The sequence below is a fragment of the Elusimicrobia bacterium HGW-Elusimicrobia-1 genome, from assembly GCA_002841695.1.
GTDB lineage: Bacteria > Elusimicrobiota > Endomicrobiia > PHAN01 > PHAN01 > PHAN01.
In genome coordinates this window covers 1-115343 of the sequence record PHAN01000001.1, presented here as the reverse complement: position 1 = coordinate 115343, position 115343 = coordinate 1, and the positions used below count along the sequence as shown (strand labels likewise).

At 53.1% G+C, this 115343-nt stretch carries 116 protein-coding genes and 2 tRNA genes (1 of these 118 running past the window's edge); 27 read left to right on the top strand and 91 right to left on the bottom strand.

The window, feature by feature from the left end; all coding sequences use genetic code 11:
- The 40 genes from CVU77_00590 to CVU77_00395 form a co-directional block, all read right to left on the bottom strand.
- On the bottom strand, nucleotides 1-552 hold the 5' portion of the coding sequence (locus CVU77_00590; GenBank protein ID PKN02332.1) for a hypothetical protein. It extends 480 nt beyond the left edge of the window; only the first 552 of its 1032 coding nucleotides appear in the window; its start codon is at nucleotides 550-552; the stop codon falls past the left edge of the window.
- Entirely contained in the window at nucleotides 549-1121 is a 573-nt protein-coding gene (locus CVU77_00585; GenBank protein ID PKN02331.1) for a hypothetical protein, read from the bottom strand. The genes CVU77_00590 and CVU77_00585 overlap by 4 nt, the downstream gene beginning before the upstream one ends.
- A 38-nt stretch (nucleotides 1122-1159) precedes the next feature.
- The gene (locus tag CVU77_00580; GenBank protein PKN02330.1) at nucleotides 1160-1630 is read right to left on the bottom strand and encodes a hypothetical protein; all 471 of its coding nucleotides are present in this window, start codon (nucleotides 1628-1630) and stop codon (nucleotides 1160-1162) included.
- A gap of 98 nt (nucleotides 1631-1728) precedes the next feature.
- Nucleotides 1729-2403 carry a cytochrome C biogenesis protein gene (locus CVU77_00575; GenBank protein ID PKN02329.1) on the bottom strand — a complete coding sequence of 225 codons (675 nt, stop codon included), beginning with the start codon at nucleotides 2401-2403 and terminating at the stop codon, nucleotides 1729-1731.
- 31 nt (nucleotides 2404-2434) lie between these two features.
- Entirely contained in the window at nucleotides 2435-3430 is a 996-nt protein-coding gene (locus tag CVU77_00570) for a hypothetical protein (protein ID PKN02328.1), read from the bottom strand.
- Complete coding sequence (locus CVU77_00565) at nucleotides 3427-3909, bottom strand: acetolactate synthase small subunit (protein ID PKN02327.1); 483 nt, start codon at nucleotides 3907-3909, stop codon at nucleotides 3427-3429. The genes CVU77_00570 and CVU77_00565 overlap by 4 nt, the downstream gene beginning before the upstream one ends.
- Nucleotides 3910-4000: 91 nt before the next feature.
- Entirely contained in the window at nucleotides 4001-4297 is a 297-nt protein-coding gene (locus CVU77_00560) for an endonuclease (GenBank protein PKN02326.1), read from the bottom strand.
- Between the two features lie 137 nt (nucleotides 4298-4434).
- Nucleotides 4435-6165, bottom strand: a complete 1731-nt coding sequence (ilvB, locus tag CVU77_00555) for an acetolactate synthase, large subunit, biosynthetic type (GenBank protein ID PKN02325.1) — start codon at nucleotides 6163-6165, stop codon at nucleotides 4435-4437.
- 122 nt (nucleotides 6166-6287) lie between these two features.
- Nucleotides 6288-7937 carry a dihydroxy-acid dehydratase gene (gene ilvD / locus CVU77_00550; GenBank protein ID PKN02324.1) on the bottom strand — a complete coding sequence of 550 codons (1650 nt, stop codon included), beginning with the start codon at nucleotides 7935-7937 and terminating at the stop codon, nucleotides 6288-6290.
- 24 nt (nucleotides 7938-7961) lie between these two features.
- Nucleotides 7962-8321, bottom strand: coding sequence for a hypothetical protein (locus CVU77_00545; GenBank protein ID PKN02323.1), 360 nt, complete (start codon nucleotides 8319-8321; stop codon nucleotides 7962-7964).
- A gap of 124 nt (nucleotides 8322-8445) precedes the next feature.
- A complete protein-coding gene (locus tag CVU77_00540; protein ID PKN02322.1) occupies nucleotides 8446-10056 on the bottom strand; it encodes a citramalate synthase in 1611 nt (536 codons plus the stop codon).
- Nucleotides 10056-11303 carry an aspartate kinase gene (locus CVU77_00535; GenBank protein PKN02321.1) on the bottom strand — a complete coding sequence of 416 codons (1248 nt, stop codon included), beginning with the start codon at nucleotides 11301-11303 and terminating at the stop codon, nucleotides 10056-10058. Before CVU77_00535 ends, CVU77_00540 begins: the two co-directional genes overlap by 1 nt.
- 38 nt (nucleotides 11304-11341) lie before the next feature.
- On the bottom strand, nucleotides 11342-12292 hold the full coding sequence (locus tag CVU77_00530) for a homoserine kinase (protein PKN02320.1): 951 nt from the start codon (nucleotides 12290-12292) through the stop codon (nucleotides 11342-11344).
- Entirely contained in the window at nucleotides 12289-13542 is a 1254-nt protein-coding gene (locus tag CVU77_00525) for a phosphomethylpyrimidine synthase (protein PKN02319.1), read from the bottom strand. Before CVU77_00525 ends, CVU77_00530 begins: the two co-directional genes overlap by 4 nt.
- Nucleotides 13539-13946: a hypothetical protein gene (locus tag CVU77_00520; protein ID PKN02318.1), complete on the bottom strand. Its 408-nt coding sequence runs from the start codon at nucleotides 13944-13946 to the stop codon at nucleotides 13539-13541. The genes CVU77_00525 and CVU77_00520 overlap by 4 nt, the downstream gene beginning before the upstream one ends.
- Nucleotides 13934-14398: a D-glycero-beta-D-manno-heptose 1-phosphate adenylyltransferase gene (locus CVU77_00515; protein PKN02317.1), complete on the bottom strand. Its 465-nt coding sequence runs from the start codon at nucleotides 14396-14398 to the stop codon at nucleotides 13934-13936. Before CVU77_00515 ends, CVU77_00520 begins: the two co-directional genes overlap by 13 nt.
- Nucleotides 14383-14955, bottom strand: a complete 573-nt coding sequence (locus CVU77_00510) for a phosphoheptose isomerase (protein PKN02316.1) — start codon at nucleotides 14953-14955, stop codon at nucleotides 14383-14385. Before CVU77_00510 ends, CVU77_00515 begins: the two co-directional genes overlap by 16 nt.
- Nucleotides 14956-15139: 184 nt before the next feature.
- Nucleotides 15140-16489 carry an acetyl-CoA carboxylase biotin carboxylase subunit gene (accC, locus tag CVU77_00505; protein ID PKN02315.1) on the bottom strand — a complete coding sequence of 450 codons (1350 nt, stop codon included), beginning with the start codon at nucleotides 16487-16489 and terminating at the stop codon, nucleotides 15140-15142.
- 29 nt (nucleotides 16490-16518) lie between these two features.
- Complete coding sequence (locus CVU77_00500) at nucleotides 16519-16932, bottom strand: acetyl-CoA carboxylase, biotin carboxyl carrier protein (GenBank protein PKN02314.1); 414 nt, start codon at nucleotides 16930-16932, stop codon at nucleotides 16519-16521.
- A gap of 15 nt (nucleotides 16933-16947) precedes the next feature.
- Nucleotides 16948-17505 carry an elongation factor P gene (gene efp, locus CVU77_00495; GenBank protein ID PKN02313.1) on the bottom strand — a complete coding sequence of 186 codons (558 nt, stop codon included), beginning with the start codon at nucleotides 17503-17505 and terminating at the stop codon, nucleotides 16948-16950.
- Between the two features lie 32 nt (nucleotides 17506-17537).
- Nucleotides 17538-17795, bottom strand: a complete 258-nt coding sequence (locus CVU77_00490) for a type II toxin-antitoxin system mRNA interferase toxin, RelE/StbE family (protein PKN02312.1) — start codon at nucleotides 17793-17795, stop codon at nucleotides 17538-17540.
- Nucleotides 17792-17986, bottom strand: a complete 195-nt coding sequence (locus CVU77_00485) for a hypothetical protein (protein PKN02311.1) — start codon at nucleotides 17984-17986, stop codon at nucleotides 17792-17794. Before CVU77_00485 ends, CVU77_00490 begins: the two co-directional genes overlap by 4 nt.
- A gap of 36 nt (nucleotides 17987-18022) precedes the next feature.
- Nucleotides 18023-19132 (bottom strand): hypothetical protein, encoded by a 1110-nt coding sequence (locus CVU77_00480; protein PKN02310.1) that lies wholly within the window; start codon nucleotides 19130-19132, stop codon nucleotides 18023-18025.
- On the bottom strand, nucleotides 19089-19526 hold the full coding sequence (aroQ, locus tag CVU77_00475) for a type II 3-dehydroquinate dehydratase (GenBank protein ID PKN02309.1): 438 nt from the start codon (nucleotides 19524-19526) through the stop codon (nucleotides 19089-19091). The genes CVU77_00480 and aroQ overlap by 44 nt, the downstream gene beginning before the upstream one ends.
- A gap of 128 nt (nucleotides 19527-19654) precedes the next feature.
- Complete coding sequence (locus CVU77_00470; protein PKN02308.1) at nucleotides 19655-21316, bottom strand: L-aspartate oxidase; 1662 nt, start codon at nucleotides 21314-21316, stop codon at nucleotides 19655-19657.
- A gap of 230 nt (nucleotides 21317-21546) precedes the next feature.
- Entirely contained in the window at nucleotides 21547-22461 is a 915-nt protein-coding gene (locus CVU77_00465; protein ID PKN02307.1) for a quinolinate synthase, read from the bottom strand.
- Nucleotides 22458-22976: a hypothetical protein gene (locus CVU77_00460; GenBank protein ID PKN02306.1), complete on the bottom strand. Its 519-nt coding sequence runs from the start codon at nucleotides 22974-22976 to the stop codon at nucleotides 22458-22460. The genes CVU77_00465 and CVU77_00460 overlap by 4 nt, the downstream gene beginning before the upstream one ends.
- A gap of 33 nt (nucleotides 22977-23009) precedes the next feature.
- Nucleotides 23010-24974, bottom strand: coding sequence for a hypothetical protein (locus CVU77_00455; GenBank protein ID PKN02305.1), 1965 nt, complete (start codon nucleotides 24972-24974; stop codon nucleotides 23010-23012).
- A gap of 35 nt (nucleotides 24975-25009) precedes the next feature.
- A complete protein-coding gene (locus CVU77_00450; protein PKN02304.1) occupies nucleotides 25010-25348 on the bottom strand; it encodes a hypothetical protein in 339 nt (112 codons plus the stop codon).
- Entirely contained in the window at nucleotides 25345-25923 is a 579-nt protein-coding gene (locus CVU77_00445) for an aminoacyl-tRNA hydrolase (GenBank protein PKN02303.1), read from the bottom strand. Before CVU77_00445 ends, CVU77_00450 begins: the two co-directional genes overlap by 4 nt.
- Nucleotides 25920-26630 carry a 50S ribosomal protein L25 gene (locus tag CVU77_00440; GenBank protein ID PKN02302.1) on the bottom strand — a complete coding sequence of 237 codons (711 nt, stop codon included), beginning with the start codon at nucleotides 26628-26630 and terminating at the stop codon, nucleotides 25920-25922. Before CVU77_00440 ends, CVU77_00445 begins: the two co-directional genes overlap by 4 nt.
- Before the next feature lie 30 nt (nucleotides 26631-26660).
- Nucleotides 26661-27587, bottom strand: coding sequence for a phosphoribosylpyrophosphate synthetase (locus tag CVU77_00435; GenBank protein PKN02301.1), 927 nt, complete (start codon nucleotides 27585-27587; stop codon nucleotides 26661-26663).
- A 130-nt stretch (nucleotides 27588-27717) separates the two neighbouring features.
- Entirely contained in the window at nucleotides 27718-29124 is a 1407-nt protein-coding gene (glmU, locus tag CVU77_00430; GenBank protein ID PKN02300.1) for a UDP-N-acetylglucosamine diphosphorylase/glucosamine-1-phosphate N-acetyltransferase, read from the bottom strand.
- Nucleotides 29125-29205: 81 nt separating this feature from the next.
- Nucleotides 29206-30252, bottom strand: a complete 1047-nt coding sequence (locus CVU77_00425; GenBank protein ID PKN02299.1) for a redox-regulated ATPase YchF — start codon at nucleotides 30250-30252, stop codon at nucleotides 29206-29208.
- 200 nt (nucleotides 30253-30452) lie between these two features.
- Nucleotides 30453-31553 carry a glutamate 5-kinase gene (gene proB / locus CVU77_00420; protein PKN02298.1) on the bottom strand — a complete coding sequence of 367 codons (1101 nt, stop codon included), beginning with the start codon at nucleotides 31551-31553 and terminating at the stop codon, nucleotides 30453-30455.
- Nucleotides 31554-31589: 36 nt separating this feature from the next.
- Complete coding sequence (locus CVU77_00415; protein ID PKN02297.1) at nucleotides 31590-32765, bottom strand: hypothetical protein; 1176 nt, start codon at nucleotides 32763-32765, stop codon at nucleotides 31590-31592.
- Nucleotides 32766-32840: 75 nt separating this feature from the next.
- Complete coding sequence (locus CVU77_00410; protein PKN02296.1) at nucleotides 32841-33998, bottom strand: hypothetical protein; 1158 nt, start codon at nucleotides 33996-33998, stop codon at nucleotides 32841-32843.
- Nucleotides 33991-35268, bottom strand: a complete 1278-nt coding sequence (locus tag CVU77_00405) for a hypothetical protein (GenBank protein ID PKN02295.1) — start codon at nucleotides 35266-35268, stop codon at nucleotides 33991-33993. Before CVU77_00405 ends, CVU77_00410 begins: the two co-directional genes overlap by 8 nt.
- Nucleotides 35269-35533: 265 nt before the next feature.
- Nucleotides 35534-36745: a hypothetical protein gene (locus CVU77_00400; protein PKN02294.1), complete on the bottom strand. Its 1212-nt coding sequence runs from the start codon at nucleotides 36743-36745 to the stop codon at nucleotides 35534-35536.
- A complete protein-coding gene (locus tag CVU77_00395) occupies nucleotides 36742-38307 on the bottom strand; it encodes a hypothetical protein (GenBank protein ID PKN02293.1) in 1566 nt (521 codons plus the stop codon). The genes CVU77_00400 and CVU77_00395 overlap by 4 nt, the downstream gene beginning before the upstream one ends.
- A gap of 202 nt (nucleotides 38308-38509) precedes the next feature.
- Here CVU77_00395 and CVU77_00390 point away from each other — a divergent pair, with 202 nt between their 5' ends.
- The 4 genes from CVU77_00390 (at nucleotide 38510) to CVU77_00375 (ending at nucleotide 42936) form a co-directional block, all read left to right on the top strand.
- Entirely contained in the window at nucleotides 38510-39133 is a 624-nt protein-coding gene (locus CVU77_00390) for a hypothetical protein (GenBank protein ID PKN02292.1), read from the top strand.
- Nucleotides 39134-39138: 5 nt separating this feature from the next.
- The gene (locus CVU77_00385) at nucleotides 39139-40719 is read left to right on the top strand and encodes a DUF1957 domain-containing protein (GenBank protein PKN02291.1); all 1581 of its coding nucleotides are present in this window, start codon (nucleotides 39139-39141) and stop codon (nucleotides 40717-40719) included.
- 16 nt (nucleotides 40720-40735) lie between these two features.
- On the top strand, nucleotides 40736-41332 hold the full coding sequence (locus CVU77_00380) for a hypothetical protein (GenBank protein ID PKN02290.1): 597 nt from the start codon (nucleotides 40736-40738) through the stop codon (nucleotides 41330-41332).
- A gap of 218 nt (nucleotides 41333-41550) precedes the next feature.
- Nucleotides 41551-42936, top strand: a complete 1386-nt coding sequence (locus tag CVU77_00375) for a glucose-6-phosphate isomerase (protein ID PKN02289.1) — start codon at nucleotides 41551-41553, stop codon at nucleotides 42934-42936.
- Between the two features lie 217 nt (nucleotides 42937-43153).
- Here CVU77_00375 and bioA read toward each other — a convergent pair whose 3' ends face one another.
- From bioA to CVU77_00160, 43 genes are all read right to left on the bottom strand, one after another.
- Entirely contained in the window at nucleotides 43154-44593 is a 1440-nt protein-coding gene (bioA, locus tag CVU77_00370) for an adenosylmethionine--8-amino-7-oxononanoate transaminase (GenBank protein PKN02288.1), read from the bottom strand.
- The gene (gene bioD / locus CVU77_00365) at nucleotides 44572-45234 is read right to left on the bottom strand and encodes a dethiobiotin synthase (protein PKN02287.1); all 663 of its coding nucleotides are present in this window, start codon (nucleotides 45232-45234) and stop codon (nucleotides 44572-44574) included. The genes bioA and bioD overlap by 22 nt, the downstream gene beginning before the upstream one ends.
- A complete protein-coding gene (bioF, locus tag CVU77_00360) occupies nucleotides 45225-46406 on the bottom strand; it encodes an 8-amino-7-oxononanoate synthase (GenBank protein PKN02286.1) in 1182 nt (393 codons plus the stop codon). The genes bioD and bioF overlap by 10 nt, the downstream gene beginning before the upstream one ends.
- Nucleotides 46403-47500: a hypothetical protein gene (locus CVU77_00355; protein ID PKN02285.1), complete on the bottom strand. Its 1098-nt coding sequence runs from the start codon at nucleotides 47498-47500 to the stop codon at nucleotides 46403-46405. Before CVU77_00355 ends, bioF begins: the two co-directional genes overlap by 4 nt.
- Complete coding sequence (locus CVU77_00350) at nucleotides 47497-48249, bottom strand: 3-oxoacyl-ACP reductase (protein PKN02284.1); 753 nt, start codon at nucleotides 48247-48249, stop codon at nucleotides 47497-47499. Before CVU77_00350 ends, CVU77_00355 begins: the two co-directional genes overlap by 4 nt.
- On the bottom strand, nucleotides 48221-49111 hold the full coding sequence (bioB, locus tag CVU77_00345; GenBank protein ID PKN02418.1) for a biotin synthase BioB: 891 nt from the start codon (nucleotides 49109-49111) through the stop codon (nucleotides 48221-48223). Before bioB ends, CVU77_00350 begins: the two co-directional genes overlap by 29 nt.
- Before the next feature lie 179 nt (nucleotides 49112-49290).
- Nucleotides 49291-49977 carry a hypothetical protein gene (locus tag CVU77_00340; protein ID PKN02283.1) on the bottom strand — a complete coding sequence of 229 codons (687 nt, stop codon included), beginning with the start codon at nucleotides 49975-49977 and terminating at the stop codon, nucleotides 49291-49293.
- A gap of 32 nt (nucleotides 49978-50009) precedes the next feature.
- Nucleotides 50010-51044, bottom strand: a complete 1035-nt coding sequence (locus tag CVU77_00335; protein ID PKN02282.1) for an aspartate-semialdehyde dehydrogenase — start codon at nucleotides 51042-51044, stop codon at nucleotides 50010-50012.
- Nucleotides 51041-52810, bottom strand: a complete 1770-nt coding sequence (locus CVU77_00330; GenBank protein PKN02281.1) for an aspartate--tRNA ligase — start codon at nucleotides 52808-52810, stop codon at nucleotides 51041-51043. Before CVU77_00330 ends, CVU77_00335 begins: the two co-directional genes overlap by 4 nt.
- A gap of 206 nt (nucleotides 52811-53016) precedes the next feature.
- On the bottom strand, nucleotides 53017-53877 hold the full coding sequence (locus CVU77_00325; GenBank protein PKN02280.1) for an adenylyltransferase: 861 nt from the start codon (nucleotides 53875-53877) through the stop codon (nucleotides 53017-53019).
- A 64-nt stretch (nucleotides 53878-53941) separates the two neighbouring features.
- Nucleotides 53942-54832: a 4Fe-4S ferredoxin gene (locus tag CVU77_00320; protein PKN02279.1), complete on the bottom strand. Its 891-nt coding sequence runs from the start codon at nucleotides 54830-54832 to the stop codon at nucleotides 53942-53944.
- Nucleotides 54801-55085, bottom strand: coding sequence for a hypothetical protein (locus CVU77_00315; protein ID PKN02278.1), 285 nt, complete (start codon nucleotides 55083-55085; stop codon nucleotides 54801-54803). Before CVU77_00315 ends, CVU77_00320 begins: the two co-directional genes overlap by 32 nt.
- 81 nt (nucleotides 55086-55166) lie before the next feature.
- Nucleotides 55167-55388: a hypothetical protein gene (locus CVU77_00310; protein ID PKN02277.1), complete on the bottom strand. Its 222-nt coding sequence runs from the start codon at nucleotides 55386-55388 to the stop codon at nucleotides 55167-55169.
- Nucleotides 55389-55421: 33 nt separating this feature from the next.
- Nucleotides 55422-56090 (bottom strand): DNA lyase, encoded by a 669-nt coding sequence (locus tag CVU77_00305; protein PKN02276.1) that lies wholly within the window; start codon nucleotides 56088-56090, stop codon nucleotides 55422-55424.
- 93 nt (nucleotides 56091-56183) lie between these two features.
- Nucleotides 56184-57323 (bottom strand): cysteine desulfurase, encoded by a 1140-nt coding sequence (locus CVU77_00300; GenBank protein PKN02275.1) that lies wholly within the window; start codon nucleotides 57321-57323, stop codon nucleotides 56184-56186.
- 4 nt (nucleotides 57324-57327) lie between these two features.
- Complete coding sequence (locus CVU77_00295; GenBank protein ID PKN02274.1) at nucleotides 57328-57753, bottom strand: hypothetical protein; 426 nt, start codon at nucleotides 57751-57753, stop codon at nucleotides 57328-57330.
- A gap of 95 nt (nucleotides 57754-57848) precedes the next feature.
- Nucleotides 57849-58130, bottom strand: coding sequence for a type II toxin-antitoxin system RelE/ParE family toxin (locus tag CVU77_00290; GenBank protein PKN02273.1), 282 nt, complete (start codon nucleotides 58128-58130; stop codon nucleotides 57849-57851).
- 1 nt (nucleotide 58131) lies between these two features.
- Nucleotides 58132-58359, bottom strand: a complete 228-nt coding sequence (locus tag CVU77_00285) for an antitoxin, RHH family protein (protein PKN02272.1) — start codon at nucleotides 58357-58359, stop codon at nucleotides 58132-58134.
- Between the two features lie 77 nt (nucleotides 58360-58436).
- Complete coding sequence (locus CVU77_00280; GenBank protein ID PKN02271.1) at nucleotides 58437-58655, bottom strand: hypothetical protein; 219 nt, start codon at nucleotides 58653-58655, stop codon at nucleotides 58437-58439.
- Between the two features lie 121 nt (nucleotides 58656-58776).
- On the bottom strand, nucleotides 58777-59157 hold the full coding sequence (locus CVU77_00275) for a DNA methylase (GenBank protein PKN02270.1): 381 nt from the start codon (nucleotides 59155-59157) through the stop codon (nucleotides 58777-58779).
- A 308-nt stretch (nucleotides 59158-59465) separates the two neighbouring features.
- Nucleotides 59466-61016: a hypothetical protein gene (locus CVU77_00270; protein PKN02269.1), complete on the bottom strand. Its 1551-nt coding sequence runs from the start codon at nucleotides 61014-61016 to the stop codon at nucleotides 59466-59468.
- A 256-nt stretch (nucleotides 61017-61272) separates the two neighbouring features.
- On the bottom strand, nucleotides 61273-61482 hold the full coding sequence (locus tag CVU77_00265) for a hypothetical protein (protein PKN02268.1): 210 nt from the start codon (nucleotides 61480-61482) through the stop codon (nucleotides 61273-61275).
- The gene (locus tag CVU77_00260; GenBank protein ID PKN02267.1) at nucleotides 61472-61717 is read right to left on the bottom strand and encodes a hypothetical protein; all 246 of its coding nucleotides are present in this window, start codon (nucleotides 61715-61717) and stop codon (nucleotides 61472-61474) included. The genes CVU77_00265 and CVU77_00260 overlap by 11 nt, the downstream gene beginning before the upstream one ends.
- A gap of 58 nt (nucleotides 61718-61775) precedes the next feature.
- Nucleotides 61776-62876 carry a hypothetical protein gene (locus CVU77_00255; GenBank protein ID PKN02266.1) on the bottom strand — a complete coding sequence of 367 codons (1101 nt, stop codon included), beginning with the start codon at nucleotides 62874-62876 and terminating at the stop codon, nucleotides 61776-61778.
- A gap of 106 nt (nucleotides 62877-62982) precedes the next feature.
- Nucleotides 62983-63675, bottom strand: coding sequence for a 1-(5-phosphoribosyl)-5-amino-4-imidazole-carboxylate carboxylase (locus tag CVU77_00250; protein ID PKN02265.1), 693 nt, complete (start codon nucleotides 63673-63675; stop codon nucleotides 62983-62985).
- Nucleotides 63676-63742: 67 nt separating this feature from the next.
- On the bottom strand, nucleotides 63743-64729 hold the full coding sequence (locus tag CVU77_00245) for a tRNA dihydrouridine synthase DusB (protein PKN02264.1): 987 nt from the start codon (nucleotides 64727-64729) through the stop codon (nucleotides 63743-63745).
- A 199-nt stretch (nucleotides 64730-64928) separates the two neighbouring features.
- Nucleotides 64929-65894 (bottom strand): tRNA (adenosine(37)-N6)-threonylcarbamoyltransferase complex transferase subunit TsaD, encoded by a 966-nt coding sequence (gene tsaD, locus CVU77_00240; GenBank protein PKN02263.1) that lies wholly within the window; start codon nucleotides 65892-65894, stop codon nucleotides 64929-64931.
- The gene (locus CVU77_00235) at nucleotides 65891-66973 is read right to left on the bottom strand and encodes a hypothetical protein (protein ID PKN02262.1); all 1083 of its coding nucleotides are present in this window, start codon (nucleotides 66971-66973) and stop codon (nucleotides 65891-65893) included. The genes tsaD and CVU77_00235 overlap by 4 nt, the downstream gene beginning before the upstream one ends.
- A 5-nt stretch (nucleotides 66974-66978) precedes the next feature.
- On the bottom strand, nucleotides 66979-68250 hold the full coding sequence (locus CVU77_00230) for a peptidase S41 (protein ID PKN02261.1): 1272 nt from the start codon (nucleotides 68248-68250) through the stop codon (nucleotides 66979-66981).
- A gap of 90 nt (nucleotides 68251-68340) precedes the next feature.
- The gene (locus CVU77_00225) at nucleotides 68341-69567 is read right to left on the bottom strand and encodes a hypothetical protein (protein ID PKN02260.1); all 1227 of its coding nucleotides are present in this window, start codon (nucleotides 69565-69567) and stop codon (nucleotides 68341-68343) included.
- Nucleotides 69557-70249 carry a hypothetical protein gene (locus CVU77_00220; protein ID PKN02259.1) on the bottom strand — a complete coding sequence of 231 codons (693 nt, stop codon included), beginning with the start codon at nucleotides 70247-70249 and terminating at the stop codon, nucleotides 69557-69559. Before CVU77_00220 ends, CVU77_00225 begins: the two co-directional genes overlap by 11 nt.
- Complete coding sequence (locus tag CVU77_00215) at nucleotides 70246-71142, bottom strand: RNA pseudouridine synthase (GenBank protein PKN02258.1); 897 nt, start codon at nucleotides 71140-71142, stop codon at nucleotides 70246-70248. The genes CVU77_00220 and CVU77_00215 overlap by 4 nt, the downstream gene beginning before the upstream one ends.
- A gap of 12 nt (nucleotides 71143-71154) precedes the next feature.
- Nucleotides 71155-71949 carry a prolipoprotein diacylglyceryl transferase gene (lgt, locus tag CVU77_00210; protein PKN02257.1) on the bottom strand — a complete coding sequence of 265 codons (795 nt, stop codon included), beginning with the start codon at nucleotides 71947-71949 and terminating at the stop codon, nucleotides 71155-71157.
- 3 nt (nucleotides 71950-71952) lie between these two features.
- On the bottom strand, nucleotides 71953-72552 hold the full coding sequence (gene lspA / locus CVU77_00205) for a signal peptidase II (protein ID PKN02256.1): 600 nt from the start codon (nucleotides 72550-72552) through the stop codon (nucleotides 71953-71955).
- Nucleotides 72429-75323 carry an isoleucine--tRNA ligase gene (locus CVU77_00200; GenBank protein ID PKN02255.1) on the bottom strand — a complete coding sequence of 965 codons (2895 nt, stop codon included), beginning with the start codon at nucleotides 75321-75323 and terminating at the stop codon, nucleotides 72429-72431. Before CVU77_00200 ends, lspA begins: the two co-directional genes overlap by 124 nt.
- A gap of 295 nt (nucleotides 75324-75618) precedes the next feature.
- A complete protein-coding gene (locus tag CVU77_00195) occupies nucleotides 75619-77073 on the bottom strand; it encodes a 23S rRNA (uracil(1939)-C(5))-methyltransferase RlmD (protein ID PKN02254.1) in 1455 nt (484 codons plus the stop codon).
- Nucleotides 77070-77357 (bottom strand): DUF1805 domain-containing protein, encoded by a 288-nt coding sequence (locus tag CVU77_00190; GenBank protein PKN02253.1) that lies wholly within the window; start codon nucleotides 77355-77357, stop codon nucleotides 77070-77072. The genes CVU77_00195 and CVU77_00190 overlap by 4 nt, the downstream gene beginning before the upstream one ends.
- On the bottom strand, nucleotides 77354-79714 hold the full coding sequence (locus CVU77_00185; protein PKN02252.1) for a hypothetical protein: 2361 nt from the start codon (nucleotides 79712-79714) through the stop codon (nucleotides 77354-77356). The genes CVU77_00190 and CVU77_00185 overlap by 4 nt, the downstream gene beginning before the upstream one ends.
- A 157-nt stretch (nucleotides 79715-79871) precedes the next feature.
- The gene (gene rsmG, locus CVU77_00180) at nucleotides 79872-80591 is read right to left on the bottom strand and encodes a 16S rRNA (guanine(527)-N(7))-methyltransferase RsmG (GenBank protein ID PKN02251.1); all 720 of its coding nucleotides are present in this window, start codon (nucleotides 80589-80591) and stop codon (nucleotides 79872-79874) included.
- Nucleotides 80588-82435 (bottom strand): tRNA uridine-5-carboxymethylaminomethyl(34) synthesis enzyme MnmG, encoded by a 1848-nt coding sequence (locus CVU77_00175; GenBank protein PKN02250.1) that lies wholly within the window; start codon nucleotides 82433-82435, stop codon nucleotides 80588-80590. The genes rsmG and CVU77_00175 overlap by 4 nt, the downstream gene beginning before the upstream one ends.
- Nucleotides 82436-82519: 84 nt before the next feature.
- Nucleotides 82520-82933, bottom strand: a complete 414-nt coding sequence (locus CVU77_00170; GenBank protein ID PKN02249.1) for a hypothetical protein — start codon at nucleotides 82931-82933, stop codon at nucleotides 82520-82522.
- A 65-nt stretch (nucleotides 82934-82998) separates the two neighbouring features.
- Complete coding sequence (locus CVU77_00165) at nucleotides 82999-83721, bottom strand: hypothetical protein (protein PKN02248.1); 723 nt, start codon at nucleotides 83719-83721, stop codon at nucleotides 82999-83001.
- Nucleotides 83706-84296, bottom strand: a complete 591-nt coding sequence (locus CVU77_00160; GenBank protein PKN02247.1) for a hypothetical protein — start codon at nucleotides 84294-84296, stop codon at nucleotides 83706-83708. The genes CVU77_00165 and CVU77_00160 overlap by 16 nt, the downstream gene beginning before the upstream one ends.
- Nucleotides 84297-84608: 312 nt before the next feature.
- On the opposite strand from CVU77_00160, the gene CVU77_00155 reads away from it, so the two are divergent.
- From CVU77_00155 to CVU77_00105, 11 genes are all read left to right on the top strand, one after another.
- Entirely contained in the window at nucleotides 84609-85613 is a 1005-nt protein-coding gene (locus tag CVU77_00155; GenBank protein PKN02246.1) for a ketol-acid reductoisomerase, read from the top strand.
- 236 nt (nucleotides 85614-85849) lie between these two features.
- A complete protein-coding gene (locus CVU77_00150) occupies nucleotides 85850-86500 on the top strand; it encodes a phosphatidylserine decarboxylase family protein (protein PKN02245.1) in 651 nt (216 codons plus the stop codon).
- The gene (gene pssA / locus CVU77_00145) at nucleotides 86500-87312 is read left to right on the top strand and encodes a CDP-diacylglycerol--serine O-phosphatidyltransferase (GenBank protein PKN02244.1); all 813 of its coding nucleotides are present in this window, start codon (nucleotides 86500-86502) and stop codon (nucleotides 87310-87312) included. Before CVU77_00150 ends, pssA begins: the two co-directional genes overlap by 1 nt.
- A 133-nt stretch (nucleotides 87313-87445) precedes the next feature.
- A complete protein-coding gene (locus tag CVU77_00140; GenBank protein PKN02243.1) occupies nucleotides 87446-88978 on the top strand; it encodes a 2-isopropylmalate synthase in 1533 nt (510 codons plus the stop codon).
- Between the two features lie 205 nt (nucleotides 88979-89183).
- Entirely contained in the window at nucleotides 89184-90443 is a 1260-nt protein-coding gene (gene leuC, locus CVU77_00135; GenBank protein ID PKN02242.1) for a 3-isopropylmalate dehydratase large subunit, read from the top strand.
- A complete protein-coding gene (gene leuD / locus CVU77_00130) occupies nucleotides 90440-90937 on the top strand; it encodes a 3-isopropylmalate dehydratase small subunit (protein PKN02241.1) in 498 nt (165 codons plus the stop codon). The genes leuC and leuD overlap by 4 nt, the downstream gene beginning before the upstream one ends.
- The gene (locus CVU77_00125) at nucleotides 90906-91862 is read left to right on the top strand and encodes a hypothetical protein (GenBank protein PKN02240.1); all 957 of its coding nucleotides are present in this window, start codon (nucleotides 90906-90908) and stop codon (nucleotides 91860-91862) included. Before leuD ends, CVU77_00125 begins: the two co-directional genes overlap by 32 nt.
- A gap of 839 nt (nucleotides 91863-92701) precedes the next feature.
- The gene (locus tag CVU77_00120; GenBank protein PKN02239.1) at nucleotides 92702-93403 is read left to right on the top strand and encodes a hypothetical protein; all 702 of its coding nucleotides are present in this window, start codon (nucleotides 92702-92704) and stop codon (nucleotides 93401-93403) included.
- A gap of 211 nt (nucleotides 93404-93614) precedes the next feature.
- Nucleotides 93615-94520 (top strand): hypothetical protein, encoded by a 906-nt coding sequence (locus CVU77_00115; protein PKN02238.1) that lies wholly within the window; start codon nucleotides 93615-93617, stop codon nucleotides 94518-94520.
- A 464-nt stretch (nucleotides 94521-94984) separates the two neighbouring features.
- The gene (locus CVU77_00110) at nucleotides 94985-95326 is read left to right on the top strand and encodes a hypothetical protein (protein PKN02237.1); all 342 of its coding nucleotides are present in this window, start codon (nucleotides 94985-94987) and stop codon (nucleotides 95324-95326) included.
- A 157-nt stretch (nucleotides 95327-95483) separates the two neighbouring features.
- Nucleotides 95484-96545 carry a 3-isopropylmalate dehydrogenase gene (locus tag CVU77_00105; protein ID PKN02236.1) on the top strand — a complete coding sequence of 354 codons (1062 nt, stop codon included), beginning with the start codon at nucleotides 95484-95486 and terminating at the stop codon, nucleotides 96543-96545.
- Between the two features lie 172 nt (nucleotides 96546-96717).
- Here the strand turns inward: CVU77_00105 and CVU77_00100 are convergent, their stop codons facing one another.
- The 6 genes from CVU77_00100 to rsmD form a co-directional block, all read right to left on the bottom strand.
- The gene (locus CVU77_00100; GenBank protein PKN02235.1) at nucleotides 96718-97233 is read right to left on the bottom strand and encodes a hypothetical protein; all 516 of its coding nucleotides are present in this window, start codon (nucleotides 97231-97233) and stop codon (nucleotides 96718-96720) included.
- 87 nt (nucleotides 97234-97320) lie between these two features.
- On the bottom strand, nucleotides 97321-98292 hold the full coding sequence (locus tag CVU77_00095) for a hypothetical protein (protein PKN02234.1): 972 nt from the start codon (nucleotides 98290-98292) through the stop codon (nucleotides 97321-97323).
- Complete coding sequence (locus CVU77_00090; protein PKN02233.1) at nucleotides 98271-99464, bottom strand: aspartate aminotransferase family protein; 1194 nt, start codon at nucleotides 99462-99464, stop codon at nucleotides 98271-98273. The genes CVU77_00095 and CVU77_00090 overlap by 22 nt, the downstream gene beginning before the upstream one ends.
- Nucleotides 99461-100225, bottom strand: coding sequence for an acetylglutamate kinase (gene argB / locus CVU77_00085; GenBank protein PKN02232.1), 765 nt, complete (start codon nucleotides 100223-100225; stop codon nucleotides 99461-99463). Before argB ends, CVU77_00090 begins: the two co-directional genes overlap by 4 nt.
- Entirely contained in the window at nucleotides 100186-100968 is a 783-nt protein-coding gene (locus CVU77_00080; protein ID PKN02231.1) for a hypothetical protein, read from the bottom strand. The genes argB and CVU77_00080 overlap by 40 nt, the downstream gene beginning before the upstream one ends.
- A complete protein-coding gene (rsmD, locus tag CVU77_00075) occupies nucleotides 100965-101540 on the bottom strand; it encodes a 16S rRNA (guanine(966)-N(2))-methyltransferase RsmD (GenBank protein PKN02230.1) in 576 nt (191 codons plus the stop codon). The genes CVU77_00080 and rsmD overlap by 4 nt, the downstream gene beginning before the upstream one ends.
- Nucleotides 101541-101686: 146 nt before the next feature.
- Here rsmD and CVU77_00070 point away from each other — a divergent pair.
- Nucleotides 101687-101761: transfer RNA gene (locus CVU77_00070), tRNA-Pro, on the top strand.
- Between the two features lie 20 nt (nucleotides 101762-101781).
- Nucleotides 101782-103011: a hypothetical protein gene (locus CVU77_00065; protein PKN02229.1), complete on the top strand. Its 1230-nt coding sequence runs from the start codon at nucleotides 101782-101784 to the stop codon at nucleotides 103009-103011.
- 23 nt (nucleotides 103012-103034) lie between these two features.
- Here CVU77_00065 and CVU77_00060 read toward each other — a convergent pair whose 3' ends face one another.
- Nucleotides 103035-104018, bottom strand: coding sequence for a cation-efflux pump (locus CVU77_00060; GenBank protein ID PKN02228.1), 984 nt, complete (start codon nucleotides 104016-104018; stop codon nucleotides 103035-103037).
- A gap of 35 nt (nucleotides 104019-104053) precedes the next feature.
- Between CVU77_00060 and CVU77_00055 the strand changes: the two genes are divergently transcribed.
- From CVU77_00055 to CVU77_00030, 6 genes are read left to right on the top strand one after another with little or no spacing between them, the layout of a single operon-like run.
- Nucleotides 104054-104650 carry a guanylate kinase gene (locus CVU77_00055; protein PKN02227.1) on the top strand — a complete coding sequence of 199 codons (597 nt, stop codon included), beginning with the start codon at nucleotides 104054-104056 and terminating at the stop codon, nucleotides 104648-104650.
- Nucleotides 104647-104988 carry a hypothetical protein gene (locus CVU77_00050; protein ID PKN02226.1) on the top strand — a complete coding sequence of 114 codons (342 nt, stop codon included), beginning with the start codon at nucleotides 104647-104649 and terminating at the stop codon, nucleotides 104986-104988. The genes CVU77_00055 and CVU77_00050 overlap by 4 nt, the downstream gene beginning before the upstream one ends.
- A 36-nt stretch (nucleotides 104989-105024) precedes the next feature.
- On the top strand, nucleotides 105025-105564 hold the full coding sequence (locus CVU77_00045) for a hypothetical protein (GenBank protein ID PKN02225.1): 540 nt from the start codon (nucleotides 105025-105027) through the stop codon (nucleotides 105562-105564).
- Complete coding sequence (locus CVU77_00040) at nucleotides 105564-106262, top strand: hypothetical protein (GenBank protein PKN02224.1); 699 nt, start codon at nucleotides 105564-105566, stop codon at nucleotides 106260-106262. Before CVU77_00045 ends, CVU77_00040 begins: the two co-directional genes overlap by 1 nt.
- Nucleotides 106241-107029 carry a hypothetical protein gene (locus CVU77_00035; protein ID PKN02223.1) on the top strand — a complete coding sequence of 263 codons (789 nt, stop codon included), beginning with the start codon at nucleotides 106241-106243 and terminating at the stop codon, nucleotides 107027-107029. The genes CVU77_00040 and CVU77_00035 overlap by 22 nt, the downstream gene beginning before the upstream one ends.
- A gap of 37 nt (nucleotides 107030-107066) precedes the next feature.
- Nucleotides 107067-108155 (top strand): tRNA preQ1(34) S-adenosylmethionine ribosyltransferase-isomerase QueA, encoded by a 1089-nt coding sequence (locus CVU77_00030; protein PKN02222.1) that lies wholly within the window; start codon nucleotides 107067-107069, stop codon nucleotides 108153-108155.
- On the opposite strand, the gene CVU77_00025 is transcribed toward CVU77_00030, so the two are convergent.
- On the bottom strand, nucleotides 108152-109327 hold the full coding sequence (locus CVU77_00025) for a phosphohydrolase (protein PKN02221.1): 1176 nt from the start codon (nucleotides 109325-109327) through the stop codon (nucleotides 108152-108154). The two genes, CVU77_00030 and CVU77_00025, sit on opposite strands and share 4 nt — an antisense overlap.
- 103 nt (nucleotides 109328-109430) lie before the next feature.
- Here CVU77_00025 and CVU77_00020 point away from each other — a divergent pair.
- From CVU77_00020 to CVU77_00005, 4 genes are all read left to right on the top strand, one after another.
- A tRNA-Arg gene (locus tag CVU77_00020) sits at nucleotides 109431-109504 on the top strand.
- Nucleotides 109505-110468: 964 nt separating this feature from the next.
- Nucleotides 110469-111908 carry a hypothetical protein gene (locus tag CVU77_00015; protein PKN02220.1) on the top strand — a complete coding sequence of 480 codons (1440 nt, stop codon included), beginning with the start codon at nucleotides 110469-110471 and terminating at the stop codon, nucleotides 111906-111908.
- Nucleotides 111909-112057: 149 nt separating this feature from the next.
- Nucleotides 112058-114628 carry a hypothetical protein gene (locus CVU77_00010; GenBank protein PKN02219.1) on the top strand — a complete coding sequence of 857 codons (2571 nt, stop codon included), beginning with the start codon at nucleotides 112058-112060 and terminating at the stop codon, nucleotides 114626-114628.
- Nucleotides 114625-114834 (top strand): hypothetical protein, encoded by a 210-nt coding sequence (locus CVU77_00005; protein ID PKN02218.1) that lies wholly within the window; start codon nucleotides 114625-114627, stop codon nucleotides 114832-114834. The genes CVU77_00010 and CVU77_00005 overlap by 4 nt, the downstream gene beginning before the upstream one ends.
- Nucleotides 114835-115343 lie beyond the last annotated feature (509 nt).

Here is a 115343-nt window from a genome sequence, read left to right as displayed (position 1 = left end):
CGAAAAAAACGCGGCATACGCCGCGAAATCCGCGGCCGCGGCCGAGGGCATACTTTTCCCCGACGTCAACAGTCCGCACACTTCCGGCAGCGGCTCCGGCAAACCGAAAAATTTTTGACGGTCGACGGCGGACGTTATCGCATCGGCCGAAGGCATTGCCGCCGAGCAGCCGGCGTTCGCGGCTGAAAGCTCCCGGCGAAGAACCGCCGCCCTGTGAGCGGAAACGGCCGCGGGGCCGGATTCCGAATCCGAGGCCAGGGCAAGCTTGATTTCCGCAAGAGCCGCGGCAAATCCGTGCTCCGCCGTAAAGACATCGCGCAGGGGTTTGTCGACGAGATATTTTTCAAACAATGACGATATCAGGCATCCGGCCTCGGAATCAAGCGTCGGCGGAGGAAATTTGCGGGAGGCGTAAGAAGTGTCCGAAAGCCCCCTCATAAAGTCGTCTTCGCCGGTAAAATCCGCCAGACGCCGGAGTTTGTGCGCGGGAATCAGCCGGGATTCGAGCGCTTTGACTACTCCGACGGAAGAAGCGTAATCGGATGGTTTCATTTTTCCGGTGAGCACGTTTCAAAAATCATGAATGCGGCTTCGCTCTGCGTCTTGGCGCGGAAATCGGCGAAAATGTTTTCAAGCGTAAAATCCCACGAAGCGTCCGCCGTGCGGTATATGAATCCGCTGGCGAAATTACCTTCGGACGCCTTGGAATGTTTCACGCGCTTTTTCAACCTCGACCATATCTCGGACTCCGCGGCCGAAGTCACAAGCTCCGCGGAAGCCGACTGATGAAGTCCGTCGAGCAGTTTTTCGTAGAGCGGAATTTTCGCGGAATCCGACGAGGATATCTTTTTGAAAATGTCGGCGTAGAGGTCGTCGAGTATTTCGCGGCGGACGGCCAGCGATGCGTCGCGGGCGGCCATTCTGGCGCGGCGGAGATGATGCTCCTCGGAAGCGCGGCGCGCCATATCGCTTCTGCGGCCGCATTCCTTGGACAGGCGGCCCATTTCCTCGCGCGCGGCGGCCGCAGTTTCGGCCGCGGCGGCGCGCGCCTCGGCTACTATTTTTTCGCACTTCGCGGCGGTTTCTCCGTCGACGTATTTGAGTATGTCTTCAATGGCCATATTTTTAGCGGAGCATTATGACTCCGGCGCAAATGCCGTCAGATTTTTATTCCGTTCAAGATGAAGAACGACGCCACAAAGCCGATAAGCGCGTATGTTTCAACGAGCACGCCGTAGACCAGCGCCTTCATTATCGACGACGGCTGTTTGGCAGCCACGGCGACACCGGCCGCGCAAACGCGCCCCTGGTGTATAGCCGAAATGAGTCCGGCAAAAGCTATCGGCAGGCAGGCCGCGAAAATCTGCCATCCCTGTGAAACCGTAAGCGCGGCCAGATTGCCGGCTATAAGTCCCACTTTTATAAGGACGAGAAAGCCCACGACGAATCCGTATATACCCTGCGTTCCGGGCAACGCCACCAAAAGAAACATAGAGCCGAATTTTTCGGGCTCTTCGCTCAAAAGACCGTTGGCCGCCGCGCCCACTGTTCCTATTCCTATGGCCGAGCCCGAACCTGCCATAAAGACCGCAAGCGCCGCGCCCAATAATGCGATTACTATACCTTCCATAAAAGATACCTCCGTAAATTTCGTTAAACAGTATTCTATATATCAAATCGACAAAAACAAACCAAATATTCCGACGATAATGCCGTCGGCGAGGCGTGTCAGATAATCCTGAAAATAAGCGCCAGGCCGGTGAGCATTATCAGAACACCAAGCGCCGTCTCGACGTATTTCAGGCGGTGTTTTATTTTTGCGATGAACGGAATCAGTTTTGAGGCAAACAGCCCCGCAAGCACAAACGGCAGAGCCAGTCCGACGGAAAAAAGCGCAAGAAGAGCCGCTCCCACGGAAAGCGTATCGCGCGACGCCGCCAGCGAAAGCACCATTACGAGCGCGGGCCCCACGCAAGGACTCCAACCACCCGCGAAAGCCGCTCCGACGAAAAACGACCCCGCGTATCCGGCGGGCTTTACCGAGCCCAAGAATCTTTTGTCGTTCATAAGAAAGCGGGGCCGCCAAAATCCCGCCACAAAAAAACCCAAGACGACCAGAAGCGCGCCGCCGATGGTTCTGACGGTGTCCTTATTGTCGAATAAAAACGCGCTCGCGGCGGTGGCGCTTAAACCCAGCACAAAAAAAACCGTCGTAAAACCGGCGGCAAAAAACACGGAATGTCTGAAAGCGGCCATCCGGCCCGCGCGCTCCCCGCCGGAAAGTTCCGACAGCGTGAGACCGGATATGTAGACGAGATAGACGGGTATAAGAGGCAGAACGCAGGGGGTGAAGAACATCGCGAATCCCCCGAAGAAAGCGCTTAAAGCCGGAATGACGTTCATATTTTGGGCGGCGCGGGGCGTAAAAATTTCTTTAGGCCATGGGATTTACGATGTCGGCGAACTCGACGAGGATTTCCTTGTCCCACCATCCGCGGTCGGACTCCTCGTTGAGAATGGAAAGCGCGCGCGCTTTGGGCATGGCCGGTCTGTATGGTCTTGTGGAAGTCAGAGCGTCGTAAACGTCGACTATGGCCATAATGCGCGCGGTAACCGGAACCGCGGCGCCCGCAAGGCCGTCGGGATAGCCGGTGCCGTCGAGTTTTTCGTGATGATATCTTATGACGGGGATGGCGTTTTTGATGGAATTGAGTTTGCCGCAGATACGGGCGCCGATGTCGGGATGCGTTTGGATTATCTTAAACTCATCGGGATCGAGGCGTCCGGGTTTATTCAAAACTCCGTCGGGAACGCCGATTTTTCCTATGTCGTGAAGTATGCCGCCCTTAAACAGCGCGTCGGTATCTTCGGCGCCGAGTTTAAGGCGCTCGCCCACCAGAACGGCCAGTTGGCTCACGCGCTCGGTATGTCCCTGAGTGTAGGCGTCCTTGGCTTCTATGGCGCGGGCCAGAGAGAAAATCACGTTTTCCGCCGAATCCAGAGAATCGAGCGCGAACTTCATTTTAAGAAGCGAGCGCACGCGGGCCAGAAGTTCCGCAAAATTAAACGGCTTGGTCAGAAAGTCGTCGCAGCCGGCGTCGATGGCTTCAAGTTTGTCCTTGTCCTCGCCCAAACCGGTGACCATTATGACGGGAAGAAGACGGGTGCGCGGGTCGCCTTTGACTATTTTGAGGACTTCGCTGCCCGATACGCGCGGCATAAAAATGTCGAGGATAAGAATATCGTATCCCGCGCCGTTTTGGCCGGATGGCGACGGCGCGGAGGCGGCCGTGATTTTAGCCAGGGTTTCTTCGCCGTCGTAGGCCACGTCCACGACGTATCCGCTCGTCGATAAAATTTCTTTAAGAACGTTGGCGGAGTCCTTTTCGTCCTCGGCGACCAGTATGCGGGGAGTATGCGGAAATATCATTTCTTGCCGCCGCGGGATATGGCCACCACGCCGGTGCGCACCATTTCTTTTATGCCGAACGGGGTGAGTAATTTTATCAGCGCGTCGATTTTGTCTTCGTCGCCCGTGACTTCTATTATCACGCTCTCGGAGGAAACGTCCACTATGTTGGCGCGGAAAATGTCGGCTATCTGCAGGAGTTCGGAGCGGTTGGATTTGTCGACTTTCACTTTGATAAGAGCCAGGTCGCGCTCGATGTGCGGCGCCTCCAGAAAATCGCTGACCTTGATAACATCGACAAGTTTATTGAGCTGCTTCTCGACCTGTTCGAGTATTCTGTCGTCGCCGCGCACGACGATGGTCATACGCGATACGTCGGCATTTTCGGTTTCTCCGACGGCCAGCGAGTCAATATTGAACCCGCGCGCCGCAAAAAGAGTGGCAATACGCGCCAGAACTCCGAATTTGTTTTCCACAAGAACCGAAATTGTGTGTCTCATTGGTGTCTCCTGTTATAGTCAGCCGATTATTATCGTTATCCTCGCCACGGACGTCATTCCCGCGAAAGCGGGAATCCAGGCTATAAACGATTTAAGATACTCCACAAATGGTTTCATACAAATCAATCCACAGGGGATTTTCTTTTTCAACCAGTTTTAACTTCCAATCCCTTTTCCATTTCTTTATCTGTTTTTCTCTGATAATGGCCGATTCCGCGGATTCATGTATTTCATACCAAACAAGACTATGAACATTATATTTCTTTGTAAAACCTTCGACTACGCTTTGCTTGTGTTCATAAACCCTTTTTATTATATCCGAAGTAACACCTGTGTATAAAGCGCCGTTGCGTTTGCTACTGAGAATATAAACATAATAGTTTTTCATCCTTTACTTTTTATTCTCGCCGAAGTCCGCTCCCTGGATTCCCGCTTTCGCGGGAATGACACATGTGAGATTACCATCCCACTATCTACTTTCCAAGTACCGCTTGGCTATTTTACGCCATACAAAAACAACTAATCTCACGCCAAACTCGTTATTATCTCGTCGAGCGCGGCGCCGGCCGGAACCATCGGAAGAACGTTTTCCTCCGGCTCGATTATAAACTCGGCGACGACAACGCCTTTCAACGCGACTATTTTTTTGAGCGCTGATTCGACTTCGCTCTTTTTGGTTACGCGCATACCCTTGGCCCCGTACGCCTCGGCAAGGCGGACGAAATCGGGCGTGTACGGCGGACAGCCCTTGCGTCCGGGTTTGTCGCACTCGGTCGGACAGTCGACGTTTTTATGAAGGCAGACGGAGGAATATCTTCTGCCGTAGAACATCTCCTGCCACTGTCGGACCATTCCCAGATAATTATTGTTGAGTATGAGAACTTTTACGTCTATGCCGTTGAGAACCGCCGTGGCGAGTTCCTGTATGTTCATCTGTATGGAGCCGTCGCCGGCTATGACAAAAACGTTTTGCGACGGATTGGCGACTTTGGCGCCGATGGCCGCCGGAAATCCGTAGCCCATTGTGCCCAGCCCGCCCGACGACAAAAATCCCCGCGGCGACGACGGCCTGTAAAACTGCGCCGCCCACATCTGGTGCTGTCCGACTTCCGTAACCGCGACGGCCTTGCCGCCGGTGAGCCGGCTCAGTGTCTCAATGACATATTGCCCGCGAAGTTTGTCGTCCGAATTATATTTCAGCGGATAGTTTTTCTTCCAGCCGTCGATGGTCGCAATCCACGACGGGCGGGAGCTTTTCTTGACGTGCTTGACGAGTTCGGCGAGAGCGCTTTTTGCGTCGGCGACGATGGGAATGGTAGCCGCGACGGTTTTTGAAATCGAAGTCGGGTCTATGTCGATATGAATGATATTCGACGCGCGCGGAGCGAAGCCCGAAAGTTTCCCGGTGCACCTGTCGTCGAACCGCGAACCGACGGCTATTATCAAATCGGCGTTCTGCATAGCGTGATTGGCGGCATACGTCCCGTGCATACCCAGCATTCCCAGCCAGAGTTTGTCCGACGTGGGAAATGCTCCGTGCGCCATCAGCGTGGTCGTTACGGGTATTCCCGCCGACGAAGCAAGTTTAAGAAGTTCTTTGTGCGCGCCCGAGGCGACAACGCCTCCGCCCGCGTAAATGACGGGTTTTTTGCTCGCGTTTATGGCGTCCGCCGCGCGTTTAATCTGCGCGAAATTGGGCGCGGTGTGCGGCTTGTAAGACCTTATCTCAAGTTTTTCCGGCCAGATAAAATCGGTCTCGGCCCTCTGAACGTCGACGGGAATGTCTATGAGAACCGGGCCCGGACGTCCGGTGGACGCAATGTAAAACGCCTCGGCTATGGTGCGCGCAAGGTCGTCGACTTTTTTGACCAGATAGTTATGTTTTACGATGGGCCGCGTTATTCCGGTGATGTCGGCTTCCTGAAAAGCGTCGTTGCCTATTAAGTGCGTTGCGACCTGTCCAGTGAAAGCGACCATCGGGATTGAGTCCATATAGGCGTTGGCGATCCCTGTGACAAGATTCGTCGCGCCGGGACCTGAGGTGGCAAAGCAAACTCCGACCTTGCCCGAGGAACGCGCGTAGCCGTCGGCCATATGGGCGGCGCCCTGCTCGTGACGGGTCAGTATGAACTTAAACGGCGCGGAATAAATCGCGTCCATTAACGGCAGAACCTGCCCGCCCGGTATGCCGAAAACGACTTCGACCCCGAGTTTTTTTAGTGATTCGACAAATATCTGAGCGCCTGTGAGTTTCATAGTGGTTTCCTCATTTCATTCATACGTCATTCCCGCGGAAGCGGGAATCCAGTCCCAAACAACCCTGCGCTCTGGATGCCCGTTTTCACGGGCATGACAATCGATATTTTATAACGCGTGCCCTACTTCAATATCGCGCCCGTGGAGGCGTTGGTCACAAGTTTCGAGTATCTGGAAAGATAGCCGTACTTGAATTTCGGCTGGGGCGCTTTCCGCGTGGCCATTCTGACTTTAATCTCCGATACGGTAAGACGCACATCTATTTTTCTTGCGGGAATATCTATTACGATAGTGTCGCCCTCGCGCACAATGGCGATGGGTCCGCCTTCGGCGGCCTCGGGGCTTACGTGGCCTATGCAGGGACCGCGCGTTCCGCCGGAGAATCTTCCGTCGGTAACAAGCGCAACCGAATCCGAAAGACCCTGCCCCACTATCGCGGCGGTAACGGAGAGCATTTCTCTCATGCCCGGCCCGCCTTTGGGGCCTTCGCCGCGGATTACCACGACGTCGCCTTTCTTTATTTTCTTCTCGGATACGGCCTTCATCGCAAGTTCTTCCGACTCAAATACTCTGGCGCGGCCGGTAAACTTGCGCGCTTTTTCTGAAACCGCCGACTGCTTGACTACGGAACCCAGCGGAGCCAGATTGCCGAAAAGTATCGCTATGCCGCCTTCTTTCGAGTAAGGATTCTTCGAGCGGACGACATCGGCGTCGAGAATCTTGGCGTTCTTGGCTATATCGAGTATGTTTTTGCCCGATACCGTCGGAGACGATTCGAGTTTGCCCTTCAGCGCCGAAAGCACCGCGGGCACTCCGCCGGCGTATTCGAGGTCTTCCATATAGTCGTCGCCCGCGGGCTCGAGTTTAAGAATATTCGGCGTGACGCGGGATATTTTATCGAAAAGTTCAAGGTCGATTTTCACGCCCGCTTCCGTGGCTATCGCGGGAAGATGAAGAACCGTGTTCGTCGAGCCGCCTATCGCCATATCGACGGTTATCGCGTTTTTGAAAGCGTTGTGCGTGAGTATCCGCCGCGGGGTAACGTTTTCTCTGACGAGCCGGACGATTCTCTGGCCGGATTCATACGCTATGCGGCGTTTTTTGGACGATACCGCCAGCGCCGAGCCGCAGCCCTCAAGCGACATACCCATCGCCTCGGTCAGGCAGGCCATAGTGTTGGCGGTGTAGAGACCCTGGCACGAACCCGCGCCGGGGCAGGCGGATATTTCAAGAGCGGCGACTTCTTCGGGAGCAAGTTTTCCGGCCTGAGCAAGGCCCACCGCTTCAAATGTGTCTCTGACGAGCGACCGGCGTTTGCCTTTGTATCTTCCCGTCATCATCGGGCCGGCCGTTACCACTATCGAAGGAATGTTCAGACGGGCGGCGGCCATCAGCATACCCGGAGTGATTTTATCGCAATTTGTAAGGAGCACCAGGCCGTCGAGAGCGTGCGCGCGCGCCACGACTTCGACGGTATCGGCGACGATTTCCCTTGAAGGAAGCGAAAAATGCATACCCGCGTGACCCATCGCGATGCCGTCGCAGATCGCCGGAACGCCGAAAATAAAAGGCACTCCGCCGCCGGCGGCGATTCCGCGCTCTATATATCTTTCGAGGTCCCGCATCTGGGTATGACCGGGCACCAGGTCGGTAAACGAAGACGCTATTCCGATAAAGGGCTTGCCAATATCGCTCGGAGAAATTCCGGTCGCGTAAAGCAGGCATCTGTTGGGCGCTCTTTGTATTCCTCTTTTAATGGTATCGCTTAACATATGTGTAACCTCCGTCGGGCAAACTCATTCAAGTTCAAAAGTAAATTCCTGCGACTGCGGACGGTCTTCCCGCTTGGGTTTTGCCGGCGCCTTTACAGGCGGCGGGGCGGAAGGCGAAGCCGACTGCGTATCGCCCAGATCTATGGTAACTTCCTTCGCGTCGACGGTCTTTTTCTTTTGTTCCGCGCTGACGCGGCCGACACTCTGATGAGAGGGAAGCATAATATCCTTGACGGAAATTTCCGGCGCGTCGGCTTTTATTTCGGGCAATATGTTCACGTTGATTCTGGCCGTTACTTCTTTAAGCAGTATCGCTGTGACCCCCGCGACCAAAAGGAGTATTTCAAGTATCACAATATTGACGTGCGTTTTTGAGAGATTCATATTTTTGCTCCCTCATTAAAAATCTCCCCCGACCCCTCTTTATAAAAGAGGGGAGAATGGCTCGGCTGCATCCGCTTTTTATCCCCCTTTTGCAAAGGGGGATAAAGGGGGATTTTTCGACATATCACCGCTTTTTCCGCCAATCCTTGAAAAGTTTATATTCCAGCGCGTCGCAAAGAGCCAGCCACGACGCCTCGATTATGTTTTCCGAAACACCCACGGTGCCCCACTCGGAGCGCTCGTCGGCGGATTCTATAAAAACCCTGACAGCGGCCGCCGTGCCCGAAGTCGGATTTATCACGCGGACCTTAAAGTCGCGGAGCGACACTTTTTTAAGTCCCGGATAAAATTCTTCGAGCGACTCGTGCAGAGCGCGGTCCAGCGCGTTTACGGGGCCATCGCCCTCGGCGACGGTATATTTTAATTTTCCGTCGACTTCCAGCTTGACGGTGGCTTCAGTCGTCAAGCGCCCGTTTCTGTCGCTTTCGACGATTGTCCGGTAACTTTTCAGACGGAAGAACGGCTTATACTTGCCGGTTGTTTTAAGCACCAGAAGAGCGAAAGAGCCGTCCGCGTCTTCGTATTGGTATCCCGCGGCTTCATTTTTCTTTACGTTTTCTATGAGTTCGCGCGCGTGGACGTCTTCGGCGGCCAGATTGAATTTAAGTTCCTTGGCCTTGGCCAGAACGTTGGACTTTCCGGAGAGTTCGCTAACCACTATTCTGCGAGTATTTCCGACGACCGAAGGATCTATATGTTCGTAAGTGGCCGAGTGTCTCTCCACGGCGGACACGTGGATTCCGCCCTTGTGCGCGAAAGCATTCCTGCCGACATAGGGCTGCGTTTCGTCGGGCATCCTGTTGATCACCTCGTCGACATAGCGTGAAAGCTCCGTGAGCATTTTGAGTTTCGAGGCGGACACGGCGGAATCGAGTCCGAGTTTTATGTTGAGCGACGGAATTATCGAGCAGAGATTGGCGTTGCCGCATCTTTCGCCTATGCCGTTTATGGTTCCCTGCACGAGCACGGCTCCGGATTCCACGGCGACTATGGAGTTGGCCGCGCCGCAGCCGGCGTCGTTGTGGGCGTGTATACCGACGGACGGAAGTTTCTTTCCCGTCAGGGCCGAAAGCGGAATATTTTTTAGATGCGCCATTACTTCCGAGAGAATTTCGGATATTTCGTCCGGCAGTGTCCCGCCGTTGGTGTCGCAAAGCGTTATGTTGAAGGCGCCGGCGGAGACGGCGCGGGTTATTGTGGCGAGAGCGTAAGCGCGATTGGCCTTGTAGCCGTCGAAAAAATGCTCAGCGTCGTAGACAACACCCATACCCTTTGAACGAACGAACGCTACGCTGTCTTCTATCATTTTAAGATTCTCGTCGAGCGTAGTGCGCAGGGCGCAAGTCACGTGCAGATCCCATGTTTTGCCGAAAATCGCGGCCGTGGGCGCTCCGGATTTTACCAGCGCGACAAGATTAGGGTCGGCGGAGGCCTTGTTGCGTTTATATCTGGTCGAACCGAACGCGACAAGCCGCGGACGGATATCGGCCATGCGCGACGCGACGCGAAAGAATTCCTCGTCGGTCGTGTTTGAGCCGGGCCATCCGCCCTCTATGTAGTCAATGCCGAAGGAACTCAGCCGGCGGGCGATTTTAAGTTTGTCGTCGACGGTAAAAGAAACCGACGCGCTCTGAGAGCCGTCTCTTAATGTGGTATCGTAAAGTTTTATCTTCATTATTTTCTCTTGCGTTTCGCGGATTTCGCGCCGAGACCAAAGGCCTTGTGCAGCGACGACACGGCCTTGTCGGACTGTTTCTCCGAGACAATGCAGGACACTTTTATTTCGCTGGTCGAAATCATCTCTATGTTGACTCCGGAAGCGGCCAGCGCGGAGAACATATTTGCGGCCACGCCCGGATGACTTTTCATTCCCACTCCGACTATAGAAACCTTGGCCACCCCTCTATCCTCGGCGACGCCCGATGCGCCCGTGCGCCCGCGGAGTTTTCGCAATATCTCGGCGGTTTTTTTGGCGTCGGTGCGGCTTACGGTAAAAGAAATGTCGTTCGATCTCTGTCTGGCGGCGGATTGTATTATCATGTCGACATTTATGCCGTCGGCCGACAGCGCGCCGAATATACCGGACGCGATGCCGGGTCTGTCGGGAATGTCGAGAACCGAAAATTTCGCCTGGTTTCTGTCAAGAGTTACAGCTCTTACAACGGCCGCTTCCATCTGATTCTCCTTGTCGGGTTCGCCGGTTATGAGCGTGCCCGCCGTCTTTGCGAAACTTGACAATACTCTTATGTTTACGCCGTATTTCTTGGCGACTTCGACGGAACGCCCCTGCATTACCTGAGCGCCGGAGCCGGCCATCTCCAGCATTTCGTCATAGGAAATAACGTCTATCTTGCGGGCGTCGGGAACCATACGGGGGTCGGTGGTATAAACTCCGTCGACATCCGTGTATATCCGGCACTCGTCGGCGCCGAGCGCGGCCGACAAAGCCACCGCCGTTAAATCCGAACCGCCGCGGCCCAGAGTGGTTATATCGTCGTTGGGATTGACTCCCTGAAAACCCGCGACTATGACCACATTGCCGCGGACGAGTTCGCGCTTAATCTTTGTGGGAATTATCTTGGTGATGCGGGCTCTGGTGTGGCAGGAATCCGCGTAAATGCCCGCCTGAGAACCGGTCAAAGATATCGCGCGCGTGCCGCGGGCTTTTACCGCCATCGTCAAAAGAGCGATGGAAACCTGCTCGCCCGTGGCCATCAGCATATCCATCTCGCGGGCGTCGGGATTTTCGGTCAGTTTGAAAGCCAGCGTTATAAGATCGTCGGTTGTATCGCCCGGGGCGGAAACCACCACCACGACTTTATTCCCGCGTCTTCTTGTTTCTATGACGCGCGAGGCGACGTTTTTTATTTTGTCGGCGTCCGCCACGGACGAGCCGCCGAATTTCATTACCACAAGCGCCATAATTTTTTGAAAACCTGCCGCGCCGAGCGGCGGCCTTTTTATTTGTTTTTTGTCGTAACCGTCGCTCCGCGATCGGTAAAATCAAGAATGAACGCGCGCGAGTTTATGCCTTTGCGGGCAAAAGACGCCGACATCGCGCGAGTTGCGGCCCGCGCGGCTCCCGTCGGGCAGAGCGCCACTATCGAAGGTCCCGCGCCGGATACGCAAACTCCCAAAGCTCCGGCCTTATCTGCCGCCTCAAACGCCGAGTCGGCGCCGGGTATGCGCTTCATTCTGCGCGCCTGGTGCAGCCGGTCTCCGACGGCGTGTTTTATAAGAGAGCCGTCGCGCAAAGAAACGGCCGCCACAAAAAGCGCGGAGCGCGAAAGATTATAAACGGCGTCGGACATCTTGACGGAGCGCGGCAGAAGCCCGCGGGCGGCCGCCGTGGGAAAATCAACATCGGGCACACAAACGGCTGCCACTATGCCCAAGCGCGAAATGCTCATTTTTGCGTATCCGGTGCGCCCTTTGTCGTCGAATGAAACGCAAAAACCGCCGGCGAAGGCGGGAACGGCGTTGTCCGGATGGCCTTCGAGTCCGACGGCGATTTGAATGAGTTTTTCGTGCGAAAGTTTATTATAGCAAATTTCATTGGCCGCCAGCAGTCCTCCGACGACGGCGGAGGCCGATGAACCCAGCCCGCTCGTCAACGGAACGGCGTTCTCCATTACTATACGAACGCGCGGGATTTTTTTAAGCGACGCCGCGGCGAAACCCCTGCGCATCGCGCGCCAAACCAGGTTGGACGCATTTGTCGGCAGCGCGCCGGCGCCTTCGCCCCTGATGATTATTTCGGGCGATGCGGAATGACCGGAATATCCCGACGGATTGCCGCCGACTTCCACGGTAAGCGTATTGCGCAATTGGAGCGCCGCGCCGAAAGAATCGAAACCCGAGCCCAGATTGGCGGTGGTGGCGGGAACTTTTACGGTTATGGTTTTTTTCATATCTGCTTCATCGCGCAATAGTCGCCGCACATTGAACAGACGGCTTTTTTCGACGATACAAGCCGCGGAGTCAGGCGCGCGGCCTCGTCGAACTTGTCCGGATCCAGAGCAAGCTTTTTTTGGCCTTTCCAATCCAGCGCCTTCCGGCGTTTTGAGAGTTTATCGTCGACGTCTCGGGCGTTGTTGCCGCCTCGGGCGATGTCGGCGGCGTGGGCCGCTATCCTTGAGGCCATCACGCCTTCTCTTACGGCCGCGACGTCGGGAAGTCCGAGATGTTCCGTCGGCGTTACGTAGCAGAGAAAATCCGCGCCGGCCCAGGCGGCCAGCGCTCCGCCGATGGCGCCCGTTATGTGGTCGTAGCCGGCGGCAATGTCGGTGACAAGCGGGCCGAGCACGTAGTATGGCGCCGAATGGATTACTTTTTTGGCCGATTTCACGTGAGCCGCGATTTGATCAAGCGGCATATGCCCGGGACCTTCGACCATTACGCTTACGCCCGCCGCGCGCGCTCTCTCGACGAGACGTCCGAGAATTTTAAGCTCCGATATCTGCGCGGCGTCATTGGCGTCGGCCAGACAGCCGGGCCTGAGGCCGTCGCCTAAGCTTATGGTAACGTCGTATTTTTTAAGAATGTCCAAAAGTTTATCGTAATTTTCATACAGAGGGTTTTCTCTGCCGCTTTTCATCATCCATCTGGCCAGAAACGACCCGCCGCGGCTGACAATTCCCGTAAGGCGATTCTTGACGGCCAAGGCGGAATTCGTCCGCGTTACGCCGGAGTGAATTGTCATAAAATCCACGCCGTCGGCGGCCTGTTTTTCGATGACGTCGAAAATCAATTCCGGCGGCATATCTTCCGGCGGGCGGCGGCGGCGGACCGTCTCGCAAATTGCCTGATATATCGGTACGGTGCCGACGGAAACTTCGGACGAGGAGAGCACCGCGCGGCGGATTTTATCGAGATTGCCGCCGGTGGACAAATCCATCACCGCGTCGGCGCCGGCGGAAACCGCGGCCGAGAGTTTTTTCATCTCCCGCTCGACGGAAATCGAGTCGGGCGATGTGCCGATGTTGGCGTTTACTTTTACTCTGAGGCCCTCGCCTATGGCCAGCGGACGGAAGCGCGGGGGCTTTCGAGCGGAGCCGTTAAAAGAAACAGTCGCGCGGCCGCTGCGAAGAACTCCGGCAAGGAATGATTCGGAAACGTTTTCCGCGCGGGCGATTTTTTTTATAAGTTTATCGGTTATCATTTTTTTGCGCTCAAAGATTTTTTTTCTATGCCGTAAAGGCGAAAACGGATTTTTTTAAGCTCCGCCGTCGAAGGAAGATTCGCCCCGCGAAGACGGGCATATTCTTCGAGCACACGCAGCGCCTCCGAACAGCGGGCAAAATTCGCGCGAAAAAGTTCGTCGATGTCCGCGTGCTTTTTCTGGCCGGACGCCCGGCCCGGATCTTTATCCGACGCGCGCGAGGCGACCAGCATACCGCGCCGGCCGGCGAAAAGCCGCGCGAAATCGCCGCGAAGCCGTCGGACGGGAGCGTAAAGCCGGTTTCCGCGCGCGAAACGCAAAGTGTCCTCGATGACTCTGAGACCGTCGCGGAATCTGTTGACGTTGGCGTCGACCACGCGCGAAACGGCGTCTATTTCTCGCATTGTTTGATTCGTGATATAAGACGTGTCGTAGAATGATTTTTGGCCAGCGGCACGCGGACGACCCTGCCCGCGTATTCGGCTCCGACGATTTTTCCGGACGAATAATCGGCGCCCTTCACAAGAACGTCCGGACGGATTTTTTTTATGATTTTAAGAGGGGTGCCCTCGCCGAAAAGAACCACGTAGTCCACGCTTTCCATCGCCGATACGACCAGCGCGCGCGATTTATCGTCGGACACCGGCCGCGACGGCCCCTTCAACTTTCTGACCGAAGCGTCGGTATTTACGCCGACTACGAGCGTGTCGCCAAGAGATTTCGCGAAACGAAACACTTTGACGTGGCCGGGATGGATTATATCGAAACAGCCGTTGGTAAAAACGATTTTTTTGCCGCGTTTTCGCAGCGAAGACAACCTGCGCGAGAGCGCGGCAATCTTCAGGATTTTCGGCATAAAGTTTCTTCGACTATTTTGCAGACGGCGTGGATGGCCAGTATGTGGCACTCCTGCACGCGCGCGGTTACGTCGGAAGGCGCGCGCAAAACGATGTCGGCGATCTCGGCGACGCGACCGCCTTCGCGTCCGCTGAAAGCCACCGTGACGGCTCCGCGCGACGAGGCGTATTCGAGCGCGCGCACTACGTTCGGCGAATTGCCGCTGGTCGATATTCCCACGACGACGTCGCCCTTGCCGAGCAGCGCCTCAAGTTGGCGGGAAAAAATTTCCTCGTAGCTGAAATCGTTCGCGCAGGAAGTAATGGCGGACGTGTTGACGTTAAGGGCTATGGCGGGCAGGGCTTTTCTTTTCTTCTCGAATTTAACGACAAGTTCCGCCGCGAAGTGCTGAGCGTCGGCGGCCGAACCGCCGTTGCCGAAAACCAGAAGCTTGCCGCCACGCCGGAAGGACTCCGTTATCTTTCTGGCGACAGCGGCGATTGTGCCCGCCTCGGAAGACAAGGCGGAAACCGCAATCGCGCTTTCGCGTATGATTTTTTCGATTTTCTTTTTCATAAATATCCCGCCGAGGGTTACTAAGGGGAGCATGAAATACTTTACATCTATGAAGCGCTTGTCTGTCACCCTGAGTGAAGCGAAGGGTCTCGTCTTTAACACCGAGATTCTTCGGCTTTCAGCCTCAGAATGACAACTTATTCATGTAAAGTATATTCCACTCCGAGTAATATTTTAGGATAATCTATATGGAGAATATATGCTTTTGGAGAAAATTCGTGTATACGTCGCCTTTGATAAAATCTTCGTTCTCAAATATCCGCTGATGGAGCGGTATGGTGGTTTTCACGCCTTCGACCTTCATCTCGGCCAGCGCCCTGCGCATTTTGCTGATGGCCTCTTTTCTGGTTTTGTCATGAGTAATGACTTTGGCCAGAAGCGAATCATAAAATGACGGTATCACATACCCCGAATAAAGATGCGTCTCCACGCGCACACCCATACCGCCCGGCGATATAAACCTTTCGACTTTTCCGCCAGACGGTATGAAATCCCTGTCTGGATCCTCGGCGTTCACGCGGCATTCTATGGCGTGGCCGTTTATCTTTATATCGTCGGAGTCATATCCCAGTGTTTCTCCTGAAGCCAGACGAATCTGTTCTTTTACGAGGTCGATGCCTGTTATCATTTCGGTAACGGGATGTTCGACTTGTATGCGCGTGTTCATTTCCATAAAATAAAAATTGTCTTTTTTGTCCAACAGGAATTCCACCGTGCCGACCGTGCGGTATTTCACTCCCGCGGCGGCGAGACGGGCGGCCTTGCCCATTTTTTTGCGCAGGGAACGATCGACCGCCGTAGAAGGACTTTCCTCGACGAGCTTCTGGTGGCGGCGCTGTATCGAGCAATCGCGCTCGGGCAAGCTCACTATCTTGCCTTTCTTGTCGCCGAGTATCTGAAATTCTATGTGCCTTGGTTCTTCGAGATATTTTTCAAAATAGACCGAATCGTTGCCGAAGGCCTTTCTGGCTTCGGTACTTGCCATATCGAGCGCGTTTTTAAGTTCATCCTCGGAATTGACTATCCGCATTCCTTTTCCGCCGCCGCCGGCCGAGGCCTTTACGATTATGGGATAGCCCACTTTTTTGGCTATCTTGAATATGTCGGGGTCTTCCGGATTAACGGGGCCGTCGGTGCCCGGCACCACGGGAACGCCGAGTTTTCTCATCATCTGCCGCGCGGCGATTTTGTCGCCCATTTTCTTGATGGTGTCCGGCGCGGGGCCTATGAAAGTAATTCCGGAATCGCGGCACACTTCGGCAAAATAAATATTTTCGGCCAGGAAGCCGTAGCCGGGATGTATGGCGTCGGACTTGGTAATGAGGGCCGCGGAAATTATATTGGGAACGTTGAGGTAGCTGTCCAGCGACGGGCCGGGGCCCACGCAGATTTTTTCATCGGCCATCGCCACGTGCAGGCAGTTTCTGTCGACCTCCGAATGTATCGCCACCGTGGGGATGAGCATTTCCTTGAGCGCGCGGATGACGCGAACGGCTATTTCGCCCCTGTTGGCTACGAGAACTTTTTTAAACATAAATTCCCTTATGTCATTGCGAGTGGATTTTATTCTTCCGTTTCGACGAGAAAAAGCTCTTTTCCGTATTCCACCGGCGTGTTGTTTTCAACCAGAACTTCGACGATGACGCCTTTTACGGGCGACACCACATCCTTGAAAATCTTCATCGCCTCGACCACGCCGACCTTCTGGGAGTATTCCACGTGATTGCCGCGAATGACCAGCGGCGGACGGTCCGGCGCGGGCGCGTTAAAAAAAGTGCCGACCATAGGCGACTTGATGGGCATCCGCTTTTTGGCCGGAGGAGCCGCTTCGGGGGCTGCCGCGGGCGGAGCGCCGGCGGAGACAACGACCGACGATACGTCCCTTTTTGCGGCGAACTTAAACGAACCGGATTCGACGCGGATTTCGGCTATGTCGGTGTCTTTTATGACTTTTAGTATTTCTTTTACGTCGGACATTTTAGCGGTTGATTTTCAGGCGCGCTCTACGTAATCGCCCGTGCGGGTGTCGATTCTTATGGTGTCGCCCTCTTTTATAAAAAGAGGCACACTGACTTCGGCCCCGGTTTCTATGGTGGCCGGCTTCATAACGTTGGATACGGTGTCGCCTTTTACGCCCGGAACGGTCTGCTCGACCTTAAATTCCATTATGATAGGGATGTCTATTCCTATAAATTCTCCGTCGAGATAAAGTCCCTCGACCTCGATGTCAGGTTTGAGAAAATTGATTTTAAGGCCCAACACGTCGGCGGAAAGCCCCACGTTATCGAAGGTCTCCAAATCCATAAAGTAATAGCCGCCGCCGTCTTTGTAGAGATATTGCTTTTTAACGCGACGGAGGTCGACTTCGCGGAATTTTTCGCCCGACTTGAAAGTGCGCTCCAACTGACCGCCGTTTTTTAGATGGCGTAGTTTTACCCGCATAACGGCTCCGCCTTTTCCGGGTTTATGGTGCTGAAACCATACCACGGTGTAGGGCTGACCGTCGACGTCGATGTTCGTTCCGTTTTTGAAACCTGATGTGTCTATCATAATAACTTATCTCGCTTTGAAGTGGATTATCGCTATCTGTAAACTTCTTTCCTGTGGCCAACACCGCTGATTTCCACAATTTTATTTTTGTCATCTATGGTATAAATAATTCTGTAATCACCGACACGAAGACGATATCCGTCCCTGCCGCCTTGCAGTTTCACGCCCCCGACAGGCCTGACATCTTTTCCTAATTTCAATATGGCTTCGGCTATTTTTTGATGAATATTTGCGGGAAGCGCATAAATTTCTTTCTCGGCGGATTTTTTGATCTTAACAATATAACTCACTTCTGCTCTCTTTTTTTGCGTTCTTCCAAATACTCGCTAAACGGTCTTGACGGCTCATTTCGTCTTGACTCGATTGCGGCCAAATCAATTAAATCTTCCCTATATCTTCTGCTTTTTACCAATTCCGCAAGAAAACTCGACCTTTCCTCATACGGCAGCGCCTTGAATGCGCACATAAATACTTTTGCCATTGCCTGTGCCATATTTTAACCTCCGAACATTACTCGTTACAAAATCTCGCAACCTTTTTTTGTGACGACGACGGCATCCTCGATTCGCACGCCGAATTCGCCGCGAATGTATATTCCCGGCTCGACCGTAACCGCCATTCCGGCCGAAAGTTTGTCGCGCGATTTTGCGGACAAGACCGGATATTCGTGAACATCTATGCCAAGTCCGTGGCCGGTTCCGTGAATAAAATCGCCGCCGAATCCCCGTTTGGATATTGCCTGACGGGCGGCGGCGTCAATGGAAGCGCACGAAGCGCCGGCGCGGACAGAGGAAATGGCGGATTTTTGAGACGCTTTAACGATTTCAAAAACATCGCCTTTTCTGCCGGATATTTTACCTAATAAATAGGTTCGTGTCAAGTCCGAAGCGTAGCCGCTCCGACGGAAACCCGCGTCGATGACGACCTCATCGGATGCCGCCAGAGGCGACATCCCGGCGACATGGTGCGGGTAGGCCGAGTTCTTGCCGAAGGCCACAATCGGGTCGAACGCCGGGTCGCCGTCATTTTTGAGAAAATACTCTATGATGCGCCGACGGACATCGCGCTCCGTGACGCCTTTTTTCAAGGCCCGGCGGCCTATAACTTCGACAGCCGTCCGCGCTACGCGCTGATTTTTCCGCAATATGGCGATTTCATCCGCGGATTTTATCCCGCGCAGGGCGCTCAGAGCGCCGGATTCCGTCGGGCGGAGTTTTCCGGCCGATGCTTTGACAACGGCTTTCAGGAGAGCGTCCGGCGCGGATGCGGACAGCAATATTTTGCGGGCGCTCATTTTGCGCGCCGAGGCGACGACGGCCGCCGACAGCGAATCGCCGTCGACGACGTATTCATCGCCGAAAAAGTCGCGCGCCTGCGGTGAGGTCATCCGGCTTGCGGCGATACATACGCCGCCGTCGGGCGCCACGAGGGCGCAGAAGCCGTCGAACGGCGCGCCGGTAAGATAAAAGACGTCGGCGGGGGCGGCGGCAAGATAAGTTGAGCCGTCCGCCAGAGAAGACGAGAGTTTTTTTATCGCGTCGTTATTCATGAAAAACGGGCGCGCCCGCAAAAAGATGTGTGATTTATTTTTGTCCGCGCGCGGCGAGAGCTTCCACGGCCAGCACATAGCTTACGACGCCAAAGCCGGATATCTGTCCTACGCAGGCGTCGGCGGTGAGGGATTTCCGTCGGAAATCCTCTCTTTTATAGATATTAGAAAGATGAACCTCTACGACCGGCAGGCCGGAAGCCGAGATTGCGTCTCTTAGCGCCACGCTGGTGTGCGTATAGGCGGCCGGATTGATTATTATTCCGTCATATTTTTTGCGGGCGGCGTGAATGGCGTCGACTATGTCGCCTTCGGAATTGGATTGGAAGAAATCTGCGGCAATGCCCAAAGAAACGGCCTTTGCGGCGACTTTGGCGTTTATTTCGTCGAGCGTGAATTTGCCGTAAATCTCGGGTTCCCGCTCGCCCAGCAGATTGAGATTTGGCCCGTGAATAACAAGTATGTTTTTCATGTTGTAATTATAGCAAAAATCCGGTTCGAGGCGCGCTAATCGTAAAGGTGATTAGTGAATAGTGGTTAGTTTTCTTGTCTTTGGTTCTTTTACTACCCACTATTCACTATCCACCAACCACTCTATTCTCAAACCACCGTGTCTTTTCTGTACGCGGCGGATTTTTTTGGATGGTCGATGTTGTAATGAAGCCCGCGCGACTCAAGGCGCGACGAGGCGGAACGCACCACGAGATCGGCCACTACGGCGATGTTCCTGAGTTCTATTATGTCGCGGGAAACGTGGAAATTCCAGTAGTACTCGTTTATCTCTTTTTTTATCAGTCCGATTCTTTCGCGGGCGCGGCGAAGTCGTTTATCGGAGCGGACTATGCCCACATAGTTCCACATGAACCGGCGTATCTCGTCCCAGTTCTGGGAAATGACGACCGACTCGTCGGAACTCGACGCGGCGCCCGGATCCCAGCGGGGCACTTTAGGGAAACACTTCAAACGCGCGGAAGAGGACATTTCCGATTTAATTTTTTCCGACGCAAAATGCGCAAAAGCCGCGCATTCCAGAAGCGAGTTCGACGCAAGACGGTTGGCGCCGTGAAGTCCGGTGGAAGCCGTTTCGCCCACGGCGTAGAGCCCGGCGACGTCCGTCGCGCCGTGTTCGTCGACGACAACGCCGCCGCAGAAATAATGCGCCGACGGGACCACCGGTATGGGCCGCGTCGTAATGTCGATGCCTACGGCAAGGCAGGCCTCGTATATTTTGGGAAATCTCTTTTTTATGAAATCCGACGGCCTGGCGCTTATGTCCAGAAGCACATAGTCGTCGCCGCTTTTTTTGAGTTCCGAGTCGATAGCCCGCGCCACTATGTCACGCGGCGCGAGTTCTGCCGACGAATGATACCCCTTCATAAATTTGTATCCGTTTTTAAGCGTCAATACGGCGCCTTCGCCGCGCAGCGCCTCTGAAATCAGAAACGAGCGCGCCGACGAGTGGCCGTCGAGAGTTTTATTGCCGGGATAATAAAGACACGTCGGGTGAAACTGTACGAACTCCATATTGGAAACGCGGCATCCGGCTCGATGAGCCATGGCCACTCCGTCTCCGGTAGCCACGTCGGGGTTCGACGTGTAGAGATAAACTTTGCCCGCGCCGCCGGAGGCCAGAACAGTTCTTGAAGCCAGAATCTCCGCGACTTTGCCGCGTTCCACGTCGAGCGCGTACGCGCCGTAACAAACATTGCCTCGGCGGCGGGAAGAGAGCCGCTCTATCTTATTTTTTGTGACGAGGTCTATCGCGGCGTAATTTTCCAACACTCTTATGCGCGGCGACGCGGCGAGAACCGCTTTAATCAGCGCCGCTTCTATCGAAGCGCCGGTTTTATCGCCGACATGAAGTATTCTCCTGCGGGAATGTCCCCCCTCAAGCCCGAGTTCGGCCCGAGGGTAGACCACCCCGGGCTCGCCGGTATCGGTCTTTTCAGCCGACGGGGTCAAATCGAATTTCACGCCCGCCTTCGAGAGTTCCGCTATTGCCTCCGGCGCGCGGCGGACAACTTTTTCCACTATGGACTTTTTCGACAAACCGCGTCCGCACACAAGCGTATCTTTCACGTGAAAACGAAAATCGTCGTCGGCGGCCGTCACGCAGGCCACTCCGCCTTGCGCAAGAGAAGTCGCCGCGTCGATCAGAGAACGCTTGGTAATAAGTGTCACTTCGCCCGTTTCGGATAGTTTCAGCGACGTAAGAAGTCCGGCGAGGCCGGAACCTATGACGAGAAAGTCGGTCTTCAGCATTTTATTGAGTTACACATATATAGTTGCCGGCGACAAACTCTCCACGAGTATCATTCCCGTGAAAACGGGATATGTGGCAATCGCCGTTTTTTGGGTTTTGTCATTCCCGAATGTTTTTATCCCCGATAAAGACATTCGGGGACGAATCCATTGTGAACTACAATTCTGGATTCCCGCTGGAGTTTACCCCGTACTTGATACGGGGCGGGAATGACAAGGTAGCGCGGCCGTCATTTCACGGATAACATTCTCTCTATCGCCTTTTTTGCGCGAACGCGCACATCTTCCGGCACATCGACGGCGGCATCCATTGATTTCAAAACTCTGTGAAGTTTATGAAGGTCGTTTTTTTTCATATTCGGGCAGACGAGCTTGGGCGTTGCCGAATGGAATTTTTTGGACGGATTTTCTTTTCGCAGCCGCCACAGAAGGCCGGATTCGGTCACTATTATAAACTCGGCATCAGGCGACTCCCGCGCGATTTTTAACATCCCCGAAGTCGATGCGACTTCGTCGGCGAGTTCCAGCACTTCGGCCCTGCATTCGGGATGAGCCAGAATCTTTGCCGACGGATGTTTTAGGCGGGCGGCCGCGATGTCGTCCGCCGCGACTCTGTCGTGCGTGGGGCAAAATCCGTCCCAGATAATCATATCCGCGCCCGTGCGGCGGCGCACCCAGTCGCCCAGATTTCTGTCGGGAACAAATATTACGCGCCCGCCGGCGGCCGCGGCCGTCCCGACGACTTTTTCGGCGTTGGAGGACGTGCAGCAAATGTCCGATACGGCCTTGACTTCGGCCGAAGAATTCACGTAGCAGACGGCCGTCGCGCCGGGATTGTCCGCTTTAAGTTCCGACAGTTCTTTGGCGGTAATCATATCGGCCAGGGGACAGCCGCTCAGAGGATCGGGAATGAGTATTTTTTTGGAGGGGTTAAGAATCGCGGCCGTCTCGGCCATAAAATAGACGCCGCAGAAAACCACCGTCTCTACGGAATCGCCCAGAGAAGCCGCGCGGCGCGCAAGTTCCAGCGAGTCGCCCGTAAAATCGGCTATATCCTGAATTTCGTCCGCCTGATAATTATGGGACAGTATTACGGCTTTGCGGAATTCTTTAAGGCGCAGTATTTCCCGACGGAGTTCTTTCACTTGGTCTTGAAAACTTTCAGCGCCGCCGAAAGTTTCGCGACCTCGGACGACAGCGACGCGGGCAACTCGGAGGATGAGGCTATTTTGTCCGCGGAATCGCGGGCAGAAGATATCGTTGCGGCAAGATTGTCGGCCATGGCGTTATATTCGGCGGCGACTTCCTTGAATTCGTCGCCCTGCCTGAGATTTACCCTCTGCGTAAGGTCGCCGGCTTTGATGGCGCCCAGCACTTTTTCAAAAACATAAAGAGGTCCGACCATCCTGTGAAAAAAGAACACGCTTTCGACGGCCAGAACCGCCGCTATGAATCCGACTATCCATATTAAACTTCTGTCGAGCGCGCTTTGAAGGCGAATCCACTCGCCGGTCGTAAGTTGTTCCATTCCGCCGGCCGAGCGAAGCACATGATGCAGCGACAGATACACCACCACCGCGCTCAAAATCACGACGGCGGCCGTGATGACCATATACTTGATCTGAAGTTTGGGCTTAATCAGGAATTGTTTTCTTATCATTTTAATGCCTCCGAACTTCCGACGGTAAATCCGTCAGGCGGTGTATTTTTTTACCCAGGCCAGCGGACGCATTTCCCGTCCGCCGCCGCGAAAAAATTTATTAAAGAATTCCAGATACTGAAGACGGCTCGTATGAACATACGCGCCGAGCGAGCTGATCAAAAGTATAAAAGGGTGGAAAAGCAAAAGCACCAGAATCCCGAACGGAATGCCTATGTACGACGAAAAGAGAAGCGCGGCGACCTCGTTTAACACCATCGCCAGCAAAGATGTGGACAGCCCCAGCGCGAACAATCTGCTGTAACTGAGTATGTCCGAAAGCGCATTGCCCGTAATCGCTCCGTAGACGGAAAAGAACATCTGAAAAAGTTTCAGGACTATCCCGTCGTTGACTATCCACTGGTTTACCATAAGCGCCGCCGACGACACTCCGAGCGCGCCCAGCAGCCACGATGTCGGCGCGACTTTGGCGCCGAACAGTTCGCCGATTATCACGAGAGGAAACGACGCCTGGATTCCGATGATGGACATATCGGACAGAATCGCCTCGCGGAAATTTTTCTGCTTCAAATCCCCCGCGAGTTTAAGAAAACTGCCCAGCATCGTCTGAATAAATCCGAGCACAAGACATGCCGCCAGGAACTCTATGGAATTTTCAAGCGGGTTGAATATCATCAGCTTGTTTTTTAACGGTATTATGAACGAAAAAACTTCAAAGCGGTCGACGAGATTGCCGAAATATCCGCCTATCAGGACTCCGAATATCGTGGTCGACACGCCGCAAAACAACACAAGCCGCATGAACTTGCGGGCGTAGGCGGTTTTAAGATATTTGACGCCGGCCAGACCGGCCGAAGCGATTATAAGTCCATAAAGGGCGTCGGCCATGCATATCCCGAAGAAAATGGCGAAGAAAGGAGCAACCCACGGCGTAGGGTCCGACTCGGAATACGACGGCTTCCCGTATAAGTCGGTGACGACTTCAAACGGCTCGAAAGGTTTTTTATTTTCGAGCGCCACCGGAACGTCGTCGCCGGCCGACGGATTTTCGACCGCCATGTGACTGGCAACGCCGACGCCGCCGAGGGCGGATTCAAGTTTCGGCAGCTGAGCGGCTGTGACCCATCCGGTAAAATACCGGATACTCGCGGTAGAAAACATCATCTTCCCTGATTCAAGAAGTGTTTTTTGTTTAAGCAGAATGTCGTAGACGGCTTTAAGCTCCCGGAGGCGCGGGGACAAATGCGCCAGCTTTTCCCTGCGGCGGCGGGCGCGGCGGATATGCGCGGCGCGGGCGGAAAGCACGCGCCGGAGCATTTCGCCCGGAGTGTCTTCGGATGAGGAATAAGGCACTTCGGTTATGCCGTACTTTCTGGCTGCGGTCGTTATCTTGCCGGCCAAAGAGGCGGGATAGGCCAGACCGAATGACATCGTCTTGCCGTCGTCGGATATGGGGGCGGGATAATGAGGATATTTTTCCAGCGCGGCAAAAAACTCTCTGGCGCGCGCGGACGCGCTCTGTCCGGCGAAAAATCGCACGGTGGAGCCGTCGGAGAGGTCGGCGAGTTTGGCGCGGATATCCTTCCATGGTTCGAGGCGGGCGGCTTCGATATCGTAGCGCAGCGCGGAACTTTCCGCCTCGGATATGGATTTTGAGAGCATTGAGACGTTCGCGCAAACGTCCATATAATCGAAAGTCGACGGAAGCGACGCTTCCTGCCCGGCGGACATCCTGATTTTTGAGCCGGACGAAGGCGGCATGGACATCGCCGAGGCGGCGCGCGAGATTGAATCTATGGCCATCCGCACGGAATCGAGCCGCGACGAAACGTCTTCAAGACGTTTTGAGCCCGACTCGGATTCTTTCTGGCGCCTCTCTTCGGAAATACGTCCGGTGACGGCCTCGACGCATTCCATATCGTAGAGAAGGCGCAGGACGCGATCCTCGGCGGCGGCGGGAAAAAAGAGAGTGATTTTGAGTATTTTGGCTACGGACATTTTTGATTAAACACTTCGATAAAAACCCGCGCGCGTCACAGCCATTCGAGTTTGCGGAATTTTTTATCCAGCGAAGCCGAAGCCGACGACACTCCGGCGCGGGCCGATTCCAGCGAAGATTTGGCGGACGCGGCCAGTTCGGCGGATGTCTTATCGCCCAGGCGCGACGCTTTTTCTTCGTATACGGCCTCGGAGCGGCGGGAATCTTCTTCGAGGCCGGAGGCAAACCTGGCTATTTCTTCTTTTGCCGACGTCGACGCGGCATCCACAATGGCGCGCGCCTCCGCGACAGCGGCCTCGACGGCGGCAGCCGCCTCTTCCTCTTTGCTTTTTATGGCCTCGACGGCGGCTTCTATTGTCATTTCCTTCGTCATAATTCTTCTCCAGGTTCGGAAACGCTCCACGTGCCGGACGATTTATCGTTTGATTCCAGCAGGCGCCGCGCCACTCCGGCCGCAAGCGAGACGGCCGATTTTAACGTCTCGGAGTCCGGCGGCGATACGCGCTCCAGCACAAAATCCGAGGCATCCTTTCCGTCAGGCAAAGGCCCCACGCCCACACGGAGGCGGGCGAATCCGCCGCCCACGGCGCCGATAACGCTTTTTAAGCCGTTGTGTCCGCCCGCCGAACCGTCGCGGCGCAATCTGACTTTACCCAGCGGCAAGGCGAAGTCGTCGCACACCACCAGAATTTCTTCCGGCTTAAAACCTCGTTTGGCGGCCAGAGAAGCCACGGCTTCTCCCGACAGATTCATAAACGTCGACGGTTTAACTACCGATACATCTGCGGCGCGGGCCAGCAGATATTTTGAATGTTCCCTAAAATCCGCATCGAGGGCCGCGGCCACTGAATCGGCCACTTCGAAGCCCGCGTTGTGACGGGTATTGCGGTAACGCTCGCCGGGATTGCCCAGTCCTACGAGCAGTTTTATTCGGCCGGCGGCGGTCATTTATCCGAAGGTTTCTTGGCTTCCTTGACGTCTTTGCCTTCTTTGCCTTCTTTGACCTCTCCCTCGACGCCTTCCTCGTCTTTCTTGCCCTTGGATATGACTTCGGGCTCGGCGGCGGCGGTGGCGGCTTCGGGCGCGACAACCTCTTCCTTCTTGGGAGCCACCACGTTTACGATCATGGCGTGAGCGTCGGCGTGAAATTCCACGCCTTCAAATTTAGGCAATTCCCCGACGGTAATACCCCGGCCTATTTCGAGACCGGAAACATCGACCGTAATGGACTGCGGAATATCTTTGGGCAGGCATTTTACTTTCAGCTCGCGGATGAAATGCTCAAGAATACCGCCGTGCAGTTTGACACCGGGCGCTTCGCCGGAAATCCTGAGCGGAACCGATACCTCGATTTTGGAAGCCATTGAAACTATCTGAAAGTCGACGTGTATCGAGTCGCGTTTCACGACATCTATCTGTATGTCCTTGATGATGGCTTTTTTCACGCCGCCGGCGACATTAAGGTTGAATATCGTGTTACCCGACGAAAAATTCTTAATCATCTTATTGAAGATTTTCGCGTCGATGTAACCGTTTATATTCTCCTCGCCCCTGCCGTAAATAACCGAGGGTATTTGCCCCGATTCGCGCGAGCGCTTTACCTCGCCCTTCTTTGTGCTTTGCCGTACGATTACGTCCAGATTGATTTCCTGCATTGTTTTGTTCCTCCGGGTTGCGTTTTGTGCCTATACGAAAAGAGAGCTTACCGATTCGTTGGCGTGAATTCTTTTTATCGCGTCGGCCAGCAGGCCGGCTACTGAAAGTTTAAGAATTTTGGGCGGAAGCTGCTTGTGATATATCGTATCCGTCGTGATGATTTTTGATATTTCGGATTTTTCTATTTTTTCTTTGGCGTCGCCGGAAAGTATGGCGTGGGTGCAAACACAAATGACTTCTTTGGCGCCCTTTTTCTTAAGAAGCGCGGCGACCTGAACTATGGTGCCGGCAGTATCGACCATATCGTCCACGATGACGGCCCTTTTGCCCTCCACGTCGCCTATGAGATTGAGCACCTCGGATTGGTTCGGCCTGGGACGGCGTTTGTCCACAATGGCGAGTTCCGAATTCATCCTCTTTCCGAACGCGCGCGCGCGTTCAACGCCGCCGGCGTCCGGCGATACGACTACCGTGTTGGAACGGTCCTTAAAATATTCCAGAAAAACCGGAGCGGCGTAAAGATGGTCGACGGGAATATCGAAAAATCCCTGAATCTGACCGGCGTGCAGGTCAAGCGCGAGCACTCTGTTGGCCCCGGCGGCCGTTATCAGATTGGCTATGAGTTTGGATGTAATCGGGACCCTGGGCTCGGACTTTCTGTCCTGTCTGGCGTATCCGTAGTAGGGCATAACCGCCGTTATCCGTCCTGCGGAGGCGCGGCGCAAAGCGTCTATTATTATCAGCAGTTCCATCACGCTCTCGTTTACCGGAGGAGTGGTGGGTTGTATTATGAAAACGTCGGAGCCGCGGACATTATCTTCGATGCTTATGCGCGATTCGCCGTCGGAAAATCTCGACGACTCCATTTTTCCGAGGGGCACTCCGGCCAGACGGGCTATGGATGTCGACAATTCGGGATTGGCGCTGCCGGAAAATATTTTGAGTTCCAAATCCATTTTTTCCTTCCTTGAAGCAGGGGCGAAAGATTTTTCGCCCCTACAAACAAAACATTTTTCACCGGCAGAACATTTTTCACCGGCATGGGCGAAAAATCTTTCGCCCCTGCTTGTAAAAACGAATTGATTATTACCGGCGTTTTTTGCGCGGTTTGTGAAATTGCCGGCCGCGCTCGATGGCCAGCGTGTCGTCGGGCACGTCCGAGGTTATTGTGGAGCCGGCGCCTATCAGAGACCTGCGGCCGATTCGCACGGGCGCCACCAGATTGACGTTTGAACCTATGAAACTGCCTCTGCCTATGCGTGTGCGGTGTTTATTTACGCCGTCGTAGTTGCAGGTGATGGCTCCCGCGCCCACGTTTATGTCGCCTTCAAGATACGTATCGCCCACGTAAGCCAGGTGCGAGAGTTTTGTCGCGTCGCCGACGAAGGAATTTTTTATCTCGGTAAAATTCCCTACGCGGGATTTACTTTTGATGACGGTGCCGGGACGAATGTGGGCGAACGGACCTATAAGCACGTCCGACGCTATTTTCGACTCGTATATGTACGACGACCTGATACTGCAGGCGTCTCCGATAGAGCTGTCCTTGATGTAGGAACCCTGCCCTATCACGCAGCCGGAACCCACTACTGTCCGGCCTTTAAGAAAAACTCCCGGCTGTATCGTGGTATCGCGGCCTATTCGCACGTCGGGCCCGACGCAGGTATTTTCGGGATTAAGAAATGTCACCCCCGAGGCCATATGCGCCCCGTTTATGGCCGAGCGCAAATTTTTCTCGGCGGCGGCCAGTTCCGCGCGGGTGTTTATGCCCAACGCTTCCGACGGGTCGGCCAGTTTTTCGGCCGTCACTTTCAAGCCCCTGCGGCGCAAAATGCCCACCACGTCGGTCAGATAATACTCTTTTTTGGCGTTGTCCGGCCTCACGTCCGATATCGACGCTTTAAGATGCCCCGGCGCGAAACAGTAAACTCCCGTGTTTATTTCGGCGACGGCTTTCTGCCCGTCGGAGGCGTCCTTATGCTCCACAATCCCCGTGAACTCTCCCGACCCAGAACGCAATATCCTTCCGTATCCGAAAGGTTCGGGAAGTTCCGCCGTAAGCACGGAAGCTGCCGCGTCGGAACGGGAAAATATTTTCATCAGCGACGCTATGGTCGAACGCCGCACAAGCGGAGCGTCTCCCGGGAGAACCAGCACGGTTCTTTTAAGTGATAACTTCGGCAGCGCGGCTTTGAGCGCGTCTCCGGAACCGAGTTGTTTTTTTTGCGTTGCGAATACAAGGCGGCCCGCGGCGAAATCTTTGGGGTACCACGATTTCGCGGCGGCCGCAACTTCCGCCGCTCCGTGACCGCACACTACCACGACCCGCGACGCGCGCACGGAAAATGCCGCTTCTAAAATCCAGCGGAGTATCGGCCTTTCGCAAATCCTCTGAAGCGCCTTGGGCGTCGACGACTTCATTCTGGCGCCGAGGCCCGCGGCCAGTATCACGATATCCGTGCCCGACGATAACGACGCGCGTTTTGAACTCATTTTCGTGTTTGCGTGTAAATAAAGCCAGATTATACAAAAAATCGCCGCGGGAAACTAAAAACGCACGCTGCCGGGGGACCGTCAGCGAAAGTGTATCCTTACGATGTCGCCGTCGGCCACCGGATAATCACGACCTTCGCCCCGGACAAGACCGCGCGAGCGGGCGTCTTTTTCGGAACCGGCGACGAGAAGGTCGTTAAAAGACAATACCTCGGCCTTTATGAATCCTTTGGACATATCGGTGTGTATGCCCGCGGCGGCGTCCAGAGCCGTGGAACCCCTTTTTATGTGACGGGCCCGTACTTCGGTACCGACGACGGTATAGAAAATTATGAGATCCAGAAGCCGCGCGGCCGCGGCGACTATACTCTCGGAAGCGGGGCGCGATATTCCGTATTCCGCAAGAAAACCGGCTCTTTCCTCCGGCGGAAGTTCCAGCGCTTCCGTCTCAAGCTTAACGTCTATTCTTACCGCGCCGGCGCGCTCGGCCGGATCAAAAGGCGCCGTGGAATTGATAACGAAAAAGCGCGGCTTCGCGGTTAAAAAATCTTTCAGGTGAAACGGCGACGACGGGCCGAGCGGCGGCGGAACCAGCCCGGCGACGGCTTCGCCCTTTTGCAGCCGCGCGACGACTGCGCCCAGAAACGCCGCGCCCTCGGCCGCGAATTTGTCGCCGCTTCTTGACGCGACCGCGAGTTTTTCCCGCGCGCGGACGGCATATTCAAGGTCGGCCAGCAGCAGTTCGGTATCGACAATCATCCGCTCGTCTTCCGGACCGTTCGCGCCCGACGGGACCACATCGTCGGACACAAACGCGCGAAGGACATCGAGGGCGGCGTCCAGCGGTCTTATGTGCGACAGAAACGTGTTGCCCAGACCTTCGCCCTTGTGGGCGTTTTTGACCAACCCCGCAACGTCGACAAAACGCACCGATGCCGGGGTAAGTTTTTCGGGATTGTAAATTTCCCCAAGCTTTTTGAGACGATTGTCGCCGGAAACCGCCGCCACGCCGACGTTGGGCTCTATGGTGGTAAACGGAAAGTTTCCCGTCTGGGCGGCGGCCTTCGTCAGAAGATTAAACAGGGAGGATTTGCCGACGTTGGGCAAACCGATTATGCCTATTTCCATAATTACACTTACTTTAAGAAATCCCCTTGTTCCCCTTTATCAAAAGGGGTTAAAGGTGAAAATTTCCCCCTTAATAACGGGGGAATAAAAGGGGGTTGTGCGCCTTTGATGCGGAAGAATAACAACCCCCTGCCCCCCTTTGATAAGGGGGAATAAAGAAGGAGATACAGGGGAATTTTTGAAATTATCTGTCGACATATTTATCGCGCCTGGATTATAACAAGGTTGTCGCGGTGAACAACCTCGGGCGCGGTCGCGCCCGGAATTATGGCGGGTATTTCGCCGGAGTGTTTTCCTTTTATTTTGGCGAGGTCTGCCGACGAAAAATTCACGAGCCCGCGCGCGACGGCTTCGCCCGACGGCGTTTCGCAAACATTCACGGCGTCGCCGTAACCGAATACGCCTTCTGCGCCGCGCACGCCCGACGCAAGTAAGCTCTTGCCGGAGCGCACGGCGGCGGCGGCTCCTTTGTCGATCAAAATCGAACCCTTGATTTTGGCTCCGAACGCCAGCCAGCACTTTTTAGAATCCATTCTGCGCGACGGCATAAATATGGTGCCCGCGGCGGCGCCGGCCCTGATTTTGCCGAATAGTCCGGCCGAGGGCTTTGCCAGCACGGTTCTTACTCCGGAATCCACGGCGATTTTGGCGGCTTTGATTTTTGAGGCCATTCCGCCGGTGCCGTATTTCGATCCGGATTTCGCGCCGGCGAGTTTTTCTATTTCGGGGGTTATGCGGGTTACGGTGCCGACGAGATTTTCGGCGGAAAACTTGCCGCGGTAGAGCCCTTCGACATCGGTCAGAATTACCAGCGTGTCGGCTCCGAGAGCCGAAGCCACGTGCGCCGACAGTGTGTCGTTATCGCCGAATTTTATTTCGTCGACGGCGACGGTGTCATTCTCGTTTATGACGGGTGTGACGCCGTATCCCAAAAGAGTGACAATGGTGTTGCGGATGTTCATGAATCTGGCGCGCGACACGAAATCCTCGTTTGTCAGGAGTATCTGCGCGACCGACAGCCCGCCGCGCGCGAAGGCGTCGCGGTAATAGCCCATAAGCTCCGGCTGTCCGACGGCGGCAAGCGCCTGTTTTTCCCTGATGCTCAAAGTTTTCGAGTCGATTCCGCTCTTTATGCGCCCCACGCCTATGGCGCCGGACGTAACCAGAACGCAGGCGACCCCTTCGTTTTTCAGTGTCACTATTTCAGAAGCCAGCCAGCCGAGAACGTCGGTATCGACCTTTCTTTTTTCGTCGACAATAAGATTTGAACCTATCTTGATTACGTATTTAATGGCGTTCACAGAGTTACGATCTCCCTTTTATTTTGGGGCTCCCTTTTATTTTTTAGCTATCGTAAAGAGCAGTATCGTGTCAAAAACCGACCAGGCCAGCGACAGAAAGAATATTATATCCAGAAGAATAAAAAAATTAGTGGACAGATAATCGCGGGCGGCGTTATAAGATTCTTCGATGCGTTCTATCTTTGTGCCCACCGTCTCGTAAAGCCCGTTTATATCGAACACTTTGTTTACGTTCTTGTGAATCGTGCCGAGATGCCAGTCGGCCTCCACGCGCGGAATGTTTATCATCACGTTATAGAGAGAATCGACGATGGAAATTTTATCTCTGTCGAAATCTATGGCCTCCGCCGAGAATCTGTGATACGCGGATGGCATGCGCCAGAACTTGTAGTACGGGGGCATCGAGCCCAGCAGCATTTGCGCGGTATCGAGTTCCTTGTCCATTATGAAATTATAGGATTTAAGCGACCAGTACTGCGCCAGCGCCAGTTTTATCATTTCGGCCACCGCGGACGCGTCGGACGAAGCCACGAAAGCTCCGAATCTTTTGATGAGTATTATTTCGTTTTCATAATAGCCGTAGTTGACGAGTTTTTCCTGTTCGAGCACGTAAGCGGAAAGCCGGTCATACTCGCGCTCGCCGGAAAGTATACCGAATATCACCCTGTTATTGCGCTCTATGAAACGCGCGGCGTCGTCGGACAGCGGTTCCTCCGCGGTGAAAATGGGAAATATCTCCACGTCCGGCAGCCGCATCTCGTAGCGGTAAACCGCCAATTTCCGCGCCCTGTGCATAACGCCTTCGGCCACGGAGCGGGCGTAATCTTCGAGGCGGGTTTTGCCTATCCTGACGTTCTCCACGGCGAATGAAAGATCGGCGAGGTCTTTCATTTCGCATTCAACGGAAAGTTTCAGCTGTGTGACGCCGACGCCGAATTTATACACCGCTGTGGTGGACTCCACCGACGGGGCAAAACGCGACGCGGCTTCGTGCGACACGACATTGACCGACGTTTTTTTCGACGACATCGACTTAAAGAATTCGTCGGCGGCGCGGCCTTTGAAATCAAGCTCCAGCCCCGAATCGAACGGATAGAGAACGTATATGTTGAACTTCATAATTTGACTCAATTGAAAAACCCTTATCACGTCATTCCCGCGAAAGCGGGAATCCAGAGTTTCCGTCGTAGTATGGATTCCCGATAACAACATTCGGGAATGACCCCCGATAAAAACGTTCGAGGGCAGGCATACGGGGAAAAAGATAGTTTTTTAAATCAACTCGATTTATTTGAACTTTGTCCTTTTAAGAATGGTTTTGTCTCCGGCGAATACCGCCAGAAATCCGGATTCTTCTATGGCGCAGGCAACTACGCGAAAACCCGGCGGCGCCGTGTTTTCCTTCTGCGGGATGAACCTGTCGTCTATTATTTTCCCCGAAAAAACGGAACCGGTGACGCCGTCGGCCAGAAATATTTTGTCGCCTTTTTTACAGACGGCGACGGGCGATATGGCGCCGGTGGAATATTCCCCTATTTTTCTTAATGCGCCCGGCGAAGGCGGGACGGCACGGATTATTTCGTAAAGGAACAACTTTTTCATTTGAGTGTCGCCCGCCCAGATGAAATCTTTCTCGGCGAAAATGCCTCCGCCCGACACAAGTCCGGGCGCGGTGTACTCTTCTGCCGTCTCAAGACGCTTTGCGGCGTCGTTGACCACGTGGCGGCGGATCATGGAATCCGTGCCGACGGAATAAATCGACGCGCCGTCGGTGGCCAGTCCCAAAGGTCCGAAATCCGAAAAATAGTACACGTCCAGCAATTCGCCGCGGGCGCGGGCGTAACGATACACCGATTGGGTGAACCAATCGCTCACATAAACCGATTTGGCGCCTACTATCACGCCCGTTACGTTTCGGTGGGACACTTCTATCTCTTTTCCGACCGATGGGCTGGCGGCCAGATAAACCAAAAGCCCGAAAATGCCGATAAACGCGGCCGAACCGGCGGCCAGATATATTTTTTTGATAAGCGGCAGAGCGGCCACATAATCGAATATGTTCTGGTTGGCGGACTTATCGAAGGACAGCACATCCTTGCTCAGAGATTTGTTGACGATATCGACTATCTCTATGGGTCTCAGCGGATCGGTGATGCAGTCATACGCTCCCTTTTTTAGATAGTCGTAAGCCAGCCGCGCGTTGTGCTCTTTGAGATAACAGATTACCGGCAAGTCCCTGGACGCCGCCTGACGAAACTGCGAGAGAAACCAGTCCGTGAACTCCGTGTCGGCCACTATCAGCGACGGATTAACTTTGGAGAAGGCGTCGGCCGCCGAGACGATTTCGCCTATGTCGTATACACCGTATCCGGAATTTTTGAGCGCCGACATAAGGGCGGATCGGGACGACGGATCGGCTACGGCTACAAGTATTTTTTCACTCATGGCTTATTTTGAATCTGAATTTGCCGGCGGAATAGTGTATTTCGCCGCCGTGGAAAAGTATGTTTCGTTTCGCGCGAACCAGTCCCAAGCCGTCTCTGCCGGTTTTTGTCGTAAAAAAAGGCGTGAACAATTTTTCCTCGTTTTCAGGAGGAACGCCGGCGCCCGAATCGGAGACCTCGACAGCAAACGAAATGTCGTCGCAAACAATGCTGACGTCTATGGAGCCGGAGCGGGCTTCTTCCCCGCCGAGAGCGTCCGCGGAATTGTCCACCAACTCTCCCACCGCGGCGGCGAGAAGTTCCTCGTCGCAGACAACGGGCGGATATTCTTTTTCTTCCGGCCATTTGACCGTAAGCCCGAAAATCCGCGAGTATTTTTCCTTCAACTTGCGAAAAATCGCGTTGACGTCGCATTTTTTGAGTTCGGGCTTTACCAGAAAAAATTCCGCCATTTTATTGAAAGTGTCAACGGTAGCGGTTGTTTTCTCCTTGATGAGTTTAAGATCCGGCTCTATGTCTTTTTTAAGTTTTCTGACGGACGTTATTTTTTGATCGAGACATCCCGACAGATAATCCGTGGCGCCGAAAACCGCGCCCAGATTGTCGCGGACGTGTCTTACCCACCCGTCGAGCACAACCTGCGAAAAACTCCACAAATCGGAGGAAGAGCTTTCCAGCCGACGGTGATACGCGGCGCGCTGTCCGCCGAGTTCCGAAGCGGCGGAGTCGTATTTTTTCTTCCAGCCGGCGTCTATGACGGAAAGTTTTTTTTCCGTGCCGGATATGACCTCACGGAGGCGGTCGAGTTCTTTTCTGTGAACTTCCTCAATGACTGACGCGTCGCGTTTTACGGTTTCAACCTCGATGCGCGAGATCTCCAAATCCGCGGAAAGTTTGTCGGCGGCTTTTTTGAGTTCTATGATATGTTCGCGCAGAAAACGCGTTTCCTCGACCAGAGCAAGTATTTTGGCCTTGGTCTCGACGTCGGAAAGGCCTATAAGCCCTCTTATGATTTCATTTTCGTCGCGATAAGAAGCGTTCTGTTTCTGAAGTTTTGATATTTCGTCGTCGGCGGCGGCTCCGACGATGTCCGCTCGTCTTAAAAAAAGTTCGGAGGCGGCTTCGCCGCCGGAGCCGGTCATTATCTTCGGCGCCCATTCCTTCTTTAATTTTTCCAGTTCGTCTTTGAGCATTTTATTTGCATCCTGCGTCATTGCTAAGAGCGGGATTTCCCGCCTGTCATTACAAGGCCGCTTTTCCCCATTTGTCATTGCGAGGATTTTGTAGGGGCGAAAGATTTTTCACCCCTACCTACAACGACGAGCCCGCCCCCGCGCAAGCGGGGGAAGCAATCTGACCGCAAAGCAGTCATCCTGAGGGCAACGCCCGAAGGATCTCAATGAGATTCTTCGCGGAGTTTATCCTGAGGCATTATAAGATTCTTCGCTACGCTCAGAATGACGCCGCCGAAGGACCCAGAATGACTCTTCGTGTCAGATCGCCGCGCCCTTGCCCTCACAATGACATACGGCGGCGTTACGGCGCGGTGATTATTATATCTTCTCCGATTTTCGGCAAACCCCGCTCGATTTTATTGCGATTTGCGTCGTATATCTTCTGCCACTTGTTGGAATCTCCGTAATATTGCTGAGCCAGCGACCTTAATGAATCTCCGGCCTGCGCGCGATGGCGAACCGGCCACGTGCGCTTGGGAGCGGCGACCGCCTGACGCTGAGGCGCGGGCGCCGCCGCAGGTTTCTCGTCGACACCGCCCTTCATCATCTTTAATTTCTGCTTAATCAACTCCGACGCCTCTGAGTCAAGAATGTCCACGAAATCGCGCGCTTTCCGGTAGGCGTCTTCCGTCTCAACTAGCTTCTTGTTGAGCGTCGAGAGCTCGGACTTGGCGTCCCTTATGCGTTTTTCAAGATACATGGTTTTTTCGGTATTGCGCTCCAGAAGCACCTGTGAAAAATTGTATCCGCCGAATCGGTACACAAAGGAAAATCCAAACCGCCCCGATGTTGCAATATTCAGAGGCACGGAGTAATATACGTCGACGGCGTAAGGCCAGAGATACGCTCCCAGTCCGACGGAGACGGCTTCGTCGCGGGTATTGAATCCCGCGCGAGCGCGGCCGAGATTGCCGTAAACTCCGGTTTCAAATCCCAGATAGATTTTGGAATCCGTGTCTATGTCGGCGGCAAGCAGATATTCGTCCAGCAGATATGTCGAGCCGCCCAAACGGGCGGAGGGCCTGCCGCCGCCGGACGCCAGGGCCGCGCCGAAACGCCACGCATCGACGGGAAAATGGGCTCCGGCGGTCAGTCCGCCGGCTATGGCGCCGTCATCTGCGGCCGAAACGCCCGCGCGCGCGCCCCATGAAAAACCCGGCAAAAAGTTCAGTGTTTCCTTGCGTCCGAAAGCCGCGGAAAAATCAAACTCGCCGGTCGAGAGATTTTTTGATAGAAACGCCGAGGCGGGAGCAAACTTTCTGAATATCCCGGTGTAAGAAGCGCCTAAGTCGATGCCCTTCGAGCGGCCGTTCGCCAAACCGACGGAAAACTCGCTTTCTTCGGTTACCGCCAGAGAGGCGGGGTTAAGCAGCGCGGCCGACGGGCCGTCGGGTTCGGACACTCCGGCGGAGGCCATGCCGGGAAAGCGGGAAATCGTCGACGCGAAAGCGGAAACGCCCGTTAATATAAACGCCGCGCAGGCAACGGCGGAGCGCGTCGATAATCTCGTCATTCTATCCTCACGTCGTCAAGATTTATGTTCCAGGACGTCTGGGTTTCTTCTTCAAACATCCAGACAAGTTTTTTTATTTTGGAATAGTCGGGATGTTTTCCGACGGCCGACGGCGTAAAACCCGCGGGGCAGACCACGGAGTTTTCCACGCCGCGCCCGGAATAATTTAACGGCTGGGAATCCGCCCACACTCCGGATTCGTCTATTACTCTGAGGCGGATTTTCAGATTCATCGCGCCCAAAGTAAAAACCGCGGGGCGGGCAGCGAGCCAAAACCGTAAGCGGCCCGCTCCGGAAAAATCCTGCGCGGGGTAGAAAACCCTGGTGACAATGGCCGAGGATTTCTCGTTTTTCAAGGGCAAATACTGCGCCCTCAGGGAAAAACTTCCGTTTTTTTTCGACTGATTGTCGGGGCTTAAGAACACGTCGGCGTTGCGAACGGCTTCGCGGGGCGCCGAATAAAACTCTCTCTCACCGGACTCAAATCCGTCGGACTTCCACTGCTCGCCGCGCGGAACTTCGGCGCCGTCCACGCGGCGCAAAAAGTTTTCGTCGCGAATGGCAAACGGATTATTTTTTTCCGCCAGAAAAACAAAAACCGCAGTGGCGAAATAGTCCGGTTTCGGGCGGGATTGTCCGTCCGATGCGCCTATAAACGCTCCGTCGGGTATCTCCGGCGGGAAACTCAGGAACATGGCCGTTGCCGGCTCGGGCGATGGCACGGACGAATTCGCGGACGCGGTGTACTGCGCTGCGGCCAATTCGGATAAGGACATACGGCCCAAACCGCCTCCGGCGTCAAGCGACACCGCCGGACGCCACGGGCCGCCAAACAACGCTCCAAGCATATTGGCGTAAGAATCCGGCGCGGCCGGCCCGCCCGACAAATCCGCGACAAAACTCTTGCGGGTTTCTTCAAAGAACAAATCTTTCAGCGCGTATCCGAGACGCTTGGCGGCTTTTAAGTAGCGGTCGTCTCTCGTGTAGGCGGCGGCCGCGTTAAAAATATAATAGGCGCAGAGATTTTCGACCGCCGATGGCGACGATATTGTCGCCGGCAGCGCGGACGTCGATGAGAGCGCGGAAAAATCGCTGACAACGCCCCACGGGTTGACCCGCGCGAGATACAAGTCCGCCAGGGCCGACATCGAACGGTCGTATCTGCTTGTACCCGCAATGGATTTGTAGTTATAAAAAGCCGATGCGGCGGCCGCCTGCGCAAACGGGTCGATGCGCCCCGAGACGACCCGCGATTTGTCGTCGTAGGTCTGCGCGAACCCTTTGAATCCGCCTGATTTTTTGTCGGCCTCCCTTATATTGTCGAGAATATCGAGCGCCCTTCGCGCCCTGTTTATATGCCCGCGATACAGAAAAACGGAGGCGACAAGCGCCTGATCCGCCGCGCGACGTATTTCGCCGCCGACACTTCCGTCGGGACTTTGAGTTCTGGAAAGAAAGAAATAAACGCGCTCTGTCGCCGCGGGCACGGCGGCAAAACCCGCTATTGCGAACGCAGAAAAACACGCGGCGGAAACCGCGGCTGCTTTAAAGTGTCTCGTCATCGCTGATGGCATTGAAATGTGAACGTTATTCTACCTAATAAACTCTAAAAAATCAAACATTCGCCGACGGCAAAACAGTCGCAGGCGTATTTTAACGCGCCCATACCGGACACACAAGCGGCCACGTCCGGCGCGCTTGACAAAAAGGCCTCAATAATGTATTATTTTGAAGTTATATTTTCGACGAGGCGAGGCATAAATTATGGCCAAAATCGCAGGTTCAATGTCTTTAAGAAAGATACGTCCGGCGCAAGCGACGGCGCACGGACTTCCGGCGTCATACGGAGACACCAAGATTGTCGCTCTCCCCAGGGATCCTCTCTGGATATACGTCTACTGGGAAATAAACCAAAATAAGATATCCGCGCTTACCAAAAAACTGCCGCCGAAACCAAAATCGCGCGCCGTGTGGGCGCTCAGGGTTTACGACATAACGGGCGTAAAATTCAACGGCAGGAACGCCCTTGCGGCTTTCGATATTTTTGTTGCCCCCGAGTCGGGAAGCTGGCACATAAACTGCGGGCGCGTCAACCGCGTATGGTGCGTGGAGATAGGCGTAATCGGCGCCGACGGCGTGTTTACGGCGGCGGCCAGGTCTAATCCCGTGGCGTCCCCCAGATTCGGGATTTCTGACAAAACGGACGAGAAATGGGGCATAACGGAAAAAGATTTTGAAAAAATAATTGAGCTTTCCGGCGGTCTGGAAGCCGGCGCAGGATCCGTTTCCATGGCCCGCCTTATGACCGAACGATGGAAGGAACTTATGTCTATGCCGTCTTCCGGAGTATTGTCGGGCCGCTCAAAATCCAATACCTCAAAAAAATAAATCCGATGCCAAAAGGATACTGGTGCCCCGTTCTCCACGCGCACCTTCCGTACGTACGCCACCCCGAATATCCGGATTTCCTCGAAGAGGATTGGTTCTACGAGGGGCTGACTGAAACCTACCTGCCGCTTCTTTCCATATTTGAACGCCTTGTTTCCGAAAAAATCCATTTTCGCGTCACAATGACTATAACGCCGTCGCTGGCCGGAATGATGTCCGACGAGCTTTTAATGACTCGCTACGGCGCGCGCATAGCAAAGCTCGCGGAACTCGCGGATAAAGAAGTGGAGCGCACCAAGAACCGCCGCGAATTCAACCGCTCTGCGATTCTTTATAAAAATATACTGGCGGATTGCCGCCGGCTTCTGGACAAATACGACGGCAGGATTCTTGCGGGTTTCAGAAAACTCCAGGATTCAGGGCATATAGAGATAATAACTTGCTGCGCGACGCACGGATTTCTTCCTCTGATGACTCACCGCGCCGCGGCGATTGCCCAGATTCGCGCCGCCAAAAAAGATTACAGGCGGCATTTCGGACGCAATCCGCGCGGAATATGGCTGGCCGAATGCGCCTATTCGCCCGGCATCGAAGAGATATTGCGCCAAGAGGGCATCCGGTTTTTCTTTCTTGAAGCGCACGGAATTTTATACGCGGAACCGCGTCCGAGATACGGTATTTTCGCGCCGCTCTACACTCCTTCCGGCGTGGCCTGTTTCGGCAGGGACCAGGAAACGGCTCATCAGGTCTGGAGCGCCGACGCCGGCTATCCTGGCGACCCGTCTTACAGGGAATTCTACCGCGACGTCGGATACGATCTGCCTTACGATTACATAAAACCATACCTTCACGACGATGGAGTGCGCCGGAATGTAGGGCTTAAATATTACCGCGTTACGGGTAAGGTTTCTCTCGACGCGAAAATGCCTTACGACCCGGCAAAGGCATCGGCGACGGCCGCGTCGCACGCCGGAAATTTTCTGTTTAACAGAACTAAACAGGCGGAATATCTCTCAAGTATAATGGACCGTCCGCCCGTGGTGGTTTCCCCTTTCGACGCCGAACTCTTCGGTCACTGGTGGTTCGAGGGGCCGTTGTTCCTGGACTATCTTTTCAGAAAAATTCATTACGACCAGAACATCGTAAAGTGCATCACTCCGTCGGAGTATCTGTCGCGCTTTCCGAAGAATCAAATATCAAGTCCGGCGGCGTCATCCTGGGGCGACAAGGGCTACTTTGAAGTGTGGCTCAACGGCTCAAACGACTGGATTTACCGTCATCTTCACAAGGCGGAAGAAAGAATGACAAAAATCGCGCGGGACAATCCCTCGGCTCGCCTCGACGCGCGGAGGGCGCTCAACCAAATGGCCAGAGAATTGATGCTGGCGCAGTCCAGCGACTGGGCTTTTATAATGACGACCGGCACCATGGTGGAATACGCCCGCAAGCGCACCACCGACCATCTGCGGCGGTTTACCAAACTTTACGAACATGTCCGAACCGGCCGGCTTGACCGCGAGTATGTGACGGAATTGGAACGCAGGGACAATATTTTTCCCGATATAGATTACAGGGTTTACTTGTGAACAGAGGGAGGATTCGTTGAAAATAACCAAACTCCATTTGATACTTCTTATCGTGGCGCTGGCCGGCTTTTTCGGCTGGAAAGAATACACGAAGCAAGTTGAAATCTCCAAAGCCCGCGCGGAATTGGAGCGGGCGCGCAGAGAAGAAAAGTCCCGCGCGGAAATTGACGCGCGCAAGCGCGAACTTGAAGCGGAAAACCTCGTGCGGAAAGCTGCCCTGGCGCGGGAGGCCGTCGCCGTGGCCGGAGAATATCTTAAAATCGCGCGGCGCGAAAATCTTAACGCATCCAAAGGACAGGTCACCCTCCGTATCGCCAAGGAAACCCTCGCCGAGGGCGACGCGAACAAGGCGTGGGAGTTGGCTCATCAGTCGATAAAAGAGATAAAAGAGGCGGCGTTTTCGGACAGGATTTACATAGTCCGCCATGGCGATACTTTGTGGGACATCGCCTCAATGCGCCGGCATTTTGCCGACGGCCGGAAGTGGCGCTATATTTATCTGGCCAATAAATCCTCCGTCAAAAATCCCCGCGTAATATATCCCAGGCAAAAACTCGTCGTACCCGTGTCGAGCTGGGAACAATACGTCGAAGCGGCAAAAAAAGTAAGGTGAGGCCGTTGAAAACCCCCGTATTTGTCATTCTGAGCCCTTCGGCGAGCGTCATTCTGAGCGAAGCGAAGAATCTCGTAATGCCTCAGGATAAACTCCGCGAAGGGTCTATCTTGTCGTCGAAAGACGAGATTCTTCGCGGAGTTTATCTTGAGCCGAAGCGAGACCCTTCGTTTCACTCAGGGTGACAAAAGCGAAGGGTGAAAACAAGGAGAAAAATTATGGACGTTAAACTTAATTATACCTATTCAATGTCGGACGTAGTCGGAGAACACGGCGTAACCGCCGAAGAACTGCTTGCGCTGAAGGACCGTCTGAGCGCGGCCAAAAAAGCCGTCGGCGCAAAAAAAGCCGCCGGAAAACTCGGTTTTATGGAACTGCCTTATAAAACCGAAGACGCCGCTAAAATAAAGCGTCTCGCCTCGAAGCTGAAGAAACGCTTCGACAACTTCGTGGTGGTCGGAATCGGCGGGTCGGCGCTGGGAAACATCGCACTGCAGGGCGCGCTGCGCCATCCGTTCTGGAATCTTCTTGATAAAAAATCCCGCGGCGGATGGATGCGGATTTTTGTGCCGGACAACGTGGATCCGGAACTGGTCAAGGGATTGGCTGAAACTATTGATTTCAAAAAAACGGTTTTCAATGTCATATCGAAATCCGGCACAACGGCCGAAGGTCTTGCCAATTTTTTCTTCTTCAAAAAAATCCTCGAAAACAAAGCGGGCAAAAAATACCGCGATCATCTGGTTTTCACCACCGACTCTCAAAAGGGCTTCTTAAGAGAATTGGCCTCCACGGAAGGCATAGAGAGTTTCGATATTCCCGCGAACGTCGGCGGAAGATTTTCCGCGCTTTCTCCGGTGGGGCTTATATCGGCCGCGGCGGCGGGAATAAAAATCGACAAAATTCTTTCGGGCGCAAAGGCGATGGATCAAAAATGTTCGGCCGCGGCGAATCCGCTCGAAGACCCGGCCGCGGTTTTTGCGGCGCTGAACTATCTTCTTTATCTTAAAGGCAAACGAATCTGCGTGATGATGCCCTATTCCAACGCGCTTTATCCCGTTGCCGACTGGTTCAGGCAGTTGTGGGCCGAATCTCTCGGAAAAAAATCCGACACCGCCGGTAAAACAATAAATGTGGGCCCCACTCCCGTTAAAGCTCTGGGCGCCACCGACCAGCATTCGCAGGTTCAGCTTTACATCGAGGGGCCTTACGACAAAGTGGTGGTGTTTTTATCGGCGGGGAAATTCAGAAAATCCGCGCCCATACCCAAAGTAGGATATTCTCATTATCTGGAAGGACGCTCTCTTGGTGAACTGATAAAATGCGAGGAAGACGCAACCAGAACCGCGCTGGCGAAGGAACAGCGCGCCAATATGACTATCGATATTCCGACGATAGACGAGGAAAATATCGGCGGGTTGCTTTATATGCTGGAACTTGCCACCGCGTATGCCGGCGAACTTTTCGACATTAACGCCTTCGACCAGCCGGGGGTGGAGCTGGGTAAACAACTGACCTACGGACTGATGGGACGCGCAGGATTCGAGACGCAGAAAAAAGATATAGAGGAATTCAAAAACCGGTTTACGGCGCGGAAGGTTTGATTTTTTTTATTTCTCTTTGTCATTCCCGCGCCGCGCCAATTTGGTGCGGGGTAAACTCCAGTGGAAAGCCGCACCCAAGCGTCATTCCCGTGCAAACGGGAATCCAGAATTTAAGGTTATAGTAGATTCCCGATAACGACATTCGGGAATGACATTTTGGGTAGATTCCCGATAAAAACGTTCGGGAATGACATACTTTGCTAATTTTTACAGCTGCTTACGGCAGAACGTCTCTTATTGATTTTCCAACGGCGTTTATTATTTTTTCTATCTGGCCGACGGTAACCGACAGGGGCGGCATTATCACGATAACGTTGCCCAGCGGTCGAAGTATCACGCCGTAATCACGCGCGCGGCGACAGATTTTTATCGCCGTTTTTTCTTCGACGGCGAACATTCTCCCCGTTTTTTTGTCTTTTACGATTTCTATTCCCGCCATAAGACCCAGCTGTCTCGTATCGCCGACGAAAGAGTTTTCCGACGAGAGTTTTTGCAGCGCGGCGGAAAGCGCGGCTATTTTTGCCGGCAACTTCCCGATAGTTTTTTCTTTTTTGAATATTTCAAGGTTCGCAATGGCCGCCGCGCAGGCAAGGGGATTGGCGGTATATGTGTGGCCGTGGAAAAAAGTTCTGAAATCTTCGTAGCGTCCCAGAAATGCCCGATGGATTTTTTCAGAGACCAGCGTAGCCGCCAACGGCAAATATCCTCCGGTTATTCCCTTGGCTACACACATAATGTCGGGGCGCACGTTTTCTATTTCGCAGGCGAACATCTTGCCGGTGCGGCCAAAGCCGGTTGCGACTTCGTCGGCAATAAGAAGCGTTCCGTATCGCCGGCAGAGATCCGCGAAGGCCTTAAAATAGCCCGGCGGCATAGTCAGCATCCCGGCGGCGCCCTGTATCATGGGTTCCGCGACGGCCGCGGCTATGCGACGGGAATGTTTTTTGAAAATATCTTCGGCGGCTTTCAAACATTCCCCCTTGCATCCGACGGATATACAATGAATCCGGAAGCCGCCGGCGCGGGTCTTTCGGGAGACGCGCGGAGCCGCGGCGGAAGTTTTTGTTCTGTGCGGACAACGATAGCAGTAAGACGACGGCGCGAATAATGTCTTAAAAAGCAGCGGCCGGAACTTCTCGCCAAAAAGATCCATCCCCCCGACGGAAACCGAACCGATGGTATCGCCGTGATAGGCGTTTTTCAGAGACAGAAACATGGTCTTGCCGCGCGAAGGATTTTTTTTCTGCCGCCAGTACCGGAAAGCCATTTTTAAAGCTATCTCGACGGCGGTCGATCCCGAATCAGAATAGAATACCCGCTCAAGACCGCGCGGAGCAAGGCGAATCAGCCGCTCCGCCAGAAGAGCGCCGGGCGCGTGCGCCAGGCCGAGATACGTCGAGTGAGCGATTTTCCCGAGCTGCTTTTTTATGGCGTTGTCTATGGCGGACTTGCGATGGCCGTGCACGTTGACCCACAATGAGGACACTCCGTCGATGTATTCTTTCCCGTTCGTATCCTTCAAATAAATTCCGCGGCCCGATTCAATTACGAGATTGTCTTCTTTTGCCCAGTCGGCCATCTGCGTAAACGGATGCCAGACGTATTTTTTGTCGAGCGCGGATATCGACGGGGTCTTCATACTTTTTTCAAAATGCATTTCAAAAGTCCTTTCGGCGCGCGGCACGCGTCTTTTTTTACGACGAAGACGGGCGCGCTAACGTATTTCCGGATAACGGCAGGATTGGTTTTTTGCGCGGCTCCGCGGCCGGTGTAGTTATTTATGACGACGGCGGCCGTCCTGATTTTTCGTCGGGACAACGCTTCGACGCTCAGCAAGGTGTGATTTATGGCCCCGAGACCGGCGCGGGATACGAGCACGGCGGGCAGTCGCAGTTTTTTTATCAAATCTATAATATGAAATCCGCCGGCAACCGGAACAAAGAGTCCGCCTGCGCCTTCCACTATAACGAAATCGGCGGCACGACACGCTTTTTTAAAAGTTTCGACGGTATGCGCGACGGAAATGCGTTTTTTTTCGAGTCGCGCGGCCACAAACGGAGCCAGCGGCGCCTTAAAAAAATACGGATTGACTTCGTCGATTCGCTGTGACGAGCCGGAAGCCGCAAGAAGCTTCCGCGCGTCGGCGCGGGAGCCGCTCAGATACGGCTTAAAAACGGAAACACGCCGGCCCGCCGCGACTGCCGACGCTATAAGACAGGACACATATGTCTTTCCCGCGCCGGTATCGGTCCCCGTCACAAAAATACCGCGTACCGCCGCAATTTTTTTTATGCGCATAATTTAAGCGCCTCGACAAATCGCGCTATGTCTTCGTCGGAGTGGGCAATGGTTACGGATATTCTCAGGCGCGCCGACTTTTTTGAAACAGTGGGATATCTGACCGCGGGAGCGTAAAAACCCTTTTTGAAAAGCAAACTCGAAAGCGCAACGGCGCGGGCGCTGTCTCCGACGATAACGGGAATTATCTGCGATACGGATTTTCCGGTGTCGAATCCGATACGTTTTATTTCCGCGCGGAGTTTCGCGGCGCGTTCCAGCAGCGCGCGACCGGCCCCGGGATTTTTCTCGACGATACCCAGAGACGCCATAGCGGCGGCGCAAACCACCGGCGAGAGCGCGGTCGTATATATGAACCCGCGCGCTTTGTTTACCAGATATTCGCGCAGCGGAGACGATACGCAGACGAACCCGCCCTGCGCTCCGAGGGCCTTGGAGAGTGTTCCCATCTTCACGTCGATTTTGTCTTCTACGCCGAAATGCTCGGCGGCGCCGGCGGCGCGGAGGCCGAATATACCGGTAGAGTGCGCTTCGTCGATCATCAGGATGGCTCCGTATTTTTCGGCAAGGAAAGCGATGTCGCCGAGAGGAGCAAGATCGCCGTCCATTGAAAACAGCGCGTCGGTGACTATCAACCGTCGGCGATGGCGCGAAATTATTTTCAGCGCGCGCTCAAGGTCGTCGGGGTCGGCGTGACGGTAAACCGCCACGCGCGCGCCGGAAAGCCGCGCGCCGTCGACAAGCGAGGCGTGGTTGAGGCGGTCGAGCAGCACGCAGTCGCCGTCGCCGGCAAGGGCGGATATTACCGATAGGTTGGTCTGATAGCCCGACGGAAAGACCATCGCGGCTTCGGCGCTTTTGAACGCTGAGAGACGCCGCTCGAGTTCTTCGTGGACGTCGGAGTTGCCTGATAGCAGCCGCGAGGACGCGCCGCCGCCGCCGCGGGACGCGGCGGCGGACCCGGCCGCCGCCGTTACTGCGGGGGCCGTCGAGAGCCCCAGATAGTCGTTCGACGCGAAATTGACGACCTCCCGACCGTCCAGATTGAGGCGGCCGGGCCCCGTCCCGTCCCGCAAAGCGGGACGGGACGGGGCCGCGCGTCGCATCCGCCGCAACAGCGCGGCGCTTTCCAGACGGCGAAGTTCTTCGTCGATAAAATCAAGTTTGCTCATAAGCCGGGTTTCGCGCAGACAACGGCCCCTATCTGCGAGCCGAAGCCGTAGGAGAGAGACATCGCCCTGCGGATCCTTGCGGCGCGGGCAGTCGTACCCGCAACAAAATCAAGGTCGGCAATAGGCGTTTCCAAATTCAGCGTCGAAGGCGCCAGACCTTCGACCATAGCCAAAATCGAAAATATGAACTCGGCCATTCCGCCGGCTCCGAGCATATGTCCGGTGGCCGCTTTCGTCGACGATATGGCAATCTTGCGCGCGCGTTCGCCGAAAGCATCCGCTATGGCGCGCGCTTCGGCCGGATCGTTTTGCCGCGTGGCCGTACCATGCGCGTTTATATAATCTATCCGGTCGATGTGCTCGCCGGCGGCTGCCCTGATGGCCCGCGTTACCGTGCCGGAGTCCCTGCCTATATTAAGAGTATCCGACGACGACAACACGCTTATGCCCGATATTTCAGCAATAACCGCGGCGCCGCGGGCATTGGCGGCGCTCTTTCTTTCGATTACAATAGCCGCCGCTCCCTCGCCGAGCGCAAAACCTTCGCGCCTTTCGTCAAACGGCCTTACGCGTTCGCGCGCCAAAACTCCCATATTGCCGAAAGCACCCGCGTACAGCGGTTCTATGGACGCCTCCGCCGCGCCGACCACGACCGCGTCGTACTGTCCGCTGTCCAGAGCCGAAATCGCGCAAAATATCGACTGTATTCCGCCGGCGCAGGCGGCTACCGCGCTCTTGACGGTTTTTGAGGCAAAATCAAAATTCGACGCCGCGCGAGCGCCGCAGGCGCCCATTATGTTCGGAAAAAAATCCGTAAAAATCCCCGCGCCCGGCTTCGACTGACTCAGCACAAAACATACTTTTCTCTCTCGCGGAATTTTTGCCGCGCCGAGCGCCTCGTCCACGGCGGCAAGCAACATATCGTAAGCCCTGTCTTCCCCCCTGAAACCATCGGGAGGCCTTGCTTCCGGATAACCATTACAACCGCGCGATACTGCCGAATCGCCGCGGACAAGGGCACGCCATCCGGCCGACACACCGACGCCCAGAGGCGTCACCGCGCCCATTCCGGTAACCGACGGAATATCTCTCATATTATTCTTGAATCCACATTGAATACCTGACCGGAAACAGTTTGAAGCTCCGAAATAAAAACCACGAAACGGGCCAGTTCGTCAACGGAAGTCGTCGTTTTCAGCACGCTTTCCGCCGCATTCTTCCGGTAATACGCCTCCGGAGCCGCGCGCCCCATATCGGTAAGATGAAAGCCCGGCAAAACACAGTTGACTCTTATTCCCGTACCTCCCAATTCAATCGCCGACGATTTGCTCAACGATATCAAACCGCCCTTGGCCGCCGCGTAATTCGCCTCGCCGACGTTACCGCGCACGCCGACAATGGAAGAAATATTCACTATGGAGCCGCCCGATCCGCCGCGCGTAAAAAATTTTGCCGCCTCTCTTGTAACGTAAAACACGGCGGAAAGATCCGTCGAAATCACCTCGTTCCATTCGTCGTCAGACATTTTAGACACGGTTCTGTCGCGTATAACCGCGGCATTGTTGATCACGACATCCATCCTTCCGAATTTGCGAAAAATGCTTTCCATCATATCGCGAACTTCGGAAGATTTGGACACATCGGCCTTAAAACTTTCGGCCTCAAACCCGCCGGCGTGAAGCTCGCAGATAAACTTAGCGGCCGCATCGGCCGACCTGTTGCAATTTACGGCTACGCGATACCCCGCCGACGCGAACTCCGCGGCGATACGCCTTCCTATACCCCGGGCGCCGCCGGTGACAACGGCGACTTTTTTACTCACCGCCGACCTCAAGCCCCAGATCGTCTATCATTCGTCTGTCCTCATCCGGAGAGCGTCCCGTCGTAGTCAGGTAGCCGCCGGTCATCATACCGTTGGCTCCCGCATAAAAAATCCACGACTGCAAATCTCTAAGATTCACTTCCCTGCCCCCGCAAACGCTTATATCCTTGTCGGGCAAAGCAAACCGGAACGCCGCGATAATGCCCAGTATTTCACGGGGCGACAAACGCGGCGCGTTTTCAAGTTCGGTCCCCGCCACAGGATTAAGAAAATTAAGCGGCACCGACGACGGCGAAATCCCCCGCAACTCCATCGCGAACTCAAAACGGTCGAGCGCGCTTTCACCTATGCCGAAAAGTCCGCCGCAACACAAATCCAGACCCGCGGCCTTTAGAGCGTTCAGCGTCTTTATCCTGTCGGAATAAGAATGAGTGGTGCATACGGACGGAAAATATTTTTCCGATGTTTCAAGATTATGATGATACTTTTGAAGACCGCAATTTTTCAGATAAACGATTTGTTCACGGCTTAATTCGCCCAGAGAAGCGCTGATACGGGAGAACCTCTTCGACGGATTCGCGGCTCTCTGCGAGGATATTTTTTTTATCACTTCCCCGATTCGCTCAATTTCTTCCGCGGATACTCCCCTGCCCGAAGTGACCACGCCAAAACACAACGCGCCCGCTCCGTCGGCTTTCTTGTAAGCCGAAAGGATTTCGCCGGACGAAACCAGCGGATATGAATCCACTTTTGAACGCGCATGGGAGCTCTGCGCGCAAAAACGGCAATCCTCGGAGCACATCCCCGACTTGGCATTTATTATAGAACACAGACGGACGCGGTCTCCCTTATGATGCCGTCTTATCTTATCGGCATAAAACATAACTTCGGACAGTCGCTCGTAACCGGCAAAAAAAATCGACTCGCATTCTTTTTCATCGAGAGTTTTACCGTCGAGAACTTTGGATGCCAGATGTTCAATATTTATCGTCACGGTTCTTATCCTTTATGTGTAAACCGGAGTTACATACCGGTTGACAAAGAATGTAAAAAAATAAGGTCTTACAAATCGGAGAACTTGGAGAGTTCAATGCGCTGGTCGAGGAAATACTGTTTCAACTGCGGCTGACAGCAGTGGGCCAGCTCCGCTTCCCGCCAAAGCTCGCCGTAACCGGGATGCGTCAGGAGCTCGGCAACATGATAATTCTCGTCGACGTTGCCCCAATACCAACCTTCTATGCAGTGGTCGGGATATTTCAGATTATTAAAATCAAGGGTATTTTTAAGGGGCTCATACTCTTTATAATCGGGAAAGAACTTATGCGGCAGCCGCACGGCTTTTACTCCGCGGGACGCCGCGGCTTCACAGACCACTTTGAATATCCCCGGCTCCAAATGCGCGTGATGATGAGAGTCAATGTGATCGCAACCCAGGTCGAAGGAAAGATATACGTCGAACTGTCTGAGGATTTCTTGTTTTATTTCGTCGATGGAAGGCGCCGGAGAGATAAAGCCCACGGCGCTGCCTTTGTGGTGGTCGATAGTGAAATATTTATCAAGATTAAGATGAAGCCCCACGCCAAGCGAGGGATTTTCCTTTATCTTGGCGACGGCGTCGGCAGTGGCCTCGCCCTCGGCGAACAAACTCACGGATGTGACCACTCCGTTTCTGTGGGCGACGACTATCCCGCGGTTAACGGACTCCCTGAGCCCCATATCGTCGGCGTTGACTATAAGTTTTTTTGACATATTAGTCCCGTGCCTGGCATACTGGCCGAAGATTATACCAAATACTTCTTATTTAAAAGAGCTTCGGCTATCTCCACGGCATTCAACGCGGCGCCTTTCAGTAGATTATCAGAAACTATCCAAAAAGTCAATGATTTTTTTGCCGCGGACACGTCGCGCCTGATTCGCCCGACGTAGGTCATCTGCTTGTTCTGCGCGTCCAGAGGCATCGGATATTTTTTCGCCGACGGGTCGTCGACAACTTCTATTCCGGGAGCTTTCCTGAGTATGTCACGCGCCTCGTCGGGCGAAATGTCTTTTTCGAACTCGACCCAGACCGCTTCCGAGTGCGCTCTCATAACCGGCACCCTGACGCACGTGGCCGACAACTCTATCGAACTGTCGCGCATAATTTTTTTGGTCTCATTGACCATCTTCATCTCTTCTTTAGTGTATCCGTTTTCAAGGAATACGTCTATCTGCGGAATCAGATTGAAAGCAATCTGATAAGCGAACTTCGACGGAGGCGGAACCCGACGGCCTTCGACGACCGCTTTGGTCTGCGACAGCAATTCTTCCATGGCGCGGCCGCCGGCTCCCGAAACGGACTGGTAGGTGGCCACAATCACGCGGCGGATGTTGGCGGCTTTGTGAAGAGGCGCCAGAGTCACGACCATTTGTACCGTCGAGCAATTGGGATTGGCTATTATTTTTTTATCGGCCGACAGGACATCGGCGTTTACTTCCGGAACGACCAGCGGAACGCCGTCATCCATCCTGAACGCCGAAGAATTGTCCACTACGAAACAGCCGGCTGCGGCAAACTTGGGAGCGTAAAGTTTGGAAACATCGCCGCCGGCCGAAAATAGCGCCAAAGCGGGCGCTCCCGCCGGAAGCGCGGCGGTAAATTTATCCAGATTTCTGACCGCTACTTCCTTGCCGCGAAAAACGACCTTTTTGCCTTCGGAACGTTCGGACGCAAGAGGTATAAGCTCTCCGACGGGAAAGTTCCTGCTGTCCAGCATTTTTATCATCTCGATACCGACGGCGCCGGTCGCGCCGGCGACTGCCACTTTTAACGCGCTCATTTTTCCTTTTCCTTTGAAACTGTTGTCTTTATATAAATTTCGCGGAGTTGCTTTTCGGAAACATCGGCGGGGGCGCCTGTCAAAGGACAGGAACCTCTCTGAGTTTTAGGAAAAGCTATGACCTCGCGTATGGAATTTTCTCCGAGCATAATAGCCGCCAGTCGGTCGATGCCGAGCGCGATGCCTCCGTGGGGCGGCGCGCCGTAGTTGAGAGCGTCGAGCAAAAAACCGAACTTGCGGCGGGCGTCGTCGTCGGATATTCCCAGCAGCGCAAATATTTTTCGCTGCACGGACGGCGAATGTATGCGTATGGATCCGCCGCCCAATTCGGTGCCGTTAAGAACTATGTCATACGCGCGGGCGCGCAGTTTTTCGACGGGGATTTTATCTTCGAGGAAACCCGCGGTATCGGCCGGCGACGTGAACGGATGGTGCATAGCCGCCCACCCGCCATCCGTCTCGTCTTTCTCAAGCAGAGGAAAATCCGTTATCCAGACAAAATTATAACCCTCGCGCTTTACTTTGAGACGCTCGGCCATAAGAAGCCGCAACTGTCCGAGAATAAAAGCCGCGATTTTGGGCGAACCGGCCACAAAAACCACAAGGTCTCCGTCGACGGCTTCCGTCTTGGAAGAAATCGAGTCGAGTTCCGCCGGAGCGAAGAATTTGACTATATTGGACTCAAAACCCGAAGAGGTCTTTTTCATCCAGGCCAGTCCGCCGGCGCCGAACTCAACCGACTTGGCTATAAGCCCGTCTATCTCGGCGCGCGAAAATGCGGCGGCGCAGGGAATCCTCAACGCCCGCACTACTGAGCCCTTTTCAACCGCCTGACGAAAAACCTTAAATCCCGACGACGAAAGTTCGCCGGTCAAGTCCGCTATCGGCATCCCGAACCTTAAATCCGGTTTGTCGCTTCCGTACTTGAGCATGGCCTCAGAGTAAGAGATGCTCGGAATCGGCAGCGCTATTTTATGATTCAGAAGTTTTTCAAAAACCTCGGCCAGCAAACGCTCTATTACATCCCGGACGTCTTTTTCCTCGACAAACGACATCTCTAAATCCAACTGGGTGAACTCGGGTTGGCGGTCGGCCCGCAAATCCTCGTCGCGGAAGCAGCGGGCGAGCTGAAAATACCTGTCGAATCCCGCAACCATAAGAAGCTGCTTAAACAACTGCGGCGATTGCGGCAGAGCGTAAAAAGCGCCGGGCGTAAGCCGCGAAGGAACCAGAAAATCGCGGGCGCCTTCGGGTGTGGATTTGGTAAGAAAAGGTGTTTCCACCTCGCAAAAACCATCACGCCTGAGAAATTCCGAAAGTACGCCGCTCAAACGCGAGCGGAAAATAAACGTGTCCTTTACCGACGTGCGGCGCATATCCAGATAACGGTATTTCAGACGGACTTCCTCGGAAACCTCGGCATAGTCCGATATGGAAAAAGGAAGCGGCGCGCATTCGTTCAACACTTCCGCGCTCTCGGCCACGACTTCTATGTCTCCGGTATTTATTTTTGAATTGCGGGTTCCTTCGGGACGCATACGCACGGCGCCTTCTATTCTTACCACGCTTTCCGGTTTAAGATTCTCGGCGGAGGCAAAAATGTCCGAACCGGGATTAAAAACCGTCTGTACAATTCCTTTGACGTCGCGCAGGTCTATAAAAATGACGCCGCCGTGATCCCGTCGGGAATGCACCCATCCGCACAATGACACGCGGGTATTTTCGTTCTTTACGGTAAGTTCGCCGCAATAATTCGTTCGCATCATAAAATTAGAGGTTTGATTTGAGAAACCCACATCTGTTCCGCATGATTTGAAACATGGAAGTAATGGATTTTATCAATTTGGAAAAATCATTCAAAAAAACGGGCGACGCGCCTTGCGCTTCCGCAAAAGACAAAACCTCAATGTCATTGCGAGGAGTTGTAGGGACAGGTCGCGACCTGTCCCTACTTATTGTGAGATTGCCACGGTCAGGGGCAAGCCCTTGACCTCGCAATGACAAGTGGTGAGAGCGGCGGTGAGATGGCATAGGACGAAGGCGGGCAGACGGGTGATGAGTCGCGCGGCTTCTTTATCGTCGGGCGACGCCCGCAGACCGGACACGACGGATTTCTTTTAACGGATATGTCCCTGAATTCCCCGCCCAACAAGTCGCCGACTATAATGCGTCCGGAGAGCGGTCGTCCGATACCAAGTATAATCTTGATGATTTCGGCGGCCTGAAGAATTCCGAAAAGTCCCGCCACAGCGCCCAGCACTCCGGCCTCGCGGCAGCTCGGTATGTCCCCCGGAGCGGGCGGGGTCGGGAACACACATCGGTAGCAGGCGGATATTCCGGGGAGGACTGTTATTATCTGTCCGGCAAAGCCGAGTATGCCGGAATGCGCCAGAGGACGACGGGCTATTACGCAGGCGTCGTTGAGCAGGTACTTAGCGGGAAAATTATCCGAACAATCGGCCACGGCATCCGCGGCGCGGACCAAAGCGAGCGCGTTTTTCGCGGTGACTCTGACGGGCAGCGCAGTAACTTTTACGTCGGAATTCAGCGACTCTATAGTTTTTTTGGCCGACAGCGCCTTGCCCATACCCAGTGATTTTTGACTATGAAGAATCTGACGCTGCAAATTATTGAGTTCGACCTTATCCGAATCGGCGACAGTTATTTTTCCCACGCCGGCGGCGGCCAGATAGTACGCGCACGACGACCCCAGCCCGCCCGCTCCGACGACAAGAACCTTTGCCGCCAGCAGCTTTTTCTGACCGGCGCCGCCTATGCCGTCGAGTATTATCTGACGGGAGTAACGCTCTATCTGAGAATCGCTGAGTTTCATCTGTATTTATCCGCGCTATACGCCGTTTTATTTCATCTAAACACTAACCACTCGCCACTAATCACTACTTTAAGTCGCCTTTGATGCCGACTACCGTGGTTATGTGCGCGATTTTTTTTCCGCTCAGCCGAATGGCTTCGTCGACGGCGGAACGCAATCCCGAGCAGCACGGGACTTCCATTATTATGGTCTCCACACTTTTGATATTGCCGCCCTTGAATATGTCGGTAAGTTTTTCGACGTAATATTCTATGTCATCGAGCTTAGGACAGCCGATAACCACCGTCCTGCCTTTCAAGAAATCTCTGTGAAAATTACCGTAGGCGAACGGCACGCAGTCGGCTGCAACGACGAGATTTGTGCCGCCGGGCAGCGAGAAATACGGAGCTATCGGATTGACGAGTTTCATCTGGACGGGCCACTGTCTGAGCTCCGACGGAGAATCCGTATCGGAGCAGCACGAACCGCGACGGTCTTCGCCGGTTTTTTTGTCGTCATCCCACGACATCGTGGACGCGGAGGGACATCCGCAGGGTGAATCGCCCTTATGCGAAGCGCCATGCGCGTGCGCGGCGCGACCGCCGTCGCCCGCTTTGACGGCTTCGGGTTTTATGCCCGCGGCTTTCAGCGTTTCTTCGTCGAGCTCGGCGGCGTGCTCTTTGAGGTGTTCTATGTGCTCCACGAGTTTTTCGGGAGCGTTTTTCTTTATGTGTTTTATCACGGATTTTTCATCGTAGGCGTCCACTTGGGCCTCCACGACTTTAAGAGCGTCCGTCGGACAGTTTCCGAGGCAGGCGCCGAGACCGTCGCAGAAGTTTTCTTTTACAAGCCGCACCTTTGGGCCTTTCGGGGTGTCCACCACCTGCAACGCGCCCTCGGGACAGTTTGGTATACAAAGCCCGCAGCCGTTGCATTTATCGTCGTCAATCTTTATTATCTTTCTTTTTACTTTCATTTTTATCGCTCCTTTCCGTCATATATTTATTATAAGCCGCCGCTCCCATACATTCGCGCGCGGAGCGGCACCAATCGTAGCAGGACGCTTCCTTCTTTTTGTCCGCGGCGCGTTCAACGCGCGACCCGCACGACGGACACCTTATCCACGTCTCGTCGGAAAATATCTCCGTGGCGTGCCCGCAGGAAGCGCATTTAACTGAATCCGACATGATATTGCCCGGCGTGGAGCCGGGACATTTTAACCGCGACATAAACGATCCTCTGCTATACAGGGTCAGGTCAGCGCGTCCCGCCGGTTTGACGGAACGACCTGTCACTGCCATCACAAAACATCAGACCGCCTCGACTGATTTTATCTCGGGGACTTCCTGCCTTAAAATTCTTTCGACACCCATTTTAAGGGTCATCTGGCTCATGGGGCAGGAGCCGCACGCGCCGGTGAGTTTTACTTTCACCACGCCGGAATCGGTGACTTCCACCAGTTCTATATTGCCTCCGTCGCGTTCCAGCATCGGTCTGACTTTTTTAAGAGCCGCTTCCACTTTGTCTTTCATCATTTTCTCCCGACAGTCCTTAGTGACCGTCTTTTATTTGAATATCTCCCCTGTCTCTTCCGACCAGAAAACAAGGTCGAGTTCGTCCATGGGGATTTTTAGAGCGGCGGAAAAGAGCCGCATTTTTTCTTCCATTTTCACGTACGCCTTCGGCGCAATCGTATCGGGAATTTCTTTTATGACTCCGAATTTTACGAGATTTTTGAGTATGTGGCGGTCAAGTATGGCAAGATTCCGCCCCAATCCCACGTTTCTTAAAAAGTGGCTGGCTTCCTTGAATCCGTAACCTTTGACCCTGCCGGCCAACTCATTTCGGAATTTTATTATGGCGGACGCTTTCGCGCGGGCAAGGCCTTTCACCCCCGACGGAGACCGGCACACGGAATCGTAATGTCCGCGCGCTTCCACAAGATAGCGCGATTTATTATTCTGAAATCTCACACCGCTGATCGCGGCGGCAAGCGCAGAAGCCGGAGCGCGACAATCGCGAGAGAGAAGTTTTTTTGACTTGAGATTTTCTATCGCCGCCCAGCAGGATTTTGCCTTTGATTGCGGCGTCAAGAGACAGAAACAAAGCTCCGCGAAAATGTCGTCGGGCGGCGAGGAAAGTTTCCGTCTGAACTCGGCTATTCTTTTTTGTATTGCGCCTTTGCGCAAACGATGGTTTTTCTTAATAGCGGCAATATCCGCGCGGCTGTTCATATTAAATATATTTAAATCCCCCTCTTTCCCCCTTTTTAAAGGGGGAGGGTTACCCCTCTTTTTAAAGAGGGGTAGGGGGAGATTTCTATTTTTTTACCGCAACAGTCCGGCAACGGCCTCTACAAATTTTTCGGCGTGTTCGGGCGTATTGAAAAAACCCGGACTTGCGCGAAGCGTGCCGCTCTCATAAAATCCTTTGTGCGCCAGCGGAGCGCAATGTTCGCCCCCGCGCACGGATATTGCGTAACCTTCGTCAAGCGCAAGGGACATTGCGTTCGCGGAAAAATTATCACGCCTGACTATAAATGAAACCACTGGAAGTTTTGCGGATTCATCTTTCGGCCCAAGTACTTCGACGTTTTTTATCGACGATAACCCTTCAATTATGATACGCGTAAGTTTTGCCGCGCGGGATTCTATCTCCGAAAAATTATCGGCTACGAACTTCGCGGCGGCGCCGAGACCCGCTATGCCGACGGTATTTTGTGTGCCCGTTTCTATAAAGAGCGGCATTTTGAGTTCCTCGGAGGATGCCCGCGCCTGACCTTCTCCGGCTCCGCCCTCGCGCCAGGGGGATATTTCGATGCCCTCGCGCACGTAAAGACATCCCGTTCCCGTCGGGCCGTAGAGACCTTTGTGTCCTGAAAAAGCGACAAAATCAAGTCCGAGTTTTTCAACATCCAGCCGGACATGGCCTGCGGTCTGAGAGGCGTCCACAAGCAAGGCGACGTTTTTCCGACGGCAAATCGCCGCAACCGCCTCAATATCCGTGACGGCGCCGAATACGTTTGAGCCGTGGGTCATCGCCACGAGGCGTGTTTTTTTCTCGAGCGATTTTTCTATGGCCGACGGCTCTATCAGCCCTTCCGGCGTATGCCGCACAAACTCGACATCTATCAGACCCTTGCGCGACAACGTCGAAAGCGGCCGCACGACGGCATTATGTTCCAGTGTGGTCGCCACAACGCGGTCGCCCGAGCGCACAAAACCTTTTATGGCGGCATTCAGCGCGTCGGTGGCGTTGAGTGTAAACGCCAACCGCGACGGGTTTTTGATGCCGAAAAGCGAGGCGACCCTGAAACGGGCGTCTTCTATTATTTTTGCGGCGGCAAGGGCGGCGGCGTAATTCCCCCTGCCGGGGTTCACAGCGCCGGCTCGAAGAAACTCCGTTACGGCCGTTACGACTTCGGGCGGCTTCGGGAATGTGGTGGACGCATTGTCGAGATATATCATTTGTTCAAAGATCCGCCAAAGTGGTGTTAGTGAGAGTTTTTAACATTTCGGATTCGAGCTTTTTCCATATCTTGCGGCCGGAGCAATCCGAGCGTTTGGAGCAGCCGCTTTTTTTATCGAGACATCTGGATGAGAGCGTATAGCCCTCAAGCGCCTCAAATACGTCGCGCACCGTTATCGACGAAGGCGGCCGCGTAAGGACGTATCCGCCGGACGAGCCGTGACGGGCGGCCACTATGTCGGCAAGTGTAAGAAGGGCCAGAAGACCGTCGGCGTATCTCTTTGATATTTTTTCGCGCAGCGCAATGGCGCTCGAAGAAACATAGTTATTCCCGCCAGATTTTTTATATTCGTCGGCAAGGACTTCCAGAATTCTTAAGCCGTAGCAGATTCTTGATGTTATTTTCATTTGTCTGATTATACATATCATCCATAGATGATTGGTATATTATATAAATAATCGGCGGGGTTGTCAAGGCGTGAAACTAACTTTTTCGGATGACGAGTTTCCAAAGGCGCGGGGTTTCATTTCGTCAGACGCCTCGCGGCGCGGTTGTAAACATCTTTCCTATGGCCTATTATCACCACTCTTATTTCGTTTCCGGATACGTAATAAATAATGCGATAGTCCCCCACCCTTAATTTTCTGTACCCCTTCAAACCCCACTTCAACGGAAGTCCGTATTTCGCGGGGTCGGCGAGCAATCTTTGCTCTATGGCCCGCCGGATAGTATCATTGTCGGCGGGATTGAGAGAAGGAATATCAACGGACTTTACTTTTGGATGGTACAACAAGGTATAAAGCATTTTATTTCTTGCCCCAAACCTTGTTGTGAGAGAGCCCTTTGGTTCGCCAATTAAAACCTTCTTCTCTTTGTGCGGCGACCGCGCTCCAGTATTTGTCCTCGTAAATATCGAGGGCTTCTTTTATGAGGTCGCGGCAAACCCCCGATATGGAGATTTCATTTTCACGCGCAATTCTTTCCACCGATTCTCTCATCGTCGGCTCAAGCACCACCAGTGTTTTGGAAGTCATATAATTCCCTCCTATTCAAGGATATATTAAAGATATACACTATATAGCAAAAAAGATATACGATGTCAAGGGAAAAATTAGATAGCGAGTTCCCAAAGGCGGGGAGAAATGATTACGAGACGACCTTCACGGAGGTATCTCTTGCGGCGGGCCACATCCATTTTAAGAAGCATCTCCCTCTCGAAAGGGTTGCGCCGACGGGAGAGCGCGAGGCGTTTTTTGTTTAGAGCGCGGAAACGATAGAAATTCCGCTTTTCTTTGACGAGGTCGGAGTATTTTATGATTCGTGGTTTCAAATTTCAAGGACTTCTCTCATCAGTTTTTTAAGCTCCGTCAGTCCTCAAGTTTAAGGATAACGCGGGGTGCGCGCCTTATCTTTCTCCCCTCTACTAAGAGGGAACGGCGCTTTTCTCCCCTCTATAAAGAGGGGCCGGGGGTGTGTTTTTCTATATATTCCCGAATACACCCCAACACACCATCTATATTTTTCACAACATCTTCGTCATTAAACCTCAAAACCGTTATCCCCATCTCATTTAATCTGCGCGTCTTGACGGCGTCTTTATCAAAAACATTTTCAAAGCCGTGCGTATAACCGTCCAATTCAAGAGCCAATTTAAGTTTGGGGCAGAAAAAATCGGCTATATAATCCCCAATCGGCTTTTGCCTGTGAAAATCATATCCGTCCAACTGTTTGCCTTTCAGATATTTCCAGAGTTTTATTTCGCTTTGTGTGGCACGGTTCCGGAGTTGACGGGCAAGTTCTTTTAATTCTGGTTTGTAATAGATTTTGGTCATTAACACACCCCCTTCCCCTCTTTATAGAGGGGAGAAAAGCGAGGCACCCACCCCCGTTACCCCTTAGAGGGGAGAAAAGAGAGGCACGCACCCCCGTTACCCCTTAGTAGAGGGGAGATTAAGGACACACACGCCAATTGTCTCGCTTCCCGCCTATATTTCATCTTTATACAAAAATTATGGCGGCGGACATTAGATTTACGTAACACATTCATAAAAACGAATAGCCCTCCGCAATTGCTTGCGAAGGGCTTCGTTATAACTTAAGTATTCCCGGGTTTGAAGCCGAGATGCTTTATTTCTTAACCTTAGAACTTCAGGTTGACGCCTATCTGCCAGGCAGCCAGGTTCGTGAGGTTCGCGTTAGCGAGCACGTCCACGACCAGGTTTTCCGTCAGGTCAAGTCCGACGCCGTACGAAAACGCGGTAGCGGCTCCGGTTGTGGAGGCGCTGCTGTTGGTAGTTGCCACGTTCTGAACCACTCCGGCGGGCGACTTGGTGGTAAGAACCGTATCAACTTTGGCTACGGTCTTGGTCACCGTGTGGGCGCTGCCCATACGCGCGACTATCCACGGAGCCATTCTGTATTCAAGTCCGACAGGGAGAGTGTAGACCGTGACGTCGGTTTTATTGGTCACGTCACTCTGCATATAACCGACAAGTCCGGCCGCAGAATCGTCGGATCTAAGATTCGTGCCCCATGTTATGGTCTGAGAGTTGGCAAGATAACGCAGGCCTATACCAAAGGTAAGGTCTTTGGATATCTTGTTCTCCGCGCCGACGATAAGACCGGTGGTGGCCGTGTCGTCCTTGTAGGTTATCGCGCTGGAGAGCTTGCTCGTACCGGTTCCGGCGGCGGTGGTGGTCGTGGAACGTCTGACCAGATAATCGCCGGTGGCGGATTTGGGCATCGAAGCCATACTGACTACGCCGCGAAGCGTGGTCTTGGGGCCATACTTATAAGCTCCGGATACTTCAACTCCGAATCCGGTGCCCGTGGGGCTGACCGACTGAGTAAGCGTATCGTCCTGCGTAACGGCGTTAAGAAGACCGCCGCCGCGTGCGCCTGTATACGCCGCGCCTTTGACGCGGGAGGCAACAACGTCGTCGATCTCCTTGTCGGAAGCAGACATCAGCGAAAGCACGCCCGCGACCGAGAGGTTCGAGCTGAGCTTATATCTGACAGAAGGAGCGAGGGTTATCATGCTGGTGTTGCGGGCGACTTTTCTGGTGTAGGACTCGGTATAGAAGTCCGTCGCCGTGGTGATGTCGGGATCTTCGCTGTCCGTGTGTTCCTTGCTTATTTCGTTGACAACATCGGAATAAGAAAGGCGTACGCCCAGTTTCATATCGTCCGAAAGCCCGTAACCATATATGGCGTTAACAAGTGTGGTGGGGGTGTTCTGAGACGCTTTGGCTGTTTCTTTCTCGTAATCCGCCGGAACGTTGGCGCGGCCGTCGTTAATTTGACTGCCTTCGCCTGCTCCGAAGAGCATATAAGTGGCCGCTTCGGCCGGGGCGGTTGGATCAAGACCCACAAGAGCCGTGTTGAAGTTGATGTACCTTCTCAAATTCTGCGGGGCCAGCGCGCCGAATGTTTCCACTGAACCGAAACCCGTGCCCACGGGCAGACGGGTAAGTCCTCCGATAAGATACTGGTTGACCGAACCGTTGGCAAACAGCGTTTCGCCGCTGTTGCTCGCGTTCGAGAGGTTGGAGAGGTTCGAATAAAGACGCGAACCGTTAACTTTGAGGACGTCGGACGGGACGGCAAGGAAGTCGGTGTACTCGTCGGCTACTATTCTGCCGAGACCGCCGCCCATACCTTTAATCCTGAGCGAGGTCGGTTCTACGGCCATCGCCTGCGCTGCCAACGACACTACTGCTACAAATGCTAACAATTTCTTCATACTTCTACTACCTCCTGATCAAGTGCGAACACTTGATGCTTGTAATTGTGCTCAAAAACTAAGGGTGTTATTGTATAAAAAGCAAAGGGGTTTGTCAAGGGTCGCCTTTACCTTTATATATGGACGGTTACAAAACATATATAGGGCCTCAAAAAAATTATAAATATCAAGGGAGGGGGCGTAATTACCGGAGTGAAACGACGTATTATACGGCAACGGGTTCATATTCGAAACGTAAAATATCTTTAAGCGGCCATTTTTTGGAAACCGATACCACCTCTATGCCTATGGCGCTCGAATCCTCGTCAAGATCCACCACTATGCCTTCTTTCTCCAGATATTCGCTGTTTTTGACGGGTCTGTCCACAAAAACAATGTTAAGGGTGTCGGTTTCTTTATCGTATTTAATCTTCATCTTTTATTCTCCTGTCGTAGAAAGCCGTTACGACTATCAAATCACCCGCGATTATTTTTACCACGACTCTCAAAAACCTCGGTCCGATTTTACCTATGTAGTGAGCAAGCTCGGCATCGTATGCGTCGGTTAGAACTTTGGATGGGTTTGCGACGGCTTCGGCCACGTCGGTTTCTGCGATATTTCTTTTTTCAATTTGTTCGAGAGCGTGGCGTGTGAATATGATTTTCATCATAGTTCAATGCGCCCCGCTGTTTGAGCATTATATCACAAAGTGCGATTTTCGTCAAAAATTAAAACCGATTTTCGGGTTTTTCGCGGCGGCGGCCGGAAGGCAGAGACAGCGCTTTTTTGCGGGAAGAAATACTGCGGGGAAGCGAAATGCGGGAGTAATCCGTAAAGCGCACGGCGTTTGAGGTGGTGTTTTCGATAATAATTGACGATAATCTTTCCACGTCCGCGGGACGGGCGAGACAGCAGAGTTTAACCGCCGGGCGTCCGTGCTTCATTATTATGTTTTCAAGCCAGGCGTCAAGGGCTCCGGCCTCTATGAGCCGGCTTTGTATCGACGGGTAAATTTCCGGATTCATATCGTCTATGTTGGTTTCGACAAGAATGATAGGACGAGGGGCGGCTTTATCGGAAATGGCCGGTAAAAATCTTGGCGAATGCGTCTCGGTTTGTCCTACTATGACCCGCAAAATGTTGTCGCGTCCCGGAATTTCACAAGTTCCCGCGCCTCCGCCGAAAGAAAGAATCTCCACCGCTCCCAGCGGCTCAAAAGACGGCGAGAAGGCCGCAAGGATGGCCGCGCCGGTTGGCGTGGTCAGTTCGCGCGAGGGCTCGTCGGAATAAACGGGTATGGCGGCGGTTTTAAGAATGGAAAGTGCGGCCGGATTGGCGCGGCCTATGTTAACGGGCGTCGATGTGATTTTTTCGGGCGAGATGTATTCAAGCGCAAGCGCCGAGCCGAGAATATCGATAAGCGTATCTTTTGAGTTGAGTTCGTGAAAATGTACCGCATCGCAGGCGACGCGGTGCGCGCGGGCTTCCGCCTCTACGAGCATATCAAGTGCTCTTAGGGCTGTTTTTTTGGCGCGCGCGACTGCCCCGGCGCCAAGACCTGTGCCGCGGACAGCCGGAAGTTTTTTGATGACTCGCGCTATCGCCCGTGGGTTTTTGAAGTGAAAATCTCCGGGCACCGAAACCGAAAGCGCGGGAAGATGATGTTTTTCGACGGAAGAAAACCGCAAATGCGGCGCGGGGATGCCGATTCGAGACAGCGGCGACAACGCTTTTGAGAGCGCGCTTCGCGGAACGCCGACGGATACCAGCGCGGCAAGCGTCATATCGCCGGCGATGCCGTTGGATAAGTTGAGGTGTAAAATTTTCATAACGCTCGATTTTACTAAATCCCCCTTAATCCCCCTTTTTCAAAGGGGGAAAGAGGGGGATTTTCATTCTTAAGCATCTTCTCTTGGCTACCGGTTTGACCAATTTTTATTTTCTGCCATTTACATTTTTGGCCGCAATAAGCGACACGATAACCCCCGCGCCGAAGCCGTCGTCAATGTTGACCACGCAGACGTTCGGGGCGCAGGAATTAAGCATAGCCAAAAGAGCCGCGAGGCCGCCGAAGTTCGCGCCGTAGCCGACGGATGTCGGCACGCCTATAACCGGCGAGCGGGCGAGACCTCCCACGACCGACGGCAATGCGCCTTCCATGCCGGCGCAAACAATTACGGCGGAGGCGCCTTCTATAAGGCCTCGCTTTTCGATTACGCGGTGCACTCCCGCCACGCCGACGTCGTAGGCGCGCCGAACGGCGGCGCCGAGTGTCTCGGCGGTGACGGCGGCTTCCTCGGCGACGGGGATGTCGGTGGTTCCGGCGGTGACTATCGCCGCGTAGGCGCCGCCGGCGGGAACGCGGCGCGGGAACGCGGTGACCATCCGCGCGGCTTCGTGCCATCGGGCCGATGGGATAACGCCTCGGACGGCTCGGAAAATTTTTCCGTCGGCGCGCGTCAAAATAACGGGAGCCGCACAGCGGCCTCCGGCCGCAAACGCGCGGACTATCGCGGCTATCTGCGCGACGGTCTTCCCCGGGCAGTAAACCGCCTCGGGAATTCCCTGTCGCGCGAAGCGGTTGACATCGGGACAGGCGAAAGAGAGAGATTTATCAGGCAGCTTCATATAGTGGTTAGTGGTTAGTGGTTAGTGGTTAGTGGTTAGTGGTTAGAAAAAATGCTTTTACTCGCCACTATTCACTATCCACTGACCACTGATGCTCAAATATACCGTCGAGCGCGTCGTTGAAGGCCCGCACACTTTCGGCTTTATTTATCGCCTCACGGGTTCTCTTGGCGCCGGGCAGTCCTTTAAGATAAAACGCGGCGAGCTTTCTTAAGATTATAACTCCGCCCCGCTCGCCGTGAAATTCGGCCGACAGCCGCGCGTGCTCTTTATACATCGCGATTCGCTCCTCGCGCGACGGCGCGGAAAGTTTTTCTTTGTTTTCCAGATAATACAAAATCCGACGGAAAATACCGAAATCGCCTATGGCCCCGCGGCCTATCATAAGTCCGGCGCAGCCGGTTTTAGAGAGCATTTCCTCCGCAGTTAACTCGGATACTATCCCGCCGTTGGCCACGACCGGAATTTTAACGGCCGCCACGGCGCGCGCAATGGCGGCAAAGTTTACGTCGCCGGAATGAATCTGCGAAACGAACCGGCCGTGGATAATTATCATCTCGGCGCCGGCGGCTTCCGCGGCGCGGACGTAATCTTCGGTGCGGTCGTCGTCGGGGGTAAGCCCGGGGCGGATTTTCACCGTCACAGGCATTTTTCCGCCGGAGCCGCGCACGGAGGCGGCAATCACATTTTCGTAAGATTTAAGGTCTTTCAGGAGAGCCGAACCGCCGCGCGATTTGATTATTTTTTTGGCGGGACATCCGAAATTTATATTGAGCATATCGTAACCCATCGAACGGATGATGTCGGCGGATTTTTCGACGGCGGCAAGTTCCGAGCCGAAAATTTGGGCCGCTATGGGTCTTTCCTCGTCGGCAAACTTCAGCATTCCCGTAGTGCGGCGGCTGTCTCTGGCCAAAGCCGAGGCCGAAAGCATCTCCGTAAAAACCAGTCCGGCGCCGCCGGCTTTCGACATCCGCCGGAAAGGCGAATCCGTTATACCCGCCATCGGGGCGAGCATAAGATTATTGGGAAGTGTGACGGAACCGATTTTCATTTTGATATTTTAACGCTCTTTTGCTAATAACGGACACTACATTATTACAATATTTCTTTACTGTTACCGGCGGAAAACTCTCACAGGGTGTCATTCCCGCGAAAGCGGGAATCCAGTCATCCGTAGATTCCCGCAGGAGTTTATCCCCTAGATTCCCGCTTTCGCGGGAATGACAAAAGACGGCATTTTTTATCAATAACTACCCAAACCGCATCCTATGATACGCCGCCAGAGCTATCATTGCGGCGTTGTCGGAGCAGTACTCCGGCGACGGTAAAAATACTTCCAAACCGGCGGAACGAGAGGCGGCAAGAACTGATTTTCTCAACGCTTTATTAAGCGCAACGCCGCCGCCGAGCGCGATTTTCTTAATGCCCTCGTCGCGCGCGGCGCGGATAAGTTTCTCGACGAGAGTTTCTACGACGGCGGCCTGAAACGACGCGCATATGTCGGCCGTAATCCGGCGCGAAAGCTTTTTTCCCGCCGCGTAGGAAGGAATCTTATTTAAGTGATACAGAACGGCGGTTTTTATGCCCGAAAAGCTGAAATCCATCGTGGAACGCATAAACGGCCTGGGAAAATTCACCGCGGACGGATTGCCTGCGGCGGCCATTTTTTCCACTTCGGGTCCGCCGGGATATTTCAGCCCAAGAAGTTTTGCGACTTTGTCGAAGGCCTCCCCCGCGGCGTCGTCGCGGGTGCGTCCCAGATAACGAAACTGGCCCCGCTTGCCGACGACGATAAGGTCTGTGTGACCGCCCGATACCACCAGTGACAGAAACGGCGGCGCCAAATCGGAGCGACCAAGCATGGCCGACAGCGCGTGGCCTTCGATGTGGTCTGCCGGCGCGGTTTTTTTGCCCGCGAGCCACGCGAGCGTTTCCGCGGCCGTCCGTCCTACGAGAAGTGAACCTGCGAGGCCGGGGCGGGCGGTGTAAGCGACCGCATCCACATCGTCGATCTCGGTTTTGGACGCGGCCAGCGCCTCTTCGATGACACCGTTTATCCGTTCCAAATGTTCGCGCGAAGCAAGTTCGGGAACGACCCCGCCGAAACGCGAATGTATTTTTTGCGAATAAACCACATTGGATAAAACGGAGCGCGGCGGGCGAAAAACCGCGGCGGCCGTTTCATCGCAGGAGGTCTCGACGGCGAGTATTATCATTTGACGGCGGGTCCGGGACTCTCGTAGAGTTCCCTGAGCGACACGAACTCTACTCCGGCTTCCCTGAATCGGGGAAGATAATCCTTGATGGCCGGGGCCAGATGTTTTTTATGGACGTGTCCGATAGCTATCGTTACATTCTTTTTCCGTGATTTTTTAAGCAGCAGTTCGAGCTGTTTGTCTATGGCTTCGCGCGAATCGTCGTTGTCCAGAAATATCTGATTAACCATTACCCGCATTCCGAGATCTTTTGCCACGGACGAAACTACGGATTTGGGCGAAGTGTGCGAATCAAAGTATACCATGCGGTTTTTCTCGACGAGTCCAAGAAATATTTTCATCTTCCCGGCGCTTCTGGTAAACTTGCTTCCCATATGGTTCGACACTCCGAACGCGCCCGGAACGGTTTTTACGGCGTTGTCGAAACGACGGGAAATTTCCGCCTCATCCATCGACACCAGAACGGCGGCGCGGCCGGGATTTGTCATTGGGTCGTCGGGCTCCATGGGAAAATGAACCATATAATCGGCGCCGCGCTGCCGGAGCATCTCGGCCGTTTTTTGAGAATTGCGCTCGCGCGGAAGCACCGCGTATGTCACGGGTATTCCCAACGCAAGAAAACTCTCGACGTCTTTTAAGTTGTAGCCGAGATCGTCTATCACGATGACCGCCCTGCGCGAGGCGGCGACACTCTGCGCCGGGGTCTTAGTCAGAAAAAAAAGCGTGTAATATGTCCGGTCGCCGCTCTTTATATGTATCTCGTAACCGCCGGATACTGCCCGTTTTTCAAAATTCCGGCCTATGCGCGAAGACAGGTCGCCGAGCGCGGCTTCCGCTTTCTCGTCTAAGGGTATCCGCAAACGCTTAGTGAATTCTATCCACCGCGCGCCCTTGTCGGACATCTGCCTGCGATATTGGCCTGCGACATCCGCGTCGGTGGCGCCCAGCGCCAAGAGTATTTCGTTGACGGAATTGGCGACCGTAACGGCCTCGGCGGAATAATCCCTGACGGCAAAAGTCCTGTAAGCCAGATATACCGCGGCGGCAAGCAGCCCGACGATAAATATCCTTTTTAACATAAGTCCTACCTTGCGAGTATGTCCGACACTTTAAGAAGTTCCATCGCGCGCGACAGCGCGACGTCTTCCACTCGCTCCTTGTCCTTAACGGCGGATTCCGGCTCTTTGCCGGGAGGATAAATTTCTTCCGATTGCGACTGAAGTTTAACCTCGGTATCGCGCGAAACCTCCACGACTACGTCCGGTTTTATGCCGCCTTCTTGGGTTTTTTCGTCGCGGTGTATAAGTTTGCCCGACGGCGTATAGTATTTGGCCGTCGTGAGGCGGAGCGCGTTGCCGTCGGTCATAGGAAACACTGACTGAACCGACGCCTTGCCGAAACTTTCCATACCGACAATTATGGCGCGCTTATGGTCTTGCAGAGCTCCGGCGAATATCTCCGATCCGGACGCCGAGCCCTTGTTGATAAGCACGGCCATGGGGAGTTTGACATAATCGGAATTGACGCCCGTTTTATATTCTCTGTTCATGTGCGGCCGGCGCCCCTTGGTATAAACCACAAGTTTGTCCGACGGCAAAAATTCTTTTACCGTGTCCACGGCCACGTCGAGCAGCCCGCCGGGATTATTTCTTAAGTCCAGCACGAGATATTTAACGTTTTGCTTCGTGAGCTCGGCAAGCGCTTTCTTCAAATCCTTATCGGTGCTGGCCGAAAACTCGTTGATTTTTATGTACCCGTAATCCCCTTTCAGCGTCTTATGGCGAATCGAATCTATTTTTATCACGTCGCGCGTGATGGTGTAATCGACCGGCTCTTTTTCCCCTTCCCTGGCAATGGTTATAGTCACCTTTGTTCCCGGAGTTCCGCGGAGTTTGCCAACGGCGTCGTTGACGGACATCCCCTGAGTGGATTCTTTCTCGATTTTTATTATCTTGTCGCCCGGCAGAATTCCGAGCTTGTATGCGGGTGTTCCGGGAATAGGCGTGACGACGGTGAGCCAGTTGTCGCGCACCGAAATTCTTATGCCCAGGCCGCCGAACTGCCCCTCCGTCTCCGTTTTCATATCCTTGTATTCCCGGGGCTCCAGAAATTGCGAGAACGGATCGAGGTCGCGCACCATTCCCTTTATGGCGGAGGTTACCAGATCTTTGTTTTCTTTTTCTTCGACATAATTCTCGCGGACTATCGTCATTATATCGACGAGAAGACGGAGTTGCTCGTAGGTTTGGTCGATTTTCGCCGAGGCCGACGCCAGCGGCTGTCTTGCGCGCGGCGAACTTAAAACCGCGCCCAAAAACGCCGCGGCGCAAAGTGCAATCGTGATTTTCTTATTCATATATTCCTCCGATCAACATAAGTGAGATTGTTGAAAAAAAACCCGTAATTTGTCATTGCGCGGCAATATCTTACTACCGTCTCCCGCCGCCTATCTTTTAAGCCAGTTGAGAGGATCAACGGGATGCCCGTCGTGCCGGACCTCGTAATATACGACTCCGTCGGCGCCGTTTCCGGACGACCCGATTTTCTGTCCCGCAGAAAGTTTTTCGCCGTCGGAGACGGTTATTTCGTCGAGCATACCGTAAACGGTGTAAAGCGTGCCGCCGTGATCTATTACCACCATCTGTCCGTAGCTGCGGAAACTGCCGGCAAAAACACATTCTCCGCCGGCCGAGGCCAAAACATCGGAATGTCCGGACGGCTTGATTCTTATGCCGTTGGATATTATGGGCGTATCTATGTCGTCGCGTTTGTTCTTGCCGAACTTAAGAACTATGTCTCCGCGGGCAGGCCAGTCGAGCGTCCCCTGATATTTCGACGACGCGGCTCTATCGCGGGCGCGCGCGAGCAATTCTTCGCCGGTCTGCTTTTTTTTCGTCTCAAGCTGCGAAATCATATCGTGAAGTGCTTTGGACGTTTCGCCCAATTCTTTTATTTCGTCCTCGATGGCCACTCTTCTGGCCGTTGAGTCGGTAAGAAGCCGGCCTTTCTCTTCTTTGAGGATTTTCTGCTGATCCAGATTTTCTCCCATCTTTTTTTCGAGAGCGGCCAATTCTTTGGCGGCGGCGTCCCATTTGACCACCTGCGCCTCGCAATCGCTCTCGATGCGGCAGGCATTCCTGAACGTATCTTTGCGGGACAACATTATATCCCTGCTCTCAAATCTTCGCGCTCCGGCGTCAAAAACCGAATACATATTTTTGTTGAGCCACAAAAGGTTTGCGGTTCTTTTAAGTTCCGCGCCGGATTTGCTGACTCCCGAACGGGCGCTCGAAAGAGATTTTTGCGCATCGACAAGACGAACGCGGGCGCGGCGGATTTGAACATTTATCTCTCTTCGGCGCGCGTTCAACGACGACAACGCCGAATCAATCCGCTTAAGTTCTTTGCGAAAACTTTCTTCCTTGCGGCGCTCCGCGTCGCGCTCGCCGCGTTTTTTGCGAAGGTCGTCCTCGATCTTTTTGAGTTCCGCGGAAGTGCTTTTGATTTCCTTGTCGTATTCTTTTATCTTTTTTTCCGACGACATAACAGAGGACGGAATCGCGGCCGTCACAGCCGCCGCCGACAGCAGCGCTATGAGCGCGGCGCGGCGCCCGCGGCAAAACAAAGAACCGCCAGCCGCAAATCCGATAGTCGCCGTGTTCTTATTCGGCATACACCACCGATGCTATGGCGGAAGCCGCCGCAAGAAGAATCCCGTTGGCGGCATAATCGAAAGGAAATCCCTCGTGACGGGCTATGGCCATAAAACCCGCGTAACATACCGCCGATACAGGCACAAGATAAAACAGGTAAGGAAGCGTTTTAAGAGCTCCCGCGGCGCCGGACGCGCGCACCTTGGCGATTATCGTTATCACAGCTATAATAAAAGCTCCAGCGGCGACCGCCGAGGCGGCGATGGAAATGTATCCGACAACGATCTTCAACCGCCTGTAAATCGTAACGGCTTGACGGTCGTAGGCAATATCCTCCACGCCGCCCGTCGAGGCGATTTTGGCGGCGAGCGCGGCCACGCCGGCGTCCAGCGTCTCGGGATAAACGTTCAGGTAGTCGCCGAAAGGATTTTCTTCCATACGGATCTTTTCGGAAATTATTTTATCTTTGCGGTATTCTTCAAAAATCGTCTGCGACTTTCTCACCCGCACGTCCTTAACGCCCTCGATAGACAATATCCTGTCGGCCACAACCTCCGTGGCCGCCGTACCGTCGAGCGCGGCGGATATATTGAAATGCAGTTCTATATCGGCCGCCGGACGCAGCGCTATTCTTCTTAAAAAACCCAAAAATAGAAGAATGCTTACGAGAAGCGCGTATGATATTATTTTTACGATTTTCATAGTTTTACTCCCGAAACATATTTTGCCATATCCGGCGGCACGGAAGCGCGCAACTTTATCCGGCGGCCGGAAACGGGGTGATCGAACTCTATCCGCAATGCGTGCAGCAGCGGGCGCGACACTCCGTCGGCCGCGCCGCCATAAAGTGTGTCGCCGAGTATCGGATGTCCTATGTAGGCGAAATGCGCCCTTATCTGGTGCGTTCTGCCTGTTTTCGGGCGCGCCGCGAACACGCTCAGCGTCGAGGTCTCCGCGATTTTTTCTATTTCGGTCAGCGACTCTTTGCGCGCGCCGGCGCCGACCTCCACGACAAACCGGTTCGACGCGCTGCGGCCCAGCGGCGCGTCAATAACGGCCTTGCCGAACGACACAACGCCCTTGACTACGGCTATATAAGTTTTGGCTACCGTGCGCGCCTTAAATTGATTGGAGAGTTTTACCTTGGCCCGCTCGTTTTTTGCCGCAATCATAACTCCGGTGGTGTCTTTGTCCAGACGGTGAACCAGATACGGCCGCCACGACTCTCCGCGCGACGAGGCAAGACCGCTAAGAGCGTTGGCAAGCGTGCCGTGGGGATGTCCGCAGGCGGGATGCACAACAAACCCGGCCGGCTTGTTTACGCCTATGATGTCGTCGTCCTCGTAAATTATGTCGAGAGGAATGTCCTGAGCCAATAACGCCGGAACAGGCGGCGGCTCGTCCCATGAAACGGTTTCGCCGCCGACGACACGCGAGCGGTTTTTGCCGCAGACACCGTCTACGGTAACCTTTCGCGACTCTATGAGTTTCTGAAAAAAACTGCGGGACATTTCAGGAAACTCCGTGGCAAGCAAAGCGTCAAGACGGGTATATTTTACGCCATCGCGGGCTTTGACGACAATTGTTTTTATCACCTTTTCAAGACCTCAATGCGCAACATGTCCGATAGTCGCGCCCGTGCGGCGGGCGCGAATCCTAAGAAACACCATGCATCCTATGGACGCAATCGCGGCGACGGCAGCGGCGATACCGCCGGAGGAAACACCCAGCCACCGCGCTTCTTCCCATCTCAATGTTTCAAGAATAAATCTTGCGAACGAAAGCATAAAAACCGCAAACCAGAACGATTCGCCGTCGACATCGCGGGGAAGAAACCGGTACAGGGATTCCGCCGCCGCGAATATTAAGAAATAAACCGCCGCTTCGTAAAGTTGAACTGGATGAAGAGGCAGCCCCCGTATCGCCAGCGAATCCGGATGCTCAAAAACCACCGCCCATGGCAGCGAACACTCTCTGCCGTAGCAGCAACCCGCGAAAAAACATCCGATTTTACCGACGGCAAGCCCCAAAGCCAGCGACGGCCCGGCGGCGTCGGCAAACTTCCACATCGGAAAACTGCGATGGCGCACTGAAAAAGCGGCGACGGCGGCCACGGCTCCGGCAAGACCTCCGAAATAATGAAGCCCCCCCTCCCAGATTCTGAAAGCGTCCAGCGGCGACGCGGCGTCGAAACCGCCTTCGATAAAAACATAAAGCAAACGCGCGCCGACGATACCCGAGGGCAGAATCCATAAAAATAATTTTCCGGATTCGTCGTCGGAAATTCCCAGACGCGCCGTTTTCTTTACGACAAGGCGCATACCCAGAAGAAAGGCCGCGGCCAGAAATACGCCGTAAGTCCGGATGGAAAGGAAACCCGCTTTAAGAATAGTGGGAAACATAAATTACTGTTGAGAATGCGCGCGGCGAAAAATCGGCGCCGCCCTAAGAATCGAAAATGCGAAAAGAAATCCGCCGGCGGTCAGCGCCGCGTCGGCAAAGTTAAAAACCGGAAAGTCATAGCCGAATATTTTTACGTCGATAAAATCAATCACGGCTCCGACGAATATCCTGTCGCCGAGGTTTCCTATGGCGCCTGCGGCCACGAATGTCCATGCAAGCGCGGAGTATTTATCGACAACGAAGCGTCCGTAATTGAGTATTATATAAATGATGGCCGCCAGGTTAAAAAACAAAAAAAAGTAATTGCTGTATCCGCCCGCGTTCAAAAGCCCCCAAGCCGCTCCGGTGTTTTCCACGTAGGTTATTCTGAAAAAATCGAGTATCTTTATCGACTCTCCGTATATCATCGTGCCTCTCACGATGACCTTGGAAATTCTGTCGAGCGCGAGGATCGCGGCGCCGATAACGGCAAGACGTCTCATTGGCCGGCCTCCGCGTTCGTTATCCCGAGTGATTTCAGCACGGCGCCGCAACGCGAACAGACATCGCCGAGCGCGGGGTCGAGACCCACGTCGGCCCTGTGGTTCCAGCATCGGGCGCATTTGGCCGACGGGGATTTTGCGGCGGACACGCGCGTGAGGCCGTCGGACGAAACGGCGGAGAGTTTTACCGACGAGACAATAAACACCGACGGCAAATCCGCGGAATATTTTTTAAGCGCGCTCATCGCGTCCGCCGACTTCGCGGACACTTCGACTTCGCACTCAAGCGACCCGCCTACGGCGCCGGAAGCGCGAAGTTTTTCTATCTCGGCGTTGACGGCGGCGCGGGCTTCGAGTATGTATTCCCAGCCGGACAAAATTCCGGCATCCGCCCGAAAGACATCGTAATCGGACTTTCCCGAACACGAGAGAAAATCCGGAAATTCGCGGGCGAATACGCTCGGAGAATCCGCGAATCCTTTGTCGAGGCGGTCGGCAAGATAACACTGCCAGGCGTCCTCCGCCGTAAAAGGAAGTATGGGCGCGGCGTATTTTACGATTAATAGAAAAATATCCTCCAGCGTCGACTGCGCCGAGCGCCTTTCGGCGGAGTTCGCCGCAAAAGTGTACAGCCGGTCTTTGAGGATGTCGAAATAAAACGAACTCAAATCGTTTACGCAGAAATTATTGAGGTAATAAACTACCTTGTGAAACTGATAATCTTCATAGGCCTTGTCGCAGAGGGCGGATGTGGCCAGCAACCTGTCGAAAATATATCCGTCGACAGACACTCCCGGAACGGAAGCCGCCATTTCGCGGCGACGGGCGAAATCGAGACGCGCGGCGGGCGGCATATCGGAAATATTACCCAGAATGTAACGCATGGTATTTCTGATTTTTCTGTAAACTTCGGCAAGACCGGTCATTATCTCAGGCGAGATTCTCACATCCTCGCTGTAATCGGACGCGGCTACCCAGAGGCGCAGAATGTCGGCTCCGTACTGCTTTATTACGGCTTCCGGCGCGATGACGTTCCCCGTGGACTTCGACATTTTTTTGCCGGCGCCGTCGACCACGAAACCGTGGGTCAAAACTTTTTTATACGGCGCGCGCCCGCGCAGCGCCACCGACGGTATAAGGGACGTCTGAAACCAGCCGCGGTGCTGATCCGAACCTTCCAGATACAAATCCGCCGGGGGCGCGAGGCCCTCGAAATTGCGTGGGTCCAAAACCGCGAAACTTGAAACCCCCGAATCGAACCATACATCGAATATATCCGTTTCTTTGCGAAAGTTTTTCGACGAACATTTGCGGCACGTCGCGTCGGGACGTCCGGCCAGAGCAAGCAACTCGGCGGCGGTTTTCTCGTACCAGACATCGGAGCCGCCACGCCGAAACAAATCGGCGAGGCGGCGGATTATCGAGGAGTCAAGCAAATGCCCGCCGCACGATTCGCAGTAGAAAACCGGTATGGGCGTGCCCCACAACCGCTGTCTTGACAGGCACCAGTCGGGACGCTGCGCGACCATCGACGATATGCGGTTTTTGCCGTAGGCAGGCACCCAATCGACTTTTTCTATTTCTTCCAGCAGCGATTTTTTGAGCCCCGACGTGTTGACGTCGAGAAACCACTGCTCGGTGGCGCGGAAAATTATGGCGCGCTTGCAGCGCCAGCAGTGCGGATAGGAGTGTGTTATTTTTTCTTCGTAAAGTATGTCGCCGGACTGTTTAAGTTTTTCGGTTATGAGGGGATTGGCCGCGAAGACCTTGTGCCCCGCGAACTCGCCGGCTTCGTCGGTAAAAACTCCGCCGTCGTCCACCGGAGAAAGAGTGGCAAGTCCGTATTTCGTTCCGACTCCAAAATCTTCCGCGCCGTGTCCGGGCGCTATGTGAACTATGCCGGTGCCGTCTTCCATACTGACAAAATCGGCAAGTGTTCCCGTAGATTTATTGGCGTTAAGAGGATTGACGAATACCGCGCGCTCAAAAGTTTTACCGTCAAATTCACCGATGATTTCTCCGGCCGCGGCGCCGATTTTCGTCAAAAAGGCCTCTTTAAGGCGTGTTGCGACAATCAACATGTCGCCTTTTGAACCGCCCGCAAGACGTATGACCGAATATTTTTCCGACGGGCTGAAAGCCAGCGCCACGTTTGCCGGAAGAGTCCACGGCGTAGTGGTCCATATAACCGCGCTGACGGCTCCGGACGTCAGGCGTTTATCCTGCGCGAAGGCCGGCGCCGGAGATTCCAGACGGAACTTGACGTAAACGGAGTGTGATATGTGATCGGCGTATTCGACTTCGGCGTCGGCCAGCGCGGTGCGGCAGGTGGGACACCAATATACGGGTTTTTTCTTGCGATAAATAAGATTCTTGTCGACGAGCGCGGCAAAAGTTTCCGTTATGGCGGCTTCATAATACGGAGCCAGCGTGAGATAGGGGTTTTCCCACTCGGCGAAAACCCCGAGACGCTTAAATTCTTCTTTCTGCACACCCACAAACTTCATCGCGAAAGCTGCGGCCTGTTTTCTGAATCCCGACGGATCCGTCGCTTTTTTGTGGTCAGCGCCCGATTCTTTGAGAACGTGCTGCTCTATCGGAAGGCCGTGACAGTCCCACCCGGGGACGAACGGCGCGACGAATCCGGAAAGCGCGCGGTGCTTGACGACAATATCCTTCAGTATTTTATTCAGCGCGGTGCCGATGTGAATGTGACCGTTGGCGTAGGGCGGGCCGTCGTGAAGAATAAACTTTTTCGCCGACGGCGGCATAGACGCGCGACGGGGCGGGGTGGTCTTCCAGAACTCAAGAAACCGTGGTTCCTTGACCGGAAGATTTCCCTTCATGGAAAACGACGTTTTAGGCAGATTTACAGTTTTACCGTAATCCATAATTTATAAAAGGTCGCAAGACGTGTCAGATTCGGACGACAACGGAAGATTATGAGATTGTTGAAAAAGTCCGACATTGTCACCCTGAGTGAAACGAAGGGTCTCGCTTTGGCTCAGGTCAGGATCCGTGAAGGGTCTCGTTGTCCGTCGAATTACGAGATTCTTCGCGGAGTTTATCCTGAGGCATTATGAGATTCTTCGCTACGCTCAGAATGACGGCGCCGAAGGACCCAGAATGACGCTCGCCGAAGGCCTCAGAATGACAAAGCAAGGGTTTTTCAACGGTTTTATTATATCAAATAACCCTGTTTTTGAGACGAAAGAGTGCGGCGGTTTCGAGGTGATGCGTCTGCGGAAACATATCGAAGAGGCGAATGCCCGACAGTTCATATCCCTTGCCGGCGAGTATCCCCGCGTCGCGCGCGAAGGTTGCCGGATCGCACGATACGTAAACCATTTCAGCGGGCCGCATGGCGGCTATCCCGTCGATAATCTCCGCGCCCAGTCCCGAGCGCGGCGGGTCGACAATTATCGAAGCGCCGCGCGCCGGGCGCGGCGGGCGGGACAAAAACTTCTCGGCGGAGAGCGCGTAAAAAGTTATATTACCCGCGTCGTTGAAGCGCGCGTTGACTATGGCGTCGTTAACCGCGGTTTCGTTTTCCTCAACGGCAATGATTTCTGCAATGCCGGCGCGGGACGCGTGCAGGGCGAAACCGCCGACACCGGCATAAATGTCCAGAAGTTTTGCGGGACGCGCGAGCGCGGACACGGCGTATTCGTAAAGTTTTTCCGCCACCGGCGTATTCACCTGAAAAAACGCGCCCTCGGTAAGACGCAGCCGTATTCCGTTGGACAAGACCTCGGTGACACTATTGCATCCGGCAAGCGTGCTCCATTTCCGTCCGAATATTACGTTCGTGCGCGACGGATTCTCATTCAGCAGAACTCCGCGCACCGACGGAAATCCGGCCGTTACGGACGCGGCAAGCGCGGCGTAGGATTCAGGACGGGTATCCGCCGGATTGACCACAAAACCTACCAGAATCTCGTCAGAGCCGGCGGCGGCGCGCACGTACAAATGCCGCAAAGAACCGCGGGCGGCGTCTTCCTCGTAAAGTCTTATGCCGAGACGCGCCGCATTTTCTCTGACGAAGCAAACGATTTTGAAAACGATTTCGGGCTGCAGCGGGCAATCTTCGGCGGACACTATTTCGTGCGAACCGCGCGCGAAAAATCCGGCGCGAATCACATTTTCGCCGGAGTCGCCGCCGCCCTTTAGAGACGGGGCGAAAGGCACCAGCGCTTTATTGCGGTATCTGAAACGCGCGGGCGAGGGCTCTATTTCCATGGATTCGGGCTTCAAATTTATTTTGCCGGTGCGCAGCAAGGCATCCGACAATATTTGTTTTTTAAGCTCGAGTTGAAACGGATAATCTATGTGCTGCCAATCGCACCCGCCGCAAAAATGTCTTGCGGCGAAGTCGTCCGAAGGACGAAAATGCAACGGACAGGCGGGCTCGATTCTGAACGTCGACGGCCTTTCGACCGACCGCGCCGTCGCCTCCGCGAAACTTTTGCCGGCGGAAGTCACGGCGGCCGAAACGCGCTCCGATGGCAGCGCGCCTTCGACAAAATAAACCTTGCCGTCGGCGCGGGCAAGACATCTGCCGCCCGCCGTCATTTTTTCCGTGTCGAGAGTTATTGTGTAATCCGCAAAGGGCCGCTGCGGGCGGGGTCGGCGGGAGTTCAAAAGAGTTTTTCCAGGGCTTTGCGGCAAATCATACCGCTCTTAATGCCTCGCCGCCGCGCCGCGGGCGTTACGTCGGCGACTGCCGCGTCGAGCGCTTCGTCGATATTCTTTACGCCGCGCACAATGAAGGCCGCGTCGCCGAATTTTTCCGCCGCGGCGATATTCCAGTAACCGCAGGCCGCGTAACCCTTGGGCGCCACTATCATAATCAGGGTCGCGTTTTTAAGGGGCAATTCGATGCCCTGGGCGTATTTGTTTTTTATTTTTACGTCGGAGAGTTTCATCTTTTAATTCCTTTTGTCGACGACATGCCCGTCTCAAGTATTTTAAGGGATTCGGCGGCGGTAACCGCGACGGCGTGCGACTTGTCGCGCGAGGCCTTTTTAAGCTCCCTGATGATTTCCGGCGATTCCCCGAAGCGCCTCATAACGTATGCGGCGCGAAGCCGCGCGCGCTCCTGCTGCATACTCATAGCGCGGAAGAGACCTCTGGGCGACGATAACAATTCGATAAGCGGTTTGGCAAACTTTTTATCGGCGAGGTCGCCCATGGCTATGGCGATTTCCTCTCTGAGTTCCCAGTCGCGGGATGACATCATAAGTTGTATCAACGACGGTATCACCTCCGGCGAACGGCGTCCCGCGGCCAGTTTTACCGCAAGGCGCGACACATCGGGATCCTTAAAACTCTCTATGAGAAGTTTATCGACGTCGGGAATATCTATATGACTTGCGTAACGCAGTATTTCCTGTTTTATTTCGCGGTCGGGATACCGCATAAGCTGCCTGACCTCTTCAAAAAAACTGCCGTCGCCGATAAATTTAAGCACCTCGAGAAATCTGCGTATTTCTTCCTTGACGAGACCCAGATTCAGCTCTTCTTTTATCCTGATTATCGCGTGATCGCCCAGATTTTTAAGAATGCCCGCGGCCAGCATCCTCAGATGCGCGTCGTCCACTTCCTTTATTATCTTAACCAGAGGATCCAGCGCGTCGTCGCCGATTTTAGACAAAAATTCGAAAGCGTTCTTTTTGCGGACTTCGTCGGAAGATTTTATGTCGTTGAGGAGTATCGGTATTATTTTCGGGCTGCGGCGTGAAATGAACGCGGCAAGGTATTTTCTTTTTTCTTCGTCCCTGTCGATTTCTGACGAGAGTTTGCGCATAAGTTCGTAATGATTCTGCGCCTGCTCATACTCCGAATTCAAAATCCGGTTGACGATCCGGTCAAAAAGTATGCCGGCAAGCGGCTCGTAAACCGGCGCCGCGCTTTCAGCGTCCAGCCATTCGGCAAAAAGGTGTTCGCTCACCGCCAAAAGATTTTCATAGCCGCGCGCTTTAAGCACTTTTATCGCCGACGACAGAGCCGCGGCGGCTTTTTCCCTTACTTGACTGTCGGGGTTTTTGTGATTGGCCGTAATTTTCAAAATAAGCTTTATTATTTCTTCGCGCATCTGCGCGGAGACAAGTTTTTCCGTCAGTTCCGGCAGTTTCTCCGCCCATATCGAGGAAACCAGCTCTTCCTCCCCTATGTGTTTTATAATGTCCAGCTGCTCCAAAAGATTCTCGGGCAGAGTTTTACCGCCGGCCCAGTCGGGTATATTTTCGATGAGCCCCAGATTGCACAAATCTTCGTATATCTGAAACGGCACTTCGCGGGAAGCCGAACATTCAAGCAACTTGGAGAGAAACTTTTTGAGGCGGTCAAGCTGTTCCACGGCCTCGAAATCCGAAACACCCGCTGATTTTATGTCGCCGTACCATTTGGTGATTTGCTGATAAACATCGGTGATTTTATCTTTCGTGAGCGCCGCGAGAAGTTTGTCTTTTATGCCGCTTTCCTCTATCTTGGGCGGCAGGTCGCGCTCGAATATTTCCTTGAGCACCTCGGGCGGCTGTTTTGAAAGCTCCACGGCAAGTTGTGTAGTCACCGACGGACGGGCCGCCGCCGGAAGATATTCCATATCGTCGTAAACTTCTTTGAGAGCCGACATTATCCCCGCCACGTCGGAACCTCTTTCACCGATGAGCACCGAAATCTTGTCCACAACAGTTTGTTCGTCGGTCACGGCGACATATTTGACCAGGTTAAAACCCAGATGAGCGAAACCTTTTTCGGCGGAATCTTTCTGCCAGTCGTCGCGGAAATACTTGCTCAGGTTCTGCATAATGTAGACGAGTTCTTCGCGCGTATAACCCCTCTTGATGGTTATCGACGATACGCGGCATCTGGAAAAATTCCTGCCGATATCCTCCGCCATGGATTTTACTTCCTGAGAAGTATTTTCAAATCCCGCCACACCGGCCTTTCCGGACAGTTCGGTAAAAGTCAGAGAATCGTTTTGCGCCAGATGCTCGTCGAGAAAATTTGCCACGGTATTAAGCGCGTTGACTACGCTGGAGTTGTTCAGGGGATATATGCGCAGATTGGTGACGCACAGCCGGAACGCTTTCAGAAATTCAAGAAGCCATTTTTCGTTCATAGTTAATGGATATTCTAAAGACCGTTGAAAAACCCTTGCTTTGTCATTCTGAGTCCTTCGGCGGTTGTCATTCTGAGCGTAGCGAAGAATCTCCGTCGCCTCAGGATAAACTCCGCGAAGAATCTCAGTTGTTCGCTCAGGATAAACTCCGCGAAACATCTCGTAGTGCGACGGGCAACAAGACCCTTCGTTTCACTCAGGGTGACAAAAGCGAAGGGTTCAGGGAGACAATGTCGGACTTTTTCAATAATCTTATTCTACAAAAAAAGAAGCGGAATGAAGAAAACGCAGGATACTTAGGCGGTCAAAGAACCACTCAGATCAGCGGGGCTTTCGCCGCAAGACCGGCGCGGCGCGGATATTTTACGGGAGACGGGCGGATTTTGCGGATTACTATTATTTTTCTGGCAGATGGGCCGTCGCCTCCGCGCGAAGGTTCGGGGGGCAGCGCGTAATCAATTTCGGCCGACACCTCGCCGCCGAGTTCCGCGCAGACGCGCGACAGGCCGTCGGATTTTACCGACGAGGCGGCGTAGAGAAGACATCGCCCGCCGACCTTGGCCCACGGCAGCATAAGTTCCGCGGCGACCGGCGGCTTCGCCAGAGCGCGGGCGCACACCGTATCAAAAGTTTCGCGGAGTTCCGGCGGAAGGTCTTCGCTGCGGACAGGATAAACGCTTACGTCGTCGAATCCCAAAGCGCGCGCGGCGTCGGCAATAAAAGCTGCTTTCTTTTGGACGGATTCCGCAAGAGACAGTTTCAGCCGCGGCAGCGCGATTTTTATCGCCAGTCCCGGCAGACCCGCGCCCGCTCCGACGTCAAGCAGCGAGTCATCGGGGCCGATTCCGGCGTCTATGGCCGCCAGCGAATCTATAAAATGCCTGACCTCGATTCCGTCGTCGCCGGTAATCGCGGTGAGATTGACCGTCTCGTTTCTTTTTTTGATTTCTTCGCGCAAAAAGCGGAAACGTTCAAGCGCAGCGGGTATATCCGGCGGCGCGATATGTTTTTTAAGAACTTCTTCCAGAAGTTTCATTTGTGTTTGTCGTGACCGCTTTGTCCGACCGACGGCCCGGACGCGCGGCGCGATTTTTTTTCAAGATGTATGTGAAAGATAGCCGCGTCCGTCGGGGTAATGCCGGATATTCTCATCGCCTGCCCCAGATTAGACGGGCGGATTTTCTTGAGTTTTTCTCTGGTTTCGTTGAGAACGCCCTTCAAAGTATCGTAATCGAAATCCGCCGGGATTTTTCTGGAGTCGAGTTTTTTGAGACGCTCCACCGAAACGCTCTGCCGCCGGATATAGCCGTCGTACTTGATAATCGTAGCCGCCTGACGGGCGGCGCGGCCGCGCGTCCACGGCGAATCGTCGGACGGCGCGTAATCCAGATCCCGTTTCACGTCCTCCGGCGCGATGTCGGGCGCGGCGCCCCTTGCCCTCAGAGATTCCGCGGCAATTTCGACGGCATTTCTGTACCCGTCGAAGTCGCGGCGGAGTTTCTCGTCGAAAAATCCCAGCGCGAAGGCCTTAGGCATAAGGCGCAGATCGGCGTTGTCCCATCTCACACTGAGCCGGTACTCCGAGCGCGACGTAAACAGCCGGTACGGCTCGGTCACGCCTTTCGTCACAAGGTCGTCTATAAGAACGCCGATGTATGCCTCGTCGCGGCGAAGCGAAAACGGCTCTTTCCCCTGTACTTTAAGCGCGGCGTTTATACCGGCCATAAGACCGAGAGCCGCGGCTTCCTCGTAACCCGTGGTGCCGTTGATTTGTCCGGCCAGATAAAGATTATCGACGGATTTTGTCTCAAGCGTGCTCTTGAGCCGCGCAGGGTCGAAATAATCGTATTCGACGGCGTAGCCGTAGCGCACTATTTCGGCGCGCTCGCAGCCGGCCAGAGCGCGGACAACTTCGTACTGCACGTCCTCCGGCATACTCGTAAAAACTCCGTTGGCGTAATACTCGTCGGTATCGAACCCCTCCGGCTCCAGAAATATGTGATGAAACGCCCTGTGCGGAAATTTCATCACTTTGTCTTCTATCGACGGACAGTAACGCGGGCCGGCGGATTTTATCATCCCTGAATAAAGCGGAGAGCGGTCGAGATTTTTTCTTATGGCCTCGTGCGCTTTTTCGTTGGTGTGCGTTAAATGACAGGATAAAAGCGGACGCGGCGAGACGGGCGAAAAAAGCGATATGGGCTCTATCGGGTCGTCGGATTTTTGCTCGCGCAAGCCGCTGAGCTCAAGCGTGCGGCCCGACAATCGCGGCGGCGTTCCCGTCTTAAACCGTTTTATTTCTATGCCCAGCGAAGCAAGCGATGAGGATAATTTTTCCGACGGCGGTTCGGACAGGCGGCCGCCTTTCATACTGTTGAGTCCCACAAAGATAATGCCGTTAAGAAAAGTTCCGGCGGCCACTACCACCGCTTTGGCGGGATAAAATATGCCCGGCGTGGCCACGACTCCGCTCACCCCGCCGTCGCCGGCGGTAATTTCGAGCGCCTCGCCCTGCCGCAGCGCAATCAGCGGTTCTCTCTCGACGAATCCTTTCATCGCGGCCGCGTAAATCCCGCGGTCGCACTGAACGCGCGGCGAGCGCACGGCGGCGCCCTTTGAAGAATTGAGAACCTTAAAATGCAGCCCCGCGAAATCGGCCGCGCGTGCTATGGCTCCGCCCAGAGCGTCGATCTCCGCGGCGCACTGCCCCTTGGCCACTCCTCCGACGGAAGGATTGCACGACATCCGCGCAAGCGTGTCGGGATTTTGCGTAAGAAGCAATGTCCTGGCGCCGAGGCGGGCGGCCGCAAGAGCGGCTTCGCAGCCGGCGTGGCCGGCGCCCACCACAATGACATCGAATGTTTCGTGATATTTATACATAAAGTGGATAGTGGATAGTGGTTAGTGGTTAGTGGTTAGTGCCTTTAACTATCCACTCGCCACTATTCACTAACCACTTCTTTTTCACTTAACCAGATAAATTCCGGCCACTATCAGAGCCGTTCCGATAAAACGCGCGGGAGTTACTTTTTCCCCCAGAAAAGCCATGCTCAAAACGGCTGTCACCAGCGGATAGGATGCCGCCAGCGGCACAACTTTGGACGTCGGGGCGATTTGAAGGACCTTGTAGTAGGCGATTACTCCGATACCGCCGGCCAATAATCCGCTCATTACATAGTAGAGCGCATTTTTCATCGGCATCTTGAAAGCATATTTCAACTCGCCGGAAAAAAACGTTATCGCCACCATTACAAAAGCTATCGTCAACGACCTGTAAATATTGCCGATGTAAGGCGACGTGCCCTCCACGGCGACTTTGTCGATGATGGGCGCTATGCCCCATACTATTATTGTCAGTAAAAGCAGCCAGAATATCATTTGATGCTCCAATAGAGGCAGTGGTTAGTGGATAGTGGTTAGTGCCTTTAACTATCCACTCGCCACTAACCACTAACCACTTCTCTTAAATACGACTCAAAAAGACCTTCGAGTTTTTTTATCTGCTCGTTGTCTATGGACATTGTGGCGGCCAGCGCGAAACAATCCAGAATCACAAGGGCGTTGGCGCCGGCGTCTTTTTCTATGACCGACATTATCCGGCGGCTGAAGGCCTTGTTGACCGCCCTGACGGCGGCGTAAATTTTGGAAAGATTTTTCAGCGTCCAGTCCGGCTTGCCGCACCTTCTCATCACAAAATACTGCGACATCAGATACATCGAAACGACTCTGTAAACCGTCTCCGACGACTTGGCGAAAGGCAAATGGAGAATCGCCATCGGTTTCAATTTTTCAAGCACCGGACAGCCCGACGAGGCCATAAGCAGTCCCAGAAGCGAGCCAACGGCCTCCTGCAGTTTGGCCTTTTTGAAATAGCCGCGCGCCTCGCCCGTTATTTTTACGTCGACATCCTCGTAGGAAATTCTGTCTTTGAAAAAATCAAGTATCACCGACGACGCCTGCGCGGCCGGGCAATGCGGATGACTTTCGGTATCAAGCGGACAAACAGGGCATTTATGAAAATCGAGTTTTGTCCAGTCGGGATAATCCGCCGCAGCGCGCGGCGGGATTTTAAGAGCAAGCGTAACCGCGTCGAGTTCCACGGTGAAATCCCGCTTTATGCCGTCGGGAAAGACGAATTCGTAGAGATATTTTACCGTTTTTTCCATTCGCGGGAGAACCGTCTTGAAAGCGGAAAGAAAATTAGATATGCCACCGCGAGCCCGTACAAAATACTTAGCGCGGAGATCGCAAATCCAGATAGTAACTGCGCAGGGTCGGTGAGATTGGCTGCCATAAGCACTAAACCCAGTATAGTATGGATACCGCACCATGCAATCGAATAAACTCCGAGCGAATCATAAAACTGCGCGAGTTCGCGGGACGTATCCTCGTCGATAATTATCTTGTTGCGGCGGACAAGGCGGCACATTTTAAAATTTCGGATTATATCCGCGGCGCGGTAACTTACCAGCATCGAGGCGACTACGCCCAGCGCCGGAAAAAGCGCAGAGGGTATATTGATGAACAAAATCATCTGCCGAAGATCAAGTCCGCCGCCCCGCATAGACACCGCCCAAAATAGCGAGGCAATTCCCAACACTATGCCTATCGTTACGCGCATAAAAACCTCCTCGGATACGCAAATATGAATTTTTATTATTTTACCATATTTGGGGCGCTTTTCTTGTCTGTTTTTCTCGAACCCGCTTGAGCAATCGTCGTGATTTTGAGGCGGTTTCAAACTCCTCGTCGCATCATCAAGTTCAAGAACTTGATGAAATGAATGCGCCTTCGTCGGACAAGTGAAACCGATTAATCCCTCAAAACCACTTCCTCATAAACGCTCAAAATGGGATTCTCGAAAAACAGACGGGGCTTCTAAAAACGAAAACAATAAACAAAAAAAACATTACTCCGCGGGTGGTTTTTTGAAAATCTCCACCTTTTTTATATACTCAAACACTCGACGATTATCTCGCAGGCGCGGCACAAAGGTCTTTTTTATTTATACGCAATTTTAAAAACGCCGAACAAAGGCAAAAACGGAGGATTTATGTCAAAGATGTATTACGACAAAGACGCAAACCTGGCGGAACTCAAAGGCAAAACGATAGCCATCCTGGGATACGGCTCGCAGGGCCACGCACACGCTCTTTCGCTGAAAGATTCCGGCATCACCGCGATAGTCGCCGAAGTCAAGGGCTCCGACAATTACAAAATAGCTCTTTCGCACGGATGGATAGAAGGTAAAAACCTGATGTCGGCCGCCGAAGCCGTCAAAAAAGCCGACTGGGTGCAAATACTCGTTCCCGACCAGGTTCAAAAAAAGGTCTGGGACACCGAGATAAAACCGAACTTAAAAAAAGGCGCCGTCATAGGATTTTCGCACGGCTTTAACATAAGGTTTTCGCAGATAGTTCCACCCAAGGACGCCGACGTCGTAATGATCGCGCCCAAAGGCCCGGGACATCTCGTGCGCAGAATGTACGAGGAAAAAAAAGGCGTGCCTATGCTTATGGCCGTCTGGCAGGATCACTCGAAAAAAGCCAAAAAACTCGCGCTCGCCTACGCAAAAGCCATCGGCGGGACGCGCGCGGGCGTAATCGAAACGACTTTCGACGAGGAAACCGAGACCGACCTTTTCGGCGAGCAGGTTGTCCTTTGCGGCGGGTTGGTTGAATTGATAAAAAACGGTTTCGAGACGCTTATCGAGGCCGGCTATCAGCCCGAGGTCGCGTACTTCGAATGCCTTCACGAGATGAAACTCATCATAGACCTCATCTATGAAAAAGGCATCGGCTATATGAACTATTCCATCTCCGATACCGCCGAGTACGGCGAGTACGCTATGGGTCCCAGAATAATAACTCCCGAGACGAAGAAAGAGATGAAGAAAGCGCTCGATGAGATTAAAAACGGCAAGTTCGCCAGAGAATGGCTCACGGAAAATCTCGTCAATCGCCCTATGTTCAACGCCTCGCGCAAAGCGCTTGACGAGCATCCCATCGAGCAGGTCGGCAAAAAACTCCGCGCGATGATGCCTTGGCTGAAGAAGTAACTCAGGTTTTTTGTAGTTGCCAAGCTTGCTTGGCTTCTTTTATCACGAGCCGACCAAGGTCGGCAACTACAATAATTATGTAGCGGCGGGATTGCTATCCCGCACGATATGGCGAATGGCAATCCCTCGTTTCACTCGGGACAAGTTGCGCCCTGTCCTACGAGTGTAGCGGGCGAAACTTGTCCATCACATGTCATTCCCGAATGTTGTTATCGGGAAATTGAAGAAGCAACCATATGACGATAAACAAAGAAGGTTTTCCGTTAATAGGTCTCGTCGCGGCGGGAAGCGCCGCCGCGGCGGTGTTCGCGTACCGCCTTTGCTCGCCATGGCTTGCCGCGATAGCCGCCATCGGCTTTGTTAAGGCGGGATTTTTCTGCTATTTCTTCCGCGACCCCGAAAGGATAATCCCCGACGGAACGGACGTTCTTCTGTCGCCCGCCGACGGAAAAGTCATGGAAATAGCCGACGAAGACGGCGGCCGCAAGACCATAAGGATATTCCTCTCGGTCGTCAACGTCCACCTGCAAAGGTCGCCCGCATCGGGCGTCGTCAAAGCGGTGGAACGCACCGGCACTAAATATCTGCCGGCGATGAAATCCGCCGCCCACGGCGAAAACGTCCGCAACATCATAACAATGGAAACCGCCGGCGGCTCGACGATTCAGGTTCACCAGATCGTAGGCATTCTTGCCAGACGTCTGGTGCTCTGGATAAAACCCGGCGACAAACTGGCCGCCGGAGAACGCATCGGCATAATAAAATTCGGCTCGCAGGTCGACCTGACTTTTCCGTCGGGTTACGAACCCGTCGTAAAACCCGGCGACAAGGTAACGGGCGGCACAAGCGTAATCGCGCGCAAAACGCCGCGGACGGACGCAAAATAATGAAAAAAGGCATATACATACTGCCTACTATATTCACTTTGGGCAACATCGCCTGCGGAATGATGGCTATGTTCGCCTCGGTCGAAGGCAATTTCAGCCGCGCGGCGTGGCTTATCATAGCGGCCATAGTTCTCGACATCCTCGACGGAAGAGTCGCGCGCCTGACCAACACGCAGAGTTTATTCGGCGTACAGATGGATTCATTCGCCGACATAGTGTCGTTCGGCGTTGCGCCCAGTTTCATGATGTACAAGATGGCTCTGGCCAAACTGAACAATCCGGGGGTGGCAATAGCGATATTTTACGTCGTGGCGGTGACAATACGTCTTGCCAAATACAACGTGAAAGCCCAGGAAACCGCCGGTGAAGAGCCGGAAACGTTTTTCGAGGGACTGCCGTCGCCCGCGGGCGCCGGAATTCTTTCTTCGTTCGTGCTGAGTTACGAATTGTTCCAGACGGGACAGCTGGTTAATTTTAAGACGATACCGTTGATAGAAAAGCAAATGCCTTTTTTCCTGAAAACCATACCCATCACAATGGTGCTGACATCGCTGTTGATGCTGTCGAGCATACACTACGCCGGATTTAAGCGTCTGAGGATAAACCGCGCGCAATCCGTGCAGGTTCTGGTTCTGGTTATCACGGCGCTCTTTCTTATTTTGAGCTATCCTCAGAACACCATATTCGTGATATTCCTGTTCTATCTTATATCGGGACTGGTGGGATACGCTATCCGGTTCCGCAAGATAAGCATGGAAAAACGACTTAGAAGCGAACGACTTACCGAAGATAAAAATAACGAATCAAAGTAGCGACAGGTCGAGACCTGTCACTACAAAAAATTGGCGACATCGGCAATCGCCCCCGCCGAATAACGTGGCGGGGCCGTCGGATATGCGGCTTCGTCAACCCCGAAAAAAACAGAATAACAAAAGGTAAAACACAATGAGAAAAATAAAAATATTCGATACCACTTTAAGAGACGGCGAGCAGTCACCGGGCGCCAGCATGAACTTAAAGGAAAAATTGCAGGTCGCGCGCGTTTTGGCGGAATTAAACGTCGACGCGCTGGAAGCCGGTTTTCCCATTACCAGCCCCGACGACTTCGAGGCCGTAAAAAGAATCGCAAAAGAAATCCGCGGACCGATAATAGCCGGACTGGCCCGCGCGCATCCGAAAGACATTGAGGCCTGCGCCAAGGCGGTTTCTTACTCGACAAAGCCGCGCGTACACACTTTTATCGCAACGAGCGACATACACATCGAGAAAAAACTGCGCAAAACCCGCGCCGAGGTGCTGGACATCGCCGTCGACGCCGTAAAACTGGCCCGACGGCTGATCGACGACGTGGAGTTCTCCTGCGAAGACGCATCGCGCTCCGACTTCGCTTTTCTCTCAAAGATTGTAGAAGCCGTGATTGCCGCCGGCGCGACCACCATAAATATTCCCGATACCGTCGGCTACGCTATGCCGCAGGAGTTCGGCGAATTGATAAGAAACTTGAAAAAATCCGTGCCGAATTCATCAAAGGCGACGTTCAGCGTGCACTGTCACAACGATCTGGGACTGGCCGTGGCCAATTCCCTGTCGGCGGTGCTGGGCGGAGCCGACCAGGTGGAATGCACCATAAACGGCATAGGCGAGCGGGCGGGAAACGCGGCTCTCGAAGAAATTGTCATGGCGATGAAAGTGCGGCCGCGGATATTCGACGCCGTAACGAACATCGACACCCGCAAGATACATCTGGCCAGCCGGACCGTCGCCGCGCTGACGGGAATACATCCGCAGCCCAACAAGGCCGTGGTGGGTGCAAACGCCTTCGCGCACGAAGCGGGAATCCATCAGGACGGAGTGCTGAAAGATCGCATGACTTATGAGATAATGCGGCCGGAGGACGTGGGAATACCGTCGAACCAATTAGTGCTGGGAAAACACTCGGGCCGTCACGCTCTGGCCAAACGCCTGGGCGCAATGGGATACGCCGTCGCCGAAAGCGACATCGACGAAATATACGAGCGCTTCAAGAAACTGGCCGACAAGAAGAAAGTAATCTTCGACGACGACCTGATATCTCTGGTCGACGAAAAATTCGCCGAGATGGACGAGATATATTCGCTCGACAGTGTAAGTTTTTCGTCTGGGACAAAGCGGGTCCCGTCGGCGGTGATTACACTCAAAAAAATCAAAAAGAAAGTCCGCGCCGGAGCCAAAGGCGACGGACCCGTCGACGCCGTATTCGGAGCCATCGACAAAATCACGGGCGTCAAGACGGCGCTGGAAGATTACGCCATAAAATCCGTCTCGTCGGGCAAGGACGCCATGGGCGAGGTCAGCGTAAAGCTGAAACACAAAGGTATCAGCTACTCCGGCCGCGGCAGTTCCACCGACGTCATCGAAGCCAGCGCCAAAGCTTACCTGAACGCCGTCAACAAGATACTGGCTTACGGGGAATTGAAAAAAAGCCGCGCATCGCTGTAAACGCCCCCGCAATGCGAACTCGAAATTGAGTCAATTGAAAAAGTGTCCAAAATGTCACCCTGAACGAAGTGAAGGGTCTCGTTTGTCGTCGGAAGACGAGATTCTTCGCGGAGTTTATCCCGAGTGAAAAACTGAGATTCTTCGCTTCGCTCAGAATGACAAATAACGGGTTTTTTCAATTGACTCAAATTAAGGGAAAAAATATATGCCGCAGACGATAACGCAGAAAATCATAGCGAAACATGCCGGGCGCAAGTCCGTAATTGTCGGCGACTTCGTGGAAGCGCGGGTGGATATGGCGCTGGCCAACGACGTCACTGCGCCGCTGGCCGTGGAGGAATTCGCAAAAACCGGCGCAAAGAGGGTATTCGACCGGCGCAAAATCGCGCTCGTCATGGATCACTTCACTCCCAACAAGGACATCGCATCTGCCAATCAGGTTAAAAAAGTAAGGGAGTTCGCGCGCGCGCAAAAAATCGTCCATTATTACGAGGGCGGAAATTGCGGCGTCGAGCACGCCCTGCTTCCGGAACTCGGCCTTGTAAAGCCGGGCGACATCGTCATAGGCGCGGACTCGCACACCTGCACGTACGGAGCGCTGGGAGCATTCTCCACGGGTATGGGCTCGACGGATTTGGCCGCCATATTCGCCGCCGGCATAGTATGGCTGAAGGTTCCCTCGACAATGCTTTTTCGTCTGAGCGGTAAGGCCGCCAAGTGGGTGACGGGTAAAGACATCATCCTTCATATAATAGGAATTACGGGAGTGGAAGGGGCAAACTACCGCTCAATGGAATTTACCGGAGACGCCATAGCGCGGCTGTCCATGGCCGAGCGCTTTTCCATGGCTAATATGGCCATAGAGGCGGGCGGTAAAAACGGAATATTCCCCGTCGATAAAACCACTCTGGCGTACGGCAAGGGACGCTGGGCGCGCCCTGAAATATTCTCTTCCGATAAAGACGCCGAATACGAAAAAGTATACGACATAAACGTAGCCAAAATAGAGCCGACCGTATCAAAACCGAATCTGCCGTCGAACACGGCGACGGCAAAATCGCTCGGCAAAATAAAAATCGACCAGGTCGTAATCGGCTCCTGCACCAACGGCCGCATAGAAGACCTCAGACAGGCAGCCTCGATTCTGAAAAACAGGAAAGTCGCCCGCGGCGTACGGCTCATAATCATACCGGCGACGCCGACGGTATGGCGCGCCGCTCTCGACGAAGGTCTCTATGAAATATTCACGGACGCGGGCGCTGTAATTTCTCCGCCCACGTGCGGCCCGTGCCTGGGCGGACACATGGGAATATTGGCCGAAGGCGAACGCTGCGTGGCCACGACCAACAGGAACTTCGTAGGAAGAATGGGCCACCCTAAAAGCGAAGTTTATCTGGCGTCGCCCTACGTAGCCGCCGCTTCCGCCGTCAAAGGACGAATCGCTCACCCCGGAGAAGTAATATGATTATAAAAGGAAAAGTGCACAAATACCGCGACAATATAAATACCGACGAGATAATACCCGCCAGATACCTGAGCACCACCGATCCGGCCGAGCTCGGAAAACATTGTCTTGAAGACCTCGACGAGAACTTCGTAAAAAAAGTCCGCAAGGGCGACATACTCGTGGCGGGCAAAAACTTCGGCTGCGGCTCGTCAAGGGAGCACGCGGTTATCTCCCTGAAGGCCGCGGGCGTGGCGGCCGTGGTGGCGGAATCATACGCCAGAATTTTCTTCCGCAATGCCATAAACACCGGCCTTCCGGTTTTTGTATCGACGGAAACTGCAAAAATAAAAAACGGCGACGTAATAGCCATAGACGCCCGCGCCGGCTCGATTAAAAATCTCTCCACGGGCGCGACTCACGCCGCCGAGCCGCTGCCTCCGTTCGTACAAAAAATAATAGGAAGCGGCGGACTCATCTCTTATGTCAGAAAAAAGAAAATACCCGCGGATTAACGACATAAAAAAAATACCTGCGCTTGTCTTAATTGCAGTTATGGCAATGATATCCGGCTTTACTGGTTGCGATACATTCAAAACCAAAACAAGCGGTGGCAGTGAACAACTGCCACCTACTTCAAAAAGCGAAGGGAGCAGGATAATTCAGGAGGAAGGCAGCGACACCGTTAAAATAATAGACGAAGACGGCAAATTAATAAAAGAGATATCCTTAAAACCGGAAACGATATTTGAAGAAGAAAAAACCGGGGGCGACACAGGAAGCATAAAAACCCTGAAAATAAAGAAGGAGATTATAAAAAGAGCCGTATTAAGCAGAAACGGAAGATTCTTAGGAATAGTCAGCAATAAACATGATGTCGCGGTAATCGATAATGAACCCGGGGAAGAAATATCATTTCAAGGGGAAGGAAAAGCGACAGGAAAAATTACTATTTGGGATGCCGACGGAAAAGTTATATTGGAAAAGAAGTTGCCTAAGGGAAGAATAAGTTATTTATCTCCCGAACCGCTAATTGCTGATAGTGGAGAAGCGGTGGCAATAAAAACCCGGGATACAACAGGTGTTTCATATACCACAGAGGGCGCATATCTAAGGGACATAATTTATGTATATGATAGAAATGGGAACGAATTGTTTAGTATACCGTCTGAAGGAAATGAGAAAAATATTCGGGCTGGAAGTATTGATAAAATTTCTCCTAGTGGTGGCTATTTAGCAGTTACAGTTAAATTGATATTGAAAGAACAGCCAGATAAATATATAACATGGTTTTATGACCTAAAGAAAAATACTTTTTGGGATTCTAACCAACGATATGATGTCTTAAATATCGAAAATGATGGAATGGCCAAAGTCGGATATTTTGACGCAAATAAAGGAGTGGACACCATAGACCTTAAAAAGTATTTAGAGAAATGAAACCCAGAATAATAAAGTTATCATTTTTAGTTATTATTTGCCATTTGTGTAGTTGGACAACTATAATCGCCCAAACATTGCCTGCCCCACCGTGGCCGATAACTTCGGATTATGGTCCAAGAAACGTACCTGATTCTTGGTTTCATTATGGGATAGATTATGGTGGAGGGTATGGTGAGAATATTCCTTCTGTAGAAGGTGGAACTATCGGATTTATTGAGTATGGGGGTGGTTGGGATATTGAAATTTCTGGCAGTCACGGTAGTTGGGAATATATACATATATTTACTGGTTCAGGTTCTTTGCCGGTAATCTCAGGAAATTGGGAATTAAGGAATGTCACATTAGTAAATCCAAATAATCCAAACGATATAAGACAATCTAATGCAATAATTTTATGGTCCGGACAGAAAGCTATAAAAATATTATGTCCAAGGGCAAATTATTGGGTTCGCAATACCGATGGCTATTATGTGTTAGGAACCGATGGAGAACGTGTAAAAACTCAATCAAATGTATCCTCCACCGAACCCATTGCGCCCGTAGGCAATTCCGGGGGAGTTTCAACACATCTCCATCTTGAGTATAGAAATGGAGCGGATAATCCTCTTTTACATGTTCAACATCCACCCGATAGTTTACCGCGAGCGACTATAGAAAGCCCGCCGGATGGTTATGTTTTTACCAAAGAAAAAATAAACAGCGCTTATCCCATCAGGATAAGGGTAAATTCTCAGGGCGGGCTTGATTTAGACAAAGTGGATATTTTGATTTATAAGCGACTGTACCCGAATCAAGCGATTCATCTGGGCGGGAATAATACATTTTGTTATGGCGGAATGAAGGAAGAAAATAAAAGTATCGGGGCAATAATTGAATCTAATGGGAATAGTACGGGCATATGCCCGCTTGGGCTTGGCGACGATAGGTTTATATTTTTACAGAATTTTAGTTCTTTGGGTTTGCCTGATGGCAAACACTTGCTTGTAGTAAAAGGCACAGATATAAATGGCAACGAGATTATAGGCGCAACGAACCAGTTTACCATCGCTACTAATGACCGGTGGACTGCTATGGTAAGTATCGTCTATAAAGAAATTGCTTACACGATAGATATACCTCTTTTTAATATTGCCGGCACAAGAAACACGTCGGGCAGCGCTTTTACAAAACATCTTGAGCATATAACAGAGGTGGCAATAAAATCAGAAAATCTGAACCGTTACGGTAATGATTTTATGGGTGAGGTTAATATTTCCGGAAAAGAAATCTGCTATCATCATCCGGAAGGTTGCGGGGATGCTTGTGAAGGGCAGGACTACGAAAAAGAATATCCTCAGATTACAACGATGAGCCATTGGAGATATCAGAAGGAAAATGATGGCTATTGTTATGCGATAAGTTTCAGTACGAATACTATCATTGAACATTTTAAGGTAGGTATAAAAGAAAAAGATGATAAACGCATAACCTTTAACACCGTAGAAGAAGATGAAGAACACTACAAGGAAATAAAGGGTGAGATTTGTTTGAAGCGATAATTTGGAGACAGAAAAGAAATCTTGCGAAATATTTCTTAAAAAAATAATAGGGAGCGGCGGACTCATCTCTTATGTCAGAAAAAAGAAAATACCCGCGGATTAAGCTCGATTTTTTTCTTCCCTGAAAAACCTGCCGTCGCGGCGATAACCCTTTTGAGAATATCCGCGATCTATCCGACAAAATAACCAGCCGCAAGAATAAGGGGGACTTATGAATACCAACCTGATAAAAATAACAACCGCAGCAGCGTTATTAATTGTCTCCGCCCAATTCTGGGGCTGTAGTATTTTCACAAAATCAAAAATCTTGCCAACCCAACCTACCATAAACCCCGAAGGCAATAAAATAATACAGGAAGAAAACGCGCTCAAAGTGATAAATGAACGAGGCGAAACCTTAAAAGAAATATCATTAAAGCCGGAGATAATCGTTGAAGAAGAGAAGATGCTTCCGTCGGAAGAAAACACAAAAAGACATAAAATAAAAAAAGAGATTGCCAAAGATGCCGTGGTAAGTAACTCAGGAAAATTCGCCGGTGTAATCAGCAATAAAACTGATATAGCCATTATAGACGAAAACGACAAAGAAGAGATTATTCCCGAAGGCCTGGTTACGGGTAAATTTATTTTTTATGATAACTCATGGAATATTCTCTGGGAAAAGGAATTCAGCGAAGGAAGGGGTATACAGGACATCCACCAGGTCTTAATTTCCGACAACGGAGAATCTATAACGATGTTAACGGGAAGCGCGGAATACGGGGCAGAAGGCAGGGAGACAATATTCGTTTTTGATAAAAACGGGCATGAAATATTGCTTTTCCCTGCCGTAGAAGAGTATAACAAAGGATATGAAATAGGTGCCCCCGATCTCTTAAAAATCTCACCGGACGGAAGATATCTAAGTATAAATATCCGCCAAGCATTACAATACGCTCCCTATAGAGAAAGGGGCATTACGCGTTTTTACGACCTAAAGAAAAATACTTTCTGGGATTCCGAGAAGAAATATGTTGTTTTTGAAATATCTAATGAGGGCATTGCGCAGGTAGACAATCCATGGAATCAGGAAGATAAAACTACAGAGATAAATTTTAAAGAACATTTGCAAAAGTAACCATCAAAAAATGAAGAAAGTATCAAGCATTTTGCTAACTATTCTATTTATAATCTGCCATAAAATTATCTTTTCCCAGACATTGCCTGCCTTGACATGGTCTATCACTTCCGATTATGGCCCAAGAAATATATCAAGAGGTTCATGGTTCCATAAGGGCATAGATTATGAGGCAAAATACGGCGAAACCATATACCCCGTGGAAGGTGGCATGATTAATTGCGAGCGATTGGGGTTATCAGAAGGAAAACAATAGTTACAGGGTGAATTTCGGCAACACCGATGTTATCGGAGGATTTAATGCCGGAATAACACGAACGGACGAGGCCAGAATAACTCTCTCGGCACACAAAAAAGACGAGGAACATCAGGAAGAAATAACGGGCGAAATTTATTTACCGCAATAAATAGCGAATTAACGTAAAATTTTTATAAAATCATAAAGTCGGACGGGTTGATATCTTATGTCACAAGAAGAAGAAAAAAGAAAATATCCGCGGATTAACTGCCAGTTTTTCAGCGAACTCTGCGACGAGGACACCACCATCGGCGTGGGCGAAATTTTCGACATCTCCGAAGGCGGCGCGGGTCTTGAGTCGCACACGCCGTTTGTCGTGGGCCAAAAGACCCTTATTAAGTTCATGCTCGACGGAGAATTGATAGTGCTCGCCGCCGAAATAGTGCGGGCGGAAGAAAGATTACGCCGGAAATTCTACGGCGTACACTTCATAGGAATGCTGCCGGAAACGCTTGAGAAGATAGACAATTTTGTCAAAAAAACGAGACCGTGTGAAAGTAAAAGATGAGATTAGGAGATTAAGAGATTGGGAGATTAGGGGAAAAGATTAAAAGATTTACGAGCGGGAGATTTAGGATTTATAAAGATCCCCCCTAATTTCTTAATCTCCCAATATCCTAATCTCTAAACTATACTCCTAATCTGCCGTTTAACAAGGAGAGCATGTGGCAACAACACACAAAATAGCCGTTATGGGCGGAGACGGGACGGGGCCGGAGGTCGTGGCCGAAGGAATGAAAGTTTTGAAAGCCGCCGCGTCTAAATACGGCTTCAAACTCGAGACAACGAATTTTGATTTGGGCGGCGAGAGATACAAAAAAACCGGAGAAATACTTCCCGATTCCGCGCTTGCAGATTTGAAGAAATTCAAGGCGATTTATCTGGGCGCCATAGGTCATCCCGACGTAAAACCCGGGATTCTTGAAAAGGGACTGCTGCTGCGCCTGAGATTCGAGCTCGACCAGTACGTAAATTTAAGACCCGTAAAACTTTATCCCAACGTGGACTGTCCTCTGAAGGACAAGAAACCCGAGGACATTGATTTCGTCGTAGTGCGCGAAAACACCGAAGGACTTTACGTCGGAGCGGGCGGATTCTTAAAGAAAGGAACTAAGGACGAGGTGGCCATTCAATCGTCCATTAACACTCGCAAAGGCGCGGAGCGCTGTATAAGATACGCCTTTGAATATACGCGCGAGCGGAACAAGCGCAAAAAACTCACGCTTTGCGGCAAGACGAATGTTCTGACTTACGCTTTCGATATGTGGGAAAGAACTTTTAACGAAGTCGCCAAAGAATATCCCGACGTAAAGACCGACTACGCGCACGTCGACGCGACCACGATGTGGTTCGTCAAGAATCCGGAGTGGTTCGACGTAATCGTAACCGACAATATGTTCGGCGACATCATCACCGACCTGGGCGCGATGATCCAGGGCGGGATGGGCATAGCCGCCGGAGGCAACCTCAACCCCGAAGGCACCTCAATGTTCGAGCCGATAGGCGGCTCGGCTCCCAAATACACCGGCAAAAACGTGATAAACCCCATGGCAGCCATTTGCGCGGGCGGGATGCTGCTGGAGTTTATAGGCGAGAAAGAAGCCGGCAAGGCCGTCGAGGGAGCGGTGATAAAGGCCTTATCGACGGGAAAAATCAAGTCGCTGGCGGCCGGAAAGATGGGAATGTCGACCACGGAAGCGGGCGATTTCATCGCATCTCTGGTGTAACTCTCAAAAAGAAAAGTCCGTCGTATAACCCACAAAATAGAAAAGGCGCGATTCAATGTCGCGCCTTTTTTTGTTTGGCGGAAGCCGGTTTATAAACAGTCGGTAATCATATGCAATTACATCTGTCCGAAAAAAAATATCTTACTAAGCCCTCTAATCCCCCCAACAGTACTTATTTCAGAAAACCTACCTTTTTCCTTTTCGGTTCGTCGTGCACCGTCATTAGGCGGCGAATGGCGTCGAATATTCCGCGTATCTGGGCGTCGTGTTTGTCCACTTTATTTTCAAGCAACCCCAATTGCGACGCAAGTTTCCTGTGTGACGACAACATCCGGCGCAATTTCACGAATGCTCTCATTATAGCGATATTAACCTGAACCGCGCGCTTGCTGTTCAATAAGCTCGAGAGCATCGCCACACCCTGCTCGGCAAAGGCATACGGCAAGGAACCTCCGAAATATTTTCCGTGTGGTATCACACTTTGTGATACCAGATAGCGGGCCTCGCGGTTTGTAAGTCGAAACATAAAGTCCTGCGGAAATCTGTCCGCGTTTCTTTTGACCGCTTGATTCAACGCCCTCGTTTCCACTTCATAAAGCTTGGCCAAATGCACGCTCATAATAACTTTCCTGCCGCGGATTAAAATGATTTTGTTCTCGATGACTTCCTTAGGAACAAGCGCTTTCATAATCCCCCCATTTTCCCCGCCTTATGTTCCCCCACCGCGGTCAATTCTATCAACTGATTCAGACGGCCGTCAAATACTGATGCTTCACTAAACCGATTTTTTGATTTCTTCCAACTGCGACGGCGTGCCCATCACTATCAGACGGTCGCCGGCGGAGACGGCGGAATCCGCGGGAGGATTGAAAACGTGCGCGGTGTCGGTGGCCAGCGCCATAAGCAAGGCGCCCGTCTTTTTTATTTTATCCGACGGAAGGTTTTTAATGCCGGAACTTTTGACCTCTATCTCCTCGACCCTTAAATCCCCCTTGCCTTCTTTCAGCATAACATCAAGAAAACTTACCGCGGCGGGACGCACCATCTCGGAAACCATTCTCAATCCGCCTATAAGTCCGGGCTGCACTACCGTGGACGCGCCGGCCGTAAGAAGTTTTTTTACGGACGAATCGTTGACCGACTTGGCGACTATTTTTATCTGAGGATTTACCTGACGGGCGGTGATTATCAGGAAAATATTATCCTCGTCGGACGGCAACACGGCGAACAGTCCGTCCGCGCGGGAAAGTCCGGCCTCTTCGAGCACTTTCTCGTCGGTAACGTCCCCTTTTACTATGAGCTCGCCGTTGAAGCGCGCAAGGATGTCGTCGCTTCTGTCGACTATAACAAAATCTCTTTCGGTCTTCTGAAGCTCCTTGATGATATGGGCGCCGATTCTCCCCGCGCCGCAAACTACGTAGTGATTTTTGAGCCGCGATATCTCTTTAATCATTTTCTTTCTCCTGAATATCTTGTTGAGTTCACCCTCTATAAAAAACGAGGTTATCGACGACACGGCGTAAAGAAGAATGCTGATTCCGGAAAGGATGAGAATAATCGTAAATACACGGCCGGCGAATGAAAGCGGGTGGGTTTCGCCGTAGCCGACGGTGGCCAGTGTTATAACCGTCATATAAAACGCGTCGAAAGCTCCCCAACCCTCGATAATAATATAGCCGAACGTGCCCGCGATAAGCACGGTGACCAGAATAAAAGTGGTTTTGATTATTTTTTTATAGACGTCCATCGGGGCGATGATAAAACCTCGTCGAGCACGCGAGTTGCGGTGTCTATATCTTTACGGCCGACAATAAGCGGCGGAAGAAAGCGCAGAACCTTATCCTGAGTGCAGTTAATAAGAAGTCCGCGATTAAGACATTCGTCGACAATGCCTTTGCCCGTCACAAAAAGTTCAGCGCCGACCATAAGCCCCAAGCCCCGGACTTCTTTTATGACATCCGGATATTTTTCACGGAGTTGAATGAGCCGTCCGGCGAAATATTTTCCGGTATCGCGAACGTTTTTGAGCAATCGCGCGTCGAGCATCGAAAGCGCCGCCAAAGACGCCGCGCAGGAAACGGGGTTTCCTCCGAATGTCGAGCCGTGATCGCCCGGAACGAGCACTTCCGGGAGTTTACGGGAGACCAGCGTGGCGCCGAGCGGCAACCCGCCTCCGAGTGCCTTCGCAAGCGTGAGGATATCGGGACGGACGCCGTAGGACTGAAAGGCAAAGGCAGCGCCGCAGCGGCCTATACCCGTTTGTATCTCGTCGAAAATCAACAATATTTTTTTTCGGCGGCAGATTTGCGCGAGGCCTTTGAGGAATTTTTCAGACGCCGGAATCACACCGCCTTCGCCCTGAACGGGCTCGACCATTATGGCCGCTGTGCGGCGCGACAGGAGTTTTTTTACCGACGACAAATCGTTGAACCGCGCGTAACGGAACCCGCGAGGCATCGGCTCGAAGCCCTTTTGAAACTTAACCTGGCCGGTGGCCGCGATGGTCGCAAGCGTGCGTCCGTGAAACGAGTTTTGAAAAGTTATTATTTCATATTTCCCCGACGGAACTCCCCATTTGCGGGCAAGTTTTATGGCGCACTCGTTGGCTTCGGCGCCTGAGTTTGAGAAAAATACGGCTCCCGGAAAAGCAAGTCGGGACAGTTTCTCGGCCAGGTTCGCCTGCGTATCCGTGTGATAAAGATTTGACACGTGCAGATACCTGCCGGACTGTTTTTTGACGGCCGCCACGATTTTAGGGGGCGCGTGGCCGAAATTGCAAACGCTCAAGCCCGAAAAGAAATCCAGATAGCGTCGGCCTTTGTCGTCGTAAATGTACTTGCCTGCGGCGCGTTTAAGCGTGAGCGGGGCTTTTTTGTACACGTTCAGCAGATATTTGTCGTCTTTGGCGGTTATGTTCATTTTGCCGACAGCGCGGTGCCTTTTGATTTTAAGTCGGTGATTACCACCTCGCCGACTCCGTTTTTTATCGACTTGAAAGCAGAGCGGATTTTGGGAATCATTCCGCCCGTGATTATACCTTTTTTTATGAGCTCAGAGGCCGACGACGGCGTTATCCTGTCAATCACTTTGCCGCCGGCGCCGATGACTCCGGCCACGTCCGTGACGTATACCAGCCGCGACGATTTGAGCTTTGCGGCCAGAGCGTCGGCCAGAACGTCGGCGTTGATGTTCAACAGCCGCCCGCTGGCGTCGGCGCCAAGGGACGAGACGACCGGCACGAATCCGGCTGAAGCCGTCGCCGATACCAGCGCGGTGTTGATTTTGACCGGCTCTCCGACGAGACCCAATTTTTTCACCCGACGGCAAACCGCCGTGCCGCCGTCGGCGGCCGAGAATCCCGCGGCCTTAACGCGGGACGACGTCATCAGCGAAACGAGCTCCTTGTTGATTTTGCCGGCCAAAATCATAACAACGGCTTCAAGCGCCGCGACATCGGTGCAGCGAACGCCGTTTACGAATTTCGGCTTCAGCCCCATTTTGGCAAGCCACGCGTTGACTTCCGGACCGCCGCCGTGGACAACTATTACCTTGGATGTTTTAAGCGCGCGGCGGACAAATGCGATAAATTCTTTGGCCGATTTTTTGACGGCGTTTCCGCCGATTTTCACGACTATGGTCTTCATACGCGGCCTCTCTGTCCGACGGAAGATTCGGGACATCTATTCTTAAAATCGCATTTATGGCACGCTTCCCGTCGCGGGATAAATTCTCCGGCAACTATGGCGTTTGCCGCGCGGGACGCGGCGGCAAGCGCCTTTTTTTCCGCGGACGGCGGACGCGAACCGGTTACGTAATCGTTCCTGAAAAGAAAATAATACGACAGTTTAGCCGGCTTGATTCCCAGATTTTTTTTGAGCCCCGCGGAATACAGCGACAACTGATAATCAGAGTCGATTTTCTCCTGAGTCCATTCGTCGCGGTGGGTTTTGTAGTCCATCACTTCGTATGTGCCGTCGGGATATTTGTCGACACGGTCTATTATTCCCATCACTTTGTGACGTCCCAGCGGAAACGAAAAACTTTTTTCGGAATAAACGGTTCTTATGCCTTTTGCCAGCCGCGCCGCGTTCCAGGCGAAAAAATCCTCCAGCATTTTTTGTCCCGAAGCGTGGAACTCAAGCGAGGAGGCCGGATCGGGAAAACCAAGATTGACCCAACGCTCTTCGTATATCGAAAGAAGCTCGCCGAGCGAAGAGGTGTCGCGTTTGTGATATTCATCCAGCGCTCCGTGCACGGTAAGTCCCAGTGAAATATACGGATTCGGCGGCACCTTCCAGCCGTTGACATATAGAAGTTTATACTTGAACGGGCAAAATTCGTAGGCGCCGATTTTTGAGTAGCTTATCGTGGCCGATTTGAAGAACGCCGCGATTTTCGAAAGTACTCGTTTAACGTCGATCATTTATTTAACCTGTAAAAACTGAGCATCGAGTCGCCGTATTTTTCCTGCCGGTAAAGACAAAACGGCGGAGGCGGCGCTGCATTTTCCTTCTTATGATGCTGCGCTATGACAAGTCCGTCGGGCGCGAGTATTTCAGATGAGTTTATGGCCGAAAGCGTGGGCGCCACCAGCGACAGCGGATTTTTTTCCTTATCTTTGTACGGGGGTCCCATGAATATAATGTCGAATTTCCCTCCGCCGGCCAAACTCAGGAACTCAAGATTTCCCGTCGCGTCGCATCTTACATCGCGGGCGCGGGAAGCCATCCCCAGTACGTCGAGATTTCCCCGGGCGCACGCCAGGGAATCGCGGCTGGCGTCGGCAAAAACGGCAAAACGCGCGCCGCGGCTCAATGCCTCTATGCCGACCGCGCCTGAACCGCAATACAAGTCCAGAAACAGCGCGTCGCCGATGCGAAGCGTGAGAATATCGAACAGAGATTTTCTTATTCGCGCCAGTATCGGACGGACTTCAAGACCGCGCGGCGCTTTTACCTCGCGGCCCCTGTGAGTTCCGGCTATTACTCTTATCATGAGACCGTTGAAAAACTCCTTTATATCGGATTATTCTACATTTTTGGGCGGTTTTTTCAATCGGCGATAGTGCGATATGCGTTGATTGCGAGGGAAATTTTATGTATAATCGATGCGGATAATTGTGACGTAATGGAAATACTTTTCGGGGTGTAGCTCAGCTGGCCCAGAGCGTCCCGTTTGGGACGGGAAGGCCGTCCGTTCAAATCGGACCACCCCGAGTTTTTTATTGGGACGACAAATGAAAAAAAATAGCGGTTCTTTAACGGTGGCGGCAGGCGCTTTTATAATGCTTATGCTCGGAGCGGCCTATGTCTGGGGCGTATACAAACAGCCGCTGGCCGACCACTTCGGATGGACCAAGGCGGCGGCGGCGATACCTTTCTCCGTTTTTCTGGCGTGCTACACCGCGGGTATGATAGTGGGCGGAAAACTCTACGACAAATACGGCCCCAAAAACGTATGCACTGCCGGGGCCGCGCTTTTCGGAGCGGGCTACTTATCGTCGGGGTTCGCCTCAAATCTGTGGCAGTTAACGCTAACTTACGGAATGGCCGCGGGGTTCGGGGCCGGACTTGCTTATGTAACTCCCGTGGCCGCGGCAGCAAAATGGTTCCCGTCCAAAAAAGGTTTTGTCAGCGGCATAATAATCTTCGGGTTCGGAGCAGGGGCTTTCTTGCTTGCTCCGGCGGCGGGATGGCTTATCGCAAACGCAGGATGGCGCTCAACCTTCAAAATTCTGGGCGGATTTTTTCTGGCGGCGGCAACGATAGCTTCGAGGTTTGTAAATGCTCCGGATTCTCAAACCGCCGACGCAGCGGCGGATTTGAGCCGCGCGAACAGTCCGTCGCTTTTTGAAAGTTCTCCGTCGGAGCTTTTTAGAAACCCCGTGTTTTACGCCTCATGGAGCATTTGGTTTCTGTGTCTGTCGGCCGGACTGGGAACGATGGGTCATCTGGTGGCTCATGCCACAAAAGCGGGAATCGGGCCGATGCGCGCGACCGTGATATTAAGCGTGATAGCGGTCTGTAACGGCGCGGGGCGCATAATTCTCGGAGCTCTCTCCGACAAAATAGGGCGTATGCGGGTATTCGCAGGAGCGGCGGCGGCGATGGCGGCGGTATCTTTTGGATTTTCAATCGTTCGCGCCGATGCGGGGGGAGGCGCGGCGCTGTATGCTCTGGGAGCGATGTTTGGCTTGTCGTTCGGGAGTTTACTGGTGCTTTATCCGACCATCGCGGCGGATTTCTTCGGCACAAAACATCTCGGCGTCAACTACGGAATTTTGTTTTCCAGTTTCGGCATCGCAGGTATCGCCGGACCGATCATATACGGCAGAATATTCGACGCAACGGGCGGATACGGCGCGGCCTTCGCCGCGGGCGGAGCGGCGTCGACGGCGGCGCTTATCGGCGCCCTGTGGCTCGGCAGGAAAATCGTATTTTTCCCTCGGAAAAACACCTCGATATAAGTGACACTTCGTTCATCCGAAAATCAGAAGTGCGGCTCCACGTGCACGGAGACGAAAGTTTCCCCCTCGAACATCCCGCCTATTTTTTCTTCAACCGCCGACGCTATCTCGTGCGCGCGGATTACGCTCATATCGCCCGGAACTTCGATGTGAATTTCAACCGCGACGTTGGCGCCGATCTTGCGCGAACGCACGCCGTGAGGATTGACCACGCCCGGCACGGCGGAGGCGATTTCCATTACCTTTTTTTCTTCCTCGTCGCAGAGCGATTCATCCAGTAATTCCTTGAGACCGGCGACGGAAATTTCGTAGGCCACTTTCATTACCAGCGCCCCGACGGCAAACGCCGCCAGAGGATCCAGAATAAGCCATTTTCCGCCCAGAATCACGGCGCCCGATATCCCGACGGCGGCGGCCACGGAAGACAACGAATCGGAACGATGATGCCACGCATTGGCGACCACCGCCATGCTGTGTATTTCCCTGCCGACAGCGATGGTTTTGCGATAAAGTATTTCTTTGGCGACTATTGATAGTATCGCGGCCGCTATCGCGACGGCGCCGGGAACCCGCGCGGCGCCTCCGGTCAAAATAAGATACGCGGCGCGCGCCGCCGATACGACTATCGCCGCGGCCGCTGCGGCAAGGCCCATACCGACGGCCACGGACACAAGCGTTTCCACTTTTCCGTGTCCGTAGTCGTGCGATTTATCGACAGGTTTCCCGATATAGCGGAACCCCAGAAGCACGACGGCATCGGTTGCAAGATCCGAGAGCGAATGCGCGGCGTCGGCGATCATAGCGGAGCTGTTCGCCATTATGCCGGCGGCAAACTTCGCGGCCGAAAGCAGCAAATTTACTATGGATCCGGCCACGGTGATGTTGCGGGCGCGACTGCCGCGTTCTTCGCTGTTCATATCCGATATAATACAAATTTTATCGATGTGCCGGCAAACGCGGCGGGCTCGTCGAATTGATAAGAACGCCCTAAATTGATATAATGCCATCTGCTGAATCCATTCATCGGAACTCCTTTAACCCCATGAAAACCAAAGGATTGGTTGTAATTGTTTCGGCTCCCTCGGGAGCCGGAAAGTCAACGATTTGCGCCAGGGTTCTCAAAAGAATACCCGAGGCGATGTACTCGGTTTCCGTCACTACCAGACGGCCGAGACGCGGAGAAATTCACGGTAAATCATATTTCTTCGTCGATGAAAAGCGGTTCAGGCGTCTCATTGCCGACGGCAAACTGCTGGAATGGGCTCGCGTACACGGACATTACTACGGCACACCGCGGGATTTCATCGGGGAAAACGTCGCGCGCGGAAAGATACTGATGCTCGACATCGACGTTCAGGGGGCGATGAAAATAAAGAGAGGCCGTCTGGCCAACGCCGTCTATGTTTTCATAATGACGCCGACTTTTGAAATTCTCAAGAAGCGGCTCATAGGCCGCGGGCTCGACGCGGAAGAAGTAATCCGGGTGCGATTGAAAAACGCCCGCAAAGAACTCGAATATCTCGACAAGTATGACTATCTTATAATAAACGACGAGGTGGACGCGGCGGTCGGCAAGCTGGAAGCGCTGATTACCGCCGAACGACTCAAAGTATCGAGACAAAACCGGAGGACTATATGACAGATTCCAAGAACGACACGACCGTCGACGCAAAATTGCTCGACACCAAGCAGTCCAAGTACGACCTGGTTAAACTTGCGGTTATGCACGTAAACGCCCTGAAACGCACCCAGGAATTATCCGGTTGGCACGTGCCTCAACTGATCAAAAAATCTCTCGACGAAATCGTATCCGGAACCGCCGATGCGGCCGATATAATGGCGACCCACAAAAAACATCTTGCCGAGGCGGACAAACCGGCCGGAGTAATCCCCGCGCCCGCCGCCGCCAAAAAACAATCCGAAGAAAGCGACGACAAAAAAACCAAGAAAACCGCCTCAAAAAAATCCAAGTCCTGACGTCGTTGCGGGATTCTTTTCATGCAAGGATGGTAGTTGACCGTGCGAAAAAAAAACATATTGCTGGGCATAACCGGTTCCATAGCCGCCTACAAAATACCCGCGCTGGTGAGATCCTTCGTCAAGGAAGGTTTTGACGTAAAATGTATTTTGACGGACGCAGGCGCGCGGTTCGTTACGACGCAAACGCTCAAAACGCTTAGCCGCAACCGCGTTTACACGGATATGTTTTCCGACGAGAACGACGACTACCATATATCGCTCTCCCGATGGGCGGACGTCCTTCTGGTGGCTCCCGCCACGTGCGACGCCATAGCGCGCATAGCCGCCGGACGCTGCGAGGATTTGCTTTCTTCGGCCGTCATTTCCGCCGAATGTCCCGTACTGTTTGCGCCGGCGATGAACGCCGCCATGTGGAGCCATCCCGCCACGAAAGAAAATGTCGAACGCCTCAAGAAGCGCGGCGGCCTGATAGTTCCGCCGGAAAAAGGCGAACTCGCCTGCGGAGAAGAGGGCGACGGACGTCTGGCCAACCCCGAAAAAATCATCGCTGCCGTGAAAACCGCCCTTCGATAATGAAAACTTCCGCCGCAAAACGATCTCGCCGCGCGGCGCGCCGCAAAATCCCGCAAGTACTCATAACCGCCGGCCCCACGAGGGAATACTTCGATTCGGTCAGATTCATTTCCAACGCCTCGTCCGGCAAAATGGGCTCGGAATTGGCAAAAGCTTTCATTGCAAAAAAAACCCGCGTAACTGTCGTGGCGGGCCCCTGCGCCGCGATGTTTCCGTCTGAGGCCGGGATTGTGCGCGTAGTGTCCGCGTCGCAAATGCTCGCGGCCGTAAAAAAACTCGCGAACGCGGCTGATATTATTGTGTGCGCGGCGGCGGTCTCCGACTACGCCCCGTCGCTCAAAGCGTCCGGAAAACTTAAAAAGAATAAAACAGGATTATCCGTCGAACTTTCGATTACGCCGGACATCCTTGCCTCAATAGGCGCAAAAAAGTACGCTGCCGGAAAAAGACCCGTAATAGTCGGATTTGCCCTTGAGACCGCGAAACGGCTTTTGTCCGACGCGCGAAAAAAACTGACTCAAAAAAGATGCGACATCGTAGTGGCAAACACCACGGGAGCGATGGAAGCGGACCGGGCGTCGGGCATGATTCTTTTTGACGACGGCCGGATATCGCGCTTCAACAATATCCCGAAGAAAAAACTCGCCGCGAATGCGGCAATGGAAGCTTTGAAAATATGGTCGAAAAAAAACTGCTGAAATCATATATCTCCGACGAAAAACTCTGGGGTCTGGATGATTTTTCCACCGCCAAACCCCGCGCGGCAAGAACTCAAACGGCCGGTAAAAAACCGGTTAAATCATCGGTTGCGAGGCCGGCAACAGCGTTAAAAAACGCGGCGGGTTCGTCGTCAAATAAATCCTCGGAACTCGACAAGCTCCTGGCCAAAAATAAAAACTGCCACAAATGCCCTCTGGGCAAATCGCGTCTAAACTTCGTTTTCGGAGTCGGAAATCCCGACGCCGAGCTGATGTTCGTAGGCGAAGGCCCCGGATTCGACGAAGACCACAAGGGCGAGCCATTCGTCGGGCGGGCCGGACAACTTCTCAATAAAATTATCGCCGCCATGGGTCTTGCGCGGGAAGACGTCTATATAGCCAACATAACAAAATGCCATCCGATGATAGACCCGTCGAATCCCGACAAACGCGGCAACGACCGCCCGCCCACGGGCGAAGAAATGGCCGGATGTATGCCGATTCTCGAAGAACAGATGAATATCATAAGGCCGCGCGTGCTGTGCGCGCTCGGCTCCACGGCGGCAAAAGGACTTCTTAAAACCGACGAAGCGATAGGGAAATTGCGCGGCAATATTTTTGATTTTACCACGGTCTCGTCCAGCGGGGCGGCCAAAATGAAACTCGTGCCGACCTACCATCCGGCCGCATTATTGAGAAATCCCGCCCTGAAAAAAATCTGCTGGGAAGACATCCGGCTCGTCATGAAACTGCTTAAGGATAAATAAACCCCCGACCGGCATTGCGAACACCGCCTATCCTAAAATGCTCGATATAACCCGTTACGACTTTGAACTTCCGGAAGAACTTATAGCTCAAGAACCCCCTGCGGAAAGAGGATCCTCGCGGCTTATGGTCGTGGATCGCGCCGCGGGAACGGTTGAGCATAAACACTTCCGCGACCTGGCGGATTATTTCGCCGGCGGAGATTGTCTGGTCGTAAACACTTCCAAGGTGATGCCCGTAAGAGTTTTCGGCAAGAAAATCACGGGCGGGCGAGTGGAACTCTTGTTTGTGGATTTGCCGGCGGAAAAGCGCGGGACATCGGCCGATACTCTGAAACTCAGGGCGCTTGTGCGGCCGTCCGTGGCGGACGGAACAAAAATATCGTTTGCCGACGGCTCGGAAGCCGTCGCGGGGGCGCGGGTCGCCGTCGACGGAGAATTTGACGGCGCGCGTGAAATAATTTTCCGTCACTCCGAATCGGGAGTCGGAACGATAGAAAGTTTTATCGAAAGTCACGGCGTAATGCCGCTGCCTCCTTACATAAAAAGAAAGAACGCCGACGCGAAGACCGTCGAAAATGACCGAATACGTTATCAGACGGTCTATGCCGACAAAAACGGCTCGGTTGCGGCGCCCACGGCGGGCCTGCACTTTACACGGGAATCTTTGGAAGGTCTGAGAAAACGGGGAGTAACCGTTGCGAAGATTGTGCTGCACGTCGGATTAGGCACATTCAAGAGCGTTAAGGCCGACCGCATCGATAAGCACAAAATGCTGCCGGAAAGATTTTTTTTATCGCAAGAATCCGCCGATGAAATCAACGGCGCGCTTAAAAGCGGGGCAACCATAGCGGCGGCGGGCACCACAAGCGTAAGAACTCTGGAGACGCTCGCTTCCGACGACGGCTCGATATCGGCGGGATCGGGCGAAACATCGCTTTTCATCTATCCGGGATACAGGTTCAAAACGGTGGGACGACTTCTTACGAATTTCCATCTTCCGCGCTCGACACCTTTGTTTCTGGCGTCGGCTTTCTGCGGGCGGGAGTTACTTTTTGAGGCATACCGCAAAGCCATAAAAGAAAGATACCGCTTTTTTTCCTACGGCGACGCAATGCTTATCGTTTAGCGGGATTTTTTCTGTTCTTCGTAACGGCGGGATATTTGTCTGATATTGTAGAAGTTATCAAGAAATATTTTCACAAGCGCGGGATCAAAATGTTTACCGGCGCTCTCTTGGATTATATCCAGCGACTTCGTTTCGTCGAATGCCTCTTTGTAAGCCCGTCGGCTTGAAAGCGCATCGTATACGTCGGCGAGCGCCACTATCCTGGCCGCAACAGGTATTTCCTCTCCTTTAAGACCCTTCGGATATCCCGCGCCGTCCCATCGCTCGTGATGATACAACGCTATATCGCGCGACATTGTTTCAAGTTCCGTGTCGCATTCGCCGAACAACCGCGCGCCGGCTTCCGAATGTTCCATTATTTTGGCGAATTCTTCGTCGCTGAGTTTGGCGGGTTTCTTGAGAATAGTGTCCGAAACGGCGATCTTGCCTACGTCGTGAAGCATTGCGGCAAGGCGCAGAGTGTCTTTGTTCCGTTCCACTTCCAAAGGATCCACGCCGCCCGCGCGCGCCCACGCTTCGTATATCTCCATAGAATACGCGCCGACGCGGTTTACGTGCGTGGCCGTTTCCGTCGGGTCGCGCAATTCGGCCATGCTGATCATTCTTAAAATAGTGGTTCGTATCAGTTGCGCGCGCTCAATGGCCGATGCGGCGATATTGGCAAAATGCCGCACGTACGGCTCGTCGGACTCGGAAAAAATTCCCGTTTCGCCGGAAGGCGATTTCACGTTTATAAGCTGCAGAACTCCGATAATTCTGTTTCGGCTGGTTTTCAACGGAGCAGTCAACACCGATTTAGTGTGATAGTCCGAAATGGTGTCGTAATTTTTGCCGAACGAGTACGGCGCGCCGTCGGGGATGGCGTACACGTCGGGGATATTGAGCGGCTCGCCCGTCAGCGCAACGTAACCCGCTATTGATTTGTCGTCGATGGGCAAGGCGAAAGTTGTTATGCCGAGTTTGCGGCCGGGCGCAAGACGCGAAGAAAGCGTGTCATTCTGCGCACAGCGAAAAAGCAATCTGTCTTTTTCTTTTATATAAATCGAGCCGGCATCGGCCGACAGAAAATAGCGGGCGGCGTAGAGAACCTTTTCCAGAAGCACGTCCTCGTCGCGGATTTCGGAGAGTTCAAGACCTACGGTTATGAGATATTGGAGTTTTTCGGGTTGCATAACAAGCTCGCGTTCATTATATTTCTTTGACGGGAGTTTTTCAAAACTTCGCCGCGAAAACTCATTACGCCGGTTTTTTTGTATAATGTCTGATTGAAGATGTGTCCCTGTAGCTCAATTGGATAGAGCATCTGCCTTCTAAGCAGAGGGTTGCGTGTTCGAGTCACGCCAGGGACAATAAGAACCGCGTATGCCATAATACGCGGATGAGATTTTGTAACGGTGGCTATAGCTCAATGGTTAGAGCACTGGACTGTGGAACCGTCCCCGCCGACGAAAATCTTGAGACGGAAAAATGAAATCACCGACGACAATCGGTGATTTTTTCATTTGTATGACATTGTGCCAATTTGTCCGAATTTGGACACCGGATGGACACTTTTTGGACACCGAATTCGCGCGGCGGGGCACCGGAGTTTCAATCCCGTGTGGAAACACCGCGGCGTAAAATCGCACCGCGGACGGGTTGCGAATTTACGGCCGATGCCCCTGCCAATGTCATATTGTATATGTAATATATGCCCTGCGGGGGCATAAAATGAATAAAGAATATCATACGTTAAAAACAATGGGAACTCGGGCGAAGCGTCAGAGAAAATATCTGTTTGATTTTTAATGTCGTAATCGTCGCAGTATTATGTAGCGCGCGCCGGTGAGGCGAACTCATGGCGCCCGACGTCGAACGAGAACGTCGGTTTAAGTTGAATAAATTTTCCACGCGCTTGTGGTGGATGCCCAAGGCGCTTGTTGGTCCGACAAAAAAATCGGACTGACGAGCGCCTTTTTTTATTTGCCGTCGCATGTTTTGTCATTCCTATCAAGCATGTCATTCCCGCCACCGCATTCTGCGGGGTCCCACCCGCAGGGTGGTGAAATGTTGTTATCGGGAATCCACTTTATAATCTGGATTCCCGCTTATGCGGGAATGACGGATATGTTGAGGGCATATCTTTTCTAAAAAAGACCGCAAAGCAAGGCCAAAAATCTTTGTCCTTTGTATTTAGGTTTGTACTAAGTGTTTAAACCAAAAGCTTACAGGCATTGCGGCGCATTGAAAAATCAATACGAAAACGCCCGCGGCGGTCTCATAAAGTGACATATCGGGTCTCAAAAAGTGACATATGCGGTGGCATAAAGTGACATGTCGGGTGGCATAAAGTACGATGCCCTGTTTCAAAAAGTGACATATCCGAATATGGCTCAGGAATCTAATCCGGAAATTATAAAAGTCGAGGGCAACTTCATAGAAACCTTCCCTGCCCACTTCGAGCGCCCGCGGGGGCATAAGAACCGCGCTACAACGGAAACTATTGCCACCGCCAACGGCAAAATAACCGTCCGCCACAACAGCCGTCTCTTCAGCGCGTTTGACAAGGATGTGCTTCTGGCGGCCTTTGCTCTTGCCCAGCGCACCGGCCAGCGACGCTTCCGGGCAGTATTGTCCGACTTCGCCCGCGTTATGCGTATAAATCCCTTCGGCAAGAATTTGGTCAAAATACGCGAATCCTTAAACGAACTGGCAATGACCCCGGCGGAGTTTACAGAATCCTGGCGGGACGCTCAAAACCGTCGTTACACAAGCGAGGCCGTCACTTCGTTCATCGCTTACCGGCTGGTTGACCGACGGAAAATTATGGAAACCAAACTTAGCCCGAAAGAAATCCGCGACGGTTCGTGGATAGCCATACCGGATATTTTTTACGACAGCATCACAAACGGTTACTTCAAGTATATTGACGCCGAGGTTTATTTTTCGCTCCCGTCGGGTATAACCCGGGCGGCTTATTTATATCTTGAAAAGCGGCTGGGCATCAAAAATCATTACGAAGAAAAGATTGACTCGGCCATAGCAAACATCATCAAGCGGCCGCCAACACCGAAAGATATAAAAAACTTCAAGTATCGGACCATCGCGAAACTCTCCGGTGCGTTTCGTTTCGACAAAACCAAACTTGATAATGGGACGCTTGCCATCGCTCGACAACTTCCTCTACGCGGTGCGGCATCCGTTACGGCGACGACAGCGGTATTGGCGACAACGGCGGCAGCGAAAGTGGCGGCAGAGGAGAAAGCAGATGCGGCGGCGGCTGCGGAAACGGCAGCGATTGCTGGCGCGGAGGAAGCGGAAGTGTCGGCGGCGGTTGCGAACGAGGCGGCGACAGCGAACGAGAATTTCTTCCCTCATACCGCCGCAACAGCGGACGGAAATTTTACCCCCCGCCACGCCGCAAGCGTCTCAACCGATTTGCCAAGTAACCCCGCGCCGCCGAGCATTCGGGGCGTTGCTCGTCCAGTCCGGCTACCACTCCCTAAAAATCTCGCCGCTAACGGCACCACAGCCCAAGTTTCACAACCGCGCGCGGCCCCGCCGCCCCGCAAAAAACTCACATCTCACGGCGAGTATGTTTTGGAAAGGGCGTGTATATTCTGTAACCGCGACGACGATTATTTCAAGAACGTCATCAAGAAATACATCTTCATTTTGGGGTCGGACTTGGTGGACGGGGCAATAGGCGATACCCGCGATTCCAACGCCGAATCGAAGGACAGGTATCTCATTCATCTTCTCAAAAATATGTAGCAATCCATGAAGGCGCGAGAGCCGGAAATATTGGCTTGATCTGACACGACGCCGCTTATATTTTGTCAGTATTTTTGTTATGCACAATTGCACGTTCGTCGCAGGGCAGATTTTTGAGTTTAAGCTCCCTGCGCTCCGGAGGCAAAATTATGTTGACAGGAATGAAATTAACCGGCAAGACAGAAGACATCACGGCCTATCACTGCCGCGAAGAAAATTACTACTTCAAGCAGGGGCGCGACTTAGTGGACGAGCTGGCCGAGAAAGGCCTCAAAGCCCGTAGCGAGGAGGCCTTGAGTTACGTCCTTGTGCGCGGCAAACTTTGCGAGCGGCTGGGTTTTACGGACGGCCAAAAAATAAGCGAGGTTGAGTTCGAGCGATTGCTTGCCGGCAGAGACGCGGCCGGAAATCTCATGGGCAAACAAGAGCACAAAGTCCACGGCATAGACCTGACTTTTTCCGCGCCCAAGTCGGTGAGCATAGCGGGGCTTGTTATGAAGGACAACGACGCGGCCGCCGCCCACCGCGAAGCAGTCGTTGACACAATGCGGGAGATAGAAAGTTTCGCCTTCGCAAGACCGACCGCCGCGACCAAACATCACACGGGCAAGATGCTCTGGGCGTCGGTCGAGGACGGCTTCAGCAGGGAAGGCGACCCTCACCTTCACACACATTGCGTACTGATGAACCTCACAGAGCACAACGGCAAGATAATGGCTCTGGACGGAAGAGAGATTTTCAAGCGCGACTTCTATAAATTTTTCGACGCGCTCTACAAACGGCGGCTCGAAAAAATCCTGAGCGAAGACCTCGGCTACAAACTCACATACAGCAAAGCCGGCGAGTGGCGGCTTGACAAAGTTTCGTTAGAGTGCGAGCGGGCGTTTTCGACGAGAAGAAAGCAAATCCTTGACGCCGAAAGCGGGGGCTTAAGCGATTTTAACGCCTGGCGGAAGACCCGCAAGGAGAAAGATATGAAACTTGACAGAGAGCAACTGCGTCTGCGTTGGGAGTCGGCGCTTCGGCTCACAAACGCAAAACCGGCGGAGCAGAATCGGCGGGAGGGCGTCGCGTTGAGAAAGAAGTGGAGCGAGGAAGCGGTTCACAGCATCGAGGCGGAGCAGGAGCGCACGCTCGACCGCGCGAATCTCACGGACGCCCAGCGTTGGCAGTTGGCCGTAAGACGCGCGACGCAAAACGAAGCGACGGCGAGTAAGATGGCGCTGATTACCGAATATCTTTACGAAAAAATGCGAAGCGAAAAATGGAATGCCGTCAACTACGCGGAACTTGAAGCGGAACTCGAAGAGCAGGTCAAGTCAGGCAATTTGGTGAGGGTCGGCGATTGTTACACTTCGTGGGAGATGGCGCGCAGTGAGCGGGAGTATGTTTCATTTGCAGACGATGAAAGCGAGGCAGTCATTTCCGCGCCAAGGGAAAAAATCATTGATTGGGAGAAAAGACAGCCGCACCTTGGCGATGGGCAGACTACCATAGGCAAGGCAGTAGGCGGACTGCGCAAACTTTCGGCGATACAGAAAGAGTCGGCGGCGAAGATTTTATCAAGCCGAGAGCGGTTAGTCGTCGTCCAGGGCGACGCGGGCGCCGGCAAGACCACGACGCTAAAAGCCGTCGCCGACATTTACAAAAGCGAGGGCTTTGAAGTTATCGGACTTTGTATGCAGGGCGTCGCCGCTCAGAAACTAAAACAAGAAACGGGTTTACCGTCGTTCACGCTCAAATCTTTTTTCAGCAGGAACCCGCGCTCTCCCCTCGTTTCACTCGGGACAAGTTCCCGCGAGTCGTCGGGACAGCGTGTAATAATTTTTGACGAAGCGTCAATGCTCGACAGCCGCAATGCCGCGAAACTATTCCGAACGGCGAAAGAAAACGACGACAAAATAATTTTAGTGGGCGACCGCAACCAGTTGGAGTCAATCGCCGCCGGTCGGGTATTCGAGCGGCTATGCGAAATCAAAGAGCGCAAAGGCCTTTTGATTGAGATGAACGAAAACTTCCGTCAGCGTGACCCCGACTTGTGCGAGGCGGTCGATTACGCCAGAAAAGGAAAGATGAAAAAATCATTAGACATACTCGACAAGCGCGGCGACATTATCGAGATGCCGAACAAGTTTATCGGCGGTAAATCCTCCGCCGCCGAACGCCGCAAGATAATCGCGGAACAATACGATAAAGACACTCTCATAATCACAGGCACACAGCAGGGCAGAGATGAACTGAACCTTTTAATCAGAACGTCCTTGAAATCCGGCGGTAACCTGAAACTTGTCCCGAAGGGACTGAGGGAAAAAGAAAAATCATTTGACGTCGCGCGAACCAACCGGGAAGGAATCGACGAACCCCTAAAAATGAATATCGCCGAAGGCGAGTTAATCGTGTTCACCAAAAACGAATACAAAAGTTACGACGTCAGAAACGGCGAGCGCGCGACGGTAGAAAAACTTCACACCTTAAAACCGCACACCCTTACCATCCGCACCGAAGATGACCGAGTATTTGATATTGACACGAAAAAATACAAAAACATCGACTACGGCTACGCTCTCACCACCTACAAAGCCCAGGGGCAGACCTACGACAAAGTAATCGTCGATGCCGACACATCAATCCCGTCTCTGAACGATATGCGCGCGCAATACGTCAACATCACCCGCGCCCGCGACTCCGTAAAAATTACACCGACGACAAAAAAGAGTTGAAAGACCTTGCCCGGTGTCTGGAACACAAACGCGACACGCTCGACAGAACCGACATCACACTGGAAGAGGCGGTTGAAAAAGAGAGAGATTTAGAGGCAGGATTTAAAGTGGGTGAGCAAGTTGGCCGAGAACCGTCAAATGGTGAGTCTGAAACCAAAAGCGCGGGGGGAGGGCGTGGGCGAGGGTTTGTTAGGTGTAAAATGTAACCGAATTTCGCCCCCCGGTGTAATCGAAAATTGACACCGCCCTGCCGTTGACAACTATAGTAGAATCAAAAGCCGTTTCAATCCACGCGGGGCGCGACCGGGCGCGGCGTAATGCTGGACGATAAAGAATATGCGTTTCAATCCACGCATTATCCGACGGATCCTGAGATACTATTAAAATTGGCGCGGACGATCGACCGTCCGACAGCAGTATTCCAGAACTGCTCCATTGCATGTAACATCCGTCTTTACACTTTTGATTTCGCGCAGTATTGTCTCGACAGTATCTTTTTTCATTTTAGATTTTCTATCGGATGCCATTACCCCAACCCCGCCCCTCTGTAGATTATTTTGAGCCATATAATTGCTTAAATTGATTCCAATCAAGAACGCATTTTTTTAACTTTTCCAGATAATCATTTCTATTGTTTTTGGTGATTATAAACGATTTGGCACTAAATTCGTGATGTAAGACATAAGCAACTCGAACAGCGGCTCATGTCTATGAT

Bases quoted from the DNA above. Each gene is read 5' to 3' on its own strand.
- CVU77_00310 (PKN02277.1), bottom strand. From the start codon at position 55,388: ATGAAAGACAAAGTGGAAGCGGCTCTTAAAAAAGTCAGACCGATGCTG.
- CVU77_00230 (PKN02261.1), bottom strand. From the start codon at position 68,250: ATGAATAAGAAAATCACGATTGCACTTTGCGCCGCGGCGTTTTTGGGC.
- CVU77_00155 (PKN02246.1), top strand. From the start codon at position 84,609: ATGTCAAAGATGTATTACGACAAAGACGCAAACCTGGCGGAACTCAAA.
- CVU77_00305 (PKN02276.1), bottom strand. From the start codon at position 56,090: ATGAACAGCCGCGCGGATATTGCCGCTATTAAGAAAAACCATCGTTTG.
- lspA (PKN02256.1), bottom strand. From the start codon at position 72,552: ATGCGCCCGATGCTGGAACCACAGGGCCGACGTGGGTCTCGACCCCGC.
- CVU77_00040 (PKN02224.1), top strand. From the start codon at position 105,564: ATGAAAACTTCCGCCGCAAAACGATCTCGCCGCGCGGCGCGCCGCAAA.
- CVU77_00570 (PKN02328.1), bottom strand. From the start codon at position 3,430: ATGATATTTCCGCATACTCCCCGCATACTGGTCGCCGAGGACGAAAAG.
- CVU77_00115 (PKN02238.1), top strand. From the start codon at position 93,615: ATGAATACCAACCTGATAAAAATAACAACCGCAGCAGCGTTATTAATT.
- CVU77_00580 (PKN02330.1), bottom strand. From the start codon at position 1,630: ATGGAAGGTATAGTAATCGCATTATTGGGCGCGGCGCTTGCGGTCTTT.
- bioA (PKN02288.1), bottom strand. From the start codon at position 44,593: ATGCATTTTGAAAAAAGTATGAAGACCCCGTCGATATCCGCGCTCGAC.
- CVU77_00445 (PKN02303.1), bottom strand. From the start codon at position 25,923: ATGACCGCCGCCGGCCGAATAAAACTGCTCGTAGGACTGGGCAATCCC.
- CVU77_00030 (PKN02222.1), top strand. From the start codon at position 107,067: ATGCTCGATATAACCCGTTACGACTTTGAACTTCCGGAAGAACTTATA.
- CVU77_00435 (PKN02301.1), bottom strand. From the start codon at position 27,587: ATGGATTTGGAACTCAAAATATTTTCCGGCAGCGCCAATCCCGAATTG.
- CVU77_00245 (PKN02264.1), bottom strand. From the start codon at position 64,729: ATGAAAATCGGTTCCGTCACACTTCCCAATAATCTTATGCTCGCCCCG.
- CVU77_00340 (PKN02283.1), bottom strand. From the start codon at position 49,977: ATGTCAAAAAAACTTATAGTCAACGCCGACGATATGGGGCTCAGGGAG.
- CVU77_00300 (PKN02275.1), bottom strand. From the start codon at position 57,323: ATGATATATCTCGACAATGCGTCCACCACATTCCCGAAGCCGCCCGAA.
- CVU77_00585 (PKN02331.1), bottom strand. From the start codon at position 1,121: ATGGCCATTGAAGACATACTCAAATACGTCGACGGAGAAACCGCCGCG.
- CVU77_00455 (PKN02305.1), bottom strand. From the start codon at position 24,974: ATGTCCGTAGCCAAAATACTCAAAATCACTCTCTTTTTTCCCGCCGCC.
- accC (PKN02315.1), bottom strand. From the start codon at position 16,489: ATGTTTAAAAAAGTTCTCGTAGCCAACAGGGGCGAAATAGCCGTTCGC.
- CVU77_00060 (PKN02228.1), bottom strand. From the start codon at position 104,018: ATGGCATTATATCAATTTAGGGCGTTCTTATCAATTCGACGAGCCCGC.
- CVU77_00470 (PKN02308.1), bottom strand. From the start codon at position 21,316: ATGCTGAAGACCGACTTTCTCGTCATAGGTTCCGGCCTCGCCGGACTT.
- CVU77_00510 (PKN02316.1), bottom strand. From the start codon at position 14,955: ATGAAAAAGAAAATCGAAAAAATCATACGCGAAAGCGCGATTGCGGTT.
- CVU77_00355 (PKN02285.1), bottom strand. From the start codon at position 47,500: ATGAGAGATATTCCGTCGGTTACCGGAATGGGCGCGGTGACGCCTCTG.
- argB (PKN02232.1), bottom strand. From the start codon at position 100,225: ATGTCCCGAATCTTCCGTCGGACAGAGAGGCCGCGTATGAAGACCATA.
- CVU77_00185 (PKN02252.1), bottom strand. From the start codon at position 79,714: ATGTTTCGCGGAGTTTATCCTGAGCGAACAACTGAGATTCTTCGCGGA.
- CVU77_00520 (PKN02318.1), bottom strand. From the start codon at position 13,946: ATGCGAGAAATAGACGCCGTTTCGCGCGTGGTCGACGCCAACGTCAAC.
- CVU77_00090 (PKN02233.1), bottom strand. From the start codon at position 99,464: ATGAACATAACCGCCAAAGACGACAAATATCTGCTGAACGTGTACAAA.
- CVU77_00100 (PKN02235.1), bottom strand. From the start codon at position 97,233: ATGAAAGCGCTTGTTCCTAAGGAAGTCATCGAGAACAAAATCATTTTA.
- CVU77_00275 (PKN02270.1), bottom strand. From the start codon at position 59,157: ATGACCAAAATCTATTACAAACCAGAATTAAAAGAACTTGCCCGTCAA.
- CVU77_00335 (PKN02282.1), bottom strand. From the start codon at position 51,044: ATGAGCGCGTTAAAAGTGGCAGTCGCCGGCGCGACCGGCGCCGTCGGT.
- CVU77_00190 (PKN02253.1), bottom strand. From the start codon at position 77,357: ATGAAACTCTCCGACGTAAAAATAAAAAACAAATACGCCCAGGGCATC.
- CVU77_00220 (PKN02259.1), bottom strand. From the start codon at position 70,249: ATGAAAATCGTAAAAATAATATCATACGCGCTTCTCGTAAGCATTCTT.
- CVU77_00140 (PKN02243.1), top strand. From the start codon at position 87,446: ATGAGAAAAATAAAAATATTCGATACCACTTTAAGAGACGGCGAGCAG.
- CVU77_00080 (PKN02231.1), bottom strand. From the start codon at position 100,968: ATGATCGACGTTAAACGAGTACTTTCGAAAATCGCGGCGTTCTTCAAA.
- bioF (PKN02286.1), bottom strand. From the start codon at position 46,406: ATGAGCAAACTTGATTTTATCGACGAAGAACTTCGCCGTCTGGAAAGC.
- CVU77_00120 (PKN02239.1), top strand. From the start codon at position 92,702: ATGAAGGAAGAAAATAAAAGTATCGGGGCAATAATTGAATCTAATGGG.
- CVU77_00315 (PKN02278.1), bottom strand. From the start codon at position 55,085: ATGTCGCGGTTAAAATGTCCCGGCTCCACGCCGGGCAATATCATGTCG.
- CVU77_00295 (PKN02274.1), bottom strand. From the start codon at position 57,753: ATGATATGTATAATCAGACAAATGAAAATAACATCAAGAATCTGCTAC.
- CVU77_00200 (PKN02255.1), bottom strand. From the start codon at position 75,323: ATGGATTACGGTAAAACTGTAAATCTGCCTAAAACGTCGTTTTCCATG.
- CVU77_00525 (PKN02319.1), bottom strand. From the start codon at position 13,542: ATGATAACCGATAAACTTATAAAAAAAATCGCCCGCGCGGAAAACGTT.
- CVU77_00325 (PKN02280.1), bottom strand. From the start codon at position 53,877: ATGAAACTCAGCGATTCTCAGATAGAGCGTTACTCCCGTCAGATAATA.
- CVU77_00390 (PKN02292.1), top strand. From the start codon at position 38,510: ATGGCCAAAATCGCAGGTTCAATGTCTTTAAGAAAGATACGTCCGGCG.
- CVU77_00500 (PKN02314.1), bottom strand. From the start codon at position 16,932: ATGTCCGACGTAAAAGAAATACTAAAAGTCATAAAAGACACCGACATA.
- CVU77_00015 (PKN02220.1), top strand. From the start codon at position 110,469: ATGTCGGGTGGCATAAAGTACGATGCCCTGTTTCAAAAAGTGACATAT.
- CVU77_00440 (PKN02302.1), bottom strand. From the start codon at position 26,630: ATGCAGGAAATCAATCTGGACGTAATCGTACGGCAAAGCACAAAGAAG.
- CVU77_00150 (PKN02245.1), top strand. From the start codon at position 85,850: ATGACGATAAACAAAGAAGGTTTTCCGTTAATAGGTCTCGTCGCGGCG.
- CVU77_00560 (PKN02326.1), bottom strand. From the start codon at position 4,297: ATGAAAAACTATTATGTTTATATTCTCAGTAGCAAACGCAACGGCGCT.
- CVU77_00125 (PKN02240.1), top strand. From the start codon at position 90,906: ATGTCAGAAAAAAGAAAATACCCGCGGATTAACGACATAAAAAAAATA.
- lgt (PKN02257.1), bottom strand. From the start codon at position 71,949: ATGTTTCCCACTATTCTTAAAGCGGGTTTCCTTTCCATCCGGACTTAC.
- CVU77_00405 (PKN02295.1), bottom strand. From the start codon at position 35,268: ATGACAAATGGGGAAAAGCGGCCTTGTAATGACAGGCGGGAAATCCCG.
- CVU77_00565 (PKN02327.1), bottom strand. From the start codon at position 3,909: ATGAGACACACAATTTCGGTTCTTGTGGAAAACAAATTCGGAGTTCTG.
- leuC (PKN02242.1), top strand. From the start codon at position 89,184: ATGCCGCAGACGATAACGCAGAAAATCATAGCGAAACATGCCGGGCGC.
- CVU77_00395 (PKN02293.1), bottom strand. From the start codon at position 38,307: ATGACGAGACACTTTAAAGCAGCCGCGGTTTCCGCCGCGTGTTTTTCT.
- CVU77_00385 (PKN02291.1), top strand. From the start codon at position 39,139: ATGCCAAAAGGATACTGGTGCCCCGTTCTCCACGCGCACCTTCCGTAC.
- CVU77_00530 (PKN02320.1), bottom strand. From the start codon at position 12,292: ATGAAAAAAACCATAACCGTAAAAGTTCCCGCCACCACCGCCAATCTG.
- bioB (PKN02418.1), bottom strand. From the start codon at position 49,111: ATGTTTTATGCCGATAAGATAAGACGGCATCATAAGGGAGACCGCGTC.
- CVU77_00260 (PKN02267.1), bottom strand. From the start codon at position 61,717: ATGATGAAAATCATATTCACACGCCACGCTCTCGAACAAATTGAAAAA.
- CVU77_00065 (PKN02229.1), top strand. From the start codon at position 101,782: ATGAAAAAAAATAGCGGTTCTTTAACGGTGGCGGCAGGCGCTTTTATA.
- CVU77_00515 (PKN02317.1), bottom strand. From the start codon at position 14,398: ATGCCGAAAATCCTGAAGATTGCCGCGCTCTCGCGCAGGTTGTCTTCG.
- pssA (PKN02244.1), top strand. From the start codon at position 86,500: ATGAAAAAAGGCATATACATACTGCCTACTATATTCACTTTGGGCAAC.
- CVU77_00460 (PKN02306.1), bottom strand. From the start codon at position 22,976: ATGATAAGAAAACAATTCCTGATTAAGCCCAAACTTCAGATCAAGTAT.
- CVU77_00165 (PKN02248.1), bottom strand. From the start codon at position 83,721: ATGGAAAAAACGGTAAAATATCTCTACGAATTCGTCTTTCCCGACGGC.
- CVU77_00110 (PKN02237.1), top strand. From the start codon at position 94,985: ATGTCACAAGAAGAAGAAAAAAGAAAATATCCGCGGATTAACTGCCAG.
- CVU77_00250 (PKN02265.1), bottom strand. From the start codon at position 63,675: ATGAAGCTGCCTGATAAATCTCTCTCTTTCGCCTGTCCCGATGTCAAC.
- CVU77_00290 (PKN02273.1), bottom strand. From the start codon at position 58,130: ATGCTTTATACCTTGTTGTACCATCCAAAAGTAAAGTCCGTTGATATT.
- rsmD (PKN02230.1), bottom strand. From the start codon at position 101,540: ATGATAAGAGTAATAGCCGGAACTCACAGGGGCCGCGAGGTAAAAGCG.
- CVU77_00545 (PKN02323.1), bottom strand. From the start codon at position 8,321: ATGAATCTCTCAAAAACGCACGTCAATATTGTGATACTTGAAATACTC.
- leuD (PKN02241.1), top strand. From the start codon at position 90,440: ATGATTATAAAAGGAAAAGTGCACAAATACCGCGACAATATAAATACC.
- aroQ (PKN02309.1), bottom strand. From the start codon at position 19,526: ATGAAAAACATACTTGTTATTCACGGGCCAAATCTCAATCTGCTGGGC.
- CVU77_00055 (PKN02227.1), top strand. From the start codon at position 104,054: ATGAAAACCAAAGGATTGGTTGTAATTGTTTCGGCTCCCTCGGGAGCC.
- ilvB (PKN02325.1), bottom strand. From the start codon at position 6,165: ATGAAACTCACAGGCGCTCAGATATTTGTCGAATCACTAAAAAAACTC.
- CVU77_00265 (PKN02268.1), bottom strand. From the start codon at position 61,482: ATGAAGATTAAATACGATAAAGAAACCGACACCCTTAACATTGTTTTT.
- CVU77_00050 (PKN02226.1), top strand. From the start codon at position 104,647: ATGACAGATTCCAAGAACGACACGACCGTCGACGCAAAATTGCTCGAC.
- CVU77_00485 (PKN02311.1), bottom strand. From the start codon at position 17,986: ATGGCAAAAGTATTTATGTGCGCATTCAAGGCGCTGCCGTATGAGGAA.
- CVU77_00095 (PKN02234.1), bottom strand. From the start codon at position 98,292: ATGGACGTCTATAAAAAAATAATCAAAACCACTTTTATTCTGGTCACC.
- CVU77_00235 (PKN02262.1), bottom strand. From the start codon at position 66,973: ATGTTAAAAAGGATATTTATCGTCGGGCTGCTTGCCGCCGCGGTATAT.
- rsmG (PKN02251.1), bottom strand. From the start codon at position 80,591: ATGAAACTTCTGGAAGAAGTTCTTAAAAAACATATCGCGCCGCCGGAT.
- bioD (PKN02287.1), bottom strand. From the start codon at position 45,234: ATGCGCATAAAAAAAATTGCGGCGGTACGCGGTATTTTTGTGACGGGG.
- CVU77_00400 (PKN02294.1), bottom strand. From the start codon at position 36,745: ATGACGAGATTATCGACGCGCTCCGCCGTTGCCTGCGCGGCGTTTATA.
- CVU77_00175 (PKN02250.1), bottom strand. From the start codon at position 82,435: ATGTATAAATATCACGAAACATTCGATGTCATTGTGGTGGGCGCCGGC.
- CVU77_00425 (PKN02299.1), bottom strand. From the start codon at position 30,252: ATGGAAATAGGCATAATCGGTTTGCCCAACGTCGGCAAATCCTCCCTG.
- CVU77_00375 (PKN02289.1), top strand. From the start codon at position 41,551: ATGGACGTTAAACTTAATTATACCTATTCAATGTCGGACGTAGTCGGA.
- ilvD (PKN02324.1), bottom strand. From the start codon at position 7,937: ATGTTAAGCGATACCATTAAAAGAGGAATACAAAGAGCGCCCAACAGA.
- CVU77_00320 (PKN02279.1), bottom strand. From the start codon at position 54,832: ATGAAAGTAAAAAGAAAGATAATAAAGATTGACGACGATAAATGCAAC.
- CVU77_00255 (PKN02266.1), bottom strand. From the start codon at position 62,876: ATGAAAATTTTACACCTCAACTTATCCAACGGCATCGCCGGCGATATG.
- CVU77_00535 (PKN02321.1), bottom strand. From the start codon at position 11,303: ATGGCGCTTGTGGTAATGAAATTCGGCGGCTCGTCCGTGGCGGACGCC.
- CVU77_00415 (PKN02297.1), bottom strand. From the start codon at position 32,765: ATGTTGTTATCGGGAATCCATACTACGACGGAAACTCTGGATTCCCGC.
- glmU (PKN02300.1), bottom strand. From the start codon at position 29,124: ATGAGTTCAAAACGCGCGTCGTTATCGTCGGGCACGGATATCGTGATA.
- CVU77_00010 (PKN02219.1), top strand. From the start codon at position 112,058: ATGTTGACAGGAATGAAATTAACCGGCAAGACAGAAGACATCACGGCC.
- CVU77_00410 (PKN02296.1), bottom strand. From the start codon at position 33,998: ATGAGTGAAAAAATACTTGTAGCCGTAGCCGATCCGTCGTCCCGATCC.
- CVU77_00170 (PKN02249.1), bottom strand. From the start codon at position 82,933: ATGATATTCTGGCTGCTTTTACTGACAATAATAGTATGGGGCATAGCG.
- CVU77_00035 (PKN02223.1), top strand. From the start codon at position 106,241: ATGGTCGAAAAAAAACTGCTGAAATCATATATCTCCGACGAAAAACTC.
- CVU77_00575 (PKN02329.1), bottom strand. From the start codon at position 2,403: ATGAACGTCATTCCGGCTTTAAGCGCTTTCTTCGGGGGATTCGCGATG.
- CVU77_00270 (PKN02269.1), bottom strand. From the start codon at position 61,016: ATGGCCGTAGAACCGACCTCGCTCAGGATTAAAGGTATGGGCGGCGGT.
- tsaD (PKN02263.1), bottom strand. From the start codon at position 65,894: ATGATAATACTCGCCGTCGAGACCTCCTGCGATGAAACGGCCGCCGCG.
- efp (PKN02313.1), bottom strand. From the start codon at position 17,505: ATGATAGACACATCAGGTTTCAAAAACGGAACGAACATCGACGTCGAC.
- CVU77_00025 (PKN02221.1), bottom strand. From the start codon at position 109,327: ATGCAACCCGAAAAACTCCAATATCTCATAACCGTAGGTCTTGAACTC.
- CVU77_00540 (PKN02322.1), bottom strand. From the start codon at position 10,056: ATGAAGATAAAACTTTACGATACCACATTAAGAGACGGCTCTCAGAGC.
- CVU77_00285 (PKN02272.1), bottom strand. From the start codon at position 58,359: ATGACTTCCAAAACACTGGTGGTGCTTGAGCCGACGATGAGAGAATCG.
- CVU77_00480 (PKN02310.1), bottom strand. From the start codon at position 19,132: ATGTGCTGGCCGTGGAAGCTCTCGCCGCGCGCGGACAAAAATAAATCA.
- CVU77_00225 (PKN02260.1), bottom strand. From the start codon at position 69,567: ATGCCGAATAAGAACACGGCGACTATCGGATTTGCGGCTGGCGGTTCT.
- CVU77_00330 (PKN02281.1), bottom strand. From the start codon at position 52,810: ATGATGCGAACGAATTATTGCGGCGAACTTACCGTAAAGAACGAAAAT.
- CVU77_00450 (PKN02304.1), bottom strand. From the start codon at position 25,348: ATGACGAAGGAAATGACAATAGAAGCCGCCGTCGAGGCCATAAAAAGC.